This window comes from Micromonospora sp. 067-2 (assembly GCF_046549295.1).
GTDB lineage: Bacteria > Actinomycetota > Actinomycetes > Mycobacteriales > Micromonosporaceae > Micromonospora.
Genome location: NZ_JAJPWB010000001.1, coordinates 509306 through 620966, shown reverse-complemented (window position 1 = coordinate 620966; position 111661 = coordinate 509306). Strand labels below are relative to the sequence as shown.

Sequence of the window (111661 nt, the reverse complement as noted above, 5' to 3'; positions counted from 1 at the left end):
GCAGCTCTCCGCCGTCCACGTGGCGCTGCACGCGCACGCCCTGCTCAACCGTGACGTGGACTACATCGTCCGGGACGGCTCGGTCGAGCTGATCGACGAGATGCGCGGCCGGGTGGCCCAGCGCCGCCGCTGGCCGGACGGGCTCCAGGCGGCGGTCGAGGCCAAGGAGGGCCTGGACGCCACCGCCGAGGGTGAGGTGCTGGGCACCATCGCGATGCAGGCGTACATCGCCCTCTACCCGAAGGTGTGCGGAATGACCGCCACCGCGGTGCTGGTCGGCGACCAGCTGCGCGAGTTCTTCGGCCTCGAGGTGGCGGTGATCCCGCCCAACACGCCGTGTGTCCGCGAGGACGAGCCGGACCGCATCTTCGCCACCAGGGCGGAGAAGGACGAGGCGCTGATCGACGAGATCCGGCGCTGCCACGCCGAGGGGCGGCCGGTGCTCGTCGGCACGCTCGACGTCAAGGAGTCCGAGGGTCTGGCCGCCGGGCTGAACGCGGCCGGCGTGGCGTGCGTGGTGCTGAACGCCAAGAACGACGACGAGGAAGCCGCGATCATCGCCGAGGCCGGCGCGTACGGCGCGGTGACCGTCTCCACCCAGATGGCGGGCCGGGGCGTGGACATCCGGCTCGGCGGCAGCGACCAGACCGACCAGGAGCGGGTGGCCGAGCTGAGCGGGCTGTACGTGATCGGCAGTGGCCGGCACGACAGCCGCCGGGTGGACGACCAGTTGCGCGGCCGGGCCGGCCGGCAGGGCGACCCGGGCGGCTCTGTCTTCTTCGTGAGCCTGGAGGACGACCTGGTCACCCGGCACGCGGCGGACGCGGTGCCGGCGTCGCCGCGGATGAACGCCGACGGCCTGGTCACCGACGAGCAGGTGGACTACGCGGTGGAGCACGCCCAGCGGGTCGCCGAGGGCGTCAACCACGAGATCCACCGCAACACCTGGCGCTACAGCGTGGTGATCGAGCAGCAGCGCAAGGCCCTCGCCCAGCGCCGCGAGCGGCTGCTGACCAGCGACGTGGCCGCGCTGATGCTGCTGGACAAGATGCCCGAGAAGGCCGGCGAGATGGACGAGGACCTGCTCGCCCGGGCGGCACGCTCGATCGCGCTCTACCACCTGGACCGGCTCTGGGCCGAGCACCTGGCCGAGCTGTCGGAGGTCCGCGAGGGCGTGCACCTTCGCGCGCTGGGTCGGCTCGACCCGCTGGACGAGTTCCACCGGGCCGCGGTGCCGGCGTTCAACAACCTGGTTCCGGAGATCGAGGCCCGCACCCTCGCCACCTTCGCCGAGACCGAGTTCGACGAGGACTGGGACCCGGAGGACGGCACGCTGGTCCGGCCGACCGCCACCTGGACGTACCTGGTGCACGACAACCCGTTCGGCTCCGAGCTCGACCGGCTGATCGCCTCCATCGGGCGGCGGCTCAGCGGCGCCTCGCGCTGACCGCGATCGGGCTGCGGCTTCCGGGGTCCCTGTAGCGCATCCACGCGCGGCAGGGACCCCGATTTACGCCGTTTCGACCCTGGTTGGTGGGGGTAGTAGCCCGGGTCGGTCACGTCGGGGGAGATGCGAAATGACACGGGGGACGGCGTTGGCGAGTGGTGCGCGCGTGCATACGGGGGCAGCGGACCGGTTGCGGGAACCGGTGGCCGAGCGCCTCGGCGTACTGGAGACTGCCGCCCTGTTGCGGGAGCTGACCGCCGGCCTGATCGCGCTGACCGATTTCGATGAGGCGCTGCTGGCGTTGGTCCGGGTGACCCGGGACGCGGTGGCCGGGGTGCGCTGGTGCGGCTTCACCGCCCTGCGCGCCGGCGAGCCGGCCGGGGTGGCGGCCTCCGACGAGCGACTGGCCGGTCTGGACGACCTGCGGAACGGGCCGGACTCGCCGGCGATGAGCGCGATCCGGCGGCGGGAGATGATCCTCGCGGTGGATCTGGCCGGCGAAACCCGCTGGCCGGCCTGGACGGCGCGGGCCCGCGACCTCGGGGTCCACGGGGTGATCTCCGCGCCGGTGGACATCGACGACCAGGTGATCGGGGCCGTCAACCTGTACGCCGAGGCACCGGATCTGCTCACCCCGCAGCACCAGCTGATCGCGATGCTGCTCGCCGAGCACGCCGGGCTGCTGCTGGCCGCGGTTCGTGACCGGGGCCGGCGGGTCGCGCTCGCCGGCGAGCGGGACGCCTCGATGCTCCAGGACGGCGTCGTGGGGCAGGCCGTCGGCGTGATCATGACCCAGCGCGGCTGCGCCCCGGCCGAAGCTCTGGACGTGTTGCGCACCGCCGCGTCCGCACTGGACATCCCGCTGCGCGAGGTGGCCGAGCGGCTCGTCCGCACAGTCTCCCGCCAGCGCGACACCTGAGCGGGCCGGTCCGTCCGCCGCGGCACCCGCCCCCCGGCCGGGCTGAGACCGACCGGGCGCCCGTTCTCCCGGTCCGCGACGAGTCGGGCGGCGCCGCTTCACTGGCGGAGGGCTCGGGTAGCACCCTGGTGGTGCTGAGCTGCGCCGAAACGTGGGAGGGCCGATGCAGAGCCGGCTACGGGTGCAGGGCAACCCCGTCCAACCCATGTTGGTGACGTTCCCGCTCGGGCTCTTCGTCAGCGCCACCGTCTTCGATCTCAGCGACGTCACCGGTGGGCCGGCCTTCCTGGGCGAGGTCGGCTACTGGACCGGCGTGGCCGCGCTGTTCGCCGCCGCGATGACCGCGATTGCCGGCATGGTCGACCTGTGGGACGTTCCGGGCGACCGCACCCGCCGCACCGCCGTCGCCTTCAACCTGGTGAACGCGACGATGGCCGGCTTGTTCCTGCTCACCTGCCTGGTACGGGCCCACTCCCCGCAGCGCGGCGCGTCGACCGCGATCCTGATCACCGAGCTGGTCGCGCTGGCTGTCGGCGGGGTCGGCGTACACCTGGGCGCCCGGCTGATGCGACAGTTCGACGGGCGGCGCCGCGGCGAGGCAGGCACGTTCGACGCACTCGGCGGCGAGGCCGGCACGCTCGGCGGCGGGGCCGACCCCACCGTCGACGGGGTCCGCCCCCGACCCTGACGCGACCGCGCGCACCGTGCGCCAGGCCGACCCCTATCTCAGTGCGCGTGGGGATGGGACCGGTGGTGGGCGGCCAGGACGTCGGCGCCGAAGTCGCTGCTGGGGCGGCGCAACACGGTGTGCGCGTGGTTGCCGTCCGCGGAGGTGTTGTCGTACTCGATCAGCAGGTCGTCGCCCTGCACCCGGTAGTAGTGCCGTTGCCCCGGGCGGGTGGGGCCGGCCCAGGCGAAGTGCAGGTGGCCGCCCTGGAGTCGACGCGCCTCGCGGATGGCCAGCTCCGGTGGAAGCCGGTCCAGGTACAGCGCGACCACCTGGTCGAGCAGCGCGCGGCCGGTCGGCCCCAGGCGCTCCGCAGGTACGCCGAGCGGCTCCAGCGGCGCGTCGACGAGCCCGCGGGTGGCACTGATGATGTCCGCCGGCGCCTCGTCGGCGATGATCGCCGCGGCCCGCTCGGCCGGCCCCAGTGCGTCGAGCAGAGCCCGGGCGAGATCCTCCTCGACGCCGAGGGGCCGGGAGACCGGGCGGCCGGCGTACCGGACCGCGGCCGGGTTGGCACCGAAGAAGATCGGCGCCGGGGAGACCTGGTCGTCGACGACCGTCATGTTCACCGACAGGTGGTGGCCCTCCAACCGCCACGCCCAGCGGTCGTCGCGCGCCGGGTCGCCGAACACGGCGATCCAGTAGTCACCGCTGTGCCGCCCACGCCGCCAGCCCTCGGCCCGGTCCAGGACCTCCTCCAGCGCGATGATCGCCATCGCCTGGGCGTACGCCGTTGGGCTGAGAGCGGTGGCCAGCAGCCGGTGTGCGGCCTTGCGACCGGCGACGTCCAGCTCGGCGAGGCAGGCGCCGGGTCGGGGCCGGGGCCGGTACTCCAGCCAGCGTCGGGCGGGCTCGTCGTCGAACGGGCGTAGGGCTCGGTCACGGGCCGCCGGGGCGAGCGTGGCCAGCAGTGTGCCTGCGGCGGCGCGCATCTGCTCGGGCAGGGGATCTTCCACCGACCCTGTATACCGGGCCGTCCGCGAGCGCGTCAGCCGGCCCGCAGCAGCTGCGTCATCTCCGGCAGGTCGAAGAACTGGGCGGTCTCCGCCGCGGACGGGCTGCCGTGTGCCGGGTCGGCGCCGGCGGCGAGCAGCGCGCGGACCGCCTCGGTGCTGCTGCGGAACACCGCGGCGGCCAGCGCGCTCTGGCCGCGATCGTTGACCCGGGTGTGGTCGGCGCCGCGGGCCAGCAGGGCCGTCACGGTGGCCGGGTGGGAGTGGTACGCGGCGAGGATCAGCAGCGTGTCGCCCTTGTCGTTGGTGAGGTTGACGGGCAACCCGGCGTCGAGCTGCGCGGCCAGTTCCTCGGCGGAGCCCGCACGGGCGAGGTCGAACATGCGGTGCGCGAACGCCAGCGTCTCGGCGTCGAGGTCGTCGGTCACCGATCCAGGCTAGTCGAGGCCAACCGCCCTGGTACTGGTAGGTTGCTCGGCCGGCGCGGTGGGGGAGGGTCCGTTGGGTGAGACGGTGTACGTGGGCAACGCCGGCATCGACGGCGCCGGCAACGCCGGTTGGCTGCTCGGGCACTTCGCGCCGCCGGGGGAGATCCGGCACAGCACCGACGTCGAGGTGAAGTGGGGCGTGCACCCGCCCGGGGAGGCTCGCTCGCGGTGGGCGACGGGGGAGCGGCGGACCACCCTTCTCGTGCTGGTCGAGGGGCGGTTCCGGGTGGAGTTGCCGGATCGGACGGTGCGGTTGGCCGCGCCGGGTGACTACGTGGTGTGGGCGAGGGGGGTGGATCACTCCTGGTACGCCGAGTCCGCCTCGGTGGTGTTGACCGTGCGGTGGCCGTCGCTGCCCGGCTACCGGGTGGACCCACCGGTCCTACGGTGAGAGGCGGCGCGGATTGCGTGTCCCAGTAGTTGGAATTACCTACTAAACCTATAGGGTTTAGCGGCTAGAGTACGGGGGCACCCGCCGAACGACCGCGAGGACCGCCATGAACCACCGCCGCTCGGAGCCCGACCTGCTCGCCGTCGCCGCCCACTGGGCCGACCCGAGCGGTTGGCCGGTGCCACTGCGCTTCGATCCCGAGGAGCGCTGGTACGCCCGGCTCGCCACCGCTGACGACCACGAGGTGTGGGCGCTGAGCTGGCTTCCCGGGCAGGGCACCGACCTGCACGACCACGGCGGCTCCGCAGGGGCGTTCCGGGTGGTCGCCGGCGCGCTCACCGAGGAGACGGTCGTCGGTGGCACGTTGCGCCCCCGCCTGTTGGCCACCGGCTCCGGCCGCCGCTTCGGCCCCCGGCACGTGCACGTGGTCACCAACCGGGGCGCGGAGCCGGCGGTCAGCGTGCACGTCTACCGGCCGGCGCTGGTCCGGATGACCCGCTACCACCTCCTCGACGGGCGGCTGCGGGTCGCCGAGGTCGCCGAGGCCGGCCGCTCCTGGTGAGCAGCGGGCACCAACGATCGACCCTCACCTCATCGGAAGGAACCGAGAGAATGCAGGCAACCGCCGAGCGCTGTCCGGCCCCCGCACCGCCGCCGGGCTCCCGGGGCATCGACGAGATCCTGGCCGCCGCGCGCGTCCGGCTCGACCGGCTGGACCCGGAGCAGGCGCACCTGGCATACCGCGCCGGGGCGCTGCTGGTCGACATCCGCCCAGCGACCCAGCGGGCCGCACACGGCGTCGTGCCGGGCTCGCTCACGATCGAGCGCAACGTGCTGGAGTGGCGCTTCGACCCGCGCTGCCCTGCCCGGCTTCCGCAGGCCGTCGACTACGACGTAGCGGTGGTGATCCTCTGCCAGGAGGGCTACACCTCGTCGCTGGCCGCGGCCGCGTTGCAGGACATCGGCCTGCACCGGGCCACCGACGTGGTCGGCGGTTTCGCCGCCTGGCGGATCGCCGGCCTGCCGGCCCTCGGCCCGACCCCGTTGCACCGTGCGTCCCCCCTCGCGTCCCCGGTCACCGCCGGCCCGGCGCGCCGCTGACCGCCACGCCGCATCGCGCGTGGCGGGCGTACCGCCATCCCCAGGAGGCACCATGTCCGTCGTCGCCATCTCCACGCGCCCCCACCACCCGGTGGCTCGCCCCGCCCGCCAACGCACCGGCCCCACCCTCACCATCACCCTCGACCTCGCCCCGGGGCCGGTGAGCCCTCGACTGGCCCGCCTGGTCCAGCTGCTCGGCGAGCTGGCCGAGTCGGGCGAGGACCGGCTACGCGCCGTCGACGAGCTCCCGCCGGGGCCGCGGCCGGTCCCCGGCCCCGCCGCGGCGCCCCGCGACGAGGCGTCCGTCGTCGACGACGCCGAGCAGGTCCACATCTTCGCCGGCTCGCGGGTGGTCCGCCGGGGCGACCGGGTCATCCCACTGACCCGCATCGAGTACGAGCTGCTGCTGTTCCTGGCCGAGCGGCCGCGCCGGGTCTTCACCCGCCTCCAGCTTCTGAGCAACGTCTGGGGGTACGAGCACGCGGTGGCCCGGACGGTGGACGTGCACGTCCGGCGGCTGCGCGCGAAGCTGGCCGACGGGCCGGTCGTCACCACGGTCTACGGGGTGGGTTACCGACTGGCCGACGAGGCCCGGATCAGCGTGGACAGCAGCCGCTGAGCCCGGCCGGGCGGCGGTCGCAACGGCCGCGATCAACCGGACGGGGACCCCCGTATCGGGTCATCTGGGCGGCTCTGCTGTAATCATCAGGCTTCGTACGCAGAGCGAGCACTCGGCTCCGATGTGTTCGTCAATTGTCACATTCATGCAACGTAGCCGCCTCTTGACCCTCGCCCGGGCGCCGGGAAGCATCGATGAAGCGGCGTCCCGGGCCGTGGGGAGATACCCGGATCAGCCAAGGAGGACCATGTCGGTCAGCCCCGCCTCGTCGCGCGCCGGATGGCATACGTCCCAACCCGCGGTTCCAGGTCGACCTCCCGGCGGTCAGCGCCGCCCGGCGAACACCGCCGCGCCCATGCTCACCGTGACACTGTCCATCCCGCTCGCCTGTGAGGAGTCGCTGACCCCGCCGGCCCGCCGGCTGCTCGACGCCGCCCGTGAGCTCCTGGAGCACGGCGAGGGCATGATCATCAGCGCGGTCCCGGCGGAACGCCGCGCCGACGCGGTGCCCGTTCACCGTTCGCCGGCGCGGCCGATCGCCTCGACCATCCCCGCCCTGCACATCCTCGCCTCGTCCCGCTCGGTGCTGCGCGACGACGAGCCGCTGCCGCTGACCCGGCTGGAGTTCGACCTGCTCCTGCACCTGGTCGCCCACCCCCGCCGGGTGTTCACCCGACTGCAACTGCTCAACGCCGTCTGGGGCTACGAGCACGCCGGGGTCCGCACCGTCGACGTCCACGTGCGCCGGCTGCGCGGCAAGGTCGGTGTGGACGTGCCCCTGGTCACCACCGTCTACGGCGTGGGCTACCGCCTGTCCGACGACGCCCGGGTCAGCATCGACCGCACCGGCTGACCGGCGCAGCCGAGCAGCCCGGGGCGGGGCAGGATGGTCCGGTGCGCATCCGACCCATCTCGCCCGACCTGCTCGTCAGCGAGCTGACCGACCGGCTGGCCGACGCCGCGGCCTCTGCCGCGACCGCCACCGCCGGGCCAGGGCGGCTACGGGTGGCGCTCGACGGCGCGCCCGCCGCCGGCCCGGACGAGCTGGCCGCCGCGCTGGTCGACCCGCTGCGCGCCGCGGGCCACCCCGTACTGCACGTACGCGCCGACGACTATCTCCGGCCCGCGTCCCTGCGCTTCGAGTTCGGCCGGAGCAACCCGGACGCCTACTACGAGGGCTGGGTGGACGAGGTCGGGCTGCGTCGGGAGGTGCTCGATCCGGCCGGCCCGGGCGGCACCGGGCGGATGCTCCCCTCGCTCTGGGACGCCACCGCCGACCGGGCCAGCCGCGCCCGCTACGTCGACCTGCCACCCGGCGGCGTCGTCCTGGTCAGCGGCGCGCTGCTGCTCGGTGGCGGCCTGCCCTTCGACATCACCGTCCACCTGGAGCTCTCCGCCGCGGCGCTGCGTCGGCGTACCGAACCGGCCCGGAACTGGACCCTGCCGGCCTTCGACCGGTACGCCGAGGAGGTCGTTCCGGCCAGCTTCGCCGACGTGGTGGTGAGGGCCGACGACCCCCGCCGCCCCGCGCTCGTGGAGCCGTGAGCCGACGGCTGACAGACGCCCGAAAATCGCCGGTTTGATCGACTCCTCGGGCGGGTACTCGCCCGGCTCACAGAGCACGGGTGACCGCTCGTGCACCGCATGCGACCGTGACCGGGGCCAGACGCCGCGGCATCCCGGCTCGCCGTGCGCCACAGGCCCAGGAAAGGCAGGCAGCGATGCTCGTCCACGACACGGTCGGTACCGGTCGTACCCAGACGGAGGTCGACCAGATCCGGCTCTCCCTGCAGGCGCGCTACGACGAGCTGACCGCGGAGTACGAGCACGCCGTGCTGCAGAGTCAGGTGCTGCGGTTGGTGGAGGTTGGTGACACCGCGGGCGACGACCAGGCCGACAGCGGCACCAAGACCGCCGAACGGGACACCGCGCAGTCTCTGCTGCGCACCATCCTCGACCGCCGTACCCAGTACGAGCACGCCCTCGGCCGGCTTTCCGAAGGCACCTACGGCTGGTGCGAAGGCTGTTCGGCGGCGATCCCCGTGGAACGGCTGGAGATCTTCCCGTCCGCCACCACGTGCGTGACCTGCAAGCAGACCCGAGAGCGGCGGGCGGCCTGAGTCAGCTGAGCGGTTGCCGGTCGGTCCACGACGCGATGGACTTCTTCCATGGGTGAGATTCTGGTGGGCACCGCGTCCTGGACCGACCGCACACTCCTGGACTCGGGGTGGTATCCGCAGACGGCGGACACGCCGGAGAAGCGGCTGGTCTACTACGCCCGGCAGTTTCCGCTGGTCGAAGTGGACGCCACCTACTACTCGCCGCCCGCCGAGGCGACCGCGCGACTCTGGGCCGAGCGCACCCCGGCCGGCTTCACGTTCAACATCAAGGCGTTCAGCCTGCTGACCGGGCACCCCACCCGGGTCAGCGCGCTCTACAAGGACCTGCGGCCGGACACCGACAAGAAGAACGTCTATCCCGACGACCTGCCGGCCCAGTCGTACGAGGAGGTGTGGACACGCTTCCTGTCCGCGTTGGACCCGCTGGTGCGGGCCGGCAAACTGGGAGCGCTGCTCTTCCAGTTTCCGCCCTGGTTCGGCATCAAACGGGACAACAAGCAGTACCTGCTCGAGGTGGCGAAGCGCTGCGCGCCGCTGCGCCCGGTCTTCGAGTTCCGGCACGCCTCCTGGTTCGACGGCGCCAACGCCGACGAGACCCTGACCTTCCTCCGCGAGCACAAACTGCCGTTCGTCTGCGTGGACATGCCGCAGGGCCACCGCTCGTCGGTGCCGCCGGTGCTGGCCGCCACCGCGGACCTCGCGATGGTGCGTTTCCACGGCCACAGTGACAAGTGGACCAGCAAGGACATCCACGAGAAGTTCGGCTACGACTACTCCAAGCGGGAGTTGGCCGAGTGGGCGCCGAAGCTGCGTGAGCTGGCCGACGACGCCGGGCAGACCCATCTACTTCTCAACAATTGCTACCGCGACTTTGCCCAGACCAACGCGAAGACCTTGGCCGGGCTCCTCGGCGTGGACTGACCGGCGCCGCCCGCTCACCCGATCGGGGTGGGGCCGCCTCACCCGCCTGACGGGCAGGCTGGCAGGTGCGTGCGGTCGGATCGGCGGCCGGCGCCGAGAAACGACACGGAGGTGACGGGGATGACGGTTCGACTGGTGACGGATAGACGGCGTGGTGCCGTCCTGCACGTGGTCGGTACGGCCGACAACGCCCGGCGCGCGCCGCAGGGCAGCCCGGTGCGAGCCCGACGCGGGCCGGCGGGCCCGCCGCGTCGCAATGACGACCAACGGTGGGAGACCGGGGAACGGGGGTCGACCCATGGCTGACCAACCGATCTCGGCGTTCGAGTCGTCGCTGGACAAGACGAACCTGATCCTCAAGGACATCGAGAACGCCTACGGCTGGCCGAAGGACCGGCGCAACCAGTCGTACGCGGCCCTGCGCACGGTGCTGCACCTCCTTCGTGACCGGTTGCCGGTCAACGAGAGCGTGGAGTTCGCCCAGCAGTTGCCGGTGCTGGTCCGGGGGATCTACTTCGACGGCTGGAACCCGTCCGATGTGCCGATCAAGCTCAACCGCGACGACTTCCTCTACGAGGTCCGTCAGGGTTTCCCGTACGACGCCGAGGGTGGCCCGGAGCGGGTGGCGCAGGTCGTGTTGGACACCCTGCGACGGCACGTCACCCAGGGCGAGTGGCAGGACGTGAAGGACACCATGCCCAAGGACCTGGCCACGATGCTGCCGTGACGCCACGAGCCCGCCCGGGAGCCGTCGGGCGGGCTCAGGCGCCGGTCGGGTCCGCGGAGGTGCACATCAGCCTCACCGGCACACCCTCGTACCGACCCGCCGCCGGGGAACCGCCCGTGTGGCCCGGATCCGGCGTCTACGGTGTGGGTTAGAGAAGATCGCGCGTGGGGTACCACCCGCTGCACGACGGACCCCGGCGTACGGGCGGGGCGGCACATCCGAGGGAGTACCGATGGCACTCAACGATGACGACATTCAGACGACGGGTGGCGGCGGCCTGGAGGGCCCGGCCGACGGCGGTGCGACCTCTGGTCACCAGGACGGTGGCGCAGACGGTGGCGCGGAGGGTCCCGCCGACGGCGGTGCGACTCCGGGTCACCAGGACGGTGGCGCAGACGGTGGCGCGGAGGGTCCCGCCGACGGCGGTGCGACTCCGGGTCAGCAGGACGGTGGCGCTGACGGCAGCGCCCGGTAGCGGCACCACCATGACGCACCTCGACCCGCCGGGCGGCCACGGCCGCCCGGCGGTTCCGTCCGCCAGTGCCGCCGCGGCGCTGGCCCGCTGCGTGTCGGTCGAGCCGGCCAAGTTCGCCGCCGCGCACTGGGGCCACACGCCGCTGCTGTCCCGCGCCGCCGAGCTGCCCGACACGGCCGGCTTCACCGACCTGTTCGGCCCCGCCGACGCCGACGAACTGCTCAGCCGGCGCGGTCTGCGTACCCCCTTCCTGCGCATCGCCAAGGACGGCCAGTTGGTGCCGGCGGGCCGGTGGACCGGCGGCGGTGGCGCCGGGGCCGAGATCGGCGACCAGGTGCTCGACGAGCGGGTCCTGGAGCAGTACGCCAGCGGCGCCACCCTGGTGCTGCAGGGTCTGCACCGGATCTGGCCGCCGCTTGTCGACTTCGCCCGCGACCTGGGCCTCGCGCTGAACCAGCCGCTGCAGGTCAACGCCTACCTCACACCGGCGGGCAGCCAGGGCTTCGCCACCCACTACGACACCCACGACGTGTTCGTCCTGCAGGTCGACGGCCGCAAGCACTGGCGGATCCACGCTCCGGTACTGCCCGACCCGCTCGAGAAGCAGGCCTGGGGTGGCCGTGCCGACGAGGTGACCGCCACCGCGCAGGGCCCCGCCGCGCTGGACGTGGTGCTCGCCCCCGGCGACGCCCTCTACCTGCCGCGCGGTTGGCTGCACAGTGCTCAGGCGCAGGAGGCCAGCTCGCTGCACCTGACGGTGGGCATCCGCGCGTTGACCCGCTACGCCCTGGTCGAGGAGCTGCTCACGCTGGCTGCCGAGGACCAGCGGCTGCGCGCCAGCCTGCCGTTCGGCACCGACGTGGCCGACCCGGACGCCATCGAGCCGGAGCTGACCGAGACGGTGGAGGCGCTGCGGGACTGGCTGCTCCGCGCCGATCCGGGCGCCGTCGCGGCGCGCCTGCGGCAGCGCACCTGGCCAGCCGCCCGCCCGGCGCCGATCCGGCCGCTCGCCCAGGCCGGCGCGCTGGCCGCACTGGACGCCGACTCCCGGCTCACCCTGCGCCCCGGCCTGCGCTGGCAGCTCGTGGCGCACGGGTCGGACACGGTGGCGCTGCGGTTGTTCGATCGCACCATCACGCTGCCCGCCGACTGCGAGCCGGCGGCCCGCGCGCTGCTCACCGGCGCGGTCACCCGGGTCGGCGACCTGCCCGGGCTGCCCGACGACGCCGATCGGATCACCCTGGCCCGTCGACTGTTGCGCGAGGCCGTCCTGGTCCCGGCCTGAGCGACGCCTCGACGCGTCGGCCCGGTCAGCGGCCGAGCACCAGCAGCAGCGCGGTCGTGAGCAGGCCGGCGCCGAGCACCACGATGATCGGCCGCGGCCCGAGCACCGCGTGCCGGCGGTCCGCCAACAGCCGCGCCGGCACCAGACCGATCAGTGGCCCGAGCAGGGTCACCACCAGCGCCAGCACCGGCATCCCGACGGCGAGGTCGCCGCCGTAGGAGACGCCGAGTGCTCGCGCGGCGACCCCCAGCGCGTACGCCAGCAGGGCGCCGGTCACTCCGCAGAGCGCCAGCAACGGGTTGACCGAGCCGGGCAGCTCACCCGGCTGCCCGGTTCGGTCGAGCAGGTCCCTGGCCCGGCTGAGCAGCAGCACCGGGTCCGCTGCGGCACCGCCGGCCGGGGCGGGCGGGCCACCGAGGCGCCGGGCGCCACCGCCGAGCCGCTGCCGTAGCTGCTGCCACAGGTGCGCCACCTCGGCGTCCACCATCTCCTGCTGCTCCCGGGCGGCGATCAGCTCCTCCTCGGCGCGCCGCACCTGGCCGGCGGCGTCGGCCACGGCACGGTCGGCCGCCGCGCACTGTCGCTCGTACCAGGTGTGCGCCTCGGCGCGCTGCTCGCCAACCTTGGTGGTCAGTTCCGCCAGCCGCCGCAGCTGCGCCGCGTACGACTCACTGGTCACCGGTTGGTTCATCGCGACGGTCCATAGGGGATGACCACCTGGCCGGTGCGGTGCACCGCCCGGTCGAAGAAGAGCCCTCGCCACGGGCGCGGATACCAGTCCGGGCCACCGGTGCCCGGGTAGAGCGACGCGCCCAACTCGCCGCCGTGTGCGTCCAACGCCACCCAGGCGCCGATCTGGTCGGTACGGGCCGCCGGCCCGCCCAGGTCGGCGCGCATCCGGGCCACCCCCCGCCACCAGGCGAGCACGTGGGTCCGCCGCTCCGGGCCCTCGTGCAGGATCCGACGCAGCTGCTCCAGGCCGGTTCGCCGCCCCGCCCGTGCGGCCAGCGCCCCGGCCGCCGCGTCGACCGCGAACAGCAGCAGGTAGTGCGGCTCGCCGAGGCCGCCCAGTCCGTCGGCCGTCTCGGCCATCAGCTCGCCGACGGTCTCCTCGTCGTACCAGGCGGCGTCGTCGGCCAGGTCGTCGTAGAGCGCCCGGGCCACCGGGTCGGCGTCGGCGTCCAGGCAGGCGATGGAGAACCGGGCCGTGCCCGGCGGATGCTGGCGGGCCAGCGATCGGGCCGCCGCGTCCAGCACCGCGCACGCCTCGTCCACCCGGGTGCCCAGGACCGCGAGGTTACGCCCGGGGGCGCGCGGCAGCCGCAGCGCCGCCGAGCGGGCCTGCACGTCGATGATCTCGCCGAGCAGGGCCACCGGGCTGCGCGGCGCCTTCCCGTCGGGTGGCAGGGCCAGCGCCCGGTAGTCCGGTGCCTCCGCCAACCGGGGGATCGCGTCGCCGTCGAAGAGCCGGGCCGGCGCCGCGTCGGGGGGCCGCATCCGCCACAGCCGGTTCTGCAGGCCGCTCCAGGCCTCCCAGTCACCCGCCGACGGGATCCGGGCCACCTCGTTGCCCTCGACCATGCCCGACTCGGCGTTGACGACCGCGTGCCAGCGCGGCAGGGACTGCGCCGCGTCGTTGCGCTCGGCGAGGATACGCAGTGCCTTGGGTAGCGCGATACGCAGGGCGAACTGGGCGACCAGCGCCGGGCGACCCCACAGCGCCTCGATGCCCCGCACGTCCTGCGACGCGAGCACCAGGTGGATGCCCTGCGACCGGCCCCGCCGGGCCAGGTCCTCCAGCAGATCGGCCGCCTCCCGGGCCACCACGTCCCGACCGGCCAGCAGCATCTGGAACTCGTCGACCACCGCGACGATCCGCGGCCAGTGCCCGGTCGGGTCGACCGCGCGCAGCTCGGCCAGCTTGGTCACCTCGTGCTTCTTGGCCGCGTCGGCCCGCCGGCGCAGCTCCTCGGCGAGGAACCGCAGCAGCGCCAACCCGAACTCCCGGTCGGTGTTGACGTTGATGCCGACCAGTCGCATGTGCGGCAGCCAACTCGGGTCGCGCCGGCCCTGCGCGAACCGGGCGAAGGACACCCCCTCCTTGAAGTCCAGCAGGTAGAACTCCAGCTCGGCGGGGGAGTAGCGGGCGGCGAGGGCGCCGATCCAGGCGAAGATCAGGTTGGTCTTGCCGGTGCCGGACGGCCCACCGATCAGCGCGTGCGGCGGGTAGTCGCCCAACGTCAGCCGCACCGGTCGGCCCTGCGGCCCCTCACCGATCGGGGCGGTCAGCCCGCCGGAGGAGTCCTCCCGCCACATCAGCTCCGGCGGCGGCAGCAGGTCGGCGAACGGTGCCGGCGGTGGGCCGGCGTTCACCCGGGCGGCGGCCTCCCGGCAGGTCTCGGTGACCAGCGTCGCCGGCGGGGGCGGGTCCAGCCGGACCGGCAGACCGGACGGGCCGCCGACCCGGGCCTCGGACGGCTCGGCCACCACCCGGGTCACCGTCGGGTCCTCGGGCAGCGGTACGCCGCGGACCACCAGGTGCACCCCGCAGGCCGCGCCGGCCCGCACCACCCGGTCCAGCTGCCCGCGCTCGTGCCGGTTCAGCTCGTCGCCGCCGAGCAGCACCGCCACCCGCCACGGCTCGGGTCGACGGCCGGTGGCCGCGGCCAGCTCCCGCAGCGAGCCGTACTCGCCGGCCAGCACGGTCTCGTTGATCCGGCGGATCTGCTCGACCAGGTCGTCCAGCAACGGGCCCAGCCCGCCCGGGCCGACGAAGGTGAGCAGCCCGGCGGTGCCCAGCGGCGCGAATCCGGCCAGGCCGCCGCCGAGGTGCTCCGGGTCGTACCCGATCAACCGGACCGCGCCCGGGTCGGCGCGGCCGACGGCCCGCAGCAGCAGCGCGGAGACCACCGCGTCGCAGCCGGCGCGGTCGTTTCCGGACAGGTGCACGTGCCCTGCGTCGAGCAGCGGCACCAGCGCGGGCACCGGGTCCACGTCGTCGATCCGGACGGTGCCGATGCGCAGCGCACCCGGCGGCTCGGCGCGGCGGGCGGGCGTCGGCGTCCATCCCGTCCAGTCGGCCCCGGCGCAGCCGGGCGCCTCCCAGCGGGCGGCTTCGGCGGCCTGGCGGGCCAGCTCGGCGATCCGGGCGGAGTGTAGGGCGTCGATCTCGGCCAGCCGGCGGTCCCGCTGGGCGCCCACCCGCTGCGGTACGGCGTCGGCCGCCCGGCGGACCCGGGCCAGCCGCTCCCGCCCGGCGGTCAGCTCGGCCTGCGCCGCGGACAGGCGGGTGCGGGTCGCGCCCAGCGCCTCGGCGAGGGAGTCCCGGACCCGGGTGGCCAGCTGGCTGCGCCGGTCAGCCATCGGAGCCCCGTCGGCGTGGTGGTGCCGGCGCGTCCCGCCACGGGCTGCCCGCGCGCGGCGGCAGCGCACCGGAGCGCGGCCGGGCGACACCGCCGGGCGGGCGACCCGGTGCGCCGGGGCGCTGCGCCGTGCCAGCCGGTTGCCCGCCGCCAGCCGGTTGCCCGCCGCCAGCCGGTTGCCCGCCGGCGGTGGGCAGGTCCCGGCCGAGCCGGGCGAGCAGCAGCCCGGTCGCCACGCCGGCGGTCACCGCGGAGTCCGCGGCGTGTGGCGGCTCCCCGGAGGCACGCGGCGGGGGCATCCGGCACACCCGGGTCAGCAACGTCTCCAGCACCGGCGGCGGCAGCCCGGGCAGCAGGTCCCGGACCCGCCCGTCCAACTCCCCCCGCAGCCGGCCGAGGTCGGTGGCGCGCGGCGGGTGCCCCAGCAGCTCACCGGCCAGCTCGCGCAGCAGCGGTGGCGTCAGGGCCGCCATCCCCAGCCCCACGTCGGCGGGGGCGCGGCGCAGTTCGGTGCGCAGCCGGTCCCGGTCGCCGGAACGCACCCCGCGCACGACGCGGCGCAGCAGTTCCTGGGAATCGTCCACGCGTTCGTCGGGCTCGTCGGCGCCGGAGTCGCGGCCCCCGGTCAGCTCCGCCACCCGCACCGACCACCAGCGGCGCAGCCGGACCTGCTCGGCGGGCGCCGGCGGCACAGCGGTCGGCCCTGCCGACGGTGGCGTGTCGTGTCGAGGTTCGCGCGGCTGCGGGCGGGGTGCCGGCGCGCCGTCCGCGCTGAGCCCGATCGCGGTCAGGTACGCCGACAGCTGCTCCTGCGCCACCCGCAGCGCGTAGCCGGCGCTCTCGGCGTGCTCGGTGGCGGCGGACAGCTCCGGCACCCCCATCGGGTTGGCCGACTCCTGTCGTACCCAGCGCAGCCGCTCCGCGGCCAGGCCGAACTTCTCCAGTGCCTGCCCCAGCAGGCCCACCGGAAACTCCTCGGTGGCGGCGCGGACCTGCCCACCGACGTCCTCGATGATGGACACGACGCCTACAGGGTGGAGACGTAGAGCTGGGCCTGCTCCACCGCGACCAGTGTCGCGGCGAGACACTCCTCCAGCTCCTGGCTGGCCTGGGTCAGCGACGCCTGAGCCGCCTCGACCGTCTCGTGCCCGCTGCCCTCCAGCGCGCCGGCCAGGGTCTGCTGCGCCTCGGCCAGCTTCTCGCCGGCCGCCTGCACGGCTGTCTGCCCGTCGGAGATCTGTTCCAGGGCGACATCGATGGCAGCCTTCAGCTCGGCGACGCTCGCCACGGCGGAACCTCCTGGGGGCGGGGAGATCTCCATTAGAGCCTACCGGCGTCGGCGGGAGAACATCCGCCCTGTCGGTGTTCCTGCCCGCCTGTCCGCTTGGCACCCGGAAGTGCCGGGAGTCCGTTCTGTGGGAGTCCCAGTGCGAACACTTCTCAGCTTGTTGCGGGTGCGTCGTGCAGCCACCGTGGCCCGTAGACCTCGGCGCCCAGGGCGGTGACCCGGGCGCGCAGCTCCCGGTCGGCGGTGACCACCAGCCGGCGACGCTGCGGGGCGGCCCGCACCAGGTCGACCACCGTGTCGTCCCCGGAGCCGGCGGCGGACACCACGCGGACGCCGTCGGTGCCCGGCACGTTCCGCGCGGCCCCCTCGACCACGAGCACCACCTCGACCGGGGCGGGCAGCCGGGCCGGCAGCCCGACGGTGGCCACCGGCGCCAGCGAGTCGCGCAGCCGGGCGGCGGCCCCGGCCCGGTCCCGCCACCACCCGTTCGGGCGTGAGCCGACCACGTTGGCGCCGTCGATGATCAGCAGCGGGGTCTCCGTCATGGCGTCAGCGTGCCACCACCGGCCGGCGCCGTCCCGCTGCCACTCCCGGAGGGCCCGTCCGCCGCCGGTGCGGCGTTTGTCGGGACGACCGCCGGGTAGCCCCTGGCGACCGTGCCGCGCCCGACTGCGGAGGAGATCATGATGGGACCCGGTGACTTCGGCTCCGACCCGTGGGATGAGTTCCTGGCCCGGTACTTCGGCCGGGGTGAGGGAGGACGCCGACCCGCGCACCGGGTCGACATCACCCGGCTGATGACGGCCGACGCCCGGGAGATGCTCGCCGACGCGGCCCGTCGGGCCGCCCAGCGGCAGAGCAGCGACCTGGACACCGACCATCTGCTCTGGGCGGCGCTGCAACGTGAGCCTCTGCGGGACCTGGTCCGTCGGGCCGGCGCCGACCCGGACACCCTGCTCAACGCGCTCGGCGGAAAGGGCGACGGCGCGCCGCGCGGTGAGGTCCCGCCCAACCTGTCGTTGACCCCGGCGGCGAAACGGGCGCTGCTCGACGCCCACCAGCTGTCCCGGGCGATGGGCGCCAACTACATCGGCCCCGAACACATCCTGATGGCGTTGCCGCTCAACCCGGAGTCACCGGCCGGGCGGATGCTGGCCGCCGGCCGGATCCAGCCCGAGTCGTTGCAGGCCGCCAACGCCGAGCGCGGGCCGATGGCCGGCCCGAAGCCGGACCGCGGCACCCCCACCCTGGACCAGTACGGGCAGGACCTCACCGACCTGGCCCGCAACGACCAGATCGACCCGGTGATCGGGCGCGCCGACGAGATCGAGCAGGCCGTGGAGATCCTGTCCCGGCGGACCAAGAACAACCCGGTGCTGATCGGTGAGGCCGGTGTGGGCAAGACCGCCATCGTGGAGGGTCTGGCCGAGCGGATCTGCGACGGCGACGTGCCACAGACCCTTCTCGGCAAGCGGGTGGTCCAGCTCGATCTGGCCGGCCTGGTCGCCGGCACCCGCTATCGGGGCGACTTCGAGGAGCGCCTGAAGAAGGTCATCGACGAGATCCGGGCGCACCGGGACGAGTTGATCATCTTCATGGACGAGATTCACACCCTGGTCGGGGCCGGTGGTGCCGGCAGCGAGGGCGGGATGGACGCGTCCAACATGCTCAAACCGGCACTGGCCCGCGGTGAGCTGCGGGTCATCGGGGCGACCACGCTGGACGAGTACCGCAAGAGCATCGAGAAGGACGCCGCGCTGGCCCGACGCTTCCAGCCGGTGCTGGTGCCCGAGCCGGGCGTCGACGACACCATCGCCATCCTGCGCGGGCTGCGCGACCGGTACGAGGCGCACCACCAGGTGCGCTTCAGCGACGAGGCGCTGGTCGCCGCCGCCGAACTCTCCGACCGGTACGTCACCGACCGGTTCCTGCCGGACAAGGCCATCGACCTCATCGACCAGGCCGGCGCCCGGGTCCGGCTGCGCACCCGCACCCCCGCCTCCGACGTGCGGGAGCTGGAGCAACAGCTCGACGAGGTACGCCGGGACAAGGAACAGGCCGTCACCGACGAGCAGTACGAGCGGGCCTCGGCGTTGCGCGACCGGATCGCCGAGCTGGAGGATCAGATGCGCCGCGCCAACGGCGACGACGGTCTCTCCTCCCAGGTGCCCGAGGTGAGTCCGAAGGAGATCGCCGAGGTGGTCTCCCGGGCCACCGGGATCCCGGTCAGCCAGCTCACCGAGGAGGAGCGGGACCGACTGCTGCGCCTCGAGGGGCACCTGCACCAGAAGGTGGTCGGCCAGGACGACGCAGTCACCGCGGTGGCCGAGGCGGTCCGCCGCTCCCGCGCGGGGCTGGCCGACCCGGAGCGGCCGATGGGCAGCTTCCTGTTCCTCGGCCCGACCGGCGTCGGCAAGACCGAGCTGGCCCGCGCCCTGGCCGAGGCGTTGTTCGGTGAGGCGGACCGGATGGTCCGGGTCGACATGAGCGAGTTCCAGGAGCGGCACACGGTCAGCCGGCTGGTCGGGGCGCCACCCGGGTACGTCGGCTACGAGGAGGCCGGCCAGCTCACCGAGGCGGTGCGTCGCCGACCGTACGCGGTGGTGCTGCTCGACGAGATCGAAAAGGCCCACCCCGACGTGTTCAACATCCTGCTCCAGGTGCTCGACGACGGGCGGTTGACCGACAGTCAGGGTCGCACGGTGAACTTCAAGAACACCGTGCTGATCATGACGAGCAACCTCGGCTCCGAGCTGATCACGGGCAGCCAGCGCGCCGTCGGGTTCGGCACCGGCGCCCCGGGCAGCGAACAGGAGAACGACGAGCTGCGTGAGCGGCTGATGCGCCGCCTGCAGGAGAACTTCCGCCCGGAGTTCCTCAACCGCATCGACGAGGTCATCATCTTCCGCCGGCTGGAGGCCGAGCAGCTGCGCCAGATCACCGGACTGCTGCTGGAGGAGACCCGCCGCCGGCTGCACGCCCAGGACATCCAGGTGGAGTTCACCGCCGCCGGCATCGACTGGCTCGCCGAGCACGGCTACCAGCCGGAGTTCGGGGCCCGCCCGCTGCGCCGGGTGATCCAGCGGGAGGTGGACAACCACCTCTCCCGGATGCTGCTGGAGTCGGCGATCTCCCCCGGGCAGAAGGTCATCGTGGATGCCCGCGACGACCAGCTCTCCTTCGACGTGACCGCGGGCGAGCGGGGGTACACCGCCGCCACGACCTCGCATCCGCGATGAGCGGGAAGGCGCGACGACCGGCCGAGGAACCGCACGAGCCTCCGCACGCCGCGGACGCCCGGGACGAGGACGACGACGACCATCCCGACCCGATCCTGGCGCCGCCCACCGCGAACCCCCGCAGGACGCGGGTGCCGCCCGGCGGCCTGCACCCGAAGACCGACCAGGACGACCCGGAGACGTCCGGGCGCCGCCCGCGAGAGGAGACCTGATGGTACGCGACACGCGGCTCGACCCCGAGGTGGAAGTGCTCTGGGAGGACTTCCACGCCGAGGTCAACGTCCCTTCGGAGCAGCTGCGCACCTGGTTGCTGACCAGGGGTTCCGGGGAGGAGTCGTTCGGTGCGAACCCGAACCTCGACCTGCCGCAGCCGGGCCGGGAGATCCTCAAGGTGCTGAAGAAGCGCAGGGTCGACCTCACCAGAGAGGACATCGAGGTGATGCGGGACGCGGTCGATCGGATCCGCGAGCTGATGGACGCCAAGCCGAAGCGCGGCAACGCCGACGACGAGTGGCGGCACTCGCTGCTCGACCTGGGTCACGACCCCCTCGTCGAACGCTGAGCGGTGCCACGCTCGACGGTGCCGTCCCCGGGTGGGGACGGCACCGCCGCGGCACGCTACTGGCCCTGGTCGGGCTCCAAGCTGGCGATGGTCAGCCCCGCCGCGTCCGCGGCGGCGTCCCGATCGCCGCGGGTCCGGTCCTCGCGGCTGAGCAGGTTGGCGTACTCGGTGATGTCGGCCGGGTCGGGCACCTCCGGCAGCCGGCGCAGGAACGCCTCCACCTCGCGGGTGGCGGCAGTGTGCGCGGCGGCCGCCTGGCGGAGCAGCTCCCGGTCGTCGGCGTTCGGGTAGAGGTCGGTCATGTCCGCCAGATACCCGACCGGCGGCGGTTCGCACCGCCACCGGCCGGGCATTACCGGCGGTACGCGCGTCAGCCGACCACGGTCAGCCGCCACCGCTGGTTGGCCGCGCCGGCGCAGGTCCACTGGATCAGTGCCGCCCCGTCGGCGGAGGAGTTGCCGTTGACGTCCAGGCAGAGCCCGCTGTGCCGGGCTCTGAGGTCGTACACCCCGGTGGTGGCGGTGGGCGCCGCCTGCCACTGCTGACTGGTGGCCGTACCGCAGGCCTCCTGCACGACCGCGGCCCCGGCGGCGGTGGAACCGCCGGTCACCGCCAGGCACTTGCCGCTGTGCGTGGCCCGCAGTGTGACCGCGCCGCCGCCGGCGTCGACCGCCTGCCACTTCTGGTTGGCGCCGCCGGTGGCCGGCCACTGGTGGACGACGGCCCCGTCGGCGGTGGACACCCCGTTGACGTCGGCGAGCTTGCCGCTGTGCTGGGCGGTCAGGGTGTACGTCTTTCCGGCGACTCCACCAGGCGCGGTGCCCACCCCGGCCCCGCCGAAGGTCATCGAGTCCAGGTCGAACGAGTTGTTCTGGCCGGACCGGAAGACCAGGTACAGCTTGTGGGTGCCGCCCAGCGCAGCGACGTTCACCGCAGGTTGCTGCTGGTAGACGTCCCAACCGCCGGTGTTCGGCACCGCCTGCGTGGCGAGCAGCTGACCGGTCGGCGAGTCCGCGCGCACCTCGACGCTGCCGCCCCCGGACGGCGAGGAGACCCGCAGACTCACCGTGGTGATGCCCTGGAGGCTCATCGGGTCGAACATGACCCAGTCACCGTCGCTGACGTCGCCGATCCGTTTGCCGCTCTCCGCGCCGGCCTGCTCGACGACCCGCACCCCGGACTGGGCGGTGAAGAACTCGGCCTGCTTGTGCTTGGGTTGCAGCAGGGCGCGGCCGTACCCGGTCAGCGCCGGCACGCCGGTGGCGCCGCGGTCCTGGTAGCGGGCGTTGAGCACGTAGTACAGGTTCGCGCCGTCGGGGTGCCCGCCGAGCAGATCCGTGGAGATGGTCCCCGAGCAGCCCGGGTAGTCGGTGGTGCCGTGCTCGTGGTCGTCGTGCCCGAGCGACGGGTTGACCAGCACCTTCGTGCAGTCGATCGTGCCGTCCTCCGGGTCGGTGACGGTGACCGTGTATGCCACCTGCTGACCGAAGTCGAGCATGCCGCCGCTGGGCGGCCCGGTGATCCGCACCGTCGGGGCGGTGTTGCCCACGGTGATCGGCACGTTGGCGAAGGCGCTGCGCCCGGTGTTGTCCCGCACGGTCAGCTTCGCGGTGAAGACGCCGTTGGCGGTGTAGGTGTACGTCGGGTTGGCGGCGGTGGAGTCGGTGCTGCCGTTGCCGTCGAAGTCCCAGGCGTACGTGATGGTGTTGCCCGGGTCCGGGTCGGCGGAGCCGGCGCTGGAGAACTGCACGGCCAGTGGGGCGCGCCCGTTGGTGGGTGTGCCGGTGGCCTTCGCCAGCGGGGCCCGGCCGCCGCTGACGTAGTCGATCCGGTAGAGCCCGGAGTCGTTGTTGCCGCCGCCGAAGCTCGAGCCCCACTCCAGCAGGTAGAGGGCGCCGTCGGGGCCGAAGCGCAGATCCATCGGCTTGACGAAGTTCCCGCCCGGCAGGAACGGGTTGATCTTCACGAGCGAGCCGTTGGCGTCGAAGTGGATCTCTTTGAGGTAGTTGCGGGACCACTCGTAGAAGAAGTGCACGCCGTCGTAGTACGCGGGGAACTTCGTCGGCGACGGGTTGGCGGCGTTGTACCGGTAGACCGGCCCGCCCATCGGCGCGGCCCCGCCGGAGCCCAGCTCAGGGAACTGCGGCGACGCGCCGTAGCCGTACCAGATCTGCGGCTGGACCAGCGGCGGCAGGGCGGTCAGGCCGGTGTTGTTGGGCGAGTTGTTGACCGGGTTGGCGCAGTTGAACTTCGTACCGACGACGCCGGTGTCCGGGTTGTACGGCGCGTACGGCTGGTTGTCGCCGTGGCAGAACGGCCAGCCGAAGTTGCCGGCCTGCTTGATCACGTTCAGCTCGACGAGCCCCTCGGGGCCGCGCTCGGTGGTCGGCCCGCCCCGGTCCGGCCCGTAGTCGGCCAGGTTGACCCACCCCTTCACCGGGTCGACCGAGAAGCGGAACGGGTTGCGGAAGCCCATCGCGTAGATCTCCGGCCGGGTCTTCGCGGTGCCCGGCGCGAACAGGTTCCCACCGGGCACGGTGTACGTCCCGCCCGGCTCCGGGTGGATGCGCAGCAGCTTTCCGCGCAAATCGTTGGTGTTGCCGGCGGAGCGGGCCGCGTCCAGGAAGCTCCGGCCCGGCCGCCAGTCCAGCGGCGCGTAACCCTGCCAGGCGGGATCGTAGTTCGGCGGGCTGTCGTCACCGGTGGACAGGTAGAGGTTGCCGCCCGGGCCGAAGGCCAGGTAGCCACCGGTGTGGCCGGGCTCGGGGAAGCTGCGGTCCCGGTACGCCGGCACCTCCAGCAGCACCTTCTCGCTGCCGGTGTCGAGAGTGTCGCCGCTGACCGTGAACCGGGACAGCCGGTTGACGTCGGTCGGGCTGGCCTGTGGCGAGTGGTACAGGTAGATCCAGCCGTTGGTGGTGAAGCTCGGGTCCAGCGCCATGCCGACCAGGCCGTCCTCGCCGCCGGTGTAGACCGGCAGCGTGCCGGCGGTGACGGTGCCGCTGGCGGACGGCTTGAAGATCTTCACCTGGCCGCCGCGCTGGACGTAGAAGACGCGCCCGTCGGCCGCCACGTCGACCGCCATCGGGTCGACGGTGTTCTGGTCCAGTGACACCTTCTCGAAGTTGCCCCAGACCGTGCCGCCGCAGTCGCCGGCGGCCACCCCGGCGGCCCACTGCACGCCACCGAGCACGTGCTGGCGGAAGAACGACTCGGTGTAGGAGGCCTTGGCGTGCCCCATCGCGGTGGTCCACACCCGCGCCGCGCCGACGTTGCGGCACCAGGAGATGGGGTGGTCGGCGCCCATCGCGCTGCCGCCCGGGTTGTAGGTGCGCTCGTCGGCGGTGACCAGGACGTGCACGTCACCTCGGGGGTTCCTGTCGAAGTTGTACCACTCCTCGCTGCGCTGCCACCGGTCCGGCAGCATGACGCTCGACGGGTGCGCCCGGTCGGCGACGTGCGCGGTGCCGGCCAGCACCCCGGGGGAGTGCTCGGGCATGTGCGCACCGGCGTTGACTAGGTCGTCCCACCAGGGAAAGGAGCCCTCGATGCCCATGTCGGTGGCGTTGTGGATGGCCGCGATCCCGCCGCCGCCCGCCACGTAGCTCTGCAACGCCTGACGCTGGGCGTCGGTGTCCCAGACCATGCCGGAGGTCTGGAACATCACCACGACGTCGAAGGTGGCCAGGCTGGCCGGGGTGAAGACCGCGGAGTCCTCGGAGTGCACGACGGTGAAGCCGTTCTGCGCGGCGAGCTCGTTGAACATCGCGACACCGTCGGGAATGGAGTCGTGCCGGTAGCCGGCCGTCTCGGAGAACAGCAGCGCGCGGAACGGGGCCGCGGCGGTGGCCGGCGCGGCCGGCCCGACCAGCAGGGACAGCAGCAGGGTGGACAGGGCGCCCAGTACGAGGTGTCGGCGGCGCATGCCGGCTCCCTTCCTCGAAGTGCGGAATTGGCCGCCCGTGGGCCGGGCGGAGGGGGGTTGCGACGCGCCGCCGATGGGTTTCCCCGCGCTCGCCGGTGATGTCGACCGGCCGGCCGGCCTCACCGTGTGCCTTGCCGCCACCCTGCCGCTAGAAATCGATGAATGTCAACGCGTGGTGCAGAGAATGTGAAATCACCGCTCATCTCGTGGAATATCCGGACGCGGTCGAACGCGCCGTCGGCGGATCGGCCATCCGGCGGTGCTGTTCACGTATCGGCGCACGCCGTCCGGCGAGGCCCGTCCGGCGTGCGCCGGCCGGTGCGCCCTATCCGGGGGGCGCCGCCGGCCGGCCGAGCAGGGTCCGCAGGAACGCGAGCCCGTCGGTGGCCAGCCGGTCCTGGCTCGGGGCCAGCGGTCGCCAGATCGCCGCGGCGGTGGCGATGGTGCGGTTCTCGGCGGTGAACGACTCGATGCACAGCGGCCCGGTGTATCCGACCTCGTGCAGCGCCTGGACGATGCCGGGCCAGTCGAGGTGGTCGTTGCCCGGCGCGCCCCGGTCGTTGGCGCAGACCTGCACGTGCGCCAGTCGGTCACCGGCGGTGCGGATCGCCGCCGGAATGTCACGTTCCTCGATGTTCATGTGGAAGGTGTCCAGCGCGATGCCCAGGCCGGGGAGGCCGTCGACCACCTCGACGGTCTGCTCGGCGGTGTTCAGCAGGCTCGTCTCGAACCGGTTCAACGGCTCCAGCGCGAGGGTGACTCGCTGGTCGGCGGCCTCCTCGCCCAGCGGCGTCAGCCGCTCCCGCAGTCGGCGTACGGTCGCCGCCCGGGCGTCGCGGTCCAGCAGCCACGTCCGGCCGACCGGCGCGTAGATCGGGCCGGCCACCACGGTGGCCCCGACCCGGGCGGCGGCCCGGACGCAATGCCGCAGGTAGTTTCCGGTCCGCTCCACCACCTCGCTGTCGTCGGTGGTCAGGTCCCGCCCCGGAGGCATCACGGCGCACACGGTCGCGGTCAGGCCGAGCCCGGCCAACAGGTCGCCGGTGCGGTCCGGGTCCCAGTCGCCCGGCGACTCGATCGGCAGCTCGATGGTGTCGAAGCCCCAGTCGCGGATCCGGGGGGCCAACTCGGCCAGCCGTGCGTCGGTCAGGGGTGAGACCCAGATCCAGGTGTTCGCGCCGAGGCGGTGCACGCTGCGCTCCTTTCGAGGTCGTCGGTGCCGGCGTGGGTCTCGGGTCCGACCCACGCCGGCGGTGGGTCTACTGGTTGCCGCCCCAGTTCTGCGGGAAGCCGGGCATCTGCTCGCAGCCGCAGAGGGCGTAATGCAGCGGCGGGAGTTGGGGCAACAGGTACCGCGACAGGTTGTCCTGGGTGATGGTCGGCTGCGGCAGCACCCACTCCTTGGGCACCTGCCTGCCGGCCAGGATGTCCAGCGCCGCGAGAATCGGCGTACGCCACTGGTAGGTGGGGTAGGTCGGTGCGATCGCGGTCAGCTTCTTGTCCTGCCAGAGCCGCAGGAAGTCCTGCTGGTCCTCGCCGTTGATCGCGGGCACCTTCTGGCCGGCGTCCTCGAACGCCTCGGCCGCCGCCACCGAGGTGGCACCGGCGTCCATCCACACGCCGTCGATGCTGCCGTAGCGCTCCAGGTAGTCGTTGACGATGGTCTTCACCTTGGCCGCGTCGCCGTCGGTGAACTCCACCCCGACCACGTTCACGTCCGCCTTGTCGAAGATCACCTTGGCCGCCGACCAGCGGGTCTCCAACACGTCCACGCCCGGCAGGATCCGCAACGCCAGGATCCTGCCGTTCTTCTTGACCTTCCCCGTGAGGAACTCGGCGGCCGTGGCGCCGAAGGCGTACCCGCCGATGGGGTGGATGAAGGTCACCTGGCAGTCGGTGTTCACGCCGCGGTCGAAGACGATCACCGGCAGGCCGGCCTGGCAGGCCTTCTCCACCGCCGGGGTGAGAGCGGCCGTGGTGTTCGGCGAGACGATCAGCGCGCTGCACTTCCTGCTGGCCAGCAGGCCGTCGATGTCGCTGATCTGCTTGTCGTCCTTGCCCTCGGCGTCCACCGCGGTCAGTGCGGCGATCTCCGGGTGCAGCTTCGCCTCGGCCTGCATCGTGGTCCAGCCGACCACCCGCCACGGGTTGTTCACCGCCGCGTTCGAGAAGCAGATGGTGTGCCTGCCCGCCTTCCGGTACTTCGCGGTGTCGACGAGCTGCGGATTGAGCGCCTGCAGCCACGGTTGGTCCGCCGGCCCGGTCGGCGCGGTGTCGCGTTGGGCGATCTGCCGGTCGTAGTCGCCCTGCACGAAGAACGACGACTGCTGGCCGGTGCCGCTGCCGGCCGGGCCGTCGTCGTCCTCCTCCGGCGCGGTGGACGTGCAACCGGCGGCGGCCAGAACGGCGGCGCCGAGCACGGCGAGTCGGTATCGCATGGGACGTCTCATGGGCTTCTCCTCGCGACAGGTGAAGGCGCGGGCGTCAGCCGGATCGGCGGAGCCGGTGTGCGGCGTACGCGGCCGCGCCGATGATGATCAGGCCCTGCACCGCGTCACGCAGCGACTTGGCCAGGCCGAGCAGATTGAGCAGGGTGAACACCGACTGCAGGGTGAGCGCGCCGGCGACGGACGCTCCGACGCTGCCGCGCCCACCGCCGAGCACCGCGCCGCCGAGCACGACAGCGGCGATCGCCTGGAACTCGTAGCCCGCTCCGGCCTCGGCGGTGACACCGGTGAAGCCGCCGAGCAGGATCCCGGCCACCACCGCCGAGAGACCGGAGAGGACGAAGGCCGCGGTGCGCACCCGACGGACGTCGACCCCGGAGAGCGCGGCGGCCCGCGGATTACCGCCGGCCGCATAGACCTGGTGCCCGAAGCGGCTGTGCGACAGCAGCAACCACAGCCCGACCCCGACGGCGAGAAGGATCAGCACCGCGTACGGCAGTTGACCGAGCCGGGGCAGCGCGACACCGAACCGCCCGAACTGGCGGAAGTTGTCGGCCAGCGAGCCCCGCGGCGCGCCACCCGACCAGAGGAAGACCGCACCGCTGAGCACCAGCAGCATGCCCAGCGTCGCGATGAACGAGGGCACCCGCAGCCGGGTGGTGACCAGCCCGTTGACCAGCCCGACCAGCGCGCCCGCGGCGAGCAGCAGCGGGATCAGCCACCAGGTGTGGGCCGCGTCGCCGTCGGAGAGCCGGGCGGCCACCACCACGACGGCGGTGACCAGCGCCCCGACCGACAGGTCGAACTCACCGGCGATGATCACATAGACCTGGCCGGCGGCGAGCACGGCCAGGGGCGCGCAGCGGCGCAGGAACGCCAGGAACGGCGCCGGCTCGACGAAGGTGGGATTGCGCCAGGCGATCAGCAGGATCACCGCGGCCAGCACCAGCCAGATCGGCGGCACCGCGCGCAGCAGCCGCCGGGCCCGCGTGCCCGCCGGCTCCCCGGGAGGTACGGCGGGAGTCGGCGCTGCCGGCGACCCGGCGGTCGTGGTCATCTCAGAAGCTCCCCTCGTCGCGCCGGCGCAGGGCGTAGAGCGCCACCGCGCCCACGATGATCACGCCCCGGATCAGCGTCTTGAGGAAGGCGTTCACCTCGAACTCGTTGAAGACCTGGTCGATCACGGCGAGGATCAGCACGCCGGCCAGGGTGCCGGCCACCGCACCCCGGCCGCCGGCCAGCGCGGTGCCGCCGACCACCGCGGCGGCGATCGACTCCAGGTCGTAGCCGCCGTCCGGGCCGACCCACGGCGCACCCGAACGGAGCCGGCTGACCAGGAACAGCCCGGTCAACACGGCGGTCAGGCTGCACAGCACGTGCGCCAGCACCACGGTCCGGTCGGTGCGCACCCCGGAGAGCCGGGCCACCTCGGCGTTGCCGCCGACCGCGTACAGGTGGTAGCCGAACCGGGTGCGACGCAGCACGTACCACGCCAGCCCGACCACGGCGAGCAGCAGGAGCACCGCCACCGGCACCGGCCCGAGCGCGTTGTAGCCCAACGCCTGGAACTGCCGGGGGACCGAGCCGGTGAAGTTGGTGAACAACGCGTTGAGCACCCCGCTCATCACCAGCGAGGTGCCCAGCGTGGCGATGAACGCGTTCACCCGCAGCCCGGTGATGATCAGGCCGTTGACCAGGCCGATCGCCGCGCCGATGACGAGCGTGACGAGAACGCCGAGGACCATCCGGTCGGGGTCGCCCTGCATGACGAACGAGGCGCCGACGGCCGTCACGCTGACCAGGTACGCCACCGACAGGTCCAGCGAACCACCGATCAGCACGATGGTCTGCCCGACCGCCACCAGGCCCAGCGCGACCGACCGGACGGCCATGTTCTGCAGGTTGTCCACGGTCATGAACTGCCCGCCGTTCAGCTCGACCAGCAGCCAGGCGACCGCGAACACCCCGCCGAAGACCAGCCAGACCGGTGCGCTGGAGGCGGCGCCGGTGTCACGGCCCGACCGGAGTGGACGCAGCCGTCCGGGCATCGTCTCGGCGATCATGGCGTGCCGCCCTTCCTGCTCGCCCCGGCCGTGGCCCCGGCCCGGTCGGGCTCCCCGGTGGCCAGCAGCATGATCTCGGCCTCGCTCGCGCCGGCCGGCAGCTCACCGGCGACGGTGCCCTGGCGCAGCACCACGATCCGGTCGGCCATCCCGATCACCTCGGGCAGCTCGGAGGAGATCATCAGAATGGCCACGCCCGCGTCGGCCAGTTCCCGCATCAGCTCGTGGATGCTGGCCTTGGCGCCGACGTCGATGCCCTGCGTCGGCTCGTCGAAGATCAGCACCCGGGCCCCGGTCGCCAGCCACCGGGCCAGCACCACCTTCTGCTGGTTACCGCCGGAGAGGTAGCGCACCTCCCGGTCGGCGCCCCCGCGCAGCCGCACCCGGTCGAGCAGGTCACCCAGAGCGACCCGGCGGGCGGCGCCGCGACCCAGCGAGCGGGCGGCCAGCAGCGTGTTGTCGCGTACCGACCGTTGCAGCACCAGCCCTTCGCTCTTGCGGTCCTCGGTGAGCAGACCGATGCCGCGGCGGATGGCGTGCCGGGGCGAGCGCAGCCGGTGCGGTCTGCCGTCGATGGTCAGGGTGCCGGCTGTCATCCGGGTCGCGCCGAAGAGCAGCCGGGCCAGCTCGGTACGACCCGAACCGGCCAGCCCGGCCAGCCCGACGATCTCGCCGGCGCGCAGGTCCAGGTCGACGTCGCGCAGCAGGCCCGCTCCGGCGCCGGAGACGGCGAGCCGGACCGGACCGATCCGCTCCGGCGCGGCCCGCGGCGGGTAGTAGTGGTCCAGCTCCCGGCCGACCATCAGATGCACCAGCCGCCGGGTGTCCACCTCGGCGGTGTCCACCGTGTCCACCCGGCGGCCGTCCTTCAGCACGGTGATCCGGTCGGTGAGGTCGAAGACCTCTCGCAGCCGGTGCGAGATGTACAGCACCGTCAGCCCGTCCGCGCGCAGCCGGCGGATCCGCTCGAACAGGGCGTCCACCTCGTGCGGGCTCAGGGCGGCGGTTGGCTCGTCCAGCACCAGGACCCGTGGGTCGAACGAGAGCGCCTTGGCGATCTCCACGAGCTGTTGCCGCGCCACCGGCAGCCGCCCGGTCAGACCGCGCGGGGAGATCACGTCCTCGGCACCCAGGGTGGCCAGCAGCCGGGTGGCTGCCTCGTCCATGGCGGCCCGGTCCACGCCGAACCGGCGCCGGGGTTCCCGACCGAGGAAGATGTTCTCCGCGACCGTGCGCTCCGGGAGCAGGTTGAGTTCCTGGTGGACGATGCTCACCCCGGCGGCCAGCGCCTGCCGTGGGTGGTGGAAGCGCACCGGCGCGCCGTTCAGCTCGATCCGCCCCGCGTCGGGTTGGTGCACCCCGACCAGGATCTTCATGAGGGTGGACTTGCCGGCACCGTTCTCGCCCATCACCGCGTGGATCTCGCCGGTCCGGCACTCCAGGCGTACGTCGTCCAGAACCGTCACGCCGAAGAAACGCTTGCTGATGCCGTACATGCCGAGCACGACCGGGTCGGGCGGGCGAGGGTCAACGGTCATCCGGCCACCTCAACGGATCGACGACGGTGACATCGAACCCTAGGCATGGGGTGACGGACGTGTAAAGCAGAAGTTAAGCTCACTCCCACGGAACTTTTGCAGTTCTGACCAAAAGACGCGGGCCATCCGGCAGAAGGTGGATGGTCGGCGGTGTGCGGCCGCTCCGAACCCGACAGTGGATCGTGGTCAGACCCCGCTGGGCTGCCGGATGCCGAACCCGGGATTGCGCAGCAGCCACGCCAGGTAACCGGGATGCGGCGTCAGTGAGTCGCTGTACGCCTGCTTGGCCGTCGCCAGCACCATCTCGGCGCTCCGGGCGGCGGACGAGTCCGGGTGCCAGCCCAGCATCAACCGCCAGCGCAGCGGTATCCCGGCCAGCCGTCGGGTCACCAACCCCGCCACCGGGCGGAACGTCGCCTGGCAGAGCGCCACCGCCTCGCCCGCGTCCACCAGGTCGACACAGCCGCGCACGTCGGTCTCGTACACCTTGCGCGGGGTGAAGCCGGCGCGGGCGCAGGCGGCGGCGAAGCAGTCGCCGAAGCAGCCGTCGCCCGGCGCCGCCACCCACTGCTCGCGGCGCAGGTCCACCAGGCGCACCTCGTCGCGCCCCGCGAGCGGGTGGGTCTCCGGCAGCAGCACCAGCACCGGGTCGACGGCCACCTCCCGCCACCTCAGGCCGAACTCGGCCGACGGTACGGCGTCGCCGCACACCCCGGTGAGCGCGAAGTCCAGCCGGCCGCCGGACACCAACTGCGCCAACTCGTCCACCGACCAGGAGGCGTAGGTGGTGATCTGGGCCGTTGGCTGCTCGGCGGCCAGCCGGTGCACCAACCGTCCCAGGATCGGGCTGTTCACCCCGCCGAACCGGTACCAACGGGGCACCTCGGCGGCACCGGCCAGCCGGGCGGCCTCGTCCTGCAGGCCCTTCATGGCCGGCAGCAACACCCGGGCGCGGGCCAGCACCAGCTCACCGAGCGCGGTGGGCCGGGCGCCGCGCCGGTCCCGTTCGAACAGCGGCCCGCCCAGCGTCCGTTCGATGCGCTGGAGCTGGGCGGTGAGCGCCGGCTGCGCCAGGCCGAGCGCCGACGCCGCCTTGGTCACGCTCCCCGTCTCGGCGATCGCGCAGACCACCCGCAGGTGTCGCAGCTCCAGGTTCATAGAGTGACGGTAGGACCAGGCGGCAGCCGACGGAAGAGCCCAGGCGGATCGGCAGGAATGAATGCCTGTCCGAGTGTCGTCGCTCCTCAGCCGCGCGGCGGCTCCGGCAGGTCCGCCAGATAGGTGGGCCGCCGGGTGACCGCGTCGAGGACCTTGTCGACGACCCCCACCGCCGGCTCGACGATCCGGTTCCAGGGCGGGGTGGCCGGGGTGCCCGGGTGCGGCCGGGTGGGTGCCGCCTCCTGGGCGATCTCCAGCCGGTTTCCCAGCCGGATCAGCTCCTCCTGGGTGGCCACCTCGCGCAGCTCGGAAACCAGAGCTCCCACGCCGTCGACGTGCTCGCGGACCCGCGCGGTGACCTCGGTCAGCGTCTCGTCGGTCATCCCCTTGAGGGTGGCCAGCAGCGCGGCGTCCGCGGCGATCTCGGCGTCCACCCGCTCGGCGGCGCCCGGCAGCGCGGCCCGCACCGCCGGCAGCAGATACTGCTCCTCGGCGGAGAGGTGCCGCGACAGCGCGGCCGTGAGCACCGGCAACCCCGCCTGCGGAGTGGTGTCCGGACCGTTCAGCTGGGCCAGCAACTCCAGCAGCTGCCGGTGCTCACGGTCCACGATGTCGGCGACGCTGCGCCCGCCGGGCCGGAAGCCCTCCTCGGGCGTGGGCGGCAGCGGCGGCAGGGGAACGGCGGACATGGTGCCCTCCTCGACTGGCGGGCGGAAACGCCGGCAGGTCATGTGCGGTTGTCGGCGGCGGTACCCGCTCGGCCGCCCGCCGAAACCGGCACCCGGATCCGCCGCCCTGAATGCCCGGTGCGCCGCGCCGGTGCGCCGGTCCGCCGGCTCGGCCGGGCTGGTATGAAGAGGCGATGACGAGCAACGCCGCCCCACCCCGACCGGAACCCACCGCGGAGGTCGTGGACCTCTGCCGCGACCTGCTGCGCATCGACACCACCAACACCGGGGACAACGACACGAGCGTCGGCGAGCGCCGCGCGGCCGAGTACGTGGCGGAGAAGCTCGCCGAGGTCGGCGTGGAGTCCGTGCTGCACGAGTCCGCCCCGGGCCGGGCCAACGTGGTGGCCCGCATCCCCGGCACCGACCCGAGCCGGGGAGCGCTGCTGGTGCACGGGCACCTGGACGTGGTGCCCGCCGACGCCGACGAGTGGTCGGTCCACCCGTTCTCCGGCGAGCTGCGCGACGGCTACCTGTGGGGCCGGGGCGCGATCGACATGAAGGACTTCGACGCGATGGTGCTCGCGGTGGTGCGGCACTGGCAGCGCACCGGCGTACGCCCGCCGCGTGACATCGTGCTCGCGTACACCGCCGACGAGGAGGCGGGCGGCGACTACGGGGCGCACTTCCTCGTGCAGCGGCACCGGGAGCTCTTCGACGGCTGCACCGAGGCGATCGGTGAGGTCGGTGGCTTCTCCTACTCGATCAACGACAGCCAGCGGCTCTACCTCATCGAGACCGCCGAGAAGGGCCTGGACTGGCTGCGGCTGCACGCCAAGGGCCGCCCCGGGCACGGTTCGATGATGCACGACGACAACGCCGTGACCGCGCTCGCCGAGGCGGTCGCCCGGATCGGCCGGCACCGCTTCCCGGTGGTGGTCACCGACACCGTGCGGGCCTTCCTGCAGGAGGTCTCCGACCTGCTCGGCATCGAGCTGGACCCGGAGGACCCGGAGGCCGCCATCGCCAAGCTCGGCCCGATCGCCAACATCATCGGCGCGACCATCCGCAACACCGCCAACCCGACCCGCTTGGACGCCGGCTACAAGGACAATGTGATCCCCGGCCGGGCCAGCGCCACCATCGACTGTCGGAGCCTGCCCGGGCAGTCGGAGCTGCTGGAGCGGCAGCTGCGCGAGCTGGTCGGCCCGGACATCGCCATCGAGTACGTCCAGCGGCAACCCGCCCTGGAGACGACCTTCGACGGTGCCCTGGTCGAGGCCATGTCGGCGGCGCTGCGGGCCGAGGACGCGGGCGCGCGGCCCGTGCCGTACATGCTCTCCGGCGGCACCGACGCCAAGGCCTTCTCGCAGCTCGGCATCCGCTGTTTCGGTTTCGCCCCGCTGCGGCTGCCCGCCGACCTGAACTTCTCCGCGTTGTTCCACGGCATCGACGAGCGGGTTCCGGTGGACGGACTACAGTTCGGCGTGCGGGTGCTCGACCGGTTCCTCCGCACCTGCTAGCCGTGTCCGGCAGTTGCTGCCGGCGCGCAACCTCCCCATCGTGAAGGGACTGCCCCACATGACCGACCAGCACGGTGAGCTGGACGCCGCTCTCGAGCGGGTGATCGAAGCCGCCCGCCACCACCTGGCCGCCGTACGCGCCGCCCAGGGCCGCGTCGACGACGACGACGTCTGGCAGGCGTACGTGGCGTTGAACAACGCGTCCTACGCCTACGACGAGCAGCTGCTCGACGCCTTCGGCGAGGTGACGCCGTGGGACGTCGACTCGATCGACCCGGACGAGGCCGACGAGCGCTTCGGCGCTGCCGAGGGGGCCGAGTCCACCGATCCGCACCCCCGGGTCATCTCGGTACGCCAGCGCCGCGACTACCGGGTGCCGAGCGTGTCCGCGCTGCTGCGGGTCGCCGAGGCTGCTCGTCGCGAGGGCACTCCGGAGGACGACGAGCCGGCACCGGTGGAGGGGGTCGGCGAGGCGGTGCTGGAGCTGCTGCAGAGCGGCGACGGCTCGCTCGGCGCGCTGGACGTCCCCGAGCTGGAGCCGCTCGACGGGGTGGTCATGGTCAGCGAGGTGGGCACCCCGGTCGACCTGGAGTCGTTCGACGACGACGACCCGGCCGGCCCGTTCCAGCCGGCGGTCGACGACCGGCTGGTCGGGCGGCTCGATGAGCACCCGTTCCTGGAGCTCGACGACGATCACGACCACGCCGGCCACCAGCACTAGGCACGACGGCGCCCGGGCCCGATCACCTGCTGATCGGGCCCGGGCGCGTGCCGCCGGCCGGGCGTCCACCCGGCCGGGCCGCCCTCAGTACGACAGACCCGGCTGCGGGTGGTTGACCCGTCGCCGGCGGAGCACCACCTGCCGGGTGCCGTCGCGGAACAGCCGCACCCTGGCCAACTCCCATCCGGAGAACTCCGCCTGGATCGCCAGCTGCGCCGCGGCGGTCAACCGGTCGACGTTCGGCGGCAGCCGCAGCGGCGCGTATTCGTAGTCCATGCCATCCATGCTGCCCAGCCCAGCGGCGGTTCGCCACCCCCTGCGGGGTGACCGGCGCCGCTGCCACGGGTGGTTCGTGCCGCCCTGGGCGTCGACGCGTGTTCTTCGCCTCGCCGCCGGGCGCTACCCGGTCGGTGCGTTCACCCTGGAACGGCATGGCGCCGGACATCGATGTCGACGTGAACGCGACCCGTCGACTGGAGACAGCCGCGCGACAGGTCGCCGGTGCGTTGGCTGCCCTGGAGGGCCAGATCGCCTCGGCCGGTGACGTGCCGTCGGACGCCTTCGGCCATCTGCCGTTCGCCAGCGACATGCTCCGCGACAGGTACGCCGAGCAGGTCGCCGGCGGCGCGGAGCTGTTCGGCGCGCCGCGCCAGGGCGCCGAGCCCCGGCAGCCGCTGCCGTTGACCCCGGAGCAGGAGGCCTTCCGGGCGTTGTTCCGGCTGAGTCAGTTCCGGCCGCTGGCCGACCAACTCGCGGAGATCGCCTACCGTCGGCGGTACGTCTTCAGCGGCGACCTGGCCACCCTCGCCGGTAGCCTCCTGCTCTTCCTGGAGCGCTACACCGGCACGCCGCTGGCCGTGACCGACACGCACCTGCACCTGCTGCGGATGGGCCGTCGCCCGGACGAGGGGCGGCCCGACCGCCGGCAGCCCCGGGTGCTGTTGAGCGTGGAGCTGCGCCGGGTGACCCGCATCGACTGCGACCACGGCACCGCGCGGCTGATGCAGTTCCCGTCCACCATCGGGTTCGACGACGGCTCGTGGATCCGGATCGTCAACCCGGCGACCCGCGACGACCAGGCACGTTTTCTCGCCGCCGTCCGCGGCGTCGCGGGGCAGCGGCCGGAGATCTGAGGTCGGCGTTCCGGAGGCTGCCGCTAGCCGTCCCGCTCCGGGTAGCCAACCGGCACCGCGGACACGTCGTCCAGCGCGGTGGTGATCTCCTCGGGCAGGGTGATCCGCTCCACCTGGAGCGCGCCGAGCAGCTGCCCGACCGTCCGGGCGCCGAGGATCGGCGCGGTCACCCCGGGTCGGTCGCGGATCCAGGCCAACGCCACCTCCAGCGGAGACACACCCAGACCGCCGGCCGCGGTCGCCACCGCCTCCACGATGCTGGAGCAGCGCGGTTCCAGGTACGTCGCCACGAACCGTTCGAAGTGCGGCGAGGCGGCCCGGGAGTCGGCGGGACGCCCGTGCCGGTACTTGCCGGTCAGCACTCCCCGACCCAGCGGCGACCAGGGCAGCACGCCCAGGCCGAGCGCGTCGCACGCGGGCAGCACCTCCCGTTCCACGCCCCGCTCCAGCAGCGAGTACTCCACCTGGGCGGCGACCACCGGTGCCCGCCCCGGCCAGGCGGTCTGCCAGGCGGCCGCCCGCGCGGTCTGCCAACCGGAGAAGTTCGACACGCCCACATAGCGGACCTTGCCGCTGGCCACCGCGTGGTCCAACGCCGCCAGGGTCTCCTCCAGCGGGGTGTCCGGGTCGTACCCGTGCACCTGGAACAGGTCGACGTGGTCGGTGCCGAGCCGGCGCAGCGACGCGTCCAGCGTACGCAGCAGGTGCCCCCGGGAGCCGTCACGGCGCCGGCCGCTGCCCGGCCGCAACCCCGCCTTGGTGGCGATCAGCAGGTCGTCACGGGGTACGAGGGTGCCCAGCAACGAGCCGATCACCGACTCGGCGTCCCCGTCGCCGTACACGTCGGCGGTGTCGATCAGGTTGCCGCCGGCGTCCAGGTAACTCTTCAACTGGGCGGCCGCGTCGTCGGCGTCGGTGTCCCGGCCCCAGGTCATGGTGCCGAGCGCGAGCCGGGAAACCGCCAGCCCGCTTCGGCCGAGCGGTCGCTGTTGCATGGGTGAACCTTATTTCGAACCCGCCGCCACGGATATCCTCGCTCCCGTCATCTCTGCCGGTTCTGCCGGTTCCGCCAGCGGCGGATACCGCGACGGACGGGGGATCAAAGGTGTCGAGCCGGTGATCGGGTGCGTTATCGGCATTGCGTAACCTGGTGCGACCTGTGTCACGGATGGGGGAGGACCAGTGCGACTCGGGCTCAGCCTCGGATATCAGACGGCGTGGAGCACGCCAGCCGACCACCTGGCGTTGGCCCAGGAGGCGGACCGGCTCGGCTACTCGGTGGTGTGGGCGGCGGAGGCCTACGGCTCCGACTCGCCGAGCATGCTCGCCTGGATGGCTGGCCAGACCGAACGGATCGACGTGGGGGCCGCGGTCATGCAGATCCCCGCCCGTACGCCGGCCGCCACCGCGATGACGGCGGCCACCATCGACGCGCTCTCCGGCGGCCGGTTCCGACTCGGCCTGGGCGTCTCCGGCCCGCAGGTCTCCGAGGGCTGGCACGGGGTGCGCTTCGCCAAGCCACTCGCGCGGACCCGCGAGTTCGTGGACATCGTCAAGCTGGCCATCGCCCGCAAGGAGGTGGCGTACGACGGCGAGCACTACACGCTGCCGCTGCCGGACGGTCCCGGTAAGGCGCTGCGGTTGGGCTTCCACCCGCCTCGTGAGCACATACCGATCTACCTCGCGGCGGTCGGCCCGAAGAACCTGGAGTTGGCCGGCGAGATCGCCGACGGCTGGCTGGCCGTGTTCTACGCCCCGGAGTTCGCCGACGAGCAGCTCGCCTCGGTCAGCGCCGGGCGGGCCAAGGTCGGCAAGGAGTTGGCCGGCTTCGACGTGGTGCCGTCGGTGCCGGTGGTGGTCGGCGACGACGTGGCCAGTTGCGCCGAGTTGGTGCGGTGGTACGCCGCGCTCTACGTCGGCGGGATGGGCAGCCGGGAGCAGAACTTCTACAACCAGCTCGCCACCAGGATGGGCTACGGCGACGCCGCCCGAGAGGTGCAGGACCTGTACCTGGCCAAGCGGCAGCGCGACGCGGCCGCCGCGGTGCCGATGGAGTTCATCGACCGCACCTCCCTGCTCGGCCCGAAGGAGCGCATCGCCGAGCGGATGCGGGAGTACGCCGCCGCGGGCGTCACCACGCTGTCGGTGACCCTGTTCGTGGCCGATCGGGACAGCGGCGTGCAGACCCTGCGTACCGTCGCCGAGGCTCTTGATCTTTCGGGAGTCGGCGAGTGACCTGGGTCGAGGCCATCGTCCTGGGCATCGTCCAGGGACTGACCGAGTTCCTTCCGGTCAGCTCGTCGGGGCATCTGCGGATCACCTCGGCGATCTTCTTCGACCGTGACGCCGGCGCGTCGTTCACCGCGGTCACCCAGCTCGGCACCGAGGCGGCCGTGCTGATCTACTTCGCCAAGGACATCTGGCGGATCACCCGTACCTGGCTGGTCGGCCTCAGGGACACGTCGGTGCGCTCCAGCCTCGACTACCGGATGGGCTGGTACGTGATCGTCGGCTCGATCCCGATCGGGCTGTTCGGGTTCGTGTTCAAGGACCAGATCAAGACCGCCGGGCGCAACCTGTGGGTGGTGGCGACCACGCTCATCGTGTTCGCGTTCGTGCTGGCGTTCGCCGAGTACTGGGGCCGGCAGACCCGCACGCTGGAGAACTTCCGGATGAAGGACGGCGTGGTGATGGGTTTCGCCCAGGCCATGGCGCTGGTCCCCGGGGTGTCCCGCTCCGGTGGCACCCTCACCGCCGGGCTGCTGCTCAACCTGACCCGGGAGGCGGCGGCCCGGTACTCGTTCCTGCTGGCCATCCCGGCGGTGGTGATGTCCGGGGTGTTCAGCCTCGGGGACGTCTTCGAGCCGTCCGCCCCGGGCACGTCGGTGCCGTCCGTGGCCCAGACGATCGTGGCCACGCTGATCGCCTTCGGGATCGGTTACGCGGCCATCGCCTGGCTGCTGCGCTACGTCGCCCACCACACCCTGTACGTCTTCGTGCTGTACCGGGTGGCGCTGGGCACCCTGGTCCTCGCCCTGCTGCTGACCGGCGCGATCGAGGCCACCTGACCGATCGACGGTCCACGCCGCTTCCGGTCGAGCGGCACCGGCCCAAGCAGCAGAGACGCCGCTGGCCGGCACCCCCACGTGCGGGTGCCGGCCAGCGGTCAGGTCAACGCGGTGCGGGGTCAGCTGTTCCAGTACTGCCCGACGAGGTCGGCGGCCTGCTGCTCCCACTGGGCGTAGGCGTCCGGGTACGCCGAGACCTGCACGGTCTGCGCGGCGTCGGTCAGCGGCATGTCCTGCCATCCGTCGACCTGCCGCAGGCCCTTGAGGAACGCGGTGGTGGAGTAGGCGGGGTCGGTGATCTGCTCCGGCGTGCCCCAACCGGAGGACGGGCGCTGCTGGAACAGGCCCAGCGAGTCGTGGTCGTTCATGTCACCCAGGTGGCCCAGGTTCTCCAGCTTCGACTCCTGCAGGCTGGTGGCGATCGAGATGACCGCGGCCCGCTCGGGCAGGCCGGCCTTCTTCGTGGCGGCGATGATCGCCTTGGCGTTACCGGTCTGCTCGTCGTCGAGGTCGATGTGCGACTGGTCGCCCTGGGTGCCGTGCGGGATCAGCTTGCTCACGTCCGGCTTGTCAGCCCGCACCGCGACCGCGACGGGCCTGCCCTCGACGGGGGCGGCGGCGTGGGCGGCGATCGGGCCGGCGAACACACCACCGGCGAACGCGAGACCAGCAACGGACAGGACGCTCTTGCGCATGATCGTGTTCATGGGGGTAGCTCCTTCGGGGTAAGGACACCCGCGCGGGGGCGCGGGTGTGAGCACCTCGTCCGGCGCTGCACATACGGGGACGTCTTTCTGGCCGGCGGCCTGCGAGCGGGGCTCGCGGCGCGGGTCCGGGGATGACGACCGGAGGCCGGGATGCCGGCGGTGCTGCGATCGTCAGGGTGTGTAACGACGCCGGGCCCGCCCCGATTCCACCACCCGAGTGCACCAGGTCACAGTCCAAACACCGCATCGCGGACAACCTGTGCGAGTCGTGCCCTCCCGGACCGGGCGCCCCACCCGCACCGAGCGGCACGGCGTCCCGGAAACGGACGCCTCGGGCGGTCGGGAACACCGGGCGCCTGCCGGCGCTGAGCTGCCGGAGGTAGGCCCTAGGGTTGTCACCGTGGCGACCCTCCTGCTTCTGCGACACGGCCGTACCACGGCGAACGCCGACGGCGGCCTGGCCGGTCGGCAACCGGTCGAGTTGGACGAAACCGGGCGCGCCCAGGCTGCCGCCGTGGGTGAGCGGTTGCGGGGCGTGCCGCTGGCCGCGGTGGTGACCAGTCCGCTTCTCCGCTGCCGACAGACCTTGGATCTGGCGCTCCCGCAGGCCGCTCCGGTGGTCGAGGAGGGACTGATCGAGTGCGACTACGGCAGGTGGGAGGGGCAGCCGCTGAAGAAGCTCGCCAAGGAGCCGCTCTGGCCGGGGGTTCAGCAGCACCCCAGCGCGGTGGTCTTTCCGGACGGAGAGGCGATGGCGGCGATGGCGGCGCGCGCGGTGGCGGCGGTGCGGTCGTGGGACGCCCGTGTGAGCGCCGAGCACGGGCCCGAGGCGGTCTGGTTGGCGTGCAGCCACGGTGATGTGATCAAGGCCATCGTGGCGGACGCGCTCGGCGTACACCTGGATCTCTTTCAGCGGATCGTGGCCGACCCGGCGTCGGTGACCGCGATCCGGTTCACGCCGCTGCGGCCGTTCCTGGTGCGGCTCAACGACACCGGCGGCGACCTCGCCGCCCTGGTACCGCCGCCGCGTAAGCGGCGTCGACGGGCGACGCGTCCGGCGGATTCCGACGCGGCCGTGGGCGGCGGGGCTGGCGGGTCGTGATGACCCTCGCCGCGACGACGTCGGTCGCCTCGGGACGTACCGCGCCGGCGAGCCGGGACGCCGGGCGCCGGGCGGTGTCACCCCCACCCACCACGTCGGCGTGCGGTCAGCGGGCCGCCACGCCCGGGTCCAACCGCTGGTACGCCGGGCGCGCCGCCGCCGCGGCTATTCGGGTCGGTGGGGTGCGCGACGCCATGGCGGGCCGGATAGGGTCGTGGGTATGACCCACCAGGTGCACGCCTTCGAGCCGCCGGAGCGGTTCGTCGCCGGGACCGTCGGGGCGCCGGGGGAGCGCACGTTCTTCCTGCAGGCCCGCGGCGGCGGTCGGCTGGTCAGTGTCGCGCTGGAGAAGGTCCAGGTGTCCCTGCTGGCCGAGAAGCTGGAGGAGCTGCTGACCGAGGCGCAGCGGCGCTTCGGGGTGGACCTGCCCGAGCTGGCGGCCGTGATCGGCGACAACGAGCCGTTGGACACTCCGGTCGACGAGGAGTTCCGGGTCGGGACCCTCGGGCTGGCCTTCGACGTGGACACCGCGACCGTGGTGATCGAGGCGATCGCCGCCGGCGAGGCGGAGGTCGAGGTCGAGCTGGGCGACGACGACGACGACGAGGACGACGACGACGAGGACGAGGAGCCGGACGAGGACCTGGACCGGCTGCGGGTCCGTCTCACCCCGCAGGCCACCCGCCAGTTCATCGAGCGGGCCCGGCGAGTGGTGAACGCGGGCCGGCCCCCGTGCCCACTCTGCGGCCAGCCGTTGGACCCCGCCGGGCACCTCTGCCCGCGGCACAACGGTTATCACCGGTGACCTCGTCGGGCCTCCAGCCTCGCCAGGACGGCGACGCCGCGCTGCGGCTGTTGCGTGACGGCGCGATCGACCTGGAGGGGCGGCTGGTCGACGCGTCGAACACCACCCTCCGCGGCATCCTGACGCTGGACGGGCTCACCGCGCGCTGCGTCTACAAACCGGTCCGTGGCGAGCGCCCACTCTGGGATTTCCCGGACGGCACGCTCGCGGGCCGGGAGGTCTCGGCGTACCTGGTGTCCCGGGCCACCGGCTGGGATCTGGTACCCCCCACCGTGCTCCGGGACGGCCCGCTCGGGCCGGGTTCCTGCCAGCTCTGGATCGACGAGCCGGAGGACGCCGAGCCACTGGTCGGCTTCGTACCCGCCGAGGAGCTGCCGCCGCGCTGGTTTCCGATCGCCGCGGCCCGTGACGACGACGGCGCGGCGTACGTGCTGGCCCACGCCGACGATCCGCGGCTGGCCCGGCTGGCGGTGCTCGACGCGGTGATCAACAACGCGGACCGCAAGGGCGGCCACGTGCTGGTCGGCTCGGACGACCGGATCTACGGCGTCGACCACGGGGTGAGTTTCCACGTCGAGGACAAGCTGCGCACGGTGCTCTGGGGTTGGGCCGGCAAGCAGTTGCCGGTCGATGCCGTGGAGATGCTCGACGAGCTCGCCGGGCAGGTCGCCGGCGCGCTCGGCGACGAGTTGGCCGACCACCTGACGATCAGCGAGATCGCCGAGGTGGCCGCGCGCGTCGACCGGCTGCGCCAGACCGGCCGCTTTCCGCAGCCGCCGGAGGACTGGCCCGCAGTGCCCTGGCCGCCCATGTGAATCGCTGTCATTTTGATCACCCGTGGGGTCGCCCGGGGCGGTCGGAGGGCTGGTTAGGCTGAGGCCATGGAGTCTTGGGCGGGACACGAGGTGCCACGGCTGCCGGGCAGGGGCAAGCCGTTGGCGTTGTACGACTCGGCGCGACAGGGTGTCCACCCGAGTGAGCCCGTCGACGCGGGAAGCATGTACGTCTGCGGCATCACGCCCTATGACGCGACCCACCTCGGCCACGCCGCCACCATGATCACCTTCGACCTGGTGCAGCGGATGTGGCGCGACGCCGGCCGGCCGGTGCGTTACGTGCAGAACGTCACCGACATCGACGACCCGCTGCTGGAGCGGGCCGCCCGCGACGGCGAGGACTGGGTGGTCCTGGCGATGCGCGAGACGGCCCTGTTCCGGGAGGACATGGAGGCGCTGCGGATCATCCCCCCGCAGCACTACGTGGGCGCGGTCGAGTCGATTCCCGACATCGCCGACAAGGTGCAGGTGCTGCTCAAGGACGGTGCCGCATACCGGCTCGACGACGGCACCGGCGACGTCTACTTCGACATCTCCTCGACGCCCCGGTTCGGCTACGAGTCGAACCTGACCCGTGAGCAGATGCTGGAGGTCTTTCCGGAGCGCGGTGGCGACCCGGACCGCGCCGGTAAGCGCGACCCACTGGACCCGCTGCTGTGGCGCGGCATCCGCGAGGGCGAGCCGTCGTGGCCGGGTGGGGAGCTGGGTCCGGGTCGCCCCGGCTGGCACATCGAGTGCGCGGTGATCGCGCTGAACCTGCTCGGCGACCGGATCGACGTGCAGGGTGGCGGCAACGACCTGCTGTTCCCGCACCACGAGGCGTCCGCCGCGCACGCCGAGCGGCTGACCGGTCAGGCGCCGTTCGCCCAGCACTACGTGCACGCCGGGATGATCGGCCTGGACGGCGAGAAGATGTCCAAGTCCCGCGGCAACCTGGTCTTCGTGTCCCGGCTGCGCGCCGACAAGGTCGACCCGATGGCGGTCCGCCTCGCGCTGCTGTCCGGGCACTACCGCAGCGACCGTACCTGGACCGACGAGCTGTTGGGCGCCGCACACGAGCGGCTGGCCCGCTGGCGGCAGGCTGCCGCCGCGCCCGCCGGGCCGTCCGGGGCCGAACTGCTGGCGGGGGTACGCGACCATCTCGCCGACGACCTCGACACCCCCGGTGCCCTGGCGGTAGCCGACCGCTGGGCCGACGCGACCCTGTCGGGCGCAACCGACGACCCCGACTCCCCACCCCTGTTCGCGAAGACCGTAGACGCCCTCCTCGGCATCCACCTCTAATCCCCACCCCGGGGTTCCACCGGGTCGATCACTGACGGTGGATTCGATCTCCAGCCGCCTCGTCAACCTCACGATCGACTGAGGTGGTTGGAGTGGGGGTGGGTGCTGGGTCAGGCCAGGATCAGGCCGGGGTCGGGTTCCGGGTCGGGGGTTGGGCCGGGGATCTGGTACTCCTCGGTGAGGGTGGTCATCGGGCCGGGCCAGGTCGCCTGGGCGACCTCGATCGGCTTGCGGCGGCCGTCGTACGCGACGTGCAGCAGGTGCAGCACCGGGGTGTCGGGCCGGATCTGAAGGGTTTCGGCCTCCTCCCGGCTGGGCTGGCGGGCGCTGATCGTGTCGGTGGCCGAGACGTAACGTCGCCCGGTGACCTCCTCGGCCTCCTGGTAGAGCGGTCGACCGAACGCCTCGGCGCGCTCCAGGCTGGTGCCGGCGGTGTCGGCCGGCAGGAACCAGGACGCGCCCACCTCCACGGGGGAGTCGTCGGTGCGTACCAGGTGCCGGCGGCAGAGCAGGTCGGTGCCGTCGGGCACCCCGAACGCGTCGGCCACCTCGGCGGGGGCGGGGGTCCGGCCTACCGAGACGAGTTGCTGGCGGTACCGGGCGGCCAGGTCGGTGTGGTAGCCGCGGAAGCCGCCGTACCGGCCGCGGGAGAGCCGGTTGAGTCGGCGGCGGGTGCCCCGGACGTACGTACCGGAGCCGGGCTTGGTGATCAGGATGCCCTCGACCCGCAGCTGGTCGACGGCGCGTTGCACGGTCTGCTTGGCGACCCCGAACATCTCGGCGATGGCCGGAATGGACGGCAGCCGTTCGCCCGGCCCCCAGTCGCCACGGCGGACCTGCGCCTTGAGCTGCGTGGCGATCTGCCGGTGCGGAAACTCGGCGGCTCCGGGATTGATCTGCATACCCGCCTCCTTGATCACATCTAGGTTCCTAGGATGCCCTAGAGGGTGTGGCGGCGCTACCCCGGACACGCGCGGGAGACAACGAAAGCGGGCCTCGGACACCCCAGGGGGGTCCGAGGCCCGCTCAAGAACGGGGGAGGAGCGCTACCAGGAGCCCGCCGTAGGGCCCGCCGAACCGCCCCGGCGCCGCAGGTACTTCTCGAACTCCTGCGCGATCTCGTCACCGGTCAGCGGGGTGATGCCCTCGTCGCCGACCCGTTCCTCCAGCTCACGCACGTACTCACCGAGCTCGGCGTCCTGCTCGGCGGCGTTGCGCACCCGCTGCTCCCACTCGGCGGCCTCCTCGGCCAGGTCGGCCATCGGCACCGGCAGGTCGACGACCTCCTCGACCCGGTGCAGCAGGGCGAGGGTGGCCTTCGGGCAGGGTGGGTTGTTGGCGTAGTGCGGCACGTGCACCCAGAACGAGACGGCGTCCACCTCGGCGCGGGTGCACGCGTCGTGCAGTACGCCGACGATGCCGGTCGGCCCGTCGTACCGGGTGGGTGTGAGCTGGTAGCGCTCCGCGGCCTGGGCGTCGGAGGCGCTGCCGCTGATCGGCAGGGGTCGGGTGTACGGAACGTCGGCGAGCAGCGCGCCGAGCAGGACCACCCGCTCCACCTCGAGGCTGTGGCAGATCTCCAGCACCTGCTCGCAGAACGTCCGCCAGCGCATGCTCGGCTCGATGCCCCGGATCAGCACCACGTCGCGCTCGGTGCCCTCGGGGCTGGCCACCATGAAACGGGTCGTCGGCCACTCCACCCGGCGGGTCTCCCCGTCGGCCATGGTGATCGTGGGGCGGCTGACCTGGAAGTCGTAGAAGTCCTCCGGATCCAGCTCGGCGATCTGCCGGGCGTTCCAGACCTGCTCCAGGTGCTCGACCGCCGCGGTGGACGCGTCGGCGGCGTCATTCCAGCCCTCGAACGCGGCGATAGCCACCGGGGACCGCAGCACCGGCAGTCCGTCGAACTCGGTCACGCCGTCACCTCACCCTGCTCATCGCGGCCGGCACCGGGACCGCGCCCGGCCGTCGGGCCGTAGGGCACGGCCGTGTCCCTGTTGTGCTTCACGTCCGTCAGCCTACGTGCCAGGCGGGGGCGCGGCCCGTCGGCCGCGCCGGTCGGGCGGACCAGGGACCGGTCATACGATGGCGAACCGGACAGCGTGATCCCGCTGACACAATATGGGATCGGCGCGGACGGCGGTGGGCAGCGGCGGCATCCGCACTAACCTGAACGGGTGCGGACTTCGTTGATGGATGTGCTGGCCGACCGGATCCTCATCGCCGACGGGGCGATGGGCACGATGCTGCATGCCGCGGACCTCACGCTCGACGACTTCGACGGCCTCGAAGGATGCAACGAGATCCTCAACGTCATCCGGCCGGACGTGGTGCGCGGCGTGCACGACGCCTATCTCGCCGCCGGCGCGGACTGCGTGGAGACCAACACGTTCGGCGCCAACCTGGCCAACCTCGCCGAGTACGACATCCCGCACCGCATCCGGGAGCTGTCCGAGGCGGGCGCCCGGATCGCCCGGGAGGCCGCCGACGCGGCCAGCACCGCCGAGCGCCCCCGGTTCGTGCTCGGCTCGATCGGGCCGGGCACCAAGCTGCCCACCCTCGGGCACGCCGACTACGCCACGCTGCGCGACGCCTACCAGGAGAACGCCGCGGGGCTGATCGCCGGCGGCGTGGACGCGCTGATCATCGAGACCTGCCAGGACCTGCTGCAGGTCAAGGCGGCGGTGGTCGGGTCGAAGCGGGCCATGGCCGAGCTGGGCCGGCAGGTGCCGATCATCTGCCAGGTGTCCGTCGAGACCACCGGCACGATGCTGGTGGGCAGCGAGATCGGGGCGGCCCTGGCCGCCATCGAGCCGCTCGGCGTCGATCTGATCGGTCTGAACTGCTCCACCGGCCCGGCGGAGATGAGCGAGCACCTGCGCTACCTGTCGCAGCACTCCCGGATCCCGCTGTCGGTGATGCCGAACGCCGGCCTGCCGGTGCTGACCGCCGACGGCGCGTACTTCCCGCTCACCCCGGTCGAGCTGACCGACGCGCTGCAGCGGTTCGTCACCGAGTACGGCGTGTCGCTCATCGGCGGCTGTTGCGGCACCACCCCCGAGCACATCCGGATGCTCTCCGAGCGGCTGCACGGGGTCACCGCGACGGTCCGCGAGCCGCGGCACGAGGCGGGCGTCTCCTCGGTGTACCACCCGGTGCCGTTCGCGCAGGACGCCTCGGTGCTCATGGTGGGGGAGCGGACCAACGCCAACGGCTCCAAGGCGTTCCGGGATGCGATGCTCGCCGGGGACTGGCGGGCCTGCGTGGAGATCGCCCGCAGCCAGGCGCGCGACGGCTCGCACCTGCTCGACCTGTGCGTGGACTACGTGGGCCGCGACGGCACCCAGGACATGCGGGAGTTGGCCGGCCGGTTCGCCACCGCGTCGACGCTGCCGATCGTGCTGGACTCCACCGAGCCGGGCGTCGTCGAGGCCGGGCTGGAGATGCTCGGCGGCCGGTGCGTGGTCAACTCGGTCAACTTCGAGGACGGCGACGGCCCCGACTCCCGGTACGCGCGGGTGATGCCGATCGTCCGCGAGCACGGCGCGGCGGTGGTGGCGCTGCTCATCGACGAGGAGGGGCAGGCGCGTACCCAGGAGTGGAAGGTCCGGGTCGCGGCCCGGCTGATCGACGACCTGACCGGCCGCTGGGGCATGGACCGCTCGGACATCCTGATCGACGCGCTGACCTTCCCGATCGCCACGGGGCAGGAGGAGACCCGCCGAGACGGCATCGAGACGATCGAGGCGATCCGGGAGATCGCCCGCCGTTATCCGGGGGTCAACTTCACGCTGGGCATCTCGAACATCTCCTTCGGGCTCAACCCGGCGGCCCGGCAGGTGCTCAACTCGGTGTTCCTGCACGAGTGCGTGCAGGCCGGGCTGACCTCGGCGATCGTGCACGCCAGCAAGATCCTGCCGATGTCGAAGATCCCCGACGAGCAGCGCGAGGTCGCCCTGGACCTGGTCTACGACCGGCGTCGCGAGGGCTACGACCCGGTGCAGCGCTTCCTCGAGCTCTTCGAGGGCGTCGACGTGACCAGCGCCCGTGCCAGCCGAGCACAGGAGCTGGCGGCGCTACCGCTGGACGAGCGCCTCAAGCGGCGGATCGTCGACGGTGAGCGTAATAGCCTGGAGGCCGACCTGGACGCGGCGATGGCCGGCGGCCGGTCACCCCTGTCGATCATCAACGACATCCTGCTGGACGGCATGAAGGTGGTCGGTGAGCTGTTCGGCTCGGGCCAGATGCAGCTGCCGTTCGTACTCCAGTCCGCCGAGGTGATGAAGACCGCGGTGGCCTACCTGGAGCCGCACATGGAGACCGCGGAGGACGGCGGCAAGGGCCGGATCGTGCTGGCCACCGTGCGCGGCGACGTGCACGACATCGGCAAGAACCTGGTCGACATCATCCTGAGCAACAACGGCTACGAGGTCGTCAACATCGGCATCAAGCAGCCGATCAGCGCCATCCTGGACGCCGCCGAGCAGCACCGCGCCGACGCGATCGGCATGTCCGGGCTGCTGGTGAAGAGCACGGTCATCATGAAGGAGAACCTGGCCGAGATGGCCACGCGCGGGGTCGCGGAACGCTGGCCCGTCCTGCTGGGTGGGGCGGCGCTGACCCGCGCGTACGTCGAGGACGACCTGCGGTCGCAGTTCCCCGGGCAGGTGCACTACGCGCGGGACGCGTTCGAGGGGCTGTCCCTGATGGACAAGGTCATGACCGCCAAGCGTGGCGGCGCTCCGGTCATCGACCCGGACCGGGAGGCGGCCCTCGCGGCGCGGCAGGCCCGCCGGGAGCGGCAACGGTCGTTGGTCACCGAGTCGCTGCCGGAGCTGCACGACTCCTCGGTCCGCTCCAACGTGGCCGCCGACGTCGCGGTGCCCACCCCGCCGTTCCTCGGCACCCGGGTGGTCAAGGGTGTGCCGATGGCCGAGTACGCGGCGCTGCTCGACGAGCGGGCCACCTTCCGCGGGCAGTGGGGGCTCAACGGCGCCCGGGGCGGCAACGGACCGTCCTATGAGGAGCTGGTGGAGACCGAAGGTCGCCCGCGCCTGCGCTACTGGCTGGACCGGCTGATCTCCGACCAGGTGCTGGAAGCCGCCGTGGTGTACGGCTACTTCCCCGCGTACTCCGAAGGCAACGACCTGGTGGTGCTCGACGAGAACGGGCACGCGGAGCGCGCCCGGTTCTCGTTCCCCCGGCAGCGCCAGGAGCGGCGGCTCTGCCTGGCGGACTTCTTCCGGCCCAAGGGCGACCAGCTCGATGTGGTCGCGTTGCAACTGGTCACCGTCGGTCAACCCGTCAGCGAGTACGCGGCCAAGCTGTTCGCCCGCAACGAGTACCGCGACTACCTGGAGGTGCACGGGCTGTCCGTGCAGCTCACCGAGGCTCTCGCCGAGTACTGGCACCGGCGCATCCGCGCCGAGTTGACCCTGCCCGACGGCCGCGCCGTCGCCGCCGACGACCCGGCGGACCTGGCCGGCCTGCTGCGCAACGACTACCGGGGCTGCCGGTACGCGTTCGGCTACCCGGCCTGCCCGGACCTGGAGGACCGGGCGAAGATCGTGGAGTTGCTCGGGTCGGCGCGCATCGGGGTGGAGCTGTCCGAGGAGTTCCAGTTGATGCCGGAGCAGGCCACCGACGCCATCGTGGTCCACCACCCGGAAGCCAGCTACTTCAACGCCAAGTGACGGCCGCAGGTGCACTGCTGCATTTCAGGTCGCCCGGAAGGTCACCGAGCCCTGATCAGGCCGTCGACGGCTTCCGACCGGCTGTCCTGGTGTTCGGGGTCGATGGTGCGGGTGTCGAGTGCTGGGCGGCGGTTGTCATGGTCGTGATCAACGCGGCGCTCGTAGGATCTGCTGATGATCGAACCTTCGCCGGTGACCCGGTCGTCCCTGCACCGTGTCTCGCCGATAGTGGCGCCGATGTCCGTGGCGGTGCTCCCGACCCGAACCTGGTCCGACGAGCAGTGGGAACGGATCAAGCTCGGTTACGAGGCTCGCGGCATGGACGAGAAGTGGAACGTGTTCGTTGAGGACGAGGTCGCGTTCCTGGATCGCAGCTGGACCGGCCACGGAATCTTCGAAGCCTCGTTCTCGCCGGTGGTGGGCGGTGGCTGGCGAATCTCGGCGGCGGTGGTGGAGTCCGAGCCGTCGCGTTACCGCCGCAGCTCGGATCGATACGACCGGGTGATGCTCGAGCCTGTGCTGAGCGCGATCGTGCTTGGTGAGGCGGCCGTGGACCTGCGCGCCGAGCTGGTTGCTCTGACATCGCAGGAGTCCGGGCGCACAGACCTTCCACCCGGCCTCATCGAACACAGCGCGCTCGGACTGCGATCAACCTGATGGGCACGGACGTCTGCCGGTCAGGGCTGTTGGTGACGTCCCTGAGCCTGACCCGGAATGGTGATCTGGTGCTTGGCCTTGGTGCGGTTCAGGTCGGTGGTGCTGCGGCGGGGCCCCCCGTGATCGGGGTGTCGGCGTCGTCGACCGTGACGACGCGCTGGTCGAGGGCGACCGTGCGGAGTTTGCGGGCCTGTACGACGCCGACTTGGACGCTGCCGGTGACCGACACGACCCGTTCGAAGGCGGTTGCGGCGGCTGGGGGTGGTATCGGGGAGGCGGGTCGGGCGTCGCGGATGCGAGGCATCGGTCGGCCCGGCGGGTCCTGACGGGATCAGACGCTGTCCCGCATCTTCAGTCGCAACGCGTTGAGGGCCACCTCCTCGAACGACTGGTCGAACACCTCAACCGTCACATCGTCGGCGAGGACCTCGACGAGGTCCTCGTGGCACACCAGCAGGAAGTGCCGCTGCCGCCATGAGGACGTCGCGTCGGGGAATCGCACACGGTTTTGTGCCTCCAACCGTCCCGGCCACGGCGATCCCTGCACCTCATAGAAACCGTAGTCCCAGCCGTCCGCCAGGTCACAGAGGGGATGACCGGGCAGCGCCTCATCATTGGGGTAGCCAAAGACCACCTGCGCGAAGCCGGCGAAGGTAGCCATTGCGACTCGTGGCGTCCCCGCCTCCGTCGAAGGTACGAAGACGAGGCGACAACTACGCTCATCGGCGAGCAGCAGCTCACCCGATCCGGACGGCGACGGAATCACTCCGAGGTCCAGCACGACCACCTGCGGCTTCATCCGCAATACCCCGCGACGAGCACGACCACGTCGTCGAAGAGGTCGGGTGCCCGGTGCACCACGTTCAGATGCCCGGGAGTGAAGGGATCAAAGCTGCCGGGATAGACGGCTCGCACCCGTACGCGACCGGGGGTGCCCGCTGTGGAACGTGACCCTGCGGATGGTTCGGCCGTCATGGCCGCAAGACCCGCTGCGCATCGAGGATGACCTGTTCAGAGGCCAGTGCGGCCCACGAGGCGAACAGCTCCCGGAAGTAGGAACCGTGCTGGTCCGCCACCGCGAGATCCTGCTCGAAGACGTCCAGTTCGTTGACGATGCTCAGGTCCACGAGCGACCGAAGCTGAGCCGCATCCGGCGTCCTCACCTGACCCACGAAACGGTCGAACACCTGCCCGGTCTGTGCCAGCCCTCGCCAGCTGCGTCCACGGTCGCAGGCGCCATACAGATACACGAGCTCCTCGGCATCGGCACCAACGAGATCCCGCAGTACCGCACGATCGGCCCGATCCAACAGGGCAAGGTCGAACCCGTCCGTGCCGTAGACGGCGTGGGTAAGGCCCGCGGCCTTTACCTCACTGCCGCAGCCAAGAACGGCAAGTCGTTCGCTGACGCGACACAGGTGGGCGTACAGGTTGCCGCCGGGATGCGCGATCTGCTCAGCTCCCTGCCGGCGGAGCCAGACCCGCACGCCTTCGTCGGTGCCCATGACCCGACTGTAGGTACCGATCGTCGAAATCGCTGGCCCCTGGGTGTGGGCAATATGTCACAGCGCCGTGGACACGTCTGGCACTCGCCTGGCTGACGTCAGCAACCCTCAAGACCTGAACGCCACCTGGTCTCGGTGTTGGACGTCGCTCAGCGCGACGTCGGGCAGGGCCATTAGCATGGACCGATGTCGTCGAACGAGAGCGGGCCGTCGGCCGGGCAGCTGCTGGCCGCGACCGCGGATCTGGTGACACCGATGGCGGTCCGGGTGGCGGCCACCCTGCGGCTGGCCGACCTGCTGACCGACGGTGCCGTAGGCGTCGACGAGTTGGCCGAGCGATCCGGTTCCCACGTCGACGCGCTCGGCCGGCTGCTGCGGCATCTCACCTGCCACGGCGTGTTCGTCGAGCCGTCGCCAGGGCGGTTCGCCCTCAACGAGACGGCCGACCTGCTGCGGTCGGACCATCCGTCCGGCATGCGGATGTGGTTCGACCTGGACGGGTTCGGCGGCCGGATGGACCTGGTGTTCACCGAGTTGTTGCACACGGTCCGCACCGGTCAGCCCGCCTGGGAGACGGCCTTCGGCGCGCCGTTCTGGGAGCATCTCAACGCCGATCCCGCCCTGGCGGGCTCGTTCGACGCGACGATGGCGGGTTCGTCACGCACCACGGCGGCCACCTCCTACGACTGGTCCGGCGTGCGACACGTCTTCGATGTCGGCGGCGGGACCGGGGCGCTGCTGGCCGAGATACTGGAGGCCAACCCCGACATCCGTGCCACGTTGGTGGATCTGCCGGACACGGTGGCTCGGGGGCGCCGGTTGCTGGCCGACCGCGGGTTGGCCGAGCGGTGCGACTTCGCCGGGCAGAGCTTCTTCGATCCGCTGCCCGCGGGTGGCGACGCGTACCTGCTCAGCGCCGTGCTGCACGACTGGGACGACGAGTCCGCCATCGCGATCCTGCGCCGGTGCGCCGAGGCCGCCGGCGAGACCGGGCGGGTCGTCATCGTCGAGTCGCACGGCAGCGCCGGGAACGACCCGGGCGCGTTCGCCGAGATGGACCTGCGCATGCTGGTGCTCAGCGGCGGGCGCGAGCGCGATGTCGAGGACTTCGCAAGGCTCACTGCAGCGGCCGGGCTGGCAACGGTCGATGTCCGGAGGCCGCCGTCCGGTCTCCTCATCATCGACTGTCGACCCGCCTGATCCGTTCGTGGGCGAGGTCGACGGTCAGGTCGACGGTGTGGAGTCCGGCCACCCGCTCGGCATCCCTCCGATGACGATCACCGATAAGGTTCAGCGTCATGACGGACCTTGAGGATCAGGCGTTTCCTCGACCACCCCTCGCGGCCGACGAGGCCGCGACCCTGCTGGGCTTCCTGGATCGGCAGCGCGCGACGCTGGCGTGGAAGTGCGGAGGCCTGGACGAGGCCGGGCTACAGGCGCGGCTCGCGCCCTCGTCCATGACGCTGGGCGGTCTGCTCAAGCACCTTGCCCACATCGAGGACGACATCTTCTCGACCTGGCTGCTCGGTCGGGACGCCGATCCGCCGTGGAACGCGGTCGACTGGGACGCCGACCCCGACTGGGACTGGCGCTCCGCCGCCGGGGAGTCGCCGGAGCACCTGGTGGCCCTGTGGCGGGGCGCGGTGGCCCGGTCCCGCACGATCGTCGCGGAGGCGCTCGCGGATGGCGGCCTGGAGCAGCTGGGTCGTTTCCGCAACTCGCGCGGAGAGTCCCCGACTCTGCGGTACATCCTGATCACCCTCATCGAGGAGTACGCGCGCCACGTCGGGCACGCCGACCTCATCCGGGAATCGGTGGACGGACTTACCGGGGAGAGCCCCGCCGACTGACCGCCCGGCGGGTCGTGGTGCCGATAGTGGACGGGGGGAGGCCGGATGTCCGGGAAGCACCGTTCGTGGTGGGGCTGGGGGCACGTCGAGGACGCGGTGGCCGGCGCGGAGGCAACGGCGTTGGCAGACCGGGTGCGTACTCTGCTGCCCGACGCCGACCTGACCGAGCACGTCGCGCCGCCGGTGGCCGAACTCGGCCTGCGCCCGCCGCGGGTCGACCCGCCGACGTCACTCGCCCGGCTGTGCTCGACGGACCTCGCCGACCGGGCGGCGCACGCCCACGGCAAGGCGTTCCGGGACGTCGTGCGCAACCTGCACGGCGATGTCGACGACCCGCCGGACCTGGTGGTCCGGCCGGAGACCGAGCAGAACGTCGTCGACGTGCTGGACTGGTGCGCGGAGCGGGACGTCGCGGTCATCCCCTACGGCGGCGGCTCGTCGGTGGTCGGCGGTGTGGAGGCGCGACTGGGTGACGCGTATCCCGCTGCGGTGAGTCTCGACCTCGGTTGCCTGGACCGGGTGTTGGAGGTGGACACGACCAGCCGGGCGGCCCGCATCCAGGCCGGCGTGTTCGGCCCGGCGCTGGAGGACCAGCTCCGCAGGTACGACCTCACACTGCGCCACTTCCCGCAGTCGTTCGAGTTCTCCACTCTGGGCGGCTGGTTGGCCACCCGCGCCGGCGGTCACTACGCCACCGTCCTCACCCACATCGACGACCTGGTGGAGTCGATGCGGATCGTCACCCCGGCGGGCATCAGCCAGTCACGCCGGCTGCCCGGCTCCGGCGCCGGCCCGTCCCCGGACCGGCTCTTCCTCGGCTCGGAGGGCGCGCTCGGTGTCATCACCGAGGCGTGGATGCGGCTGCAGGACCGGCCCCGCTGGCGGGCGGTCGCCTCCGTGCACTTCTGCGACTACGACGCGGCGGTCACCGCCACCCGGGCCATCGCCCAGTCCGGTCTGCACCCGAGCAACTGCCGGCTCCTCGACCCGGCGGAGGCGCTCCTCAACGCCGGCGCGGCCACCAGCGGCGGCGTGCTGGTGCTGGGATTCGAGTCCGCCGACCATCCGGTCACACCGTGGCTCGACCGCGCCATCGAGCTGTGCCGGGACCACGGGGGGACCCTGCCGGACCAACCCCGCAACGACGAATCCTCCGGCCCCGCGCGGCAGACCGGCACCGCCGACGCGTGGCGGTCGGCGTTCCTGCGGATGCCGTACCAGCGTGACGCGCTCGCCGCCCGGTCGATGATCGTGGAGACGTTCGAGACCGCCTGCACCTGGGACCGCTTCCCCGCCGTACGCCGAGCGGTGCTCGACGCTGCCGACGACGCGCTCCGCGCGGTCGCCGCGACCGGCGTGGTGACCTGCCGATTCACGCACGTCTACCCGGACGGCCCGGCGCCCTACTTCGGCGTCTACGCCACCGGTCGCTGGGGCGCGACCCTCGCCCAGTGGGACCAGATCAAGCAGGCCGTCTCCGACGCGCTGCTCGCCGCGGGCGGCACCATCACCCACCACCACGCCGTCGGCCGCGACCACCGACCGTGGTACGACCGGCAGCGCCCGGACCCGTTCGCGCTCGCGCTGCGCGCCGCCAAGAGCACGCTCGACCCGTCCTGGATCCTCAACCCCGGCGTCCTCGTCGATCCCGCCAGCTGAGCGCGTGTCCAACCACACCGCCGTGCTCCCGGCCGTGACAGAGTGGCTCATGCCCTTGAGTGAGTATCACCTCAGAACGTCGATCGCCGTGTCCGACATACAGGCGGCGGTCGCGTTCTACGAAGGCAAACTGGGCCTGCAGGCACTGCGGTCCGGGCCGAGCGCCGACATCCCCGACGGTAGCCGTATCTATGGTTCGGGCGGTGGGCCGGCGCTGAACGTGTACCAGTCGGTCACTGCCGGGAAGACCCCGGCGACGCTGGCAACGTGGTACGTCGACGACATCGACCAGATTGTCGACGAGCTCGTCTCGTCCGGTGTCGATATCGTCCGCTACGACGGGCTCGACCACGACGACAGGGGGATCACCGCTCGGGCCGGCGGTGGACGTATCGCGTGGTTCCAGGATCCAGACGGCAACACCTTCGCCCTCGAAGCCGACGTCTGATTCCTGAACCCGGGTCACCAGCGGGGCTGTCAAGCCCCGGCTCTGCGAAAGACCGGATCACCTGGTCTCCCACCCTGGCGTCGCCCGTGACGTCATGACCCCGCGAGCAGGGCGTACGTGTACCCGTCCACCCAGCCCAGCTCGGAGTGCCAGGAGTCGCCGACGCCGTGCTGCTCACGACGCATGCCGACCTTCTCCAGGATCCGCACCGACGCCAGATTGTCCGCGAAGCACTCAGCGGTGATCCTTCGAACGCCCAACTTGTCGACGGCGTGCGCGACCACCGCGCTGACCGCCTCGGTCGCGTAGCCGTGGCCGCCGTACGCCGGGTCGAAGATGTAGCCGAGCCGCGCCTCCGTCCGCGGGGGCATGCCGGGCTGACCCATACCGTCGACCACGTCGAGCGAGACGGTTCCGATCACCACGCCGTCGAGAGTGGCCGCGACGCTGTGGTCGTCCGGATCCTCAGTGGCGCGCTGCCACTCCGCGCGGAAGTTCGCAGGATCGACCTCGGTGCGCAGCAGCCAGCGGGTGACCTCCGGCAGGTTGCGGTACCCCAGCATCGCGTCGACGTCCTCGGCACGCACCGGACGGAGCTCGAGGCGTTCGGTGCGTAGGTTGGTGATCTCCACGAGTGAGACGTTAGGCGACGCCGCACGGCGACACATCCAATTATCGTGCCGTCCGCCGATCCTGCCCCTGCCGACCGTCGTCGGCGAAGGTTTGGTGCAGCGCCGGGCCGAGCGATCGGCCGGTCGTCGGCTCGATGAACAGCTCGGCGAGCAGGAGGTCGGCGAGGTGGCTCGGGTCGATGCCCGACTCCTTGCCGCCCAGGGCCTGCAGGGCGCCACCGAGTCGTAGGGACGCCTTTACCGCAGCGGCCGGCAGGCGAGTGACCCGACGGCGTCGGCCGACGGCCTCGGCGATGCGCCCGACCATGTCGTTCCAGGTGAGGTTCTCGTCGGCGACGGGAATGTCCGCGCCGCTGGCCTGCTCCAGAGCGTCCACCGCGATCTCGGCCACGCTGCGCGCCGAGGCCGCGGCCGTCCCGCCGGCAGGGGCCACCAGGGGTGTACGAGATCGTGCCCACCGGTCCAGCGGTCCGGCCCAGTTCGGCAGCCGGTCGCCGGCCCGGCCGAAGACGAAGGGCAGTTCGAGTACGGCGACCGGCAGATCCGGGCCGGCGGCCGCCCGTCCCTCCCGGGCCTGCTCCACCCGGCATCGGATGTACGTGTGACGGGCCGGGAGGCGCCACTGCGGGTGCAGCCGATCGACGTAGGTGTAGTAGGAGCCCATCACGACGCCGCGGGTGAGACCTTCCTGGCGGGCGGCCGTGAACAGGCGCACCACAGGCTCGACGTTGTCGCGGCGGAACGCCGGATAGATCGGCCTGGGCAGTGGCCGTTGCTCGTCCGTGCGGGTGGCGTACACGACGCCGTCCTGACCGGCGAGCAGCGGCCGCAGCTCGTCTGCCGACGCTGACCCGACATCGAGCACATGGTCGACACCCGGACGGGCGGTACGCGCCACCGTGGTCGCCGCATGGCCTCGCTCGCGCAGCACGTCCACGACATGGGCGCCGATCAGACCACTTCCACCCACCACGAGAATTCGCACACCAGATCGTCCATCCTGGAGGGTGCGTCTTGTCAAGCCGCGATCGGCATCAGTCAGAGGGGACCGAGTGGTGACCTACGCATCACGAGTGCGTAGGTCGGTCGTCCTACCCTCTGGTTCGCTGATCTGGGGTCGGTGGACGACGACGGCGGGTAGGTTCGACGATCAGAACGGGATTTCATCGCCATCGACGGGGTTGAGAATGCCTGATCCGCGCGCCTTCTGGCTGGACGAGCAGTTCGACCGCGAACGCGGCACCGACGGGCACGGTCGCTACGCGGCCGAGGTGCTCGGTCGGATCGACGAGTTCGCCGACACCTGGGGTGACATCGCGCCGGTCACGTTCGCGGCGACGGCGTGGCGGGTGGCCAGTGACCTGTCGCCCGGCTTCGTCCGCTGGCACCGACGGATCGTCTCGGCGACCTGCACGCGGAGTCCGTGGGACGGGAGCATGGTCTGCGCGGTGACAGTGATCTCCCGCTGGCCGGCCGAGCTGACCTGGACGAAACAGTGGCAGCGTGATCGCGGTTGGCGGGACTGGCCGCAGTTGTTCGGGCAGTACACGACGCCGTCGGAGCAGGACCTGACGCGCAGCCCACATCTGCGCGCGATGCTCCAGGTCGAGGCCCCGGTCCCGCTCGACGATCTGCCGCCGGCGCCCGACGGGCCGGATGATGCCGTCGTGCCGGCGGCGCGCAGAGCGGTCACGGTGCTGGTCCGGGAGCTCAACGAACTCCTCGCGCCGATGATCGGTCAGCTCGACGCCGGGGTGCCGGCGGACTCCTGACACAGGCGGCGGAGTCCGGGGCGACGACGCCGCCCCGGACTCCACGCGCGCATCAGGCGATCCGGTACGCCCGCTGGATCGTCTGCGTCACCGTGTTGCCGGCGGTGTCGGTGGCCGTCACGCGCAGGGAGACGAAGCCTGCCCGTCGCGGGTGGGCGATCAGGGCCACGCCCCGCAGCACCGGCAGCGCCACCCAGGTCCGGCCGTCGTCGAACGACGCGGAGACGCCCAGCGTCCGGTTGGGTGCGGCCGTCGAACCCGCCTGCCGGTCCAGAGCCACCGGGATGGCCATCAGCCTGCCCGCCCGGGCCGTGTTGGTGTCGTCGAGCGTGGGCGTCGGCCGGGCCGTCGTCAGGGGCAGCCGCTGCGGCGACGACGTGTGCGCCGAGGTGAAGGTCCAGGCCACCGTGACCGATGTCGACAGCGTGTCCGGAGCGCCGCGGGTGATGGTCGCCTCCAGGCGGTAGTCGGCTCTGGCGGCCGGCACCGCGAACTCCGCCCACGGGCTGTCGGAGGTGCCGACCTCCGTACCGTCGCGCAACAAGCGGATGCGGACGGGCAGGTCGTCACGGTTGGCGGGGCGGCCGGTCGCGTCGCCGAACAACGGCAGCGACGCGACCGAGATGGTGTCGCCGTCGCGGCCGGCGTACCCGAGCGGCTGCAGGGTCGGTACCTGGGCCACCGAGGGACCGAACGGTGCCGCGTTCCAGATCTGGGTGTACGTCCGGCCCGGCTGGAAGGTGGACTCCTGCGTGGCGAGGGTGTCGCCCTCCTGGAAGGTGGACGTCCAGGTCAGCCCGCCGTCGGTGTTGTAGTACTCGGTGGCGTGGAACGGCAGGTCGATCGGCGTGTGCGACCCGATCGGGCCCGAGCCGCCGGGAGCCGCCGCGCGGTGGTACCGGACAGCGGTCGCGGCGGTGGACTGGCTCCGGTAGGTCGCCCGCACGGTGGCGAGGTTTCCCGGCGACAGTGTCCTGGACAGGCCCGTGAACATGTCGCCCTTGCGGACGTACGCGAGGTCGTAGGTGTAGGGGCTGTTGCGGAAGGTGCGGTCCCTGCCGGGGCGGGCGAGCCCGACGCCCAGCGTCGCGGCGAACTCGGGCGCCGCGACGGCGGGGCCGATCCGGCCGAAGAAGACGTCCGCGAACGACGTCCCGCTGAGCTGGACGCCGGGGTAGCGGAAGCCGTCGTCCCAGTTCGCGCTCACGTTGATCGAGGTGGGTGCGGCGTCGCGCTGGGGCACCGTCAGGGCGACCGGCTTGGCGGTGCGAGCGTCGATGTTCTCGGTTGTCGGGCCGCGGACGTCCAGGACCGGCTGCACGAGCAGGGTCGACATCTCGCCCTCGTGGATCGTGCTGTAGAGGGCGTAGCGGCCCTTGGGCAGCCGCATCGTGCCACCGCCCGGCTCGCCGGCGAGGGTGGTGAACTCGCCGGTGCCCAGGTTCGCGGCCACCGTCGTGTACTGCGTGGCCGGCTTGCCGTCGCGTCCGGTGTGGTCGAGCCGGACGTCGTAGCTCTCGATCTCGCGGTTGAGGGCGTACGGCGTGCGTACCCGCAGGTCCCCGGCGCCGGTGGCGGTCAGCGCCCCCGGGTAGAGGCCGTCGGCGGCGTCCAACCTGGTGTCCACGGTGATCGTCGCCTCGGCGCGGCCGCCGGCCGGCACCACGAGGGTGGCCGGGCTGACGGTGATCATCCCGGCGGGGACCGGGCCGACGGCCAGCGTCAGCGTCACGCGCGCGGTGCCCGTGTTGCGGTAGCCGACGACCCGGGTGACCGGGGTGTCGTCGGCATGCGGCCAACGCTGCACCGGGAAGTCGATGGCGGCGACGTCGGCGGCGATCGGCTGGGCGACCGCGCGGGCGATGTCGACGCGGCCGGCGCCCTGCTCGTAGAGGCTGTCCTCGCCGCCGGGCTTGGCCGAGTCCATCAGGGCGGCCTTGAGCTGCGGGCCGGCCCAGTCGGGGTGCTGCCCGGCGAGGATCGCGGCGGTGCCGGCCACGTGCGGGGTGGCCATCGACGTGCCCGACATCGAGGCGTAGCCACCACCGGGGGCGGCGGCCACGATGTCGACGCCCGGCGCGCTGATCTCGGGCTTGATGTGGTTGTCGCCGAGGCGGGGACCTCTGCTGGAGAAGTAGGCGCGCTGGTCGTCGGCGTCCACGGCGGCGACGGCGAGCGCGTCGTCGGCGGTGGCCGGCGAGGACACCGACTTCGGCTTGCCCTCGTTGCCGGCGGCGACCACGAAGAGGGTGCCGTACCGGTGGCTCAGATCCTGGATCGCGGTTTCGAGGGGGTCGAGACCGGGCGCGTCGGTGCCGCCCACGCTCAGGTTGACGACCCGGGCCTGCGGCGCGAGCCACTGCATGCCGGTGATGATGTCCGAGTCCTGGCATTCGGTGGTGGCGCAGACCTTGCCGACGAGCAGCTTCGCGCCCGGTGCCACACCCCGGTACCTGCCGCCGGAGGCGGCGCCGCTGCCCACGATGGTCGAGGCCACGTGGGTGCCGTGGCCGACACTATCGCCGGGGTCGTTGCCGCCGGTGAAGTCCCGGACCTCGGTGAGGTGCCCGGCGAAGTCGGGGTGGCTGGCGTCGATGCCGGTGTCCAGCACGCCGACGGTGACGCCGGTGCCGTCGAAGCCGGCCTGCCAGGCCGCCGGGGCGCCGATCTGCGGCACGCTGTGGTCCAGCGAGACCCGGCGCTTGCCGTCGAGCCAGATGTGGGTCACCCCGGCGGCGAGCGTGCGCGCGGACGGCGTACCCCGGGTCAGCGACGACCAGAGCGTCACCCGGTCGTCGCGGTCGGCCCGCACGGACAGGGCGTGGGCGGCGGGCAGGTCGGCCCGCACGCGCCCGTCACCCCCGGCGGTCGCGGTCCGCGCCTGCGCCGCGCTGTTCCCGGGGTACGCGACCAGCAGCGGCAGTTCGGCCGCCCGGTCGTCGTAGCCGAACCCGCCCAGCGTGGTGAGGTCGAACAGTCGCCGGTCGAGTCGGCCGTCGCGCAGCAGCGGCACGGCGTCGGCGGGAACGACGTACTGGTGGCCACCCTCGCGGCTGGTCACGAACCGCATGGCGGCCCGCCCCGCAGCCCGCTGGATCTCCGGGTGCCCGCTCGCGTCCAGGGACACCCGGTCACCGGTGATCAGCGTGAAGGTGCCCGGTGTGCCGGAGGCGACGGTCGCTGGGTTCTCCCGCGCTGCCGCCGGGCTGGCCGTCAGGCCCGCCGCGATCAGCGCGGTCGCGAGCACTCCGGCCGTCAGGGCGCGTCGTTGACGTCGTCGCACATCGTCCTCTCCGCCACGGGTGTCTCCCGGGACGGCACGATGACGTCTGGATCGATCCCTGGGTTGATCTACGCGAGTGTGACCACTGTCACAAACTCGCCCCGCGCCGGTCGGGTCGGGCCACCCGGCGGAGTTGCATGCGCGGTGACCACGGGACGAAATTGGGGGAGGTGCAGGTCAGATGCGTGATGCAGAGGAGTTCGACGCCCTCTACGCGGCCTGCGCGGGCCGGATCGTGGGTCACGTCTATGCGCTGACCGGCAACCGCAGTGAGGCCGAGGACGCCGTGGCCGAGGCGTTCATGCGGGCGTGGCAGCGCTGGCACACCGTACGGAACGCCGACAGCCCGGAGGCGTGGATCCGCACGGTCGCCTCCCGCGCCGCGGTGAGCAGTTGGCGCAAGACGTTCAACCGGATGCGCGCCCACCACCGGGCCGCCGTCGACCTGAGCGTGCCCGGCCTCAACGAGAACCACGTCGCCCTCATCCAGGCGCTGCAACGGTTGAGCGCGAACGAACGCCGGGCCGTGGTGCTGCACCACCTCAACGATCTCAGCGTCGCCGAGGTGGCAGCCGAGATGCAGGCACCCGTCGGGACCGTCAAGACGTACCTCGCCCGCGGCCGCAGAGCGATGGCCGCGCTGTTGAGCGACGCGCACCAGGAGGGGGCATCCCATGGCTGATCCGCACGACGACCTCACGGCGATCGTCGACGAGGTCCGCCGGGTCGCGACGCTGCCCCCGGCGCAGACGTTGCGCCAGCGCAGCGACCGGCGGCGACGGCGTCGGGCGGCCGTCACGGGTGTGGGGCTGACCGTGGTGGCCGTCACCGCCGGCGCTGCCCTGCTGCAGGCCCGCGCCGAGGTGGGAACACCGACCCCTTCGATCGGCACGGCCGGGGTTGCCCCGCCGTCGGACCTGCCGTCCGCGACCACCCCGGCGGGGCCGCAGGACATCCTCGGCGGCCGGCGGCAGGTGCGCATCGTCGTGCCCGGCCTGGCCGGGGCCGCGTTGGCGGTCGGGCGGAACGACGACCGGGTGCGGGCCTCCACCGAGCCGGGTGTCGACGACCGGGCACTGTGGGTCCTGCGCCCCGCCGGGGACACCGTCCGGATCGTGTCGGCCGCACCGGGCGGCGCCGGCGAGGTCTGCATGACCGTCGTGCACGACGCCGCACCGGGCAGTGTCCGGGCCCGCGGGTGCGACCCGACCGCGCAGGCGCAGCTGTTCCGAGTCGAGCAGGTCGCCGACGGCAGCTATTCGATCTTTCAGGGCAGGCGCTACGTTCAGGTGGTCGACGGCACGAATGCCCTGGTCCCCGACCTGACCGAGGCACTGACCACCACGTACGCGTTCGAGGACCGAGGTCCGTCGGGTTCGTGACCGCCGCCGTACGCCGGCAGGCCCGGCCCGGTGTGTGACCAGGCCGGGCCCGCCGTGCGCTCAGCCGGTCAGGTCGAACTTCTCCCAGGGCCCGATCGCCGTCCGGTTGGCGATCAGCGCAGCCGCCCCGGCGTTCTCGGCTGCCACGATCTGGTTGTTGACCAGGGCACGCAGGCTGACCGTTCCGTCGGTATTGGAGATGAGCTGGAAGGTCTCCCACGGCCCGATCGCCGCACGGTTCGCGATCAGCGGCTCCTTACCCGCGTTCTCCGCGCAGACGTACAGGCCGTTGGCGCGCGACCGTAGGGCGATGGTGCCGTTGCCGGCGTCGACGCGGTCGAACTGCTCCGACAGCCCGACCGTGGGCCGGTTGGCGATCAGCGGGCTGGTGCCGACGGCGGACACGTACTGGCTGTTGATCTGCGCCCGCAGGCTGATCGCCCCGGCGCCACCGGAGCCGGTGGTGAAGGTGAAGGAGTCGACGTCGAACAGGTTTCCGGCCCCGCCCTTGAACACCAGGTAGAGCGTGGTGGTCGCCGCGGGTGCGTTGGTGACGGCGCCGGAGACGGTGGTGAAGGTCTCCCAACTGCCGGTCACCGGCACCGCGACGGTGCCCAGCAGGGTGCCGGTGGCCGAGCCGGCCCGCACCTCGATGGTGCCGCCGGCGCCGGCCGAGGAGACCCGTGCCGTGAACCGGGTGGCGTTGGCCAGGAGGTACGGCTGGTACGAGATCCAGTCGTTGTTCTCGATGAACCCGGCGGTCCGGCCACCCTCGGCGCTGGCGTGGTCGGCGATCTGGACACCGGACTGGGCGCCGAAGTGCTCGCCCTGGCGGTGCTTCGGTTGCAGCGTCCTGATGCTGTGCGTGGTGAGGCCGCCGTTGTCGGTGTAGGCGGCGTCGAAGACCCCGTAGATGTTGGCCGCCGCGTCGTGCTCACCGTCGACCGGAACGGTGATGGTGCCGCTGCAACCGGTCTTCGAGGTGATCTGGTGGGCGTGGCTGTCGTGGCCCAGGGCGTACGTGACGCTCACCCGAGCACAGTCGATCGTGCCGTCCTGCGGGTCGCTCACGCTGACCTGGAACGGCACCGTGTCACCGAAGGTGAAGAGCTGCCCGTTGGCGGGCAGGGTGAGCGACACCGTCGGAGCGGTGTTGCCCACGGTGATCACCAGGCTTGCGGTTCCGGAGAGGCCGGTGGGGTCGGTGACCTTCAGCGTGGGGGTGTACGTGCCGTTCGTGGTGTACGTCTTGGTGGGGTTCGCCGCCGTCGACGTCGTCCCGTCGCCGAAGGTCCACAGGTAGCTCAGCGCCCCGCCCTCCGGGTCCGAGCTACCGGCCGAGGAGAAGGCCACGGTCAGCGGGTTCGTTCCCGAGGTGGGGTTCGCCGCGGCGACCGCCACCGGGCTGCGGTTGCCGCCGCCGATGTACTCGATCCGGTAGAGCGCCTGGTTGTTCGCGCCGGTGCCGTAGTCGAGGACGTAGAGCGCGCCGTCCGGCCCGAAGGCCATGTCCATCACCTGGGTGCCGGTCCACGGGAAGGCGGAGATCTCTCCGCGCGAGCCGTCGGCGTTCACCCCGATCGCCTTGATCCAGCGGCGACCGTACTCACCGGCGAAGAACTGGCCGTCCAGCGACGCCGGGAACTTGACGCTGGAGTTGAGCGAGGCGTTGTACCGGTACACCGGCCCGCCCATCGGCGACTCGGAGCCGCCGCCGAACTCCGGCGGTGACCCCGCGTCGCCGTACTTGATCCAGCTCGGCTTGGCCGCGGGCAACGTGCTGAGCCCGGTGTTGCGGAACGAGTTGTTGGTCGGCCCGCCCGCGCAGTCGTAGCGGGCCTGCGACGGCCCGGACGGGAAGGTGTACTCGTTGTACGTCTCGGCCGCCGTGTTGGTGCCGGTGCAGTACGGCCAGCCGTAGTTGCCGGGGGAGGTGATGCGGTCGAACTCCACCTGACCGCCGGGGCCACGGTTCGGGTCGGCGCCTCCGGCATCCGGGCCGTAGTCACCGAGGTAGACGATGCCGGTCGGCTTGTCGACGCTCATCCGGAACGGGTTGCGGAAACCCATCGCGTAGATCTCCGGGCGGGTCCTGGCCGTGCCAGGCGCGAACAGGTTGCCCGACGGGATCGTGTACGAGCCGTCCGCCTGCGGCCTGATCCGCAGCACCTTGCCCCGCAGGTCGTTGGTGTTGCCCGAGGACCGCTGGGCGTCGAACTGCGGGTTGCGGTCGGTCCGCTCGTCGATGGGCGTGAACGAGTTGGACTCGAACGGGTTGGTGTCGTCGCCGGTGGTCAGGTACAGGTTGCCGGCCGCGTCGAAGTCGATGTCGCCGCCCACGTGGCAGCACTGGCCCCGGTCGTTGTCGACCTGGAGCATGATCCGCTCGCTGCCGAGGTTGAGCGTGTCGTCGGCGTTGAGGGTGAACCGGGACAGCCGGAGGTGTCCCTTCCACCGGTCGAAGTCCGCCGCGGTCCCGTTGGCCGGCGCGTCCCCGGCGGGGGTGTTCAGCGTGGGCGAGTAGTAGAGGTAGACGTACCGGTTGCTGGCGAAGTTGGGGTCGACGGCGACGCCCTGCAGACCCTCCTCGTCGTGGGTGTAGACGGCCAGGGTGCCGGCGACCTTGGTGTTGCCGGCCACGTCGGTGACCCGCACGGTGCCGTTGCGGGCCGTGTGGATCACCGAGCGGTTGGGCAGGACGGCCAGGGACATGGCCTCGCCGAGCTCGGCGCCGCCGGAGGCCAGAGCGACCTGTTGGTAGTCGGCGGCGGGAATGACGGCCGCCTGGGCGGCCGACGGGGTGGCCAGGGCCAGGGTCACGCTCGCGGCGGTGGTGAGTGCCGCGAGGAGTGCCCGGGGCCAGCGCCGGGGGTGTGCAGACATGATCGTCCCTTCTCGACGACCGGGGGCCGGGCGCGTGGGGGCGCACCACGACCGGAGGGGTGGTGTCAGGTGGACCGGGTGGAATCAGCCGGTGACGAGGTCGAACTTCTCCCACTGCCCGATGGCGGCACGGTTGGCGATCAGCGCGGCGGCGCCGGCGTTCTCCGCGACGACGTACCGGTTGTTCACCACGGCCCGGAGGCTGACCGTGCCGTCGGAGTTACGGACCAGTTGGAAGGTCTCCCAGGCGCCGGCGGCGGCCCGATTGGCGATCAGCGGGGCGGCGCCGGCGTTCTCGGCCGCCACGTACTGGCTGTTGGCCCTGGAGCGCAGCGCCACGTTGCCGCCGCCCAGGTCGACCAGGTCGAACAGCTCGGTGGTGCCGACGGCGCTCCGGTTGGCGATCAGCGAGGTGGTGGCGTTGGGCGCGCTGACGTACTGGTTGTTGGCCCGGGCACGCAGGCTGGAGCCGCTGGGCGGCGGCGTCGTACGCGGCGTGCAGTCGGCAGCCACGGCGCCGGCGGCGACCCGGAGGCCGCCGAGCAGCATCCGGGTGAAGTTCGGGTCGGTGTACGACTCCTCGGTGTGCCCGAGCCCCGTGTACCAGGCCCGCCCGCCGCCGTAGGCCCGGCACCACGTGATCGGGTGGTCGCCCATGCTGCCGCCGCTGTAGGACGACTCGTCGAGGCTGGCCAGGACCCGCACGTTCGGCCGGGGGTTGGTGCGGTAGTTGTACCACTCGTCGGCACGGACCCAGGTGTCGCCCAGGTGCGAGGTCGAGGGGTTCGACCGGTCCTCGACCCGGATGGTGGCGGTCTGGATCGCCGGGTGCGAACTGAACCACGCGCCGACCAGCCCGCCGTACCACGGCCAGTCGTACTCGGTGTCGGCGGCGGCGTGGACGCCGACGTAGCCGCCGCCGGCGGCGATGTAGGACTCGAAGGCCGTCTGCTGGGTGGCGTTGAGGACGTCACCGGTCGTCGACAGGAAGACCACCGCCTGGTACTGGGCCAGGTTGGCGGCGGTGAACTGCGCGGCGTCCTCGGTGGCGGTGACGCTGAATCCGTTGGCGGTGCCGAGTTGCCGGATGGCGGCGATGCCGTTGGGAATGGACGAGTGGCGGAAACCGGCGGTCTTGCTGAACACCAGGACCTTGGTCAGCGGTGCCGCCGAGGCCGGGGCCGGCAGGGCCACCAGGGTGGCCAGCACCACGGCCAGGCCGGTGATGAGTGCCAATGCACGGGAACGCATGCTCTGCTCCTCTGCTGAGCGTCGGCCCGAGCGGGCACGTCACTGACGTGCGGGCTCGCCGAGGGCCGCGGTGGCGGTGGTACGGGAGCCGGGCCGCCGATGCTCGGCTGAGGTGATGCGGGTGGTGGGTGCGGTCGGGGGCGCCGATCGACCAGTGTGGACGATCGAACACCCATCGATTTGGATCGCTGAGGAAGTTAACCGCCGATGTCGGAGATCCGTCAAGCCCGAGAACGATCGACCGACCGGTCGGACTCGAGGGCCTGTCACTTCGGGCGATGACGGCGTCGAACGTGGAGGTGCGCAGCCCGGCCCCCGGTGTCGACGGCGGGTTTCAGCGACCGAGGACGAGGTACGCGAGGCCGAGGATGCCGCGGTAGCCGCCAACGTACTGGCGCAGCCGGTCGTCGAGCTCTGCGCGGACCTCCGCCGCGCGGGGATCCTCCGGATACCTCAGCAGCCACTCCTGCCCGCCCGCGAGCCAGGTGGACTCGAAGTCGTCCCACTCCCGTTGCCCGGCGGTGCTCAGGTGCAGGACCCGCCAACCGTGCTCGCGGGCAGCCTCGACGAGGCCCGGAAGGTCGGTCGTTCCCGCGCCGAAGATCTCCTCGACCTCCATGGGAGGCGGACGTTCCCAGTAGGTCGCTCCGAACAGCAGCCGGCCCCCGCGCCGAACCACGGTGGCCAGCGCGCCGAGGGCGCTTCCGGTACCACCGAAGGCGTGCGCGGCACCGATGCACAGAACCCGGTCGGCCGGCTCCTGCCAGCTCGCCGCTTCCCCCATCACGAAGGCGACGTGCCGGTTCAGCGACCGGCCGGTGGCCAGTCGCCGTCCCCGGGCGAGCGCCGCGTCGTCGGTGTCGACGCCGACGCCCCGCGTCGCGACCGGGCCAGCCACACCGCCGGCGGCGACCGCCCTGAGCAGCAGCTCGCCCCAGCCGCAGCCGAGGTCGAGGACGCGCGAGCCGGGGCGGACGTCGAGTCGCTGCAGGAGCAGGGTCGCGTGCTCCTCGGACAGCGGGGTGTCCCAGCGCATCCGGGCCTGGCGGCTGACGGCGAGGTCGTCGGTTGGCGGCATCCGTTGAGGGTGTCAAGTGGTGATCGACCGCGCTCGCCCAGGGCCGTCGCCGTGTGTCGGAAGCGGTGACCAGTCGGTGGACCGTACGGCAGGATCGGGGAATGGAGGCGGGCGGGTCCGGGCCGTTCCCGCGGCCGACGCGACAGGAGGTGGCCGCGGCGGCCGGCCGGGGGCTGGTGGACGTGATCGGTCCTGATCTGCGGGTGCTGTTCTGCGGCTTCAACCCGGGCCTGTACTCCGCAGCGGTCGGGCTTCCCTTCGCGCGGCGCGGCAGCCGCTTCTGGCCGGCGCTGCACCGTTCCGGCTTCACCGATCGCCAACTGCACCCGTGGGAGCGCGACGAGATGCTGCGCCAGGGCGTGGGCCTCACCAGCCTGAGCAACCGGGCCACCGCCCGCGCCGACGAACTGACGCGCGCGGAGCTGGTGGCCGGCGTGACGCGGTTGGCGGCCAAGACCGAGCGCTACCGGCCGCGCTGGGTGGCCATCCTCGGCGTGACCGCGTACCGGATCGCCTTTGTGCGGCCCCGGGCCGGGTTGGGCCCGCAGCCGGCTCGGCTGGGCCCGGCGCGGGTCTGGGTACTGCCCAACCCCAGCGGCCTGAACGCGCACTTCCCGCTGCCGGCGTTGACGGCCGAGTTCGCGGCGCTGTCCGCGCAGAGCTAGGCGTGCCGGGCGGCCTGGGCCTGGTAGTAGGGCTGCATCGCCGGGTGGTACTCGTCGAACTCGGGCCGGGGTGAGCCGTCCCGGGAGGCGACGAGCATGTCCAGGTAGTACTCCCAGCCGGCGCCCACCTCGGCGATGCCCTCCAGGCTGGTCAGGTGCTGGACGAACCGTAGCTCGGTGCTGCCGTCGGTCTCGGACAGCGTCATCTCCAGCAGCCACTGCCCGTCGCTGTCGCCCACCGATACGGCGAGGTGCCGCTGCGGCTCGCACGCGTCGATGTGGACCTCGAACCAGGGCTGCTGCTCCTCGTACGCCATCTGGACCCGGATGGTCCGGCCGGGTGCGGCGTCGCCCTCCCAGGGGCCGAACCAGCGGGCGGTACGCTCCGACTCGGTCAGGCTGGCCCACACGTCCGCCGCCGGTGCGCGGAACGTGCGGGTGAGGACGAGATCGTGGCCGGCGGCGGTGCGGAACAGTCGTCCGGCGGGTGTACGGGTCATGCGGTGTGCTCCCTTCGGTGCTCCGCCGGGCCGCGGCTGCGGCGTTCCCGGCGGGTTCGATGGACCTCGGTCTCCAACGCGTCGAGGTGCCGCTCCCACTGGTCGGCGGTGACGAGCGCGGTGAGCCACTCGACCAGTTCGACGAGCGGGCCGGGATCGAGGCGGTAGATCCTGCTGCGGCCGACCAGCTCGTCGCGGACGAGCCCGCTCTCGCGCAGCACCCGCAGGTGACGGCTGACCGCGGGTCGGCTGATCGCGAACCGCTGGGCGATGTCGCCCGCGGCCAGCGGTTCGTCGCGCAGCATGGCCAGGATGCGCCGTCGTACCGGATCCGCGATCGCGGTGGCGATCTCGTCCACCGCGAAAGCGTAACTTATGAGTTACGGCTTTTCGCCACGGGCAGGTGGCTGCGTCGATGGTGGGCACATGATCACCTGGCCTGGCACTCTTGACCCATGACCGCCCTGCTTCGTTCCCGCCTGACCGACTGGACCGTCGCCGTACCCGTGCTCGCGGTGTTGGTGCTGGTCGCCACCTGGGGGCGGCAGTTGCCCGGGGCCGTGATCGTGGTGGTGGCCGTGCTGCTCGGCGGCGCGGTGCTCGCGGCGGTGCACCACGCCGAGGTCGTCGCCCACCGGGTGGGAGAGCCGTACGGCTCTCTCGTGCTCGCCGTCGCGGTCACCGTGATCGAGGTCGCCCTGATCGTCACCCTCATGATCAGCGGGCCGGAGAAGACCCAGTCGCTCGCCCGGGACACCGTCTTCGCCGCCGTCATGATCACCTGCAACGGGATCCTCGGCCTGTCCCTGCTGCTCGGGGCGCTGCGCCGCAGGGTGGCGGTGTTCAACCCCGAGGGCACCGGCGGGGCGCTGGCCACCGTGCTCACCCTGGCCACCCTGAGCCTGGTCATTCCGACCTTCACCAGCGCCCGGCCCGGCCCGCAGTTCAGCCCCGCCCAGCTCGCCTTCGCCGCCGTCGCGTCGCTGGCGCTGTACGGGCTTTTCGTCCTGGTGCAGACCGGACGGCACCGCGACTACTTCCTGCCGGTCGACAGTGCGGGCCGGGTGATCGACGCGGAGGAGCACGCCAAACCACCGTCCACCCGCGCGGCGCTGGTCAGCCTGGGGCTGCTGCTGGTGGCGCTGGTCGCGGTGGTCGGCGATGCCAAGACCGTCTCACCGACCATCGAGGCCGGGGTGGCGGCGGCGAACCTGCCGCACGCGTTCGTCGGCGTCATCATCGCCCTGCTGGTGCTGCTGCCGGAGACCCTCGCGGCAGCCCGCGCCGCCCGCCGCGACCGGGTGCAGATCAGCCTGAACCTCGCTCTCGGTTCGGCGATGGCCAGCATCGGCCTGACCATCCCGGCGATCGCGATCGCCTCGATCTGGCTGGACGGCCCCCTGCTGCTCGGCCTCGGCGGCACCCAGCTCGCGCTCCTCGCGCTCACCGCGGTGACCGCGGTGCTGACCGTGGTGCCCGGCCGGGCCAACGTGTTGCAGGGCGGCGTACACCTGGTGCTGCTGGCCGCCTTCGTCTTCCTGGCCGCAAGCCCCTGACCCACCCCCTGTTATGCCCTCAGCGCCCCGGTGATCATGCAGTTATTGTCACGACACGCCTCGCAGGTCGGCAATAACTTCATGATCGACGGGCTGGGGGCGCCCGGGCTGGGGGCGCCCGGGCGGGGTTGGCGGGCCGGGTTAGCGTGGCGGGATGACTACCTTGTGGGTCGTGGTGGGGGTCTTCGCCGTGGTGGCCGGTGTGGCGTTCGGGGTGGTCGCCTGGCGTGATCGGGGGCGGTCGAGCTCCGGCGACGATGACGCGGCCGGCCGGGACGCCCGGGCCAGGCAGCACAGGTACGAAGCCGAGCGGCACGGCGATCAGGGCGCGGTGTGGGAGCGCGGGCGCGACAGCAGCGGCTGACGATCAGCGCACCGTGAACCGCCAAGCACCGGCGCGCGTGACATCGGTACGGGGGCGTGGCGGTCGTACCGTCGGGGTATTGCGCAGTGCAGCACCGGCACCAGGGGAGGACACAGTGGGGGCTCGGTCAGGACGCGACGCCCGCGGCCCGTTGGCGGGCCTGCTGATCGCCGCGCTGGTGTCGGCCGCCTGCGCCGGCGGTGGGCTGGCCGAGCCGGAGGGCGAGCGCCCGGAGCCGAGCCGGCAGACCGCTTCCCCGGGGCCGAGCGCCACCCGGACCGACAGCACCACCAGCGTCGCCGAGTTCCAGCAGGACGTCGCCGACGCGCAGGTCATCGCCGAGCGGTACTGGGCGGCGCAGTTCAAGGCCTCCGGGCAGCGCTTTCAGCCGATCAAGCGGATCACGCCGTACCAGCGGGCGGGTGAGGTGTCCTGCGGCGGCGAGGCGTTGCCGCGCAACAACGCCGTCTACTGCTCGCGGGGCGACTTCATCGCCTACGACGTCACCTGGTCAGTGGCGGCGTTCCGCCAGATCGGCGACGCGTTCGTGTTCTACCTGCTCGGCCACGAGTACGCCCACGGCATCCAGGCGCGGCTCGGCATCAACAACAGTTTCACCATCCAGCAGGAGTTGCAGGCCGACTGCATGGCCGGGGCGTACCTCGGCGACTCGGTACGCGCGGACGCCCTGACCCTGGCCGACGGTGATCTGGACGAGTTCCGCGACGGGCTGGCGGCGGTCGGCGACGACCCGGACCAGCCGTGGTTCGCCGAGGGCTCGCACGGCACGGCCGAGCAGCGCACCCAGTCGTTCTTCCGTGGTTACGAGCGTTCCCTGAGCGCCTGCGACCTGGGCTGACCGGGTTGCCCGGATCACCCCTGTGCCCGCCGCGGGCACCGGCGGCCGCCAGCCCTGGCAAAATCGCCGGTGTCGGCCACGACTCTGGAGGATCCGCTGAGCAGCCAACACCCCGCCGCCGTGCTCTTCGACATGGACGGCACGCTCGTCGACAGCGAGAAGCTGTGGGACGTCGCGCTGCAGGAACTCGCGCGCGAGTACGGCGGCGAGATCTCCCTGGCCGCCCGCCGGTCGATCATCGGCACCAGCATGGCCGAGTCGATGCGGATCCTGCACGACGACCTGGGGCAGCCTGAACGCGATCCGGAGGTCAGCGCGGCGTGGATCAACGCCCGGATCCTGGAGCTGTTCCGCAGTGGGCTGCGGTGGCGTCCGGGGGCGCTGGCCCTGCTGCGGGCGGTGCGCGCCGCGGACATTCCCACCGCGCTGGTCACCTCCAGCGGCCGGCCGCTGGTGGAGATCGCCCTGGACACCCTGGGCCGGGACAGCTTCGACGCGGTGGTCTGCGGCGACGAGGTGGTCGCCGCCAAGCCACACCCGGAGCCCTACCTCACCGCTGCGCGGCTGCTGGGCGTGCCGATCGGCCGCTGCGTGGCGATCGAGGATTCACCGACCGGGGTGGCCAGCGCGCTGGCCGCGGGCGCGGCAGTGCTGGCCGTACCGGCGGAGGCGCCGCTGCCGACGATGGCCGGTGTCCATCAGTTGGCGAGCCTGACCGGCGCGGACCTGGAACTGCTCGCCGCACTGCTGGTCGACCGGGCCGGCGCATCCGGCTGACCGAGCGGCCGCTCGACGGTGTGCGGCCGACAGCACGGGACCTCCGGCGCCGCGAGCGGCGCCGGAGGTCCCTGAGATGCCGCTCAGTCGTGGGCGATCGCGCCCAGGACGTTGATCCGTGCCGCCCGGACCGCCGGTAGCACCGCGGCCACCACCCCGATGAGCGCGGCGAGACCGAGGAAGACGCCCATCTGCCCCCAGGGCAGGATCAGGTCGGTGATCCCCTCGTCCTTGAGCGCCTGGACGACCGCGGCGCCGAGGCCGCTGCCGACGACCACGCCGAGCAGCGCGCCGAACACCGAGATCACCACCGCCTCGACGGTGATCATGCCCATGGTCTGCGAGCGACGCAGGCCGATCGCCCGCAGCAGACCCAGCTCCCGGGTCCGCTCCAGCACCGACAGCGCCAGGGTGTTGATGATGCCGAGGACGGCGATCACGATGGCCAGCGCCAACAGGATCTGGATCATCGTGAGCAGCCCGTCCAGCTGACCGGTCTGCTGCTTGATGAACGCGGCCCGATCGGCCACCGACACCTCGGGGCTGTCCGCGAGGAGCGTCTCCACCTGCGGCTGTACGTCGGCGACACGGGTGCCCGGTGCCAGCTGGATGTAGCCCTGGATGGGCTGCGGCACGGCGAAGTCCTTCGCCGCCGCCGCCGGCAGCACCACCGGGTTGGTCAGCTGGGTGGACTTGTAGATGCCGCTGACCGTGTACGTCCGCGCCTCGCCCCGGGTCAGCTGCACCTTCACCGTCGAGCCCACCGACCAGCCACGCGAGGTGGCGGTGTCCGAGCTGGACAGCATCTCGGCCGGCCCGAGCCTGTCGATGGTCCCGGCCGTGGGCTTCCCGCCGAAGATCTGCCGCAGCGACGTGATGTCGCTGCTCGCCCCGACCCAGGTGCTCTCCCCGTCGATCTTCGCCATGTCGCCGTACTCGCCGTCGACCATCTGCACGCCGGGCAGCGTCTTGGCCCGGTCCAACACCCCGGGGTCGAAGCTCGGCGGGCGTGGACCGTTCTGCGCCCCGGAGATCACCAGCTCGGCCTTGATGGTGTCCTGGGCGAGTTTGCCGATGCTGCCCTTGGCCGAGTCGAGGATCACCGTGACACCGGTGACCAGCGCGATGCCGACCATCAGCGCGGCGGCGGTGATCGCCGTGCGGCGCGGGTTGCGCCCGGAGTTGAGCCGGCCCAGCTTGCCCGGCACCGACCAGGAGAAGATCGTGCCGAGCAGGCTCACCACCGGCCGGCTGATCAGCGGCGTCAGCAGCGCCACACCGATGAAGGCGAACAGCACCCCGCTCAGAATGGTGGGCAGCGTGTGACCGCTGGCGTTGCCGCTGAGCCCGAGGAAGAGCAGCACGGCACCGATGCCGGTGACCACCGACCCGGCGACGGTGACCTTGGTCAACGGCCGGTCGGGGGTGGCCACGTCCTGCATTGCCGCGATCGGCGGGATCCGTGACGCCCGCAGCGCCGGCAGCAGCGCCGCCACCACGGTGATCACCAGACCGACGGCGAACGAGCCGATCACCGCCGCCGCCGGCACACCGATCCCGGCCAGGGTGAGACCGCCGGCCAGCTTGCCGAACAGGTACGCCAGCAGTGCGCCCACCCCGATGCCGGCGGCCAGGCCGAGCACCGAGGCGATCAGACCCACCGCGATGGCCTCCAGCACCACCGAGCCGATGATCTGCCGGCCGCTGGCCCCGATGGCGCGCATCAGCGCCAGCTCCCGGGTGCGCTGCGCCACGATGATCGAGAAGGTGTTGAGGATCAGGAAGGTGCCCACCAGCAGCGCCACCGCGGCGAAGCCGAGCAGGATCTTGTTGAAGAAGGACAGGCCCTCCTTCAGGCCGGCCGAGGCGTCCGCGGCCACCTGCTTGCCGGTCTTCACCTCGTAGTCCGCGCCCAGGGTGCGGGCCACGTCGTCGCGCAGCTTCTCGTCCGACACCCCGTCGGTGGTGCGTACGGTGATGCTGCTGTACGCGCCCGGGGCACCGAGCATCAGCTGCTGCGCGACCGGTGTGGTGAAGAAGGTCTCGTTCACCCCGCCGATCGAGTCCCGGTCACCGCTGTAGCCGAGGATCCCGACCAGCGTGAAGTCACGCTTCTTCGACTCGAACGCGGTGAGCACCCCGACCTTCTGGCCGACCCGCAGCTTCGCCGCCGTGGCCAACGACTTGTTGATCACGATCTCGTCGTCAGCCTGCGGCCCGCGTCCCTCCCGCAGCTGCATCAGCTCGCTCTCGCCGGTCCAGTTCTCGCCCAACTGGGGCGGACCGAACGAGGTGACCACCTTGCCGTTGCTGCCGATCACACGCGCGCCGTCGACGTTGACGATGCCGGTCGCCGAGGCCACCCCCGGCACCTGCTTCACCCGGTCCACCACGGCGGCGGGCACCGGTGCGGCGGTCTGCTCGCCCTCGAACTCGCCGAGCTCCACCTTCGGCTTCGCCGCGACGTTCACGTCGATCTCGGAAAAACCGTCGGCGAAGACCGAGTCGAACGAGCGGCCCAGCGTGTCGGTCAGCACGAAGGCGCCGGAGACGAACATCACCCCGAGCACCACCGCCAGCCCGGACAGGATCAGCCGGACCTTGCGGGCCAGCAAGCTTTTCATCGTCGCCCGGAACATCAGTGCATCCTTTGTTCGCGACTGCGGGACTCGCTGCGCTCATTCCTCGCGCTCACGGCTTGCCCACCTCGGTCGGCGTGTCCAGCTTCTTCATGGTGTCCAGCACCGTCTCGGCGGTCGGCTCGATCAACTCCGAGACGATCTCGCCGTCGGCCAGGAAGACCACCCGGTCGGCGTACGCGGCGGCGGTCGGGTCGTGGGTGACCATCACGATCGTCTGGCCGTGCTCGCGGACCGAGTTGCGCAGGAAGTTGAGCACCTCCGCGCCGGAGCGGGAGTCAAGGTTGCCCGTCGGTTCGTCGGCGAAGATCACCTCAGGGCGGGAGACCAGCGCCCGTGCGCAGGCCACCCGCTGCTGCTGCCCGCCGGAGAGCTGCGCGGGCCGGTGGTCCAGCCGGTCGCGCAGGCCCACCGTGTCGATCACCGTGTCGTACCAGGCCGGGTCCGGCTTGCGCCCGGCGATCGACAGCGGCAGCAGGATGTTCTCCTTGGCGGTGAGCGTGGGCAGCAGGTTGAACTGCTGGAAGATGAAGCCGACCTTGTCGCGGCGCAGCTTCGTCAGACCGGCGTCGCCGAGCCCGGTGACCGTGGTCTCACCGATCGCCACCGTTCCCCGCGTCACCGAGTCCAAGCCGGCCAGGCAGTGCATCAGCGTCGACTTGCCGGAACCCGACGGGCCCATGATCGCGGTGAACCGACCGCGTTCGAACTCCGCGGTGACCCCCCGCAGTGCGATGACCTGCGCCTCACCGCTGCCGTACACCTTCCACACGTCGCTCGCCCGGGCCGCGGCCTGCGCCTGCTGGCCTACCGTCGCGGTCACGTCATCTACCTCTTCCGTCTCTGCCAATACGCGCCGCCCCCGCTGGTCCGGCGCGACTGTTCCATTCTCGGCGCCGCACGCGCCCGCCCTGTCCGTCCACGGGGTGACCCGGTGCGGATTTCGCGCTGCGGGTGCACCCCCATGCCGGCTCAGGGTTGCCCCTGACCCGACGGTCCGTCGATCCGTTTTCCGACCGGCGAAACCCCGCCGGCCTGAACGCTAGGAGCCGACCCCACGAGAGGGTCAACCGCGCCAGGCCGTCTGCGGTCACGGTAGGTGAGCGCGGCAAGCACGCCGTCACCCTGCGGAGGGATCTTCGGGTACGCCGGGTGAGGTAGTCGGAGGGGTACGGGCTACGCCCGGGGACGGACCAGCCCCGACTCGTACGCCAGCACCACCGCCTGCACCCGGTCGCGTAGCCGCAGCTTCGTCAGCACGTGCCCGACGTGTGTCTTGATGGTGGTCTCACTGACCGACAGCGCCACCGCGATCTCGGCGTTGGACAGCCCCCGTGCCACCTGCACCAGCACCTCGCGTTCGCGATCGGTGAGCGCCTTGAGGGCCGCCGACGGAGTCGCCGCCGGGTCGGGCAGCAAATCGGCGAAGCGGTCCAGCAGCCGCCGAAGGATCCGGGGAGCCACCACCGCGTCCCCGCCGGCCACGGTGCGGATCGCCGCGATCAGATCCTCCGCCGCGACGTCCTTGGCCAGGAACCCGCTGGCGCCGGCGCGCAGCGCACCCACCACGTACTCGTCCAGGTCGAAGGTGGTCAGCACCAGCACGCGCACCGGAAGACGGGCGTCGACGATCGCCCGGGTCGCGGCCACGCCGTCCATCCGGGGCATCCGGATGTCCATCAGCACCACGTCGGGCAGCAGTCGGCGGGACAGGTCCACCGCCTCCACGCCGTCGCCGGCCTCCGCCACCACGTCCAGGTCGCGCTGGGCGCCCAGCACCATCCGGAAGCCCGTACGCAGCAGCGGCTGGTCGTCGGCGAGCAGGATCCGGACCGGCCGCGCCGAGGCCACCTGGTCGTTCATCTCGTGCCCCCTGTCGCCGCGCCGACGCCGCTGCCGCACCGGCCATCCTCGCGTATGCCGGCCCGTGCGTCGCGCACCACGGCGGAGCCCGGCCCGAGGGTCACGCGTCGCGCACCACGGCCGGCCCGTTGCGGCGCGGTGGACGAGCGCCGAACACGGACCGGGTGTAGCCCGACCCGAGGGTCACTCGTCGGCGCCCGGGGCCGCCGGACCGGACCGGGCGTCCCGCAGAGGATCGCCGCCGCCCACCGTCACCGGAAACGGCGGCGGAGTGCCGCCGAAGGTGGGGCACAGCGCCTGGTGGCTGCACCAGTCGCAGAGCCGGCTCGGTCGGGGCCGGAAATCCTGTCGCACGGTGGCCTGCTCGATGGCCCGCCACAACGCCACCACCGTGCGCTCGAAGCGGACCAGCTCGTCGGCGTCGGGCGTGTAGTCCAACACCTCGGCGTCGCGCAGGTAGAGCAGCCGCAGCACCCTGGGCACCACGCCCCGGGTGCGCCACAGCACCAGCGCGTAGAACTTCAGCTGGAACAGCGCCCGCGCCTCGAACGCCTCCCGTGGCGCGCCACCGGTCTTGTAGTCGACCACCCGCAGCGCGCCGTCGGGGGCCACGTCCAGCCGGTCGAGGTAGCCCCGGATCAGCAGTTCCTCGTCGACCACCGCAGAGATCAGGCTCTCGCGTTCGGCCGGCTCCAACCGGGTCGGGTCCTCGACCGCGAAGTAGCCCTCCAGGAGTGCGGCGGCGGAGCGGAGGAACTCGACCGGACCCGCCGGCTCGGCATCCTCGAAGAGCCCCGCCAGCTCCGGCTGCTCGGTGACCATCCGGTCCCACTGGGGAGCCACCAGGTCACCGGCGGCGGCCGGCGTGCGACCCGGCGCGGGCAGGTCGAACAGTCGCTCCAGCACGGCGTGCACCAGGGTGCCCCGTGCCTGCTCGACGGTGGTCCGCTCGGGCAGCCGGTCGATGCTGCGGAACCGGTAGAGCAGAGGGCAGGTCTTGAAATCCGCCGCCCGGGACGGGGACAGCGAGGCCCGCACCGTCGGCGGCACCTGCGCCGGGGAGAGGGACTGGGTGGTGGTGACCGTTTCCGCCGTCATGTCCGCAGAGGTTAGGGCACCGGTGTGACACCAACCGACGCCCGGCCGGTCCGTAGCATCGTCCCGATGGAGCAGACACCCCCGCCGCCGCGCCGGCCCGACCGCCGCGCCGGCCTGAACGTGGGCCGCGTGTTCGGAGTGCCGCTGCACCTCAACGGCTCCATGCTCGTGCTCGCCGTGCTGGTCGCCCTGCTGTACGCCGAATTCGTCCGCCGGCAACTGGACCTGCCGCAGGTCAGCGGCTATCTGATCGGCTTCGGCTTCGTGGTGTCGCTGCTCGGCTCGGTGCTGCTGCACGAGCTGGGTCACGCCCTGACCGCCCGGCGGTACGGCATCGGTGTGCGCGGAATCACCCTCGAACTGCTCGGCGGCTACACCGAGATGGACCGCGACGCCCCCTCACCCGGCGTCGACCTGCTCGTCTCGTTGGCCGGCCCGGCGGTCTCCGCGGTGCTCGGCGCGATCTCGGTCGCCGCCACGCTCGCCCTGCCCGAAGGGACCGTGGCCCACCAGCTCGCCTTCCAGCTCGCGGTGAGCAACGTCATCGTCGCGCTGTTCAACAGCCTGCCCGGGCTGCCACTGGACGGCGGCCGGGCGCTGCGCGCCCTGGTGTGGGGGCTCACCCGCGACCGGCACCGCGGCACCGAGGTCGCCGGCTGGGCGGGCCGGGTGGTCGCCGCCGGCACCGCCGTCCTGGTTCTGCTGCTCACCCTGGCCGACCACCTCGCGCCGTTGGCGCTGCCGCTGATGCTGCTGGTCGCCGTCACGCTCTGGCGCGGCGCCGGTCAGTCGATCCGGGCCGCCCGGGTCAGCCGCCGGTTCCCGCTGATCGACCTGGCCCGGCTGGCCCGGCCGGTCTGGCCGGTGGCCACCGGCACGCCGCTGTCCGAGGCCCAGCGGCGGCGCACCGAGGGCGGGCAGCCCGGTGCCGCGCTCCTGGTCACCGACTCCAGCGGCAGGCCGGTGGCGCTGGTCGACCCGGCCGCCGCCGAGGCGGTGCCCGTCGAGCGTCGGCCGTGGCTGGCGGTGGACGCCGTCGCCCGGGCGCTGGGCACGCTCCCCGCCCTGCCGGTCGGTCTGGACGGGGAGCGGGTGGTCGAGGCCGTGCAGACCCACCCGGGCGCACAGTACGTGGTGACCGCAGGCGAAGATGTCGTCGGCATCCTGCACATCGCGGACCTGGCGCAGCTCCTCGAACCCAACCGGAAGATGACACCGTGACCGCAACTCCCTCCACCGTCCCGGCCGACGCCGCCTCCCCGGCGCTGACACCCGTGCACCGCGGGCCGTTCCGGCCCGGCGACCGGGTGCAGCTGACCGACCCGAAGGGGCGGATGCACACCGTGACGCTGGAGCCCGGTAAGGAGTTCCACACCCACCGCGGCATCCTGGCGCACGACGCGCTCATCGGGCTGCCCGACGGCAGTGTGGTGACCACCTCCGGTGGCGGCACGGCATTCCTGGCGCTGCGGCCGCTGCTGTCGGACTACGTGCTCTCCATGCCGCGCGGCGCCCAGGTGATCTACCCGAAGGACTCGGCGCAGATCGTCGCGATGGGCGACATCTTCCCCGGCGCTAAGGTGCTCGAGGCCGGCGCCGGTTCCGGCGCTCTCAGCTGCTCACTGCTGCGCGCGGTCGGCGCCGAGGGCGAGCTGCACTCGTTCGAGCTGCGCGACGACTTCGCCCAGATCGCCAAGCGCAACGTCGAGTCGTTCTTCTCCGGGCCGCACCCGGCCTGGCACCTGCACGTCGGCGACGTCGCGCAGTGCCAGGAGACCGGCTTCGACCGGATCATCCTGGACATGCTCACCCCCTGGGAGACCCTCGACATGGTCGAGCGGGCGCTGGTGCCCGGCGGCGTGTTCATCGGCTACGTGGCCACCACACCCCAGCTCTCCGAGCTGGTGGAGGCGCTGCGCGAGCGCGGCGGCTGGACCGAGCCGCGGGCCTGGGAGTCGCTCGTTCGGGACTGGCATGCCGAGGGCCTTGCCGTGCGGCCGGATCACCGGATGATCGCGCACACCGCCTTCCTGGTCTCCGCCCGCAAGCTGGCCCCCGGGGTCACCGCGCCGCCCCGGCGGCGAAAGCCCAGCAAGGGCACCGAGGCGTACGTGCAGCGCCGGCAGGTGCTGCGCGAGGCCGAGGCGGCCCGGCAGGCGGCCGCCGCACAGGCGGCAGGTGTGGAACCCGACGCGACGGGGGAGATGGACAGGCCGTGACCATCGAGCTGGGTGCCGGTGTCGCGGAGCGGGGAGAGGCGACGGCATGAGCCGACCGGGCTACGGCGGCGGTGATCTTCCCGCGGTGTTTCCGGACTGGTCGCCCTACACCGACCTGGAGTCGGCGGCGCGCGCCTACCTGCGCGACCCGGACGTCGCCCTGGAGGCGCTCGGTGGGGTGCTGCGCGGCGCATCGGTGCTCGGCTTCACCCTGGAACGCTTCGTCAACGAGGTCAACGGCGTGTGGCAGGAGGTCGTCGTCTGTGACGGCAGCCGACTGATCCTCTGGCACGGCGAGGACGTGCCGCCGGGGGAGGGGCCCGCGGGCTCGATGACCTCGTCGCTGCGGGTGGTGCCGGTCTCCACCGTCACCGAGGTCGGCTGCCGGCGTCGGCTCAACCGTTCCGAGAGCGGCGAGATCCGGGTCGACAGCATCGACGTGTACCTGCTGCTCACCTCACTGGACGAGGCGCCGCCGAGCGAGGAGATGGTCGGTGCGCCGCGACACGACGCGTTGCGCTTCGGCAAGACCCTCGACGACGGCGGTGCCGGGCAGATCGCCCGGTTGGAGGAGTTCGCGCGGCTGGTCGCCTCGGTCGTCGGCCGCCCGATGCTCTGACGGCGTACCCCGTCGGGCCGCCCCGCCGTCCGCGCGGACGCGCCCGGCGGGGGTCGGTCAGTCCTCGGCGTCCGGCCCGGCGACCTCGACGCCGTCGCCGCGCACCACGTGGATGCAGTCGCCCGGGCACTCCTTCGCGGAGTCGATCACCTCGAGTCGCAGATGCTCGGGAACGTCGACCCGGCTGCCCGGCGCCATCCGCAGCTCACCGTCGGCGCCCTTGACGTACGCCAGGCCGTCGATGTCGAACTCGAACACCTCCGGCGCGTACTGCACGCAGAGTCCATCGCCCGTGCAGAGATCCTGGTCCACCCAGACCTGCAGCTGGTCGGTCGCGACCTCGGCCACCGGAGCACCCCCCATGTTCTCGCGTCCCACGCTTCGACGGTACCCGAACGCCGGTACCGGCCCGCCAGGCCACCCTTGGCGATCAAGGTTCGGTGACGAGGGTGTTGCGTGGGACCGAATCGGCCTCATAGCGGCTAGTGTTAGGGCAGAACGTTCAAGCCCCCCGGGGAGGTGGGACGTGGCAGCACGCAGCGACGACGCGGACTCGCGCGCCGCACGGTGGGAGAAGGAAGCCCACGATCTCTCCACGCAGGTCGCGTTCCTTCAGGAGGAACTCGCTCTGGTGCGGCGTAAGTTGACCGAAAGCCCCCGACACGTCCGGCAGCTCGAAGAGCGGCTGGCGGCCACCCAGGCACAGTTGGCGCGGCTGACCGAGAACAACGACCGGCTGGTGAGCACCCTCAAGGAGGCTCGCACGCAGATCGTGACGCTCAAGGAAGAAATCGACCGCCTCGCGCAACCACCGAGTGGCTACGGCGTCTTCCTGGCCAGGCACGACGACTCGACGGTGGACGTGTTCACCGGCGGCCGCAAGCTGCGGGTCGCCGTCTCGCCGTCGCTGGACGCCGACGAGCTACGGCGTGGCCAGGAGGTTCTGCTCAACGACGCGCTCAACATCGTCGACGCGTTCGGCTTCGAGCGGGTCGGCGAGGTGGTGATGCTCAAGGAGATCCTGGAGGGACCCAACGGTGGGCCGGGTGACCGGGCGCTGGTGGTTTCCCACTCCGACGAGGAGCGCATCGTGCACCTCGCCGAGACGCTCATCGGTTCGGCGATCCGGGCCGGCGACTCGCTGATGATCGAGCCCCGCTCGGCATACGCGTACGAGCGGATCCCGAAGAGCGAGGTCGAGGAGCTGGTCCTGGAGGAGGTGCCCGACGTCGACTACACCGACATCGGTGGCCTCCAGGCGCAGATCGAGCAGATCCGCGACGCGGTGGAGCTGCCGTTCCTGCACGCGGACCTGTTCCGCGAGCACCAACTCCGCCCACCCAAGGGCATCCTGCTCTACGGCCCTCCCGGCTGCGGCAAGACGCTGATCGCCAAGGCGGTGGCCAACTCGCTGGCCAAGAAGATCGCCGAGCGGCAGGGCAAGGAGAAGCACACCAGCTTCTTCCTCAACATCAAGGGCCCGGAGCTGCTCAACAAGTACGTCGGTGAGACAGAGCGACACATCCGCCTGATCTTCCAGCGAGCCCGGGAGAAGGCCGGTGAGGGCACCCCGGTGATCGTGTTCTTCGACGAGATGGACTCGATCTTCCGGACCCGCGGCTCCGGTGTCTCCTCGGACGTGGAGAACACCATCGTCCCGCAGCTGCTCAGCGAGATCGACGGCGTGGAGGGCCTGGAGAACGTCATCGTCATCGGCGCCTCCAACCGGGAAGACATGATCGACCCGGCGATCCTGCGGCCCGGTCGCCTCGACGTGAAAATCAAGATCGAGCGGCCGGACGCCGAAGCGGCCAAGGACATCTTCTCCAAGTACATCCTTGCCGGGTTGCCGCTGCACCCGGACGACCTGGCCGAGCACGGGGCCGACCCCCAGGCCACCGTCGCGGCGATGATCGACGCCGTGGTGCTGCGGATGTACTCGGAGACCGAGGAGAACCGCTTCCTCGAGGTCACCTACGCCAACGGTGACAAGGAAGTCCTCTACTTCAAGGACTTCAACTCCGGCGCGATGATCCAGAACATCGTCGACCGCAGCAAGAAGATGGCCATCAAGGAGTTCCTCACCTCCGGCCGGAAAGGTCTGCGCCTGCAGCACCTGCTCGACGCCTGCGTCGACGAGTTCCGGGAGAACGAAGACCTGCCCAACACCACCAACCCCGACGACTGGGCCCGGATCTCCGGCAAGAAGGGCGAGCGGATCGTCTACATCCGCACGCTCGTCTCCGGCGGCAAGGGCGCCGAGGCCGGCCGGGCCATCGAGACCGCCAGCAACACCGGCCAGTACCTCTGATCGAGCACACCGCGGCGGCACCGGCTCTGTCCGGTGCCGCCGCCGTCTGCGTCCGGCCGCCACCCGTCCCGACGCGACACCGCTGGGCCGAGGTCCCCGCCCGTTCCGGCTAGACTGCGGCGACTCCGCCGACCGACCGAACGAGGACCCCGTGCGCGCCGACGCCACCGTAGAAAAGTCAGCAGTGCCAGGTGGCACGGACAGTCGGAACCGGGCGGCGACGCCGCCCACACCGCCGGCCGCCCGGCGCCCCGGGATCGGCCTGCTGCTGGCCGTGCTGCTCGCCTGCTGGCTCCTGCCGTTCGCCGCGAACGCCGTGCACGCCGCCTGGCTGCTACCTCCGCTGGTCCTGTTCGGCACGGCCAGCCTGCTGCGCTCCGGGCGTACCCTGCTCGACCGGGTGGTGCTCGCCCTGGTCCTGCTGGCCGGCCTCACCTGCGCCGCCGGCCTGGCCTTCAGCGTCTGGCCCTGGGGCCTGCACCCGGTACCGGTCGCCGGGCTGGCCTTCACGGTCCTGACCCTGACCGCCGTGCTGTCCCGGCGCGCGCCCCGACTGCCCCGCCCCGGCTGGTCCGACCTGGCCTCGCTGGCCGCCGCCGCCCTCGCCGCCGGCTACCTCGCCACCCCCTACCTGCGCGCCAGCGGCTTCGGCCAGCGGCTCAACCTCGCCATGGTGGGCGAGGACAACGGCCGGCACCCGGCCCTGTTCGACGTGATCGGCCGTCTGGGCGGTTATCTCTTCCTCGACCCCGACACGGCCCGCGAGCAGATCTTCTCCGGCCTCGTCCACTACCCCCAGGGCTGGCACCTGACCACCGCGCTGCTCGACGGCTTCCTGCGCAGCTCCGGCCCCGCGCCCACCGGGGCGGCCCTCATGGACCACTACGTGCTCTGGTGTCTCGCCACGTTCGGCCTGCTGGTGCTCGCGCTGATCTGGGCCGCTCAGCACGTCGCCGGCCCCCTGCACCCGCTGCGCCGACTGGTCCTCATCGTCGCCGTGACCGCGCTGGTCCTCGGCACCGAACTGCCCCGGCTGCTGGTCGCGGGCTACCCCAGCGAGATGTTCGGGCTCAGCCTCGCGGTGATCCTGATCGCTCTCGTCGCCCGCCCCCTGCACCGGCTCCGCGAACACCTCATCCTGGTCGGGGCGCTGCTGATCGGCATCGGCTTCAGCTACTACCTCTTCCTCTTCCCGACCGGCGCCATGGTGCTGTGCTGGCTGATCGCCGACCGGCGCCGGCTGCGGACCCGCCCCGGCACCGTCGCCATCATCGCGGTGTTCACCGCCGCCCTGGCCCCGCTGACCGCGCTGCTCGGCCTGCTCGTCGCCGGCCAGAGCGAGGCCCTCGCCGCCCCCGGCGGCACGCCGCCCTTCGAGACCTACAACGCCATGCTCGTCCTCGGCACAGTCGTCCTCGCCGCCGTCTTCACCCGGACCAACCGCGGCGAGTCCACCTGGCGGCGCTTCCTCGTCGTGCTGGCCGTCGCGCTGCTCTTCTCAGCCGCCATGGCCGCCGTGAACCTCGCCAACGGCACCCAGCCCGCGTACTACTTCGGCAAGACCGCGCACCTGGTCATCGTCGTGCTCGTCATCGGCACCGCCGCGCTCGCCCGACTGCTGCCCGTTCCCGTGGAGAGCACCGACTCCGAAGCACGACGCCCGATCACGGGCGCCCTGCCCTCCCTCGCCACCGCCGCACTGGTGATCGTCGCGCTCTTGGCCGGCACCGGCCTGATCGGCTGGACCGGCGGCATCTTCCACCGCAGTGGCAGCAACGGCACCTGGGCGAAGGACTGGGCCAAGCGAGACGTGCGAGCCATCACCCGCTCCGCGTCGGTCACCGCCATCGCCTACCGGAACTACCCGGCGATCCCCGGCACCGTCACCCTCGTGGTGGACAAGCAGGGTCTGCAGGGCTACCGGGAGTCGATCTTCCTGTCCGCCATGCAGGGCACGAGCGGTCAGACCGAACCCGGCATCTACTTCCGCATCTACGACGAGCCCGCCCGGACGGGGGAGATCCTGCGTCGTGTTCCCCGCCCGCTGCGGCTCGTCGTCGCCGACCCGGCGGCCCAGCAGGCCATCGATGGGGCCCTCAAGGCGGACCCCTCGCTCCGGGACGGTCTGACGCTGGTGCCGCTCAAGCCCGCCACGCCGCGGTAGCCGCGCCGCGCCGCGCGTCAGGGCTGCGCGGTGGGCCACCACGCAGACTAGTCTCGATGGTGGAAGCGGCGGGCACGCCGGCTCCGTGGGCGAGCGAAGCGAGTGGTCGCATGACGGTACGTCGGATCATGGGCACCGAGATCGAGTACGGCATCTCCGTTCCCGGCCAGGCCGGAGCCAACCCCATGGTCACCTCGTCGCAGGTGGTCAACGCCTACGGGGCCCGCCCCGAACTCAACCGGGGCGGCCGGGCGCGCTGGGACTACGAGGAAGAGTCGCCGCTGCGCGACGCCCGAGGCTTCACCTACTCCGGCGCCGCGTACGACCCGGCCGAGGCGTTGGCCGACGAGGACCTCGGCCTGGCCAACGTGATACTCACCAACGGGGCGCGCCTCTACGTCGACCACGCCCACCCGGAATACTCCACGCCCGAGGTCACCACACCTCGGGACGTGGTGCGCTGGGACAAGGCCGGCGAGCGGGTGATGGCCGAGGCATCGCGCCGAGCCGCCACCATCCCCGGCAGCCAGCCGATCCACCTCTACAAGAACAACACCGACAACAAGGGCGCCAGCTACGGCGCGCACGAGAACTACCTGATGCGTCGGCAGACTCCGTTCGCCGACATCGTGGCGTACCTGACGCCGTTCTTCGTCACCCGGCAGATCGTGTGCGGCGCCGGCCGCGTGGGCATCGGGCAGGACGGCGGGCAGAGCGGCTTCCAGGTCTCCCAGCGCGCCGACTTCTTCGAGGTCGAGGTCGGCTTGGAGACCACCCTCAAGCGACCGATCATCAACACCCGCGACGAGCCGCACGCCGACGCCGACAAGTACCGCCGGCTGCACGTCATCATCGGCGACGCCAACCTCTCCGAGATCTCCACCTACCTCAAGGTGGGCACCACCGCGCTGATCCTCACCATGATCGAGGAAAAGGCGCTCGGCGCCGACCTCGGCATCGCCGACCCGGTCAGCGAGCTGCGGGCGGTCAGCCACGATCCCGGTCTGTCGCACCGGATGCGGCTGCGCGACGGCCGCCGGCTCACCGCCCTGGACCTGCAGTGGGCATACCTGGAGCGGGCGCGGTCCTTTGTCGACGACCGGTACGGCACGGATGCCGACGAGCAGACCATCGATGTGCTCGACCGTTGGGAGAGCGTCCTGGACCGGCTCGGCCGTGATCCGATGCTGTGCGCCGACGAGCTGGACTGGGTGGCCAAGCTACGGCTGCTGGAGGGCTACCGGGATCGGGAGAAGCTGGGCTGGGGCTCGCACAAGCTGCAGCTGGTCGACCTGCAATACTCCGACGTCCGGCCGGAGAAGGGCCTCTACCACCGGTTGGTGACCCGGGGGGCGATGAAGACGCTGCTCACCGACGACGAGACGCGTCTCGCGATGACCGAGCCGCCGGAGGACACCCGGGCCTACTTCCGCGGCCGCTGCCTGGCCCAGTACGCCTCCGAGGTCGTCGCCGCGAGCTGGGATTCGGTGATCTTCGACGTGGGCCGGGAGTCGCTGGTGCGGGTGCCGATGATGGAGCCGGAGCGGGGCACCCGGGCGCACGTCGGGGCGCTGTTCGACCGTTGTGCCAGCGCCAAGGACCTGTTGGAGACGTTGACCGGGGGTTGAGCGGAGGTCCGGATGCCCGTCGGGTGCCGTAAGCCGGCGCGCGGCGGGCTTTTCGTCGCCCGAGCGAGGTAAGTTGATCGCAGACGATCGTGGAGGAGGCAGCAATGGCCACTCATGACAGCGGCGGCCAGTCGCAGTCCGGCAAGTCCCGCCAGGGCGAGGAAATCGAGGACGTCACCACCGAGGCCAATCCCGAGGTGGCCGAGCGGCACGCTGAGATCACCGAGGACGTCGACGATCTCCTCGACGAAATCGACTCTGTCCTCGAAGAAAACGCAGAAGAATTCGTGAGAGGTTACGTGCAAAAAGGAGGTCAGTGAATATACTGGGGCAATTCAGACATGCCTAGAGCGAGCGATGATCACGACGGGCTTCGTCGCTGCCGAGACTGCAGCGAGTGGAAAGCGCTCGATCAGTTTTGCGTGAGTTCGGAGAGGCCGGATGGCCGTGGCAGTTACTGCAAGGGCTGCTTCAATGAGCGGTCCAAGGCCAGCTACGCGCGTCGGGTACGGGCAAAATTCGACCGTGACGTGCGCGAAGGTCGGGTCGTGCCGGAGGGGCACAAGTTTTGTCCGGCCTGCGGCACAGTCAAGTTACTCGAGGCGTTTCCTCGGAACCGGGCGGAGGCTTCCGGTTATGCCACCTACTGCAAGCCCTGCCACAACACGAAGACCCGAGACACGAAAGAGCGGCTGTACGGGGGAAACCGCGAGTACCACCTGCGGCGGCGGTACGGCATCGGGGAGAAGGAGTTCCAGGAGCTCCTAGCCGAGCAGGGCGGGGTCTGTGCGATCTGCGGTGGGGAAGATCCGCAACACCTGGACCACGATCATCGCACCGGATGGGTGCGCGGGATACTCTGCTTCAACTGCAACGGTGGTCTTGGCCAGTTCCGTGACAGTCCGATGAGGCTGGCCAGGGCGATCACGTACCTGAGAGGAACCACGTGGCAGCGGGCTTTGATCCATCCGGGCGTCTACCAGATGTGTTCACCAACGCGGGGACGTCCTCCTTCACGACGTTTCTGAGCCGGGTGGCGCCCGAGATGCTGCCCGGTCGGCGGCCGCTGCCGCCGGGCATGGCCGCCGACCTGGCACCGCACGCGACCACCATCGTGGCCATCGCTGCCGCCGACGGCGTGGTGATGGCCGGCGACCGACGGGCCACCATGGGCAACCTGATCGCCCAGCGCGACATCGAGAAGGTGCACCCGGCCGACGCGTACTCGCTGGTCGGTATCGCGGGCACCGCCGGCATCGGGATCGAGCTGATGCGACTGTTCCAGGTGGAGCTGGAGCACTACGAGAAGATCGAGGGCGCGATGCTCTCGCTGGACGGCAAGGCCAACCGTCTGGCCTCGATGATCCGGGGCAACCTGGGTGCGGCCATGCAGGGGCTGGCCGTGGTGCCGCTGTTCGCCGGCTTCGACCTGGCCGCCGCCGACCCGACGAAGGCCGGTCGGATCTTCAGCTTCGACGTCACCGGCGGCCCGTACGAGGAGACCGGCTACGACGCCATCGGCTCCGGGTCGCTCTTCGCCAAGTCCGCGCTGAAGAAGCGCTTCCGGGCCGGTCTCCTCGTCGAGGACGCGACGCGGCTCGCGGTCGAGGCGCTCTACGACGCCGCCGACGACGACACCGCGACCGGCGGGCCGGATCTGACCCGGCGGATCTACCCGGTGGTGATGACCGCCACCGCCGAGGGCACCTACCGGCTCACCGACGCCGAGACGGCGACGATCGCCGAGGGTGTGGTCGCCGGCCGGATGGAGAACCCGGGCGGTTGAGCCCCGTCCACCCCCACCAGTCAGCAGACGTCAGCACAGCGTTGTAAGGAGAACCGCCGCCGTGGCCATGCAGTTCTACGCCTCGCCCGAACAGATCATGCGCGACCGTTCCGAGCTGGCCCGCAAGGGCATCGCCCGGGGGCGTAGCGCGGTGGTCCTGAGTTACTCCGGCGGCGTGCTCTTCGTCGCGGAGAACCTCTCCAGCGCCCTGCACAAGGTCAGCGAGATCTACGACCGGATCGGGTTCGCCGCGGTCGGCCGGTACAACGAGTTCGAGAACCTGCGGCGGGCCGGCGTGCGGATGGCCGACCTGAACGGGCTGAGCTACGACCGTCGGGACGTGACCGGCCGCGCGCTGGCCAACGCGTTCGCGCAGACCCTGGGCGCGATCTTCACCGAGCAGTCCAAGCCGTTCGAGGTGGAGATCTGCGTGGCGGAGGTCGGGGCGACCGCCGAGGACGACGAGCTGTACCGGCTGACGTACGACGGCTCCGTCAACGACGAGCCGGGGCGGATGGCGATGGGCGGGCAGGCCGAGGCGATCACCGGTGTGCTGAAGTCGAACCACCGCGGGGACATGTCACTCGCCGAGGCCGTGAAGGTAGCGGTGCAGGCGTTGAGCAGCGTCGGCGGTGAGGGCGGTGCCGCTCGGACGATCGCCGCGAACCAACTCGAGGTGGCCGTTCTGGACCGCCAGCGGGTCGGGCGGACGTTCCGGCGGATCACCGGGGCCGCCCTGACCGCGTTGCTGGACGGAGAGGCGGCGCCGCCGGCGGGCGATCGGCCGGACACCCCGAGCGTGCCGACCGGGGATGCTGGTAAGCCGACCAGTTCCGCGGGCTCCGCGGACCTGGAGGATCGGCCCGGTCAGGCCGACCGCTGATCGTTGGAGCAGCAGCGCCGGGGACCGCGGAGGCGGTCGCCGGCGCTGCTGTCCGAGGGGTTCGTCAGCGGCGCTGCAGCAGTGGCCGGGCCAGCGCCCAGTAGCCGGCGGCGACCGCGTTGAACACGCCCATCCCGGGGGGCGAGTCGACGTTCGACGGGGCGACCCGGGCGGTCATCAGCTCGGCGATCACGCCGTCGGGCACGGTGCGTTCGTTCTGGAGCTGACGGCGGCGGGCTCCGAGCCAGGAGCGGTTGCGCCACAGCCAACCCCAACCACGGGCCTTCTGCCTGGTCCAGCCGCCGGCGAGCGCGGCGGCGAGCATGGCGGCCTCGGTCAGCAGCAGCATCGGAGCGAGCACCACCAGCGTCCGGGTCTGGTACGCGGTGAGCAGCGTGACCAGCCGGTTGCGTTCGACCAGGTAGAGCTTCAGGTCGTTGCGGGAGAACTCGTAGTGGTGCCGCACGACGGCGTCCGGAACGTACTCCAGGCGCAGGCCGCGCTGCCAGAGCCGCAGGCTGAGTTCGGTGTCCTCGTGGTAGGCGAAGTATTCGGCGGCGAAGCCGTCGAGGTCCTGCCACCGCTGCCGGCTGATCACGAAGCAGCAGCCGCTGAGCGAGGGGACGCTGGTGCGGTGGGCGTGGGCGGTGGCCGGTTCGCCGTTGCCGCCGGCCCAGGACAGCCCGGTGAAGTGCAGCGGGTTGCCCGAGGTGTTGATGAGTTCGGGAGTGTCGGCGAGCCGGATCGAGGCCATCGCGGCGCCGACGCCGGGTTCGGCGGCCACGCTGACGGTCTTGGCGAGGGCGTCCGGGGCGACGACGGCGTCGGAGTTGACGAAGGCGAGCCATTCGCCGGTGGCCTCTGCGGCGCCGACCCGGCAGCCGCCGGAGTAGCCGGTGTTCTGCTCGGGTCGGACCACCCGGACCTGGGGGAAGCCCTTGACGATGTCGATGCCGTCGCCGGTGCAACCGTTGTCGACGACGATCAGTTCGATCTCGACGTCGGTGCTGGCCAGCACGGCCCGGGCGGCGTCGACCAGGTACGGCTCGGCGCCGTAGGCGAGCATCACCGCGGTCACCTGCGGGCGGGTCATCGGATGCCTCCGGATACGGCGGGGGCGACGGCGTCGTCCTGTGGCCGGGTGGGGGTGGGGGTGCGTGGGGTGCCGCCGCGCAGTAGCACCGCCATGGTGGCGGCCACGACGACGGAGCCGACGGCGTAGGCCAGCTCGACCCGCAGGGTCACCGACACCGGGATCAGCGTCACCGCGATGAGGGCGACGACGCCGGCGGTCCAGGCGAGGGCCTGGGCGCGGTGCCGGTCGAGCGCGAGGAGCGCCTGACCGAGGACCATGGCCCACAGGTAGGCGAGGGTGGCGGCGGCCAACCAGGCGAAGTCGCCGTGCCCGAGGACGCCGGGGGCGTCGAACAGGGTGCGTACCAGCCAGGGGCCGACCAGCACGGCGCCGAGCGCTCCGGTGAGGCCGAGCGCGGTGACGATACCGAGCGCTCGGCGCAGCAGGTTGTGGAAGCCGGCGCGGTCGCCGGTGGTGGCGGTGGTTGCCAGGCCCGGCAGCAGTGACGCCTGCATCGAGCCGAAGACGAACAGCGGGATGCGCACCAGCACCAGGGCGGAGAGCAGCGCGCCGGCGGCGGCGTCGTCGGAGGGGGCGAGCAGCTCCGCGTTGATGACGCCGACGTTCACCACGACCTGGGAGAGCAGGCTGGAGACGGTGAGCAGGCCGAGGCCGCGCAGCAGGGCGGCCCAGGCCACCGGCGGGCCGCCGCCGACCGTGCGCAGCACCGGCGGCAGGGTGAACAGGACGCTGACCAGCGGCGCGGCGACCAACACCAGGCCGTACCAGACGGGCGAGGTGACCCCGGCCAGCCCGAGCAGGGCGACGAGGACGATGCGCAGGCCGCCGTCGACGCCGAGCTGGGTGCCGTACCAGGGGAAGAGTTGCAGGCCGGAGAGGACACCGCGGGTGGCGTACGCGACGGCCATGGCGGCGAGCGCGCCGACCAGCACGGTGACCATGGTGTCGTCGCCGGCGAAGAGTCGGTCGGCGAGCGGCTGCCGGCCGGCGGTGACGGCCAGCACGAGGACGGCCAGCACCACGGCGGCCACGGTGACGCCACGGGCCAGCACCGGCCCGGGGGGCAGCCCCTGGCTGTGTCGGGCGGCGACGACCCGGGCGACCTCCTGCTCGACGGGCATGAACACGCCGATGCCGAGGGTGAAGACGATCGACCAGAGCACCGCCAACGAGGAGTAGTCGGCCTCGGTGAGGTTGTGGCCGGCCACCGCGAGGTGGACGTAGGAGGCGAGGCCGAGGAGACCCAGCCCGGCACCGACAGCGATGGTGCCGGGCGGGATCAGGCGCAGCAGGCGACGGATCACCGGCGGATGAGCGCCAGCGTGAGCACGGCGAACGCGCGACCGAGGTAGATCATCGCCCGGGCGGGGGAGTGGCTGGGTGTGCCGGCCATCCGCTTGCGCATGGCGACCGGTACCTGCCGGATGCGGAAGCCGCGTCGGGCGGTGTGCACCAGGGTCTCCACCGTGTCGCCGAGGTACTCGGCCGGGTACCAGCCGGCGAACATCTCGATGACCCGCCGGTTGGCGGCCCGGAAGCCGGAGGTGGTGTCGGTGAGCTTGGTGCGGGCGACCCGGGACAGCACGGCGGAGAGCATCACCATCGCCCAGCGGCGGGGGCCGCGGACGTTGTATTCGCCCTCGCCGGCGAACCGGGCACCGATGACCAGGTCGTTGTCCTCGAGCAGGTCCACGAGCTTCGGCACGTACCGGGGGTCGTGCTGGCCGTCGGCGTCGATCTGGACGGCGACCTCGTAGTCGTGGTCGCGGGCGTAGCGGTAGCCCAGCCGCATGGCTCCGCCGACACCGAGGTTGTACGGAAGTTTGGCGACCAGGGCGCCAGCGGCGGCGGCGACGGCCGCGGTGCGGTCGGTGGAGCCGTCGTCGACGACGAGCACGTCGACGCCGGGCAGCTCGCCGCGGACCTCGCCGACCACGTCGGCGATGGAGCCCGACTCGTTGAGGGCCGGGATGATGATCAAGGTGCGCTTGCCGTTAACCATCGCTGGACACCAGTTCGTCTCGGGCCGCCCGGTCCGCGTCGATCTGTGCGCGGAGCAGGGCGAAGTCTTCGGCCAGGGTGCGGGTCTCCTCTTCCAGGGCGCTGACCTCCCAGCTCAGGTGGACGCACACCAGCAGCAGGAAGACGATGCCGAGGAAGAGCACGAGGCTGACACCGGAGGCGACGCCGAGGAGTTCGGCGACGTTGTCGAGCAGCCGGGGGAACAGGGACAGCGGGATCACGATGATCAGAACGGCGAGCCAGAGCATGCCGTACTTCTCGCGCAGCTGACGGCGGCGGAGCAACTCGACGATGGTGGCGAGGAGTAGCAGGCCGGTCAGGCCGGTGACGAGGGTGAGCTTCATGCGACCTTCCACGGGGCGGGCGGAGCGGGGGATTCGAACGCGTCAACCAGGCTGGTGTGCCAATCCGGAAGCGGCGGTAGACCCGCGGCCGCCCAGCGGCGGTGCCCTAGCACACTGTACGCCGGACGGGGAGCGGGACGGAGATACCGGTCGCTGGTGGTGGGTCGGATCCGGTCCGGATCCAGCCCTGCCAGCGCGAACGTTGCCCGGGCCAACCCGTACCAGGTGGTCTGCCCGGCACAGGTGCCGTGGTACACCCCGGGAGCCGCGCGGCCGGCCACCGCCGCGTCGGCGAGGGCGACCAACTGCCCGGCGAGGGCGTACGACCAGGTGGGTTGACCGTGCTGGTCGTCGACCACGTCGAGGTGCTCCCGCTGGCTGGCGAGCCGGAGCATCGTGGCCACGAAGTTCGGCCCGTGCGCGCCGTACAGCCAGGCGGTGCGCACCACGTACCCGGTGTGGGGCAGCTGCCGCGCGACGGCCTGTTCGCCGACGAGCTTGCCGCGGCCGTAGGCGTTGGTCGGCGCGGGAGCCGCGTCCTCGGGGTAGGGGGTGTTCGCGTCCCCGGGGAGGACGTAGTCGGTGGAGACCTGGATCAGCCGTGCTCCGCTGGTCGCGCACGCCGCCGCGAGGTTCGCGGGGCCCGCGCCGTTGACGGCGGTGGCCGCCGCCTCGTCGGCCTCGGCGCTGTCGACGTTGGTCCACGCCGCCGCGTTGATCACGAGGTCGTGCCCGGCCACCGCGGCGTCGACCGCGGTGGGGTCGGTGACGTCCAGGTCGGCTCGGGTGGCGGCGGTCACCTTGAGATCGGGCCGGGTCGCCAGGACGGCGACCAGGTCCTGACCGAGCATCCCGCCGGCACCGGTGACGAGCAGTCGGGTCATGCCGTCGGGGTGGACTTGAGGGGTTCCCACCAGGTGCGGTTGTCCTGGTACCAGCGGACGGTCTCGGCGAGGCCGTGGTCGAGGTCGATGCTGGGGGCGTACCCGAGTTCCTCGCTGATCTTGGTGATGTCCAGCGAGTAGCGGCGGTCGTGGCCCTTGCGGTCGGCGACGGGTACGACGCGGTCCCAGTCGGCGTCGCAGGCCTGCAGGAGTCGGCCGGTGAGTTCCTTGTTGGTCAGTTCCGTGCCGCCGCCGATGTTGTAGACCTCGCCGGCGCGGCCCTTCTGCTGGACCAGGGCGATGCCGCGGCAGTGGTCGTGCACGTGCAACCAGTCGCGGATGTTGCCGCCGTCGCCGTAGAGGGGCACGGTGGCGCCGTCGAGGAGGTTGGTGACGAACAGGGGGATGAGTTTCTCGGGGTACTGGTACGGGCCGTAGTTGTTGGAGCAGCGGGTGACCACCACGTCCATGCCGTGGGTGCGGTGGTACGCCAGGGCGAGCAGGTCGGAGCCGGCCTTCGACGCCGAGTACGGCGAGTTGGGGGCCAGGGGCCAGGTCTCGGTCCAGGAGCCGGAGTCGATCGAGCCGTACACCTCGTCGGTGGAGACGTGCACGAACCGGCCGGTGCGGTGGCGCAGGGCGGCGTCGAGCAGCGTCTGGGTGCCCAGCACGTTGGTGGTGACGAACGGCGCGGCGCCGGCGATGGAGCGGTCGACGTGCGACTCGGCGGCGAAGTGCACGATCACGTCGTGCTCGGCGACGACCTGGTCGACCAGGACCGGGTCGCAGATGTCGCCCTGCACGAACCGCAGCCGCGGATCGTTCTGGACAGGGGCCAGGTTGGCCCGGTTACCCGAGTAGGTCAGTTTGTCGAGCACGGTCACCGCTGCCGGCTCGATCGGCGGCACGCCCTCGGCGCCGCCGAGGGGCTTGCCCAACAGCAGACGAACGTACTCCGACCCGATGAATCCGGCTCCGCCGGTGACGAGGATCCTCACGGGTCCGAGAGTGTACGCCAATCGACGCGCCGGCCGGGGGATGCGACCCGGGCGCACGCACAGTAGCCGTGCCGGTATCCTTCGCCCGGTGCGTGGAATCCTACTTGCCGGCGGCACCGGATCGCGGCTCTGGCCGATCACCCGTGCGGTGTCGAAGCAGCTGATGCCGATCTTCGACAAGCCGATGGTCTACTACCCCCTGTCCACCCTGATGATGTCGGGTGTCCGGGAGATCCTGGTGATCACCACACCGGAGGATCAGGACCAGTTCCGTCGGCTGCTCGGCGACGGCAGCCAGTTGGGGCTGCGGCTGGAGTACGTCAGCCAGGAGCGCCCGGAGGGCATCGCGCAGGCGTTCATCCTCGGGGCCGACTTCATCGGCGACGAGTCGGTGGCGCTGATCCTCGGCGACAACATCTTCCACGGCGTCGGCCTGGGCCGGCAGCTCGCCGACCGGGGCGACCCGGTCGGCGGCCGGGTCTTCGCCTACCAGGTGGCGAACCCGCAGGAGTACGGCGTGGTCGACTTCGACGCCAGTGGTCGAGTGCTGTCGATCGAGGAGAAGCCGGCCCTGCCGAAGTCCCGCTACGCGGTCCCCGGCCTGTACTTCTACGACAACCGTGTGGTCGACATCTCCCGCAAGCTCACCCCGAGCGCCCGCGGCGAGCTGGAGATCACGGCGGTCAACGAGGTGTACCGGGAGACCGGTGAGCTGTCGGTGACCGTGCTGGACCGGGGCACCGCCTGGCTGGACACCGGCACGTTCACCTCGATGATGCAGGCCGCCGAGTTCGTCCGGGTGGTCGAGGAGCGGCAGGGCCTGAAGATCGGCTGTGTCGAGGAGGTGGCCTGGCGGGCCGGCCTGATCGACGACGCCCAGCTGCGCGCGTTGGCCACGCCGCTGACCAAGAGCGGCTACGGCGACTATCTGCTCGGTCTGCTGGCCGAGCGGAGCGCCAGCGGCGGGGGAGCCTGGTGAAGATCCGGGAGCTGAGCATCGAGGGCGCCTGGGAGATCACCCCGCAGCAGCACGGCGACCCGCGCGGCATGTTCATGGAGTGGTACCGCTTCGACCGGCTCGCCGAGGCGGTGGGGCATCCCCTGCGGCTGGCCCAGGCCAACCTGTCGGTCTCCGCGCGCGGCGTGGTGCGCGGTATCCACTTCGCCGACGTCCCGCCCGGTCAGGCCAAGTACGTCACCTGCGTGCGGGGCGCGGTGCTCGACATGGTGGTGGACCTGCGGGTGGGCTCGCCGACCTTCGGCCGTTGGGAGGGCGTCCGGCTGGACGACACCGACCGCCGGGCGGTCTACCTGAGCGAGGGGCTGGGGCACGGCTTCTGCGCGTTGACCGACGACGCGACGCTGAGCTACCTCTGCTCGGCCACGTACAACCCGACCGGCGAGCACGCGGTGCACCCGCTGGACGAGGAGTTGGCCATCGAGTGGCCGGCCGACGTCCCGCTGCTGTCGGCGCGCGACGACGCGGCGCCGACGTTGGCGCAGGCCCGCGAGCGAGGGCTGCTACCCGAGTACGACAGCTGTCGGCGTTTCGTGGCGAGCATCGGTCCGGATGGAATGTCGCACTCAGCCGGTATGTGACCACGCCCGGGGTGCGACCTGTGGTGCGACAGTGACGAACCGGGCCTCCGGGCGGCTAGTGTCACACCATGGAGCGGCGAATCTTCGGCCTCGAGACCGAGTACGGCGTCACCTGCACCTATCGCGGGCAGCGGCGGCTGTCCCCGGACGAGGTCGCGCGGTATCTCTTCCGCCGCGTGGTGTCCTGGGGTCGGTCGAGCAACGTCTTCCTGCGCAATGGGGCCCGGCTCTACCTGGACGTCGGGTCACATCCGGAGTACGCCACCCCGGAATGTGACTCGGTTACCGACCTGGTGGCCCACGACCGGGCCGGCGAGCGGATCCTGGAGGGCCTGCTCGTCGACGCGGAGAAGCGGCTGCACGACGAGGGCATCGCGGGTGAGATCTATCTGTTCAAGAACAACACCGACTCGGCCGGCAACTCGTACGGCTGCCACGAGAACTATCTGGTCTCCCGGCACGGCGAGTTCGGCCGGCTCGCCGACGTGCTCATCCCGTTCCTGGTCACCAGGCAGCTGATCTGCGGGGCCGGCAAGGTCCTGCAGACCCCACGCGGCGCGGTCTACTGTCTGTCGCAGCGGGCCGAGCACATCTGGGAGGGCGTCTCCTCGGCGACCACCCGCAGCCGCCCGATCATCAACACCCGTGACGAGCCGCACGCCGACGCCGAGCGCTACCGGCGGCTGCACGTGATCGTCGGTGACTCCAACATGAACGAGGTCACCACGCTGCTCAAGGTCGGCACCGCCGACATCGTGCTGCGGATGATCGAGGCCGGGGTGGTGATGCGCGACCTGTCGTTGGAGAACCCGATCCGGGCGATCCGGGAGGTGTCGCACGACATCACCGGCCGCCGCAAGGTCCGGTTGGCCTCCGGCAAGGAGGTCAGCGCCCTGGACATCCAGCAGGAGTACCTCGCCAAGGCCACCGAGTTCGTGGAGCGCCGTGGCGGCGACCAGGCCGCCAAGCGGGTGGTCGAGCTGTGGGGCCGGGTGCTGAACGCGGTGGAGACCGGCGACCTGGAGCCGGTCTCCCGGGAAATCGACTGGGTCTCCAAGCTGCGGCTGATCGAGCGTTACCAGCGCAAGCACGACCTGCCGCTGTCGCACCCGCGGGTGGCGCAGATGGATCTCGCCTACCACGACGTCCGACGCGGTCGCGGCCTCTACGGGCTGTTGGAGCGCCGCGGCGAGGTCGACCGGGTGGCCACCGACCCGGAGATCTTCGAGGCCAAGGAGACCCCGCCGCAGACCACCCGGGCCCGGCTGCGCGGCGAGTTCATCCGGCACGCCCAGGAGAAGCGGCGGGACTTCACCGTCGACTGGGTGCACCTGAAGCTCAACGACCAGGCGCAGCGCACCGTGCTCTGCAAGGACCCGTTCCGGGCGTACGACGAGCGGGTGGAGCGGTTGATTGCCAGCATGTGACCGGGAACGCCGGCCCCGACGGTGGTGTCCGTCGACGGGGCCGGCGCTTTCGGTAGGCTGGGCGCGCCATGACGACTTCCGGACCTTCCGACCGCTCAAAGCGCGGCACCGAGCGGCAGAACTGGGTCGAACGCCGCCGCGAGAAGATCCGCGCCGAGATCGAGCGCAACCGGCGCGGCGAGTACACCGTGCCGACGTGGGTGCTCGCCCTGGCGCTGGTGCTGATCGTGGGCGGCTGGCTCGCCCTCATCTTCCTCGCCTGAGGTGTCGGCGGAGGTCGACCCGGCGCGGTGCCCCTTCGACCCTGCGACCGCGCTGACCGTCGTGCGGTCCCTGGCTCCTCCGGTGCCCCCCTCGGCCTCGGCGCAGCGGCGGAGGCGGGCTGCGTCAGGACAGCAGGGTGACGGCGTGGCGGCCGGCGGCGGCCGCGGCCAGGAAGTAGACGTGGTCGGCGTCGAGGCCACGGCCCATCGTCGACAGCGGCACGGCGCTGGCCCGCAGCGCGGCGTCGAGGCCGGTGGTGGATACCCGGACGATCCGGTGCCGGGCCGCCAGCGGGGTCAGCGCCGAGTCCACCTCGGCGACCAGCGTCGCGTCCAGGTCGTCGGGCACCACCAGCTCCGCCGGGGCCAGCGCCACCCGGCCGTACGCGGTGAGGCTGTGGTGGGACACGCCCCGGTGCCGGGGGCGGGGGTCGGCGTCGGAGATCCGCAGGGACCCGACCGGCCGGCCGCCCAGCGTGGCGATCGCGTTGACCGCCTCGCCGACGGCGACCCCGGAGAAGCCCCACCGGGTGCCCGTACCCAGATTGCCGGGTCCCTGTGCGACCACGGCGACGTCGGCGCGCAGGACGTGCCGGGCGGCGAGCAGGCCGCCGTGCAGGGTCGTGGCCTCCAGGTCGCCGCCGAACGCCTGCCCGACGGTGATCGTGCCGGCCAGGTCGGCGCGCAGCCCGGCCAGGGTGCGCGAGAACCAGGCCGGCAGGGCGCCGCCGTCGGTGTACAGGTACGCCACCCGGGCGTGCGGAGCGTCCGCGCGGATGCCGGCCAGGATCGCCGGGAGGGCCGAGTGCAGGTCGGCGGTGACCACCGGCAGCCCGCCGAGGTCGTCGGCGTCGGCCAGCGCGTCGCGGTGTGGGGACGCCTCCTCGTCGACGCCGAGCAGGATCGGCTGCAACGGTGTGTAGCGGGCCTTGACGAGGTGCCCGGCCGCACGGGTGTCGCCCGCGTCCGACGGGTCCGGCGGTAACCGGTCCGGCAGTGCCACCACCAGGGCGTACCCGCCGGTGCCCAGCCCCATCAGCAGCGCACCGGCGTTGAGCAGCACCCGGTCGCCGGGCTCGGGCGTGCCGACCAGCTCCGGGTAGGCCAGCGCCCGCATGCGGGCGCCGTCGGGCAGGTCGACGTCGAGCTCCATCGCCCCGGCCCACTGCCGTCGCAGCGCCGCCACCGTCCCCGCCCGCCATCGCACCATGACGGGCACGCTAGCCGCGCACGTCCGGTGGTCCGCCTCCGGGTGGTCCGGCGACGTCGCCCCGGGTGTGATCGGGCTCGCCGCCGGCGTCGGGGCTCGGTGCGGCCTGGGTGTCGCGGGCCCGCCCGCTGGCGCCGGGTAACGAACGGGTGGGGTCGAGGAAGACGTACCGGACCTCCGGGTATCGCTCGGTGAGTCGCCGTTCGGCCTCGTCCGCGGTGGCCTCGATGGCTGCGCCGGTGGCCGCGTCGTTGAAGTCGACCTTGGCGGCGACCAGGACGTCGTCCGGGCCGAGCTGCATGGTCAGCAGGGTGTCGATCCGCTCCACCTCGGGCAGCCCGGCCAGGTCCCGCTCGATCTCGCGGCGTAGCCGCTCCGGGATGGCCCGGCCGACCAGCAGCGACAGGTTGTTGCCGGCCAGGATCCCGGCGACCGTCAGCAGCAGCAACCCGATCAGGATCGACGCGACGCCGTCCCACACCTCATCGCCGGTCGCCTGGGACAGGCCCACACCCAGCCCGGCCAGCACCAGACCGATCAACGCCGCGCTGTCCTCCAGAAAGACCGCCTTGACGGTGGTGTCGGCGGTCAGCCGCAGGAACCGCCGGGACGTGGTGCGCCAGCGTCGGGACTCCCTGCGGACCTGCCGCACGGCACGGGCCAGCGAGATCGACTCGATGACGAAGGACACCCCCAGCACGACGTACGAGACCAGGTAGTTCCCGCTGTGCTCGTGCACCAGGATCGTGGTGACGCCGTGGGTGACGGCGAAACCGGCGCCGGCGACGAAGGTGAACATGGCGGCGAAGAACGCCCAGACGTAGCTCTCCTTGCCGTACCCGAAGGGGTGTCGGGTGTCCGCCGGGCGGGCGCCGCGGCGCAGGGCCAGGTAGAGCAGCACCTCGGTGGTGGTGTCGGCGACCGAGTGCGCCGCCTCGGAGAGCATCGCGGCCGAGCCGGACATCAACCCGGCGATCAGCTTGGCGACCGCGATGGCGAGGTTGGCCGTGCCGGCGACGACCACGGTGCCGACGCTCTCGGTCTTGACGTCCGGCTGCGACATGAGCGCAACCCTATGGCCGGTGACGGCGGCGCGCGCGGGGAGTGGCATCGCACCCCCCGATCCGAACAGGTGTGCGGCACGCCCGCGCGGGTGCACGATCCGGGCGCGTCGGCTGCTAGCGTCTACCCGTGTCGCGGACCCGCACCGAACGCCTGGTCAACCTGGTGATCTGCCTCCTGTCCACGCGACGGTTCCTGACCGCCGCGCAGATCGCCGCGACCGTGCCGGGCTACGAACACGATCCCGACGACGCACGTGACCACGAGGCGTTCCAGCGCAAGTTCGAACGGGACAAGGCCGAGCTGCGTGAGCTGGGCGTGCCGTTGGAGACCGGAACGGCCAGCGTCTTCGACGCCGAGCCCGGCTACCGGATCGCCCACCGCGAGTACGCGCTGCCCGACATCCTGCTCGAGCCGGACGAGGCCGCCGCCGTCGGTATCGCGGCGCGGCTGTGGCAGCACGCCGGGCTCGCCGCCGCCGCGTCGTCCGGGCTGGCCAAGCTGCGTGCCGCCGGGGTGGACGTGGATCCGCAGGCCACGCTGGGCCTGGAGCCGATGGTCACGGTCGACCCCGCGTTCGCGCCACTGACCGCCGCCGCCCGGGACCGTCGCGAGGTCGGGTTCGACTACCGGGTGCCCGACCGGGACGCGCCCACCCGTCGACGCCTGCAGCCGTGGGGCGTGGTCTGCTGGCGCGGCCGGTGGTACGTGGTCGGCCACGACCTGGACCGGGCGGCGACGCGCTGCTTCCGGCTGTCCCGGGTGGTCGGCGGGGTCCGGGTCACCGGCGCGCCCGACGCCTACCAACCGCCGGCCGGCGTCGACCTGATCAGCCACGTGGCCCGCTGGTCCGGGCCGGTGGAGCGCACCGGCCGAGCCACCGTGCTGGCCGCGCCGGGTCGGGCCGCCGGGCTGCGCCGCTGGGCGGTCGAGGTGACCGCCGGGCCGGACGGTGACCAACTGGTCCTGCCGTACGCCGACGCGGACGGGCTGGCCGGCCACCTCGTCGGATACGGTCCGGACGTGCGGGTGCTCGACCCGCCGGAGGTCCGTGAGGCGGTCATCCAGCGACTCAAGGAGATCGCCGTCCGCCACGACGACCTGGCCGTCACCGGGGGCGTCCGGTGACGCGGCCGGCCGCCCGCGGAGGCTCCCGAGCCTCCGCCGACCGTCTGGCCCGGCTGCTGAACCTGGTGCCCTACCTGCTGGCCCGACCGGGGATCGAGATCGCCGAGGCCGCCGGCGACCTCGGCGTCACGGAACGGCAGCTGCGTGAGGACCTGGAGCTGCTCTGGGTGTGCGGGCTGCCCGGTTACGGCCCCGGTGACCTCATCGACATGGCCTTCGACGGCGACACGGTGACCATCACCTACGACGCCGGCATCGACCGGCCGCTGCGGCTCACCCCCGACGAGGCTCTGGCTCTCGTGGTGGCTCTGCGGATGCTCGCCGAGACGCCCGGCGTGGCCAACCGGGAAGCCGTCGAGCGGGCCCTCGCGAAGATCGAGGACGCCGCCGGGGACCTGGTGGGAGCGCCGGTGGCGGTCCGGCTGCCGGGCGACAACCGGCGGGTGGAGGCGCTGCGCGCCGCCGTGGAGGGCGGAAAGGCGCTCCGGATCACCTACTACACGGCGGCCCGGGACGAGACCACCGATCGTGTCATCGACCCGCTGCGGATGCTGATGGTCGGCGGCCGGGCGTACGTGGAGGCGTGGTGTCGCCGAGCCGAGGCGGTCCGGCTGTTCCGGGCCGACCGGATCGACGCGATCACCGAGCTGGACGAGCCGGCCGCCGCGCCGCCGCAGGCCGTTCCGCACGACCTCACCGAGGGTGTCTTCCGTCCCTCACCCGACCTTCCGCTGATCACGCTGCGGATCGCCCGCAGCGAGCGGTGGATCACCGAGTACTACCCGTGCGAGCGGGTGGAGGCCGGCGACGGCGACCAGTGGCTGGTCTCGCTACGGGTCACCGACCTCGGCTGGGCCCGCCGATTCGTGCTCGGCCTCGGCCCGGACGTCACCGTGGTCGCCCCCGCCGAATTGGCCGAGCAGGTCCGTGCGACGGCCGCTGCCGCGCTGGACGCGTACGCCGCGCCGGTGTCGATCACGTCCCGGCCGTCGGTGCCCGATCCGGCGGACGTGCCGAACATGCCGTCGGGCGACCCGGCGGTGGCCGGCCGCACCCAGTAGGCTGACCGCCGTGCTGATCTGGATCGTGCTCGCGGTGGTGCTGCTCCCGCTCGTGGTGCTCGCCCTGGCCGTGCGTCCGGTGCTGGCCCGACTGCCCCGCCTGCGTCGCGCCGCGGTGGCGTTGCAGCGACGGGCCGCCGAGGCTGAGACGCTGCGGGACACCGCCGAGGCGCTGCAGCAGCGCGCCGAGGGCGTCCAGCGTCAGCTCGACACCACCCAGCAGCGGCTCGCCTTGATCAAGGCCAAGCGCGGCTGATCGAGCTCCTGCGCCGTTCGGTCACGGCCCTACTGGTTGACGGATCATCGCGCTTGGTCAAGACTTCACCGTCCCAGCCCGTACCACCACCACCCGGCAGGTGGCATCCCGCCGATCCGCACGTACGATGGGCGACGTACCACCCCCCGGACACGCAGAGCGACTGGAGCTTCTCATGGGTGCCCTCAAGCCGTGGCACATTGCCATTCTCGTGGTTGTGCTGATCCTGCTCTTCGGTGCGAAGCGCCTTCCCGACGCGGCCCGCTCGCTGGGCCGTTCGCTGCGGATCATCAAGGCCGAGACCAAGAGCCTGCAGGATGACGACCGCGACCTCGCCGAGAAGGCCGACGCGCAGGCCGGCTACCAGCCGCTGCCGCCGCAGGTCGCGCAGCAGCCGCCGTACGCCGCGCAGCCGCAGCAGCCGCCGTACGCCGCGCAGCCGCAGTACCAGCAGGCGCCGCCGCAGCAGCCGGTCGCCGACCCGGTGCACCGCGTCCGCGACAACTGATCGAGAGGCCCGAGCACCGTGGCCTTCGCACTCCGTAAACGCGGCCCGAGCACGTTCGAGAGGGCCTCGGACGGCTCGATGACGCTCATCGAGCACGTTCGCGAGCTGCGCAACCGCCTGTTCCGCGCCTCGCTGGCGATCGTCGGCGGTCTGATCGTCGGGTTCTGGCTCGCCGACCCGGTCTTCATGCTGCTGAAACGTCCGTACTGCCGGCTGCCCGGCACGACTGACGTCTTTGGGCAGTGCCAGGATCTGCTGGCTCTGGCGCCGACCACCGGGTTCGTGCTGAAGCTGAAGTTGGCGCTCTGGCTCGGCCTGATCATCGGCGGACCGGTCTGGCTCTACCAACTCTGGGGGTTCATCGCCCCCGGTCTGCACCGGCACGAGCGCAAGTGGGCCTACCTCTTCGTCTCGATCGCCGCGCCGCTGTTCGCCGCCGGTGCGGCGCTGGCCTACGTCGTGGTCGACAAGGGCCTCGAGTTCCTGATGAGTTCCGGGGTCGGCGGGCTCTCGAACCAATTCGAGGTCACCGCGTACATCGGGTTCATCACGAACATGATCCTGCTGTTCGGGGTGGCGTTCGAGTTCCCGCTCATCCTGCTCATGCTCAACTTCGCCGGGATCGCCAGCGCCCGGAGACTGCTGAGCTGGTGGCGGGCGGTGATCTTCGTGTGCTTCGCCTTCGCCGCCGTCGCCACCCCGGACCCAGGTCCGTTCGGGATGACGCTGTTGGCGCTCTCCCTCACGCTGCTCTACTTCGTGGCGGTGGGCATCGCGTTCGTCAACGACAAGAGGCGTGGTCGGGGCAAGGAGGTCTACGCGGGCCTCGACGACGACGAGGTGTCGCCGCTGGAGTACGACCGTGAGCCGGTCGAGGCCGGGCAGCGGATCGACGTGGGCGCGCCGGTCGGCGTACCAGAGCCGATCGCTCGTCCGGCGCCGATCGAGCGCCGCTACGACGACATGACCTGACCGGTCGAACAACGAGAAAGCCGCCCGACCTCGGGCGGCTTTTTCGTTGCCGCCCTCCCTCGGCCCAGTGCTCTGGTGGGCGTCGCACCAGCGCACTGGCCTGTCGCAGTCGGGGAACGGGCAACCCCGATCCCGCAGCGCGAGGGCGCGTCGGAGAGGGCCGGTGAGGCAGACCGTCCAGCTAGTGCTCGGCGACGTGCGGCACGAGGAACTCGACCCGTTGCGACGTCAGCAACGGATCCTTCGCCGCGTGGAAGGCGATCACGTGTGCGGCCTTCTCGTGCTCCTGGAAGGCCGCCTCGTCGGCGTACACCTCGTAGAACACCCGCGACAGCGGTGCACCGGCCACCGTGTGCGTGGCGTACACCAGGGTGCCGGGTTCGGCGCGGCGGATCTGGTCCACGGCCTGCCTCGTCAGCTCGTCGAACCGGGCCGCCGACTGGTCGTCACGCAACTCGAAACGCACCACCAGAGCGAACACGCTGCCTCCAAAAGTCTTCTCAGGAAGATTACGGCCGTGCCCGTCGATCTCGGGGGTCCGCGAACCGGGACGGTCTCGCCACGGCGGGCATGCCCCGCTCGGGCGTCGTGGACGATGTCGTACCGTGCTCGCCGTGACCGCAGACGATCGCCGCGCACCCGGCCTGGTCGCCGGAGGCCCCGTCGCCGTGCTCGCCAACCCCGCGGCCGGATCCGGCCGGCACCGGGGCCTGCTGCCGCGGCTGCTGGACGGCCTGGCCGCGGCGGGTCGGCCGGTCCGGCTGCTGACCGCGACGACACCGGGCGAGGCGGAGATGGCCTGCCACGCCGCGCTCGCCGACGGCGCCGGCGCGCTCGTCGCGATCGGTGGGGACGGCACCGTGCACCGGGCGCTGCAGGCCGTCGCCGGGACCGGCGTGCCGTTCGCCCCGGTGCCGGCGGGCACCGGCAACGACTTCGCCGTGGACACCGGCTTTCCGAGCGATCCCCTCGCGGCGGTGGCGGTGATCGCCGATGCGTTGCGCGCCGGCCGCAGCAGCCTCGTCGACCTGGCCCGGATGACCGGTGCCGACGGCGCCGAGCGCTGGTACGGCGCGGTCCTCGCCGCCGGGTTCGACGCGATCTGCAACGAGCGGGCCAACCGGATGCGCTGGCCGCGCGGTCCCCGCCGGTACGACCTGGCGATCCTGGTCGAGTTGGCCCGGCTACGACGCCGCCGCTACACGATGCTGCTGGACGGGGTGCCGCACGAGTTGGACGCGGTGCTGGTGGCGGTGGGCAACTGCCCGACCTACGGCGGCGGGATGCGGATCTGCCCCGACGCCGACCCGAGCGACGGGCTGCTCGACGTGGTGGTCGGCGGCCGGATCAACCGGCGCACCCTGATCCGGATCAAGCCGCGCATCTACCAGGGCACCCACGTCAGACATCCGCTCGTGCGCAGCTACCGCGCCCGGACGGTGGAGCTGAGCGCCGAGGGCATCACCACCTATGCCGACGGGGAACGCTCGCTGGACCTGCCGGTGACGATCACCGCCGTGCCGGGCGCCCTGCGGCTGTTGCGCTGACCCGCCCCGCTGACCCGCCCCGCGCTGGCCTGCACCGCGCCGATGCTGGCCGTGATGACCAACGCGATGGCGGCGCACTCCAGCAGCGTCAACGCCTGATGCAGCACCAGCCAACCGGCCAGCGTGGCGATGGCCGGGCCGAGGCTCATCAGCACCGCGAAGGTGGCGGTGGGCATCCGCCGTAGCGCCAGCAGCTCGAGGGTGTACGGCAGCCCGGACGCGAGCACCGCGAGCGCCGTGCCGAGCGCCAGCACGGCCGGGTCGAGCAGTACGGCGCCGCCCTCGGCGATACCGAGGGGCAGGGTGACCAGCGCGGCGAGAGTCAGCGCCAGGGCCAGCCCGTCCGCGCCCGGGAACCGGCCGCCGACCCGGGCGCTGAGCACGATGTACGCGGCCCACATGGCGCCGGCACCGAACGCGAACGCCACCCCGGCCGGGTTCAGCCGGTCGAAGCCGCTCTGCCCGAGCAGCGCCACCCCGGCCAGTGCCAGCCCCGCCCAGCACCAGCTGGCCAGCCGGCGGGCGGTCAACACGGACAGAGCGAGCGGGCCGAGCACCTCCAGGGTCACCGCCGGGCCCAGCGGGATCCGTTCGATGGCCTGGTAGAACAACGAGTTCATGCCGGCCAGCGCCAGCCCGAACGCGCCCGCGGCGGCCCAGTCCGACCTGTCGTACCCGCGCAGTCGGGGTCGGCACACCAGGAGCAGCAGCACCGCCGAGATGGTCAGCCGCAGGGTGACCGCGCCGGCTACCCCGGTGCGTGCGAAGAGCAGGGCCGCCACGGCGGAGCCGAACTGCACCGACAGCGCCCCGCCGAGGACCAGGCCCACGGCGGTGATGCCACCGTGCCGGGCCGACGGCGCGTCGGCGGCGGGCAGTGGGGTCTCGGTCACGGCCACGACGCTAGGCGGTCCGCTCCGGCCGCCCTCCGGCGGTGTCCGCGACATCGCCCGCGCGTCGACACCGTCGTGAGTGGTCGCCAAAGCGGTGCTACCGGCGTACCTTGCAAAGTATGACCAGCGCGATGCGGAAACTGTCGATATCCGTCCCATTCGACGTGGCTGAGCGCCTCCAACACGAGACCAATGCCAGCGCCTACGTCACACAGGCAGTCCGTGACCGGATGCGTCTGGACGCTCTGGACGCGGAGTTGGCCCACCAGGGCATCCCGATCACCGAGCAGGGCGTGGCCGAGGCGCGCGCCCGTCGCGCCGCCGTCGAGGCCGAGTGGTCGCCGGAGCGCCGGGATGCCCTTCGTGAGCGGGCACGCCAGTTCACGCTGGACGCCGCCGCCGGCACGCCCGAACAGCCCGCCGCGTGACCAGCGAGGACGACCGACCGGTCCGGCTCGTGTTGGACCGGTCGGCACTGCTGGCCTACCTGGCGGGCTCGGTGCATGTCGGTGAGCCGTTGCACGAGGTCATCCAGGATCGCAACAGGTTCGGCGTTACCGCCGTGACCGCAGCGGAAGCCCTGGCGATCGTCAGCGACCCGAAGGAACGGGCGACCCTGCACCGGCTGCTGGCCCTGGACGCCTGCAAGGTGCTTCCTACCGAGGGGCACTCCTGGCACGAACTCAGCTTCTGGCGCACGCTGACGGGCCGTGTCGATCTGGCCACCACCGTGCTGGCCGTCCTCGAACACGACGCCGCCATCCTCAGCGGAGAGGACCGGTACGGCGACGGCGATCTACCGGTGATCCGCATCCCGGGCTGACGGCGCAGCGACCGCCGGGGGTGCCGGTCAGGCCGGCAGGGCCAGGTCCAGCACCGCGCCCAGCCCGTTCTCCCGCCCGGGGTCGGCGGCCGGTAGCACCAGCACCGCGCAGCCGGCGGCCACCGCGCCCGCGTCCGCCGGCGTGTCACCGACCATCACCGTCTGTTCCGGGTCGACGCCGAGCATGCCGCAGGCGCGCAGGAAGATCGCCGGGTCGGGCTTGCACCGCCCCACCTCGTAGGAGAGCACGAACGCGTCGACCAGGCCGGTCAGGCCCCAGGCGTCGAAGTGCGGCCGCAGGTCGAAGCCGATGTTGCTGACCACCGCCACCCGGACTCCGGCGTCGCGCAGAGCGGTCAGGGTCGGGGCGGTGTCCGGGTACGGCACCCAGCCCTCGGCGATCAGCAACCGCTCGTACAGGGCGTCGGCGAAACCCTCGATGCCCGCGTCGACGGTCTCGGCCAGACCGGTGTAGGCACCCCGGTGCGCGTGTGCGTAGAGGTCCCGGTCGGCCCAGAGCTCGGCCAGCCGGGGTGGCACCCGGGCGGGCAGTGGGCCGCCGGCCCGGCCGGCGGTCAGCAACCGGTCGGCCAGCGAGGTGGCCCGGACCCGGTCCAGGGTGATCCCGCACGCCGCCGCGGCCGACAGCACCCACTGCCGGGGTTCCTCCACCTGGGCCAGGGTGCCGTGGAAGTCGAAGAGCACCGCCTTGACGGGCCGTCGGGACGCCCGGCGGGCGGCGGCGTCCTCGGCGCTGCCCGGCGGATGGGTCTGGGGCGGTTCGGCATGGTCCGGCACGCCGTGCACCCTACCGACCGCCGCCGCCGGCACATCCGGACGGCCTTGTCGGGTGTCGTGTCCCGGCACGCACTAATCTTGGTCACATGTCGAGCCCCGCTGAGCGCTACGCCACGGCGCGCCGCCGGGCCGCGCAGGCCGCAGAGTTCCCGGCGCTGGACGAGTTCGCCCTCGACCTGGGGTTCGATCTCGACGACTTCCAGCGCGAGGCGTGCCAGTCCCTGGAGCGGGGCAGCGGGGTGCTGGTCTGCGCTCCCACCGGGGCCGGCAAGACCGTGGTGGGGGAGTTCGCCGTCCACCTGGCGCTGCGGGGGCGGCCCGGCGACCCGGCGGCAGCCGACGACCCGGCGACGCCGCCGGTGCGGCGCAAGTGCTTCTACACGACGCCCATCAAGGCGTTGTCGAATCAGAAGTACCACGACCTGGTGGCCCGGTACGGCGCCGAGCAGGTCGGCCTGCTCACCGGCGACAACGCGATCAACGGCGACGCGCCGGTGATCGTGATGACCACCGAGGTGCTGCGCAACATGCTCTATGCGGGCTCGAGCACCCTGCAGGGGCTGGCCTACGTGGTGATGGACGAGGTGCACTACCTCGCCGACCGGTTCCGCGGCGGGGTGTGGGAAGAGGTGATCATCCACCTGCCCGCCTCGGTCACGCTGGTCTCCCTCTCGGCGACCGTCTCCAACGCCGAGGAGTTCGCCGACTGGCTGGTCACCGTGCGCGGCGAGACCGCGGTGGTGGTCAGCGAGCACCGGCCGGTGCCGCTGTGGCAGCACATGCTGGTCGGCAAGCGGATGTTCGACCTGTTCCACGACGCCGACGCCGCCCGTAAGCACGACGTGCATCCGGAGTTGCTGCGCTACACCCGGGACCAGACGCGCCGTCTGGAGCTGGGCGAGGGGCGAGCCGCCGGACCCGGCTCCGGCCGGCGGGGCCCGCGCTGGCGTGGCCCGATGCGCCCGGACATCGTCGACCGACTGGACCGCGAGGGTCTGCTGCCGGCGATCCTGTTCATCTTCAGCCGGGCCGGCTGCGCCGCCGCCGTGCAGCAGTGCCTCGCCGCCGGGCTGCGGCTCACCTCACCCGAGGAGCGCACCGAGATCCGCCGGGTGGTCGAGTCCCGGGTCACCGCGATCCCCGGCGACGACCTGTCCGTGTTGGGCTACTGGGAGTGGCTCGACGGCCTCGAGCGCGGCCTGGCCGCCCACCACGCCGGCATGCTGCCGGTGTTCAAGGAGATCGTCGAGGAGCTGTTCGTCCGGGGCCTGGTCAAGGCGGTGTTCGCCACCGAGACCCTCGCGCTGGGCATCAACATGCCGGCCCGCTGCGTGGTCCTGGAGCGGCTGGTCAAGTACAACGGTGAGGCGCACGTCGACCTGACCCCGGGGGAGTACACGCAGCTCACCGGGCGTGCCGGCCGGCGCGGCATCGACGTGGAGGGGCACGCCGTGGTGGTGTGGTCCCCGGAGACCGACCCGCGGCACGTGGCGGGGCTCGCCTCCACCCGCACGTACCCGCTGCGCTCCAGCTTCCGGCCCTCGTACAACATGGCGGTGAACCTGGTCGGCACGGTCGGCGCGGAGCCGGCCCGGGCGCTGCTGGAGTCCTCGTTCGCCCAGTTCCAGGCGGACCGGTCGGTGGTCGGCCTGGCGCGGCAGGTGCAGCGCAACACCGAGACCATCGAGGCGTACGGCGCGGAGGCCGCCTGCCACCACGGTGACTTCGACGAGTACTTCGCGCTGCGGGTGGCGATCGCCGACCGCGAGAAGGCCATCGCCCGGCAGGGGCAGACCCAACGCAAGGCCGCGGCGGTGGCATCTCTGGAGCGGCTGCGGATCGGTGACGTGATCCGGGTGCCCTCGGGCCGGCGGGCCGGTCTGGCCGTGGTGCTCGACCCGGCGACCGGCGGGTTCGGTGAGCCCCGGCCCATGGTGCTCACGCAGGACCGCTGGGCCGGGCGGGTCAGCCCCGGCGACTTCACCACCCCCGCCGAGGTGCTCGCCCGGATCCGGGTGCCCAAGCACTTCAACCACCGCTCTCCGGGCGCCCGGCGTGACCTCGCCGCCGAGGTCAGCGGCACCGGCCTGGACCGGCACGGCGGCCGGCGGGGTGGCCGTTCCCGGCAGACGGCCGGCGAGGACCACCGGCTCACCCAGCTGCGTACCGAGCTGCGCAACCACCCCTGCCACGCCTGCCCCGAGCGGGAGGACCACGCCCGCTGGGCGGAGCGTCGGCGGCGGCTGGAAGGCGACACCGAGGAGCTGCGCGAACGGGTCTCCGGGCGTACGGGGTCACTCGCGCGGACCTTCGACCGGATCGTCGCGCTGCTGACCGATCGCGGCTACCTCGGCCGGGACGGCGCGGTCACCGACGCCGGCCGGATGCTCGGCCGGATCTGGACCGAGGCGGACCTGCTGGTCGCCGAGTGCCTGCGCCGGGGGGTCTGGGACGGGCTCTCCCCGTCCGAGCTGGCCGCCGCGGTGTCCGTGGTGGTCTTCGAGGCGCGCCGGGACGTCGACGAGCGGGCGTCGCTGCCGCGTGGGCCGGTGGCCGACGCGGTGGACGAGACGCTGAAGCTGTGGGGCGAGATCGAGGCCGACGAGGCGGCGCGCGGGTTGAGCGCCACCCGGGAGCCGGACCTCGGCTTCGCCTGGCCGGTCTTCCGGTGGGCCCGGGGCGAGGCGCTGGCCAAGGTGCTCGGCAGTGGTCACGAGATCGACGGCGAGATGCCGGCCGGCGACTTCGTCCGGTGGGCGCGGCAGGTGGTCGACCTCCTGGGTCAGCTTGCCGACTCCGGCGGCGCGTCGCCGGAGCTACGCTCCACGGCCCGGCAGGCCATTGCGGCCATCAACCGGGGCGTGCTGGCGTACCACACCTCCGCCTGACCGTCATTTTCGGTCATCGTGGCCGAGCAATCGACGCATCATAAAGTCACCGCAACAGCACCCGCCGAGAGGGCCGGGGGCGCTGTTGCGCCTGCTCAGAGCACCCCGCATCATTGCCCGAGCGCCGCCTTCACGCGCGGTGACGGATGGGGGAACGACCGCCGTGGCGGAGATCAATCATTTTGAGTACGGGTGGATCACGCCCGCCCTGAGCTACGCGCTCTCGGTGCTCGGTTCGGTCCTCGGGCTGATCTGC

Annotated in this window: 111 protein-coding genes and 1 pseudogene (2 of these 112 cut by a window edge); 64 read left to right on the top strand and 48 right to left on the bottom strand. The window is 72.1% G+C overall.

Going from position 1 to position 111661, the window contains the following annotated elements; all coding sequences use genetic code 11:
- The 3 genes from secA2 to ACLJN9_RS02990 form a co-directional block, all read left to right on the top strand.
- Positions 1 to 1447 carry the 3' portion of an accessory Sec system translocase SecA2 gene (gene secA2, locus ACLJN9_RS03000; protein WP_410809404.1) on the top strand. 845 nt of this gene lie to the left of the window's left edge, so the window shows 1447 of its 2292 coding nt (coding positions 846-2292); its start codon lies beyond the left edge, outside the window; it ends in the stop codon at positions 1445 to 1447.
- Between the two features lie 166 nt (positions 1448 to 1613).
- Positions 1614 to 2366, top strand: coding sequence for a GAF and ANTAR domain-containing protein (locus ACLJN9_RS02995; protein ID WP_410809403.1), 753 nt, complete (start codon positions 1614 to 1616; stop codon positions 2364 to 2366).
- Between the two features lie 163 nt (positions 2367 to 2529).
- Complete coding sequence (locus tag ACLJN9_RS02990; protein WP_410809402.1) at positions 2530 to 3054, top strand: DUF2231 domain-containing protein; 525 nt, start codon at positions 2530 to 2532, stop codon at positions 3052 to 3054.
- A gap of 38 nt (positions 3055 to 3092) precedes the next feature.
- On the opposite strand, the gene ACLJN9_RS02985 is transcribed toward ACLJN9_RS02990, so the two are convergent.
- On the bottom strand, positions 3093 to 4049 hold the full coding sequence (locus tag ACLJN9_RS02985; RefSeq protein WP_410809401.1) for a DUF3500 domain-containing protein: 957 nt from the start codon (positions 4047 to 4049) through the stop codon (positions 3093 to 3095).
- A 32-nt stretch (positions 4050 to 4081) separates the two neighbouring features.
- Positions 4082 to 4474, bottom strand: a complete 393-nt coding sequence (locus tag ACLJN9_RS02980) for an ankyrin repeat domain-containing protein (RefSeq protein WP_410809400.1) — start codon at positions 4472 to 4474, stop codon at positions 4082 to 4084.
- A gap of 73 nt (positions 4475 to 4547) precedes the next feature.
- On the opposite strand from ACLJN9_RS02980, the gene ACLJN9_RS02975 reads away from it, so the two are divergent.
- From ACLJN9_RS02975 to ACLJN9_RS02925, 11 genes and pseudogenes are all read left to right on the top strand, one after another.
- Positions 4548 to 4925: a signal peptidase I gene (locus ACLJN9_RS02975; protein WP_410809399.1), complete on the top strand. Its 378-nt coding sequence runs from the start codon at positions 4548 to 4550 to the stop codon at positions 4923 to 4925.
- Between the two features lie 106 nt (positions 4926 to 5031).
- Positions 5032 to 5487 carry a cysteine dioxygenase gene (locus ACLJN9_RS02970; RefSeq protein ID WP_410809398.1) on the top strand — a complete coding sequence of 152 codons (456 nt, stop codon included), beginning with the start codon at positions 5032 to 5034 and terminating at the stop codon, positions 5485 to 5487.
- Between the two features lie 50 nt (positions 5488 to 5537).
- Entirely contained in the window at positions 5538 to 6026 is a 489-nt protein-coding gene (locus tag ACLJN9_RS02965) for a rhodanese-like domain-containing protein (RefSeq protein WP_410809397.1), read from the top strand.
- A 52-nt stretch (positions 6027 to 6078) separates the two neighbouring features.
- Positions 6079 to 6645, top strand: coding sequence for a winged helix-turn-helix domain-containing protein (locus tag ACLJN9_RS02960; protein ID WP_410809396.1), 567 nt, complete (start codon positions 6079 to 6081; stop codon positions 6643 to 6645).
- A 247-nt stretch (positions 6646 to 6892) separates the two neighbouring features.
- Complete coding sequence (locus ACLJN9_RS02955) at positions 6893 to 7498, top strand: winged helix-turn-helix domain-containing protein (RefSeq protein ID WP_410809395.1); 606 nt, start codon at positions 6893 to 6895, stop codon at positions 7496 to 7498.
- 41 nt (positions 7499 to 7539) lie between these two features.
- The gene (locus ACLJN9_RS02950; protein ID WP_410809394.1) at positions 7540 to 8190 is read left to right on the top strand and encodes a uridine kinase; all 651 of its coding nucleotides are present in this window, start codon (positions 7540 to 7542) and stop codon (positions 8188 to 8190) included.
- A 176-nt stretch (positions 8191 to 8366) separates the two neighbouring features.
- Entirely contained in the window at positions 8367 to 8765 is a 399-nt protein-coding gene (locus ACLJN9_RS02945; protein WP_410809393.1) for a TraR/DksA family transcriptional regulator, read from the top strand.
- Positions 8766 to 8813: 48 nt separating this feature from the next.
- Positions 8814 to 9686: a DUF72 domain-containing protein gene (locus ACLJN9_RS02940; protein WP_410809392.1), complete on the top strand. Its 873-nt coding sequence runs from the start codon at positions 8814 to 8816 to the stop codon at positions 9684 to 9686.
- A gap of 298 nt (positions 9687 to 9984) precedes the next feature.
- A complete protein-coding gene (locus ACLJN9_RS02935) occupies positions 9985 to 10413 on the top strand; it encodes a DUF2267 domain-containing protein (protein WP_410809391.1) in 429 nt (142 codons plus the stop codon).
- 232 nt (positions 10414 to 10645) lie between these two features.
- Positions 10646 to 10882 (top strand): annotated as a pseudogene (locus tag ACLJN9_RS02930) (hypothetical protein); the annotation flags it as partial.
- 16 nt (positions 10883 to 10898) lie between these two features.
- On the top strand, positions 10899 to 12173 hold the full coding sequence (locus tag ACLJN9_RS02925) for a cupin domain-containing protein (RefSeq protein WP_410809390.1): 1275 nt from the start codon (positions 10899 to 10901) through the stop codon (positions 12171 to 12173).
- A gap of 25 nt (positions 12174 to 12198) precedes the next feature.
- Here ACLJN9_RS02925 and ACLJN9_RS02920 read toward each other — a convergent pair whose 3' ends face one another.
- The 5 genes from ACLJN9_RS02920 to ACLJN9_RS02900 form a co-directional block, all read right to left on the bottom strand.
- Positions 12199 to 12864, bottom strand: a complete 666-nt coding sequence (locus ACLJN9_RS02920) for a hypothetical protein (RefSeq protein WP_410809389.1) — start codon at positions 12862 to 12864, stop codon at positions 12199 to 12201.
- Positions 12861 to 15536: an FtsK/SpoIIIE domain-containing protein gene (locus ACLJN9_RS02915; RefSeq protein ID WP_410809388.1), complete on the bottom strand. Its 2676-nt coding sequence runs from the start codon at positions 15534 to 15536 to the stop codon at positions 12861 to 12863. The genes ACLJN9_RS02920 and ACLJN9_RS02915 overlap by 4 nt, the downstream gene beginning before the upstream one ends.
- Positions 15529 to 16557 carry a hypothetical protein gene (locus ACLJN9_RS02910; protein ID WP_410809387.1) on the bottom strand — a complete coding sequence of 343 codons (1029 nt, stop codon included), beginning with the start codon at positions 16555 to 16557 and terminating at the stop codon, positions 15529 to 15531. Before ACLJN9_RS02910 ends, ACLJN9_RS02915 begins: the two co-directional genes overlap by 8 nt.
- A gap of 5 nt (positions 16558 to 16562) precedes the next feature.
- Complete coding sequence (locus ACLJN9_RS02905) at positions 16563 to 16823, bottom strand: hypothetical protein (RefSeq protein WP_410809386.1); 261 nt, start codon at positions 16821 to 16823, stop codon at positions 16563 to 16565.
- Between the two features lie 152 nt (positions 16824 to 16975).
- Positions 16976 to 17368, bottom strand: coding sequence for a hypothetical protein (locus ACLJN9_RS02900; protein ID WP_410809385.1), 393 nt, complete (start codon positions 17366 to 17368; stop codon positions 16976 to 16978).
- Between the two features lie 138 nt (positions 17369 to 17506).
- Here ACLJN9_RS02900 and ACLJN9_RS02895 point away from each other — a divergent pair, with 138 nt between their 5' ends.
- From ACLJN9_RS02895 to ACLJN9_RS02885, 3 genes are read left to right on the top strand one after another with little or no spacing between them, the layout of a single operon-like run.
- The gene (locus ACLJN9_RS02895) at positions 17507 to 20062 is read left to right on the top strand and encodes an ATP-dependent Clp protease ATP-binding subunit (RefSeq protein ID WP_410809384.1); all 2556 of its coding nucleotides are present in this window, start codon (positions 17507 to 17509) and stop codon (positions 20060 to 20062) included.
- Positions 20059 to 20274 (top strand): hypothetical protein, encoded by a 216-nt coding sequence (locus ACLJN9_RS02890; protein ID WP_410809383.1) that lies wholly within the window; start codon positions 20059 to 20061, stop codon positions 20272 to 20274. Before ACLJN9_RS02895 ends, ACLJN9_RS02890 begins: the two co-directional genes overlap by 4 nt.
- On the top strand, positions 20274 to 20624 hold the full coding sequence (locus tag ACLJN9_RS02885; protein ID WP_410809382.1) for a DUF3140 domain-containing protein: 351 nt from the start codon (positions 20274 to 20276) through the stop codon (positions 20622 to 20624). The genes ACLJN9_RS02890 and ACLJN9_RS02885 overlap by 1 nt, the downstream gene beginning before the upstream one ends.
- 56 nt (positions 20625 to 20680) lie before the next feature.
- Here ACLJN9_RS02885 and ACLJN9_RS02880 read toward each other — a convergent pair whose 3' ends face one another.
- The 9 genes from ACLJN9_RS02880 to ACLJN9_RS02840 all read right to left on the bottom strand — a co-directional run bounded on the left by ACLJN9_RS02880 (position 20681) and on the right by ACLJN9_RS02840 (position 32444).
- Complete coding sequence (locus ACLJN9_RS02880; RefSeq protein WP_410809381.1) at positions 20681 to 20926, bottom strand: hypothetical protein; 246 nt, start codon at positions 20924 to 20926, stop codon at positions 20681 to 20683.
- A gap of 68 nt (positions 20927 to 20994) precedes the next feature.
- Complete coding sequence (locus ACLJN9_RS02875; protein ID WP_410809380.1) at positions 20995 to 24549, bottom strand: ThuA domain-containing protein; 3555 nt, start codon at positions 24547 to 24549, stop codon at positions 20995 to 20997.
- Between the two features lie 325 nt (positions 24550 to 24874).
- Positions 24875 to 25741 (bottom strand): sugar phosphate isomerase/epimerase family protein, encoded by an 867-nt coding sequence (locus ACLJN9_RS02870; RefSeq protein ID WP_410809379.1) that lies wholly within the window; start codon positions 25739 to 25741, stop codon positions 24875 to 24877.
- A 67-nt stretch (positions 25742 to 25808) separates the two neighbouring features.
- Entirely contained in the window at positions 25809 to 26999 is a 1191-nt protein-coding gene (locus ACLJN9_RS02865; protein WP_410809378.1) for an ABC transporter substrate-binding protein, read from the bottom strand.
- A 34-nt stretch (positions 27000 to 27033) separates the two neighbouring features.
- Positions 27034 to 28053 (bottom strand): ABC transporter permease, encoded by a 1020-nt coding sequence (locus ACLJN9_RS02860; RefSeq protein ID WP_410809377.1) that lies wholly within the window; start codon positions 28051 to 28053, stop codon positions 27034 to 27036.
- Position 28054: 1 nt separating this feature from the next.
- A complete protein-coding gene (locus ACLJN9_RS02855) occupies positions 28055 to 29059 on the bottom strand; it encodes an ABC transporter permease (RefSeq protein ID WP_410809376.1) in 1005 nt (334 codons plus the stop codon).
- The gene (locus tag ACLJN9_RS02850; protein ID WP_410809375.1) at positions 29056 to 30597 is read right to left on the bottom strand and encodes a sugar ABC transporter ATP-binding protein; all 1542 of its coding nucleotides are present in this window, start codon (positions 30595 to 30597) and stop codon (positions 29056 to 29058) included. Before ACLJN9_RS02850 ends, ACLJN9_RS02855 begins: the two co-directional genes overlap by 4 nt.
- Positions 30598 to 30783: 186 nt before the next feature.
- The gene (locus ACLJN9_RS02845) at positions 30784 to 31755 is read right to left on the bottom strand and encodes a LysR substrate-binding domain-containing protein (RefSeq protein WP_410809374.1); all 972 of its coding nucleotides are present in this window, start codon (positions 31753 to 31755) and stop codon (positions 30784 to 30786) included.
- Positions 31756 to 31841: 86 nt separating this feature from the next.
- Entirely contained in the window at positions 31842 to 32444 is a 603-nt protein-coding gene (locus tag ACLJN9_RS02840) for a hemerythrin domain-containing protein (protein ID WP_410809373.1), read from the bottom strand.
- Positions 32445 to 32617: 173 nt separating this feature from the next.
- On the opposite strand from ACLJN9_RS02840, the gene ACLJN9_RS02835 reads away from it, so the two are divergent.
- Together ACLJN9_RS02835 and ACLJN9_RS02830 are read left to right on the top strand one after the other, a co-directional pair.
- Complete coding sequence (locus ACLJN9_RS02835; RefSeq protein ID WP_410809372.1) at positions 32618 to 33946, top strand: M20/M25/M40 family metallo-hydrolase; 1329 nt, start codon at positions 32618 to 32620, stop codon at positions 33944 to 33946.
- A gap of 58 nt (positions 33947 to 34004) precedes the next feature.
- Complete coding sequence (locus ACLJN9_RS02830) at positions 34005 to 34667, top strand: hypothetical protein (RefSeq protein ID WP_410809531.1); 663 nt, start codon at positions 34005 to 34007, stop codon at positions 34665 to 34667.
- Positions 34668 to 34751: 84 nt separating this feature from the next.
- On the opposite strand, the gene ACLJN9_RS02825 is transcribed toward ACLJN9_RS02830, so the two are convergent.
- Positions 34752 to 34943, bottom strand: a complete 192-nt coding sequence (locus tag ACLJN9_RS02825) for a DUF5703 family protein (protein ID WP_252414786.1) — start codon at positions 34941 to 34943, stop codon at positions 34752 to 34754.
- A 155-nt stretch (positions 34944 to 35098) separates the two neighbouring features.
- On the opposite strand from ACLJN9_RS02825, the gene ACLJN9_RS02820 reads away from it, so the two are divergent.
- Positions 35099 to 35800: a hypothetical protein gene (locus tag ACLJN9_RS02820; protein WP_410809371.1), complete on the top strand. Its 702-nt coding sequence runs from the start codon at positions 35099 to 35101 to the stop codon at positions 35798 to 35800.
- Between the two features lie 23 nt (positions 35801 to 35823).
- Here the strand turns inward: ACLJN9_RS02820 and ACLJN9_RS02815 are convergent, their stop codons facing one another.
- Positions 35824 to 36795: an aldo/keto reductase gene (locus ACLJN9_RS02815; RefSeq protein WP_074309625.1), complete on the bottom strand. Its 972-nt coding sequence runs from the start codon at positions 36793 to 36795 to the stop codon at positions 35824 to 35826.
- Positions 36796 to 36982: 187 nt separating this feature from the next.
- On the opposite strand from ACLJN9_RS02815, the gene ACLJN9_RS02810 reads away from it, so the two are divergent.
- Together ACLJN9_RS02810 and ACLJN9_RS02805 are read left to right on the top strand one after the other, a co-directional pair.
- Complete coding sequence (locus ACLJN9_RS02810; RefSeq protein WP_410809370.1) at positions 36983 to 38035, top strand: LLM class F420-dependent oxidoreductase; 1053 nt, start codon at positions 36983 to 36985, stop codon at positions 38033 to 38035.
- Complete coding sequence (locus ACLJN9_RS02805) at positions 38032 to 38868, top strand: undecaprenyl-diphosphate phosphatase (protein WP_410809369.1); 837 nt, start codon at positions 38032 to 38034, stop codon at positions 38866 to 38868. Before ACLJN9_RS02810 ends, ACLJN9_RS02805 begins: the two co-directional genes overlap by 4 nt.
- A 119-nt stretch (positions 38869 to 38987) precedes the next feature.
- Here the strand turns inward: ACLJN9_RS02805 and ACLJN9_RS02800 are convergent, their stop codons facing one another.
- Positions 38988 to 39575 (bottom strand): hypothetical protein, encoded by a 588-nt coding sequence (locus tag ACLJN9_RS02800; protein WP_410809368.1) that lies wholly within the window; start codon positions 39573 to 39575, stop codon positions 38988 to 38990.
- 370 nt (positions 39576 to 39945) lie between these two features.
- Here ACLJN9_RS02800 and ACLJN9_RS02795 point away from each other — a divergent pair, with 370 nt between their 5' ends.
- The 4 genes from ACLJN9_RS02795 to mshC all read left to right on the top strand — a co-directional run bounded on the left by ACLJN9_RS02795 (position 39946) and on the right by mshC (position 43602).
- On the top strand, positions 39946 to 40677 hold the full coding sequence (locus tag ACLJN9_RS02795; RefSeq protein WP_410809530.1) for an MSMEG_4193 family putative phosphomutase: 732 nt from the start codon (positions 39946 to 39948) through the stop codon (positions 40675 to 40677).
- A 220-nt stretch (positions 40678 to 40897) separates the two neighbouring features.
- The gene (locus tag ACLJN9_RS02790) at positions 40898 to 41482 is read left to right on the top strand and encodes a DUF3090 domain-containing protein (protein ID WP_410809366.1); all 585 of its coding nucleotides are present in this window, start codon (positions 40898 to 40900) and stop codon (positions 41480 to 41482) included.
- The gene (locus ACLJN9_RS02785; RefSeq protein ID WP_410809365.1) at positions 41479 to 42297 is read left to right on the top strand and encodes an SCO1664 family protein; all 819 of its coding nucleotides are present in this window, start codon (positions 41479 to 41481) and stop codon (positions 42295 to 42297) included. The genes ACLJN9_RS02790 and ACLJN9_RS02785 overlap by 4 nt, the downstream gene beginning before the upstream one ends.
- A gap of 66 nt (positions 42298 to 42363) precedes the next feature.
- Positions 42364 to 43602, top strand: a complete 1239-nt coding sequence (gene mshC / locus ACLJN9_RS02780; RefSeq protein ID WP_410809364.1) for a cysteine--1-D-myo-inosityl 2-amino-2-deoxy-alpha-D-glucopyranoside ligase — start codon at positions 42364 to 42366, stop codon at positions 43600 to 43602.
- Positions 43603 to 43712: 110 nt separating this feature from the next.
- Here mshC and ACLJN9_RS02775 read toward each other — a convergent pair whose 3' ends face one another.
- Together ACLJN9_RS02775 and ACLJN9_RS02770 are read right to left on the bottom strand one after the other, a co-directional pair.
- Positions 43713 to 44504, bottom strand: coding sequence for a GntR family transcriptional regulator (locus tag ACLJN9_RS02775; protein ID WP_410809363.1), 792 nt, complete (start codon positions 44502 to 44504; stop codon positions 43713 to 43715).
- A gap of 144 nt (positions 44505 to 44648) precedes the next feature.
- Positions 44649 to 45518, bottom strand: coding sequence for a PAC2 family protein (locus tag ACLJN9_RS02770; protein WP_410809362.1), 870 nt, complete (start codon positions 45516 to 45518; stop codon positions 44649 to 44651).
- A gap of 276 nt (positions 45519 to 45794) precedes the next feature.
- Here ACLJN9_RS02770 and metH point away from each other — a divergent pair, with 276 nt between their 5' ends.
- Together metH and ACLJN9_RS02760 are read left to right on the top strand one after the other, a co-directional pair.
- Positions 45795 to 49295, top strand: coding sequence for a methionine synthase (metH, locus tag ACLJN9_RS02765; protein WP_410809529.1), 3501 nt, complete (start codon positions 45795 to 45797; stop codon positions 49293 to 49295).
- 237 nt (positions 49296 to 49532) lie between these two features.
- Positions 49533 to 49952, top strand: coding sequence for a hypothetical protein (locus tag ACLJN9_RS02760; protein WP_410809361.1), 420 nt, complete (start codon positions 49533 to 49535; stop codon positions 49950 to 49952).
- A gap of 331 nt (positions 49953 to 50283) precedes the next feature.
- Here the strand turns inward: ACLJN9_RS02760 and ACLJN9_RS02755 are convergent, their stop codons facing one another.
- The 3 genes from ACLJN9_RS02755 to ACLJN9_RS02745 are packed head-to-tail and all read right to left on the bottom strand — an operon-like array spanning position 50284 to position 51457.
- Positions 50284 to 50751, bottom strand: a complete 468-nt coding sequence (locus tag ACLJN9_RS02755; protein ID WP_410809360.1) for a hypothetical protein — start codon at positions 50749 to 50751, stop codon at positions 50284 to 50286.
- A complete protein-coding gene (locus ACLJN9_RS02750; protein ID WP_410809359.1) occupies positions 50748 to 50927 on the bottom strand; it encodes an adenylyltransferase/cytidyltransferase family protein in 180 nt (59 codons plus the stop codon). Before ACLJN9_RS02750 ends, ACLJN9_RS02755 begins: the two co-directional genes overlap by 4 nt.
- Positions 50924 to 51457 carry a DUF6817 domain-containing protein gene (locus ACLJN9_RS02745; protein ID WP_410809358.1) on the bottom strand — a complete coding sequence of 178 codons (534 nt, stop codon included), beginning with the start codon at positions 51455 to 51457 and terminating at the stop codon, positions 50924 to 50926. The genes ACLJN9_RS02750 and ACLJN9_RS02745 overlap by 4 nt, the downstream gene beginning before the upstream one ends.
- A 186-nt stretch (positions 51458 to 51643) precedes the next feature.
- On the opposite strand from ACLJN9_RS02745, the gene ACLJN9_RS02740 reads away from it, so the two are divergent.
- The 4 genes from ACLJN9_RS02740 to ACLJN9_RS02725 all read left to right on the top strand — a co-directional run bounded on the left by ACLJN9_RS02740 (position 51644) and on the right by ACLJN9_RS02725 (position 55414).
- Entirely contained in the window at positions 51644 to 52657 is a 1014-nt protein-coding gene (locus ACLJN9_RS02740; protein WP_410809357.1) for a methyltransferase, read from the top strand.
- Between the two features lie 98 nt (positions 52658 to 52755).
- Entirely contained in the window at positions 52756 to 53307 is a 552-nt protein-coding gene (locus ACLJN9_RS02735; RefSeq protein WP_410809356.1) for a DinB family protein, read from the top strand.
- A gap of 45 nt (positions 53308 to 53352) precedes the next feature.
- Positions 53353 to 54966, top strand: coding sequence for an FAD-binding oxidoreductase (locus ACLJN9_RS02730; protein WP_410809355.1), 1614 nt, complete (start codon positions 53353 to 53355; stop codon positions 54964 to 54966).
- Positions 54967 to 54970: 4 nt separating this feature from the next.
- Positions 54971 to 55414 (top strand): VOC family protein, encoded by a 444-nt coding sequence (locus ACLJN9_RS02725; protein ID WP_410809354.1) that lies wholly within the window; start codon positions 54971 to 54973, stop codon positions 55412 to 55414.
- 92 nt (positions 55415 to 55506) lie between these two features.
- Here the strand turns inward: ACLJN9_RS02725 and ACLJN9_RS02720 are convergent, their stop codons facing one another.
- Positions 55507 to 56082 carry a GNAT family N-acetyltransferase gene (locus tag ACLJN9_RS02720; RefSeq protein WP_410809353.1) on the bottom strand — a complete coding sequence of 192 codons (576 nt, stop codon included), beginning with the start codon at positions 56080 to 56082 and terminating at the stop codon, positions 55507 to 55509.
- Positions 56083 to 56086: 4 nt separating this feature from the next.
- On the bottom strand, positions 56087 to 57031 hold the full coding sequence (locus tag ACLJN9_RS02715) for an NAD-dependent epimerase/dehydratase family protein (protein ID WP_410809352.1): 945 nt from the start codon (positions 57029 to 57031) through the stop codon (positions 56087 to 56089).
- Positions 57032 to 57233: 202 nt separating this feature from the next.
- On the opposite strand from ACLJN9_RS02715, the gene ACLJN9_RS02710 reads away from it, so the two are divergent.
- Positions 57234 to 57818, top strand: coding sequence for a hypothetical protein (locus ACLJN9_RS02710; protein WP_410809351.1), 585 nt, complete (start codon positions 57234 to 57236; stop codon positions 57816 to 57818).
- A gap of 52 nt (positions 57819 to 57870) precedes the next feature.
- Here ACLJN9_RS02710 and ACLJN9_RS02705 read toward each other — a convergent pair whose 3' ends face one another.
- Entirely contained in the window at positions 57871 to 61101 is a 3231-nt protein-coding gene (locus ACLJN9_RS02705) for a S8 family peptidase (RefSeq protein ID WP_410809350.1), read from the bottom strand.
- A 181-nt stretch (positions 61102 to 61282) separates the two neighbouring features.
- Here ACLJN9_RS02705 and ACLJN9_RS02700 point away from each other — a divergent pair, with 181 nt between their 5' ends.
- Positions 61283 to 61783: a SigE family RNA polymerase sigma factor gene (locus ACLJN9_RS02700; RefSeq protein ID WP_410809349.1), complete on the top strand. Its 501-nt coding sequence runs from the start codon at positions 61283 to 61285 to the stop codon at positions 61781 to 61783.
- Positions 61776 to 62483 (top strand): RICIN domain-containing protein, encoded by a 708-nt coding sequence (locus ACLJN9_RS02695; RefSeq protein WP_410809348.1) that lies wholly within the window; start codon positions 61776 to 61778, stop codon positions 62481 to 62483. The genes ACLJN9_RS02700 and ACLJN9_RS02695 overlap by 8 nt, the downstream gene beginning before the upstream one ends.
- A gap of 60 nt (positions 62484 to 62543) precedes the next feature.
- Here the strand turns inward: ACLJN9_RS02695 and ACLJN9_RS02690 are convergent, their stop codons facing one another.
- From ACLJN9_RS02690 to ACLJN9_RS02680, 3 genes are all read right to left on the bottom strand, one after another.
- Entirely contained in the window at positions 62544 to 65366 is a 2823-nt protein-coding gene (locus tag ACLJN9_RS02690; RefSeq protein ID WP_410809347.1) for a PQQ-dependent sugar dehydrogenase, read from the bottom strand.
- Between the two features lie 84 nt (positions 65367 to 65450).
- Complete coding sequence (locus ACLJN9_RS02685) at positions 65451 to 66617, bottom strand: ThuA domain-containing protein (protein ID WP_410809346.1); 1167 nt, start codon at positions 66615 to 66617, stop codon at positions 65451 to 65453.
- 334 nt (positions 66618 to 66951) lie between these two features.
- Positions 66952 to 67695 carry an SAM-dependent methyltransferase gene (locus tag ACLJN9_RS02680; RefSeq protein ID WP_410809345.1) on the bottom strand — a complete coding sequence of 248 codons (744 nt, stop codon included), beginning with the start codon at positions 67693 to 67695 and terminating at the stop codon, positions 66952 to 66954.
- A gap of 101 nt (positions 67696 to 67796) precedes the next feature.
- Between ACLJN9_RS02680 and mug the strand changes: the two genes are divergently transcribed.
- Entirely contained in the window at positions 67797 to 68360 is a 564-nt protein-coding gene (gene mug / locus ACLJN9_RS02675; RefSeq protein ID WP_410809344.1) for a G/U mismatch-specific DNA glycosylase, read from the top strand.
- Here mug and ACLJN9_RS02670 read toward each other — a convergent pair.
- Together ACLJN9_RS02670 and ACLJN9_RS02665 are read right to left on the bottom strand one after the other, a co-directional pair.
- Positions 68357 to 68860, bottom strand: coding sequence for an SRPBCC family protein (locus ACLJN9_RS02670; protein ID WP_410809343.1), 504 nt, complete (start codon positions 68858 to 68860; stop codon positions 68357 to 68359). The two genes, mug and ACLJN9_RS02670, sit on opposite strands and share 4 nt — an antisense overlap.
- The gene (locus ACLJN9_RS02665; RefSeq protein WP_410809342.1) at positions 68857 to 69219 is read right to left on the bottom strand and encodes an ArsR/SmtB family transcription factor; all 363 of its coding nucleotides are present in this window, start codon (positions 69217 to 69219) and stop codon (positions 68857 to 68859) included. Before ACLJN9_RS02665 ends, ACLJN9_RS02670 begins: the two co-directional genes overlap by 4 nt.
- Before the next feature lie 96 nt (positions 69220 to 69315).
- On the opposite strand from ACLJN9_RS02665, the gene ACLJN9_RS02660 reads away from it, so the two are divergent.
- From ACLJN9_RS02660 to ACLJN9_RS02645, 4 genes are all read left to right on the top strand, one after another.
- Positions 69316 to 70416: a calcium:proton antiporter gene (locus ACLJN9_RS02660; protein WP_410809341.1), complete on the top strand. Its 1101-nt coding sequence runs from the start codon at positions 69316 to 69318 to the stop codon at positions 70414 to 70416.
- 154 nt (positions 70417 to 70570) lie between these two features.
- A complete protein-coding gene (locus tag ACLJN9_RS02655; RefSeq protein WP_410809340.1) occupies positions 70571 to 70780 on the top strand; it encodes a hypothetical protein in 210 nt (69 codons plus the stop codon).
- A 115-nt stretch (positions 70781 to 70895) separates the two neighbouring features.
- Complete coding sequence (locus ACLJN9_RS02650) at positions 70896 to 71639, top strand: neutral zinc metallopeptidase (protein WP_410809339.1); 744 nt, start codon at positions 70896 to 70898, stop codon at positions 71637 to 71639.
- Positions 71640 to 71759: 120 nt separating this feature from the next.
- Positions 71760 to 72416, top strand: coding sequence for an HAD family hydrolase (locus ACLJN9_RS02645; protein WP_410809528.1), 657 nt, complete (start codon positions 71760 to 71762; stop codon positions 72414 to 72416).
- Between the two features lie 83 nt (positions 72417 to 72499).
- Here the strand turns inward: ACLJN9_RS02645 and ACLJN9_RS02640 are convergent, their stop codons facing one another.
- The 4 genes from ACLJN9_RS02640 to ACLJN9_RS02625 form a co-directional block, all read right to left on the bottom strand.
- Complete coding sequence (locus ACLJN9_RS02640; RefSeq protein ID WP_410809338.1) at positions 72500 to 75055, bottom strand: ABC transporter permease; 2556 nt, start codon at positions 75053 to 75055, stop codon at positions 72500 to 72502.
- Positions 75056 to 75107: 52 nt separating this feature from the next.
- A complete protein-coding gene (locus ACLJN9_RS02635; protein ID WP_410809337.1) occupies positions 75108 to 75878 on the bottom strand; it encodes an ABC transporter ATP-binding protein in 771 nt (256 codons plus the stop codon).
- Between the two features lie 353 nt (positions 75879 to 76231).
- Complete coding sequence (locus tag ACLJN9_RS02630) at positions 76232 to 76918, bottom strand: response regulator (RefSeq protein WP_410809336.1); 687 nt, start codon at positions 76916 to 76918, stop codon at positions 76232 to 76234.
- Between the two features lie 183 nt (positions 76919 to 77101).
- Positions 77102 to 78016 carry a RecB family exonuclease gene (locus tag ACLJN9_RS02625; protein WP_410809335.1) on the bottom strand — a complete coding sequence of 305 codons (915 nt, stop codon included), beginning with the start codon at positions 78014 to 78016 and terminating at the stop codon, positions 77102 to 77104.
- A gap of 66 nt (positions 78017 to 78082) precedes the next feature.
- Here ACLJN9_RS02625 and ACLJN9_RS02620 point away from each other — a divergent pair, with 66 nt between their 5' ends.
- Genes ACLJN9_RS02620 through ACLJN9_RS02610 form a run of 3 tightly spaced genes read left to right on the top strand, consistent with a single transcriptional unit; the run spans position 78083 to position 80854 of the window.
- Positions 78083 to 79237 carry a M50 family metallopeptidase gene (locus tag ACLJN9_RS02620; RefSeq protein ID WP_410809334.1) on the top strand — a complete coding sequence of 385 codons (1155 nt, stop codon included), beginning with the start codon at positions 78083 to 78085 and terminating at the stop codon, positions 79235 to 79237.
- Positions 79234 to 80235, top strand: coding sequence for a tRNA (adenine-N1)-methyltransferase (locus tag ACLJN9_RS02615; RefSeq protein WP_410809333.1), 1002 nt, complete (start codon positions 79234 to 79236; stop codon positions 80233 to 80235). The genes ACLJN9_RS02620 and ACLJN9_RS02615 overlap by 4 nt, the downstream gene beginning before the upstream one ends.
- A gap of 46 nt (positions 80236 to 80281) precedes the next feature.
- Positions 80282 to 80854 (top strand): hypothetical protein, encoded by a 573-nt coding sequence (locus ACLJN9_RS02610; protein WP_410809332.1) that lies wholly within the window; start codon positions 80282 to 80284, stop codon positions 80852 to 80854.
- A 57-nt stretch (positions 80855 to 80911) separates the two neighbouring features.
- Here ACLJN9_RS02610 and ACLJN9_RS02605 read toward each other — a convergent pair whose 3' ends face one another.
- Entirely contained in the window at positions 80912 to 81202 is a 291-nt protein-coding gene (locus ACLJN9_RS02605) for a ferredoxin (RefSeq protein ID WP_074309704.1), read from the bottom strand.
- A gap of 178 nt (positions 81203 to 81380) precedes the next feature.
- Between ACLJN9_RS02605 and arc the strand changes: the two genes are divergently transcribed.
- The 7 genes from arc to prcA all read left to right on the top strand — a co-directional run bounded on the left by arc (position 81381) and on the right by prcA (position 89626).
- On the top strand, positions 81381 to 83165 hold the full coding sequence (arc, locus tag ACLJN9_RS02600) for a proteasome ATPase (protein WP_410809331.1): 1785 nt from the start codon (positions 81381 to 81383) through the stop codon (positions 83163 to 83165).
- Between the two features lie 184 nt (positions 83166 to 83349).
- Entirely contained in the window at positions 83350 to 85329 is a 1980-nt protein-coding gene (locus ACLJN9_RS02595) for a hypothetical protein (protein ID WP_410809330.1), read from the top strand.
- Between the two features lie 110 nt (positions 85330 to 85439).
- Entirely contained in the window at positions 85440 to 86957 is a 1518-nt protein-coding gene (gene dop, locus ACLJN9_RS02590) for a depupylase/deamidase Dop (protein WP_410809329.1), read from the top strand.
- A 104-nt stretch (positions 86958 to 87061) separates the two neighbouring features.
- On the top strand, positions 87062 to 87277 hold the full coding sequence (locus ACLJN9_RS02585) for a ubiquitin-like protein Pup (protein WP_030332902.1): 216 nt from the start codon (positions 87062 to 87064) through the stop codon (positions 87275 to 87277).
- 21 nt (positions 87278 to 87298) lie between these two features.
- Positions 87299 to 87985 (top strand): endonuclease VII domain-containing protein, encoded by a 687-nt coding sequence (locus tag ACLJN9_RS02580; protein ID WP_410809328.1) that lies wholly within the window; start codon positions 87299 to 87301, stop codon positions 87983 to 87985.
- Entirely contained in the window at positions 87904 to 88743 is an 840-nt protein-coding gene (gene prcB / locus ACLJN9_RS02575) for a proteasome subunit beta (protein WP_410809327.1), read from the top strand. Before ACLJN9_RS02580 ends, prcB begins: the two co-directional genes overlap by 82 nt.
- A gap of 61 nt (positions 88744 to 88804) precedes the next feature.
- Entirely contained in the window at positions 88805 to 89626 is an 822-nt protein-coding gene (gene prcA, locus ACLJN9_RS02570) for a proteasome subunit alpha (RefSeq protein WP_410809326.1), read from the top strand.
- Positions 89627 to 89690: 64 nt separating this feature from the next.
- Here the strand turns inward: prcA and ACLJN9_RS02565 are convergent, their stop codons facing one another.
- The 6 genes from ACLJN9_RS02565 to rfbB are packed head-to-tail and all read right to left on the bottom strand — an operon-like array spanning position 89691 to position 94970.
- Complete coding sequence (locus tag ACLJN9_RS02565; protein WP_410809325.1) at positions 89691 to 90719, bottom strand: glycosyltransferase family 2 protein; 1029 nt, start codon at positions 90717 to 90719, stop codon at positions 89691 to 89693.
- The gene (locus ACLJN9_RS02560; RefSeq protein ID WP_410809324.1) at positions 90716 to 92026 is read right to left on the bottom strand and encodes a lipopolysaccharide biosynthesis protein; all 1311 of its coding nucleotides are present in this window, start codon (positions 92024 to 92026) and stop codon (positions 90716 to 90718) included. The genes ACLJN9_RS02565 and ACLJN9_RS02560 overlap by 4 nt, the downstream gene beginning before the upstream one ends.
- Positions 92023 to 92724 carry a glycosyltransferase family 2 protein gene (locus tag ACLJN9_RS02555; protein ID WP_410809323.1) on the bottom strand — a complete coding sequence of 234 codons (702 nt, stop codon included), beginning with the start codon at positions 92722 to 92724 and terminating at the stop codon, positions 92023 to 92025. The genes ACLJN9_RS02560 and ACLJN9_RS02555 overlap by 4 nt, the downstream gene beginning before the upstream one ends.
- Positions 92717 to 93088, bottom strand: a complete 372-nt coding sequence (locus tag ACLJN9_RS02550) for a DUF2304 domain-containing protein (RefSeq protein WP_252414680.1) — start codon at positions 93086 to 93088, stop codon at positions 92717 to 92719. Before ACLJN9_RS02550 ends, ACLJN9_RS02555 begins: the two co-directional genes overlap by 8 nt.
- Complete coding sequence (gene rfbD / locus ACLJN9_RS02545; RefSeq protein ID WP_410809322.1) at positions 93085 to 93972, bottom strand: dTDP-4-dehydrorhamnose reductase; 888 nt, start codon at positions 93970 to 93972, stop codon at positions 93085 to 93087. The genes ACLJN9_RS02550 and rfbD overlap by 4 nt, the downstream gene beginning before the upstream one ends.
- The gene (gene rfbB, locus ACLJN9_RS02540; RefSeq protein WP_410809321.1) at positions 93969 to 94970 is read right to left on the bottom strand and encodes a dTDP-glucose 4,6-dehydratase; all 1002 of its coding nucleotides are present in this window, start codon (positions 94968 to 94970) and stop codon (positions 93969 to 93971) included. Before rfbB ends, rfbD begins: the two co-directional genes overlap by 4 nt.
- An 88-nt stretch (positions 94971 to 95058) precedes the next feature.
- Here rfbB and rfbA point away from each other — a divergent pair, with 88 nt between their 5' ends.
- The 4 genes from rfbA to ACLJN9_RS02520 all read left to right on the top strand — a co-directional run bounded on the left by rfbA (position 95059) and on the right by ACLJN9_RS02520 (position 98259).
- Entirely contained in the window at positions 95059 to 95949 is an 891-nt protein-coding gene (gene rfbA / locus ACLJN9_RS02535; protein ID WP_410809320.1) for a glucose-1-phosphate thymidylyltransferase RfbA, read from the top strand.
- Positions 95946 to 96569 carry a dTDP-4-dehydrorhamnose 3,5-epimerase gene (gene rfbC, locus ACLJN9_RS02530; RefSeq protein WP_410809319.1) on the top strand — a complete coding sequence of 208 codons (624 nt, stop codon included), beginning with the start codon at positions 95946 to 95948 and terminating at the stop codon, positions 96567 to 96569. Before rfbA ends, rfbC begins: the two co-directional genes overlap by 4 nt.
- 68 nt (positions 96570 to 96637) lie before the next feature.
- The gene (gene pafA / locus ACLJN9_RS02525; RefSeq protein ID WP_074309747.1) at positions 96638 to 97996 is read left to right on the top strand and encodes a Pup--protein ligase; all 1359 of its coding nucleotides are present in this window, start codon (positions 96638 to 96640) and stop codon (positions 97994 to 97996) included.
- Positions 97997 to 98064: 68 nt separating this feature from the next.
- Positions 98065 to 98259, top strand: coding sequence for a hypothetical protein (locus ACLJN9_RS02520; RefSeq protein ID WP_410809318.1), 195 nt, complete (start codon positions 98065 to 98067; stop codon positions 98257 to 98259).
- Between the two features lie 124 nt (positions 98260 to 98383).
- Here the strand turns inward: ACLJN9_RS02520 and ACLJN9_RS02515 are convergent, their stop codons facing one another.
- Positions 98384 to 99469 carry a DUF3866 family protein gene (locus tag ACLJN9_RS02515; protein WP_410809317.1) on the bottom strand — a complete coding sequence of 362 codons (1086 nt, stop codon included), beginning with the start codon at positions 99467 to 99469 and terminating at the stop codon, positions 98384 to 98386.
- Between the two features lie 10 nt (positions 99470 to 99479).
- On the bottom strand, positions 99480 to 100532 hold the full coding sequence (locus ACLJN9_RS02510; protein WP_410809316.1) for a cation diffusion facilitator family transporter: 1053 nt from the start codon (positions 100530 to 100532) through the stop codon (positions 99480 to 99482).
- A gap of 128 nt (positions 100533 to 100660) precedes the next feature.
- On the opposite strand from ACLJN9_RS02510, the gene ACLJN9_RS02505 reads away from it, so the two are divergent.
- The 5 genes from ACLJN9_RS02505 to tatC all read left to right on the top strand — a co-directional run bounded on the left by ACLJN9_RS02505 (position 100661) and on the right by tatC (position 104456).
- A complete protein-coding gene (locus ACLJN9_RS02505; RefSeq protein WP_410809315.1) occupies positions 100661 to 101659 on the top strand; it encodes a helix-turn-helix transcriptional regulator in 999 nt (332 codons plus the stop codon).
- Positions 101656 to 102720 (top strand): helix-turn-helix transcriptional regulator, encoded by a 1065-nt coding sequence (locus tag ACLJN9_RS02500; protein ID WP_410809314.1) that lies wholly within the window; start codon positions 101656 to 101658, stop codon positions 102718 to 102720. The genes ACLJN9_RS02505 and ACLJN9_RS02500 overlap by 4 nt, the downstream gene beginning before the upstream one ends.
- Positions 102721 to 102730: 10 nt before the next feature.
- Positions 102731 to 102976 carry a hypothetical protein gene (locus ACLJN9_RS02495; protein ID WP_410809313.1) on the top strand — a complete coding sequence of 82 codons (246 nt, stop codon included), beginning with the start codon at positions 102731 to 102733 and terminating at the stop codon, positions 102974 to 102976.
- Between the two features lie 175 nt (positions 102977 to 103151).
- Entirely contained in the window at positions 103152 to 103484 is a 333-nt protein-coding gene (gene tatA / locus ACLJN9_RS02490) for a Sec-independent protein translocase subunit TatA (protein ID WP_410809312.1), read from the top strand.
- Positions 103485 to 103502: 18 nt separating this feature from the next.
- Positions 103503 to 104456, top strand: coding sequence for a twin-arginine translocase subunit TatC (gene tatC, locus ACLJN9_RS02485; RefSeq protein WP_410809311.1), 954 nt, complete (start codon positions 103503 to 103505; stop codon positions 104454 to 104456).
- A gap of 181 nt (positions 104457 to 104637) precedes the next feature.
- Here the strand turns inward: tatC and ACLJN9_RS02480 are convergent, their stop codons facing one another.
- Positions 104638 to 104937, bottom strand: a complete 300-nt coding sequence (locus tag ACLJN9_RS02480) for a putative quinol monooxygenase (RefSeq protein ID WP_410809310.1) — start codon at positions 104935 to 104937, stop codon at positions 104638 to 104640.
- Positions 104938 to 105061: 124 nt separating this feature from the next.
- On the opposite strand from ACLJN9_RS02480, the gene ACLJN9_RS02475 reads away from it, so the two are divergent.
- Complete coding sequence (locus ACLJN9_RS02475; RefSeq protein ID WP_410809309.1) at positions 105062 to 106003, top strand: diacylglycerol kinase family protein; 942 nt, start codon at positions 105062 to 105064, stop codon at positions 106001 to 106003.
- Here ACLJN9_RS02475 and ACLJN9_RS02470 read toward each other — a convergent pair.
- Positions 105925 to 106902: an EamA family transporter gene (locus ACLJN9_RS02470; RefSeq protein ID WP_410809308.1), complete on the bottom strand. Its 978-nt coding sequence runs from the start codon at positions 106900 to 106902 to the stop codon at positions 105925 to 105927. The genes ACLJN9_RS02475 and ACLJN9_RS02470 overlap by 79 nt on opposite strands.
- 113 nt (positions 106903 to 107015) lie before the next feature.
- On the opposite strand from ACLJN9_RS02470, the gene ACLJN9_RS02465 reads away from it, so the two are divergent.
- Complete coding sequence (locus ACLJN9_RS02465) at positions 107016 to 107324, top strand: hypothetical protein (protein ID WP_410809307.1); 309 nt, start codon at positions 107016 to 107018, stop codon at positions 107322 to 107324.
- The gene (locus ACLJN9_RS02460) at positions 107321 to 107719 is read left to right on the top strand and encodes a PIN domain-containing protein (protein ID WP_410809306.1); all 399 of its coding nucleotides are present in this window, start codon (positions 107321 to 107323) and stop codon (positions 107717 to 107719) included. The genes ACLJN9_RS02465 and ACLJN9_RS02460 overlap by 4 nt, the downstream gene beginning before the upstream one ends.
- A gap of 27 nt (positions 107720 to 107746) precedes the next feature.
- On the opposite strand, the gene ACLJN9_RS02455 is transcribed toward ACLJN9_RS02460, so the two are convergent.
- Positions 107747 to 108517: an HAD family hydrolase gene (locus ACLJN9_RS02455; protein ID WP_410809305.1), complete on the bottom strand. Its 771-nt coding sequence runs from the start codon at positions 108515 to 108517 to the stop codon at positions 107747 to 107749.
- Positions 108518 to 108603: 86 nt separating this feature from the next.
- Here ACLJN9_RS02455 and ACLJN9_RS02450 point away from each other — a divergent pair, with 86 nt between their 5' ends.
- Both ACLJN9_RS02450 and ACLJN9_RS02445 read left to right on the top strand, forming a co-directional pair.
- The gene (locus ACLJN9_RS02450; protein ID WP_410809304.1) at positions 108604 to 111405 is read left to right on the top strand and encodes a DEAD/DEAH box helicase; all 2802 of its coding nucleotides are present in this window, start codon (positions 108604 to 108606) and stop codon (positions 111403 to 111405) included.
- Between the two features lie 163 nt (positions 111406 to 111568).
- Positions 111569 to 111661, top strand: the beginning of a protein-coding gene (locus tag ACLJN9_RS02445) for an MHYT domain-containing protein (RefSeq protein ID WP_410809303.1). The gene runs 801 nt beyond the window's last position; the window shows 93 of its 894 coding nt (coding positions 1-93); the start codon lies at positions 111569 to 111571; the stop codon falls past the right edge of the window.

Excerpts from the sequence above, each read along its gene's own strand:
- ACLJN9_RS02990 (WP_410809402.1), top strand. The coding sequence starts at position 2,530 with ATGCAGAGCCGGCTACGGGTGCAGGGCAACCCCGTCCAACCCATGTTG.
- ACLJN9_RS02970 (WP_410809398.1), top strand. The coding sequence starts at position 5,032 with ATGAACCACCGCCGCTCGGAGCCCGACCTGCTCGCCGTCGCCGCCCAC.
- ACLJN9_RS02965 (WP_410809397.1), top strand. The coding sequence starts at position 5,538 with ATGCAGGCAACCGCCGAGCGCTGTCCGGCCCCCGCACCGCCGCCGGGC.
- ACLJN9_RS02960 (WP_410809396.1), top strand. The coding sequence starts at position 6,079 with ATGTCCGTCGTCGCCATCTCCACGCGCCCCCACCACCCGGTGGCTCGC.
- ACLJN9_RS02955 (WP_410809395.1), top strand. The coding sequence starts at position 6,893 with ATGTCGGTCAGCCCCGCCTCGTCGCGCGCCGGATGGCATACGTCCCAA.
- ACLJN9_RS02945 (WP_410809393.1), top strand. The coding sequence starts at position 8,367 with ATGCTCGTCCACGACACGGTCGGTACCGGTCGTACCCAGACGGAGGTC.
- ACLJN9_RS02940 (WP_410809392.1), top strand. The coding sequence starts at position 8,814 with ATGGGTGAGATTCTGGTGGGCACCGCGTCCTGGACCGACCGCACACTC.
- ACLJN9_RS02935 (WP_410809391.1), top strand. The coding sequence starts at position 9,985 with ATGGCTGACCAACCGATCTCGGCGTTCGAGTCGTCGCTGGACAAGACG.
- ACLJN9_RS02925 (WP_410809390.1), top strand. The coding sequence starts at position 10,899 with ATGACGCACCTCGACCCGCCGGGCGGCCACGGCCGCCCGGCGGTTCCG.
- ACLJN9_RS02920 (WP_410809389.1), bottom strand. The coding sequence starts at position 12,864 with ATGAACCAACCGGTGACCAGTGAGTCGTACGCGGCGCAGCTGCGGCGG.
- ACLJN9_RS02915 (WP_410809388.1), bottom strand. The coding sequence starts at position 15,536 with ATGGCTGACCGGCGCAGCCAGCTGGCCACCCGGGTCCGGGACTCCCTC.
- ACLJN9_RS02900 (WP_410809385.1), bottom strand. The coding sequence starts at position 17,368 with ATGACGGAGACCCCGCTGCTGATCATCGACGGCGCCAACGTGGTCGGC.
- ACLJN9_RS02895 (WP_410809384.1), top strand. The coding sequence starts at position 17,507 with ATGATGGGACCCGGTGACTTCGGCTCCGACCCGTGGGATGAGTTCCTG.
- ACLJN9_RS02890 (WP_410809383.1), top strand. The coding sequence starts at position 20,059 with ATGAGCGGGAAGGCGCGACGACCGGCCGAGGAACCGCACGAGCCTCCG.
- ACLJN9_RS02885 (WP_410809382.1), top strand. The coding sequence starts at position 20,274 with ATGGTACGCGACACGCGGCTCGACCCCGAGGTGGAAGTGCTCTGGGAG.
- ACLJN9_RS02880 (WP_410809381.1), bottom strand. The coding sequence starts at position 20,926 with ATGACCGACCTCTACCCGAACGCCGACGACCGGGAGCTGCTCCGCCAG.
- ACLJN9_RS02875 (WP_410809380.1), bottom strand. The coding sequence starts at position 24,549 with ATGCGCCGCCGACACCTCGTACTGGGCGCCCTGTCCACCCTGCTGCTG.
- ACLJN9_RS02865 (WP_410809378.1), bottom strand. The coding sequence starts at position 26,999 with ATGAGACGTCCCATGCGATACCGACTCGCCGTGCTCGGCGCCGCCGTT.
- ACLJN9_RS02860 (WP_410809377.1), bottom strand. The coding sequence starts at position 28,053 with ATGACCACGACCGCCGGGTCGCCGGCAGCGCCGACTCCCGCCGTACCT.
- ACLJN9_RS02855 (WP_410809376.1), bottom strand. The coding sequence starts at position 29,059 with ATGATCGCCGAGACGATGCCCGGACGGCTGCGTCCACTCCGGTCGGGC.
- ACLJN9_RS02850 (WP_410809375.1), bottom strand. The coding sequence starts at position 30,597 with ATGACCGTTGACCCTCGCCCGCCCGACCCGGTCGTGCTCGGCATGTAC.
- ACLJN9_RS02845 (WP_410809374.1), bottom strand. The coding sequence starts at position 31,755 with ATGAACCTGGAGCTGCGACACCTGCGGGTGGTCTGCGCGATCGCCGAG.
- ACLJN9_RS02840 (WP_410809373.1), bottom strand. The coding sequence starts at position 32,444 with ATGTCCGCCGTTCCCCTGCCGCCGCTGCCGCCCACGCCCGAGGAGGGC.
- ACLJN9_RS02835 (WP_410809372.1), top strand. The coding sequence starts at position 32,618 with ATGACGAGCAACGCCGCCCCACCCCGACCGGAACCCACCGCGGAGGTC.
- ACLJN9_RS02830 (WP_410809531.1), top strand. The coding sequence starts at position 34,005 with ATGACCGACCAGCACGGTGAGCTGGACGCCGCTCTCGAGCGGGTGATC.
- ACLJN9_RS02825 (WP_252414786.1), bottom strand. The coding sequence starts at position 34,943 with ATGGACTACGAATACGCGCCGCTGCGGCTGCCGCCGAACGTCGACCGG.
- ACLJN9_RS02820 (WP_410809371.1), top strand. The coding sequence starts at position 35,099 with ATGGCGCCGGACATCGATGTCGACGTGAACGCGACCCGTCGACTGGAG.
- ACLJN9_RS02815 (WP_074309625.1), bottom strand. The coding sequence starts at position 36,795 with ATGCAACAGCGACCGCTCGGCCGAAGCGGGCTGGCGGTTTCCCGGCTC.
- ACLJN9_RS02800 (WP_410809368.1), bottom strand. The coding sequence starts at position 39,575 with ATGAACACGATCATGCGCAAGAGCGTCCTGTCCGTTGCTGGTCTCGCG.
- ACLJN9_RS02790 (WP_410809366.1), top strand. The coding sequence starts at position 40,898 with ATGACCCACCAGGTGCACGCCTTCGAGCCGCCGGAGCGGTTCGTCGCC.
- mshC (WP_410809364.1), top strand. The coding sequence starts at position 42,364 with ATGGAGTCTTGGGCGGGACACGAGGTGCCACGGCTGCCGGGCAGGGGC.
- ACLJN9_RS02775 (WP_410809363.1), bottom strand. The coding sequence starts at position 44,504 with ATGCAGATCAATCCCGGAGCCGCCGAGTTTCCGCACCGGCAGATCGCC.
- metH (WP_410809529.1), top strand. The coding sequence starts at position 45,795 with ATGGATGTGCTGGCCGACCGGATCCTCATCGCCGACGGGGCGATGGGC.
- ACLJN9_RS02760 (WP_410809361.1), top strand. The coding sequence starts at position 49,533 with ATGTCCGTGGCGGTGCTCCCGACCCGAACCTGGTCCGACGAGCAGTGG.
- ACLJN9_RS02755 (WP_410809360.1), bottom strand. The coding sequence starts at position 50,751 with ATGAAGCCGCAGGTGGTCGTGCTGGACCTCGGAGTGATTCCGTCGCCG.
- ACLJN9_RS02750 (WP_410809359.1), bottom strand. The coding sequence starts at position 50,927 with ATGACGGCCGAACCATCCGCAGGGTCACGTTCCACAGCGGGCACCCCC.
- ACLJN9_RS02745 (WP_410809358.1), bottom strand. The coding sequence starts at position 51,457 with ATGGGCACCGACGAAGGCGTGCGGGTCTGGCTCCGCCGGCAGGGAGCT.
- ACLJN9_RS02740 (WP_410809357.1), top strand. The coding sequence starts at position 51,644 with ATGTCGTCGAACGAGAGCGGGCCGTCGGCCGGGCAGCTGCTGGCCGCG.
- ACLJN9_RS02735 (WP_410809356.1), top strand. The coding sequence starts at position 52,756 with ATGACGGACCTTGAGGATCAGGCGTTTCCTCGACCACCCCTCGCGGCC.
- ACLJN9_RS02730 (WP_410809355.1), top strand. The coding sequence starts at position 53,353 with ATGTCCGGGAAGCACCGTTCGTGGTGGGGCTGGGGGCACGTCGAGGAC.
- ACLJN9_RS02720 (WP_410809353.1), bottom strand. The coding sequence starts at position 56,082 with ATGTGTCGCCGTGCGGCGTCGCCTAACGTCTCACTCGTGGAGATCACC.
- ACLJN9_RS02710 (WP_410809351.1), top strand. The coding sequence starts at position 57,234 with ATGCCTGATCCGCGCGCCTTCTGGCTGGACGAGCAGTTCGACCGCGAA.
- ACLJN9_RS02700 (WP_410809349.1), top strand. The coding sequence starts at position 61,283 with ATGCGTGATGCAGAGGAGTTCGACGCCCTCTACGCGGCCTGCGCGGGC.
- ACLJN9_RS02695 (WP_410809348.1), top strand. The coding sequence starts at position 61,776 with ATGGCTGATCCGCACGACGACCTCACGGCGATCGTCGACGAGGTCCGC.
- ACLJN9_RS02690 (WP_410809347.1), bottom strand. The coding sequence starts at position 65,366 with ATGTCTGCACACCCCCGGCGCTGGCCCCGGGCACTCCTCGCGGCACTC.
- ACLJN9_RS02685 (WP_410809346.1), bottom strand. The coding sequence starts at position 66,617 with ATGCGTTCCCGTGCATTGGCACTCATCACCGGCCTGGCCGTGGTGCTG.
- ACLJN9_RS02680 (WP_410809345.1), bottom strand. The coding sequence starts at position 67,695 with ATGCCGCCAACCGACGACCTCGCCGTCAGCCGCCAGGCCCGGATGCGC.
- mug (WP_410809344.1), top strand. The coding sequence starts at position 67,797 with ATGGAGGCGGGCGGGTCCGGGCCGTTCCCGCGGCCGACGCGACAGGAG.
- ACLJN9_RS02670 (WP_410809343.1), bottom strand. The coding sequence starts at position 68,860 with ATGACCCGTACACCCGCCGGACGACTGTTCCGCACCGCCGCCGGCCAC.
- ACLJN9_RS02660 (WP_410809341.1), top strand. The coding sequence starts at position 69,316 with ATGACCGCCCTGCTTCGTTCCCGCCTGACCGACTGGACCGTCGCCGTA.
- ACLJN9_RS02655 (WP_410809340.1), top strand. The coding sequence starts at position 70,571 with ATGACTACCTTGTGGGTCGTGGTGGGGGTCTTCGCCGTGGTGGCCGGT.
- ACLJN9_RS02640 (WP_410809338.1), bottom strand. The coding sequence starts at position 75,055 with ATGTTCCGGGCGACGATGAAAAGCTTGCTGGCCCGCAAGGTCCGGCTG.
- ACLJN9_RS02630 (WP_410809336.1), bottom strand. The coding sequence starts at position 76,918 with ATGAACGACCAGGTGGCCTCGGCGCGGCCGGTCCGGATCCTGCTCGCC.
- ACLJN9_RS02625 (WP_410809335.1), bottom strand. The coding sequence starts at position 78,016 with ATGACGGCGGAAACGGTCACCACCACCCAGTCCCTCTCCCCGGCGCAG.
- ACLJN9_RS02620 (WP_410809334.1), top strand. The coding sequence starts at position 78,083 with ATGGAGCAGACACCCCCGCCGCCGCGCCGGCCCGACCGCCGCGCCGGC.
- ACLJN9_RS02610 (WP_410809332.1), top strand. The coding sequence starts at position 80,282 with ATGAGCCGACCGGGCTACGGCGGCGGTGATCTTCCCGCGGTGTTTCCG.
- dop (WP_410809329.1), top strand. The coding sequence starts at position 85,440 with ATGACGGTACGTCGGATCATGGGCACCGAGATCGAGTACGGCATCTCC.
- ACLJN9_RS02585 (WP_030332902.1), top strand. The coding sequence starts at position 87,062 with ATGGCCACTCATGACAGCGGCGGCCAGTCGCAGTCCGGCAAGTCCCGC.
- ACLJN9_RS02580 (WP_410809328.1), top strand. The coding sequence starts at position 87,299 with ATGCCTAGAGCGAGCGATGATCACGACGGGCTTCGTCGCTGCCGAGAC.
- ACLJN9_RS02565 (WP_410809325.1), bottom strand. The coding sequence starts at position 90,719 with ATGACCCGCCCGCAGGTGACCGCGGTGATGCTCGCCTACGGCGCCGAG.
- ACLJN9_RS02555 (WP_410809323.1), bottom strand. The coding sequence starts at position 92,724 with ATGGTTAACGGCAAGCGCACCTTGATCATCATCCCGGCCCTCAACGAG.
- ACLJN9_RS02550 (WP_252414680.1), bottom strand. The coding sequence starts at position 93,088 with ATGAAGCTCACCCTCGTCACCGGCCTGACCGGCCTGCTACTCCTCGCC.
- rfbD (WP_410809322.1), bottom strand. The coding sequence starts at position 93,972 with ATGACCCGACTGCTCGTCACCGGTGCCGGCGGGATGCTCGGTCAGGAC.
- pafA (WP_074309747.1), top strand. The coding sequence starts at position 96,638 with ATGGAGCGGCGAATCTTCGGCCTCGAGACCGAGTACGGCGTCACCTGC.
- ACLJN9_RS02520 (WP_410809318.1), top strand. The coding sequence starts at position 98,065 with ATGACGACTTCCGGACCTTCCGACCGCTCAAAGCGCGGCACCGAGCGG.
- ACLJN9_RS02515 (WP_410809317.1), bottom strand. The coding sequence starts at position 99,469 with ATGGTGCGATGGCGGGCGGGGACGGTGGCGGCGCTGCGACGGCAGTGG.
- ACLJN9_RS02510 (WP_410809316.1), bottom strand. The coding sequence starts at position 100,532 with ATGTCGCAGCCGGACGTCAAGACCGAGAGCGTCGGCACCGTGGTCGTC.
- tatA (WP_410809312.1), top strand. The coding sequence starts at position 103,152 with ATGGGTGCCCTCAAGCCGTGGCACATTGCCATTCTCGTGGTTGTGCTG.
- ACLJN9_RS02465 (WP_410809307.1), top strand. The coding sequence starts at position 107,016 with ATGACCAGCGCGATGCGGAAACTGTCGATATCCGTCCCATTCGACGTG.
- ACLJN9_RS02450 (WP_410809304.1), top strand. The coding sequence starts at position 108,604 with ATGTCGAGCCCCGCTGAGCGCTACGCCACGGCGCGCCGCCGGGCCGCG.